The sequence below is a fragment of the Scytonema sp. NUACC21 genome (assembly GCF_054684315.1).
This window is the reverse complement of sequence record NZ_BAAFZH010000090.1, coordinates 57672-163595: the sequence shown is the minus strand read 5'-3', so window position 1 is coordinate 163595 and position 105924 is coordinate 57672. Positions and strand designations below refer to the sequence as shown.

Annotated in this window: 86 protein-coding genes and 2 pseudogenes (1 of these 88 cut by a window edge); 49 read left to right on the top strand and 39 right to left on the bottom strand. The window is 42.0% G+C overall.

Translation table 11 applies throughout. The features are described from left to right. Window positions 1-917: 917 nt before the first annotated feature. From ACYRY3_RS24400 to ACYRY3_RS24375, 6 genes are all read left to right on the top strand, one after another. Entirely contained in the window at window positions 918-1202 is a 285-nt protein-coding gene (locus ACYRY3_RS24400; protein ID WP_460204223.1) for a cinnamycin family lantibiotic, read from the top strand. Window positions 1203-1562: 360 nt separating this feature from the next. Beyond that, window positions 1563-4817 carry a type 2 lanthipeptide synthetase LanM family protein gene (locus ACYRY3_RS24395; protein ID WP_460204222.1) on the top strand — a complete coding sequence of 1085 codons (3255 nt, stop codon included), beginning with the start codon at window positions 1563-1565 and terminating at the stop codon, window positions 4815-4817. Between the two features lie 309 nt (window positions 4818-5126). After that, on the top strand, window positions 5127-6047 hold the full coding sequence (locus tag ACYRY3_RS24390) for a Nif11-like leader peptide family natural product precursor (RefSeq protein ID WP_460204221.1): 921 nt from the start codon (window positions 5127-5129) through the stop codon (window positions 6045-6047). Between the two features lie 102 nt (window positions 6048-6149). Next, on the top strand, window positions 6150-7874 hold the full coding sequence (locus ACYRY3_RS24385; RefSeq protein ID WP_460204220.1) for an ABC transporter ATP-binding protein/permease: 1725 nt from the start codon (window positions 6150-6152) through the stop codon (window positions 7872-7874). A 123-nt stretch (window positions 7875-7997) separates the two neighbouring features. Further along, window positions 7998-8786, top strand: coding sequence for an HET-C-related protein (locus ACYRY3_RS24380; RefSeq protein ID WP_460204219.1), 789 nt, complete (start codon window positions 7998-8000; stop codon window positions 8784-8786). 36 nt (window positions 8787-8822) lie between these two features. Beyond that, window positions 8823-9530 carry a hypothetical protein gene (locus ACYRY3_RS24375; protein WP_460204218.1) on the top strand — a complete coding sequence of 236 codons (708 nt, stop codon included), beginning with the start codon at window positions 8823-8825 and terminating at the stop codon, window positions 9528-9530. Between the two features lie 240 nt (window positions 9531-9770). On the opposite strand, the gene ACYRY3_RS24370 is transcribed toward ACYRY3_RS24375, so the two are convergent. The 5 genes from ACYRY3_RS24370 to deoC form a co-directional block, all read right to left on the bottom strand. Beyond that, window positions 9771-10472 (bottom strand): HhH-GPD family protein, encoded by a 702-nt coding sequence (locus ACYRY3_RS24370; protein WP_460204217.1) that lies wholly within the window; start codon window positions 10470-10472, stop codon window positions 9771-9773. 109 nt (window positions 10473-10581) lie between these two features. Further along, a complete protein-coding gene (locus ACYRY3_RS24365) occupies window positions 10582-11730 on the bottom strand; it encodes a glycosyltransferase family 4 protein (protein WP_460204216.1) in 1149 nt (382 codons plus the stop codon). 472 nt (window positions 11731-12202) lie between these two features. Beyond that, the gene (locus tag ACYRY3_RS24360) at window positions 12203-13858 is read right to left on the bottom strand and encodes an MFS transporter (RefSeq protein ID WP_460204215.1); all 1656 of its coding nucleotides are present in this window, start codon (window positions 13856-13858) and stop codon (window positions 12203-12205) included. Then, entirely contained in the window at window positions 13842-14789 is a 948-nt protein-coding gene (recO, locus tag ACYRY3_RS24355) for a DNA repair protein RecO (RefSeq protein WP_460204214.1), read from the bottom strand. Before recO ends, ACYRY3_RS24360 begins: the two co-directional genes overlap by 17 nt. A gap of 66 nt (window positions 14790-14855) precedes the next feature. Next, the gene (gene deoC / locus ACYRY3_RS24350) at window positions 14856-15536 is read right to left on the bottom strand and encodes a deoxyribose-phosphate aldolase (protein ID WP_460204213.1); all 681 of its coding nucleotides are present in this window, start codon (window positions 15534-15536) and stop codon (window positions 14856-14858) included. Window positions 15537-16503: 967 nt separating this feature from the next. Between deoC and ACYRY3_RS24345 the strand changes: the two are divergent. From ACYRY3_RS24345 to ACYRY3_RS24325, 5 genes and pseudogenes are all read left to right on the top strand, one after another. Further along, a pseudogene (locus tag ACYRY3_RS24345) lies at window positions 16504-17142 on the top strand (nucleotide sugar dehydrogenase); the annotation flags it as partial. Between the two features lie 420 nt (window positions 17143-17562). Beyond that, window positions 17563-18792, top strand: coding sequence for a GAF domain-containing sensor histidine kinase (locus tag ACYRY3_RS24340; RefSeq protein ID WP_460204212.1), 1230 nt, complete (start codon window positions 17563-17565; stop codon window positions 18790-18792). Between the two features lie 56 nt (window positions 18793-18848). Next, window positions 18849-20996, top strand: a complete 2148-nt coding sequence (locus ACYRY3_RS24335; RefSeq protein WP_460204211.1) for a WD40/YVTN/BNR-like repeat-containing protein — start codon at window positions 18849-18851, stop codon at window positions 20994-20996. A 1264-nt stretch (window positions 20997-22260) separates the two neighbouring features. Further along, the gene (locus ACYRY3_RS24330) at window positions 22261-23649 is read left to right on the top strand and encodes a HAMP domain-containing sensor histidine kinase (RefSeq protein WP_460204210.1); all 1389 of its coding nucleotides are present in this window, start codon (window positions 22261-22263) and stop codon (window positions 23647-23649) included. A gap of 8 nt (window positions 23650-23657) precedes the next feature. Beyond that, entirely contained in the window at window positions 23658-24338 is a 681-nt protein-coding gene (locus ACYRY3_RS24325) for a response regulator (RefSeq protein ID WP_460204209.1), read from the top strand. Here ACYRY3_RS24325 and ACYRY3_RS24320 read toward each other — a convergent pair. Then, on the bottom strand, window positions 24335-24637 hold the full coding sequence (locus tag ACYRY3_RS24320; RefSeq protein WP_460204208.1) for a hypothetical protein: 303 nt from the start codon (window positions 24635-24637) through the stop codon (window positions 24335-24337). The two genes, ACYRY3_RS24325 and ACYRY3_RS24320, sit on opposite strands and share 4 nt — an antisense overlap. Before the next feature lie 764 nt (window positions 24638-25401). Between ACYRY3_RS24320 and ACYRY3_RS24315 the strand changes: the two genes are divergently transcribed. The 8 genes from ACYRY3_RS24315 (at window position 25402) to ACYRY3_RS24280 (ending at window position 32880) form a co-directional block, all read left to right on the top strand. Further along, window positions 25402-26187: a WecB/TagA/CpsF family glycosyltransferase gene (locus ACYRY3_RS24315; RefSeq protein ID WP_460204207.1), complete on the top strand. Its 786-nt coding sequence runs from the start codon at window positions 25402-25404 to the stop codon at window positions 26185-26187. 86 nt (window positions 26188-26273) lie between these two features. Beyond that, entirely contained in the window at window positions 26274-26609 is a 336-nt protein-coding gene (locus tag ACYRY3_RS24310) for an STAS domain-containing protein (protein WP_460204206.1), read from the top strand. A 96-nt stretch (window positions 26610-26705) separates the two neighbouring features. Then, entirely contained in the window at window positions 26706-27398 is a 693-nt protein-coding gene (locus ACYRY3_RS24305; protein ID WP_460204205.1) for a sugar transferase, read from the top strand. Between the two features lie 184 nt (window positions 27399-27582). Then, the gene (locus ACYRY3_RS24300) at window positions 27583-28677 is read left to right on the top strand and encodes a glycosyltransferase family 9 protein (RefSeq protein ID WP_460204204.1); all 1095 of its coding nucleotides are present in this window, start codon (window positions 27583-27585) and stop codon (window positions 28675-28677) included. Further along, complete coding sequence (locus ACYRY3_RS24295) at window positions 28664-29083, top strand: glycosyltransferase family 9 protein (protein ID WP_460204203.1); 420 nt, start codon at window positions 28664-28666, stop codon at window positions 29081-29083. Before ACYRY3_RS24300 ends, ACYRY3_RS24295 begins: the two co-directional genes overlap by 14 nt. A 50-nt stretch (window positions 29084-29133) precedes the next feature. Next, window positions 29134-30102 carry a glycosyltransferase gene (locus tag ACYRY3_RS24290; protein WP_460204202.1) on the top strand — a complete coding sequence of 323 codons (969 nt, stop codon included), beginning with the start codon at window positions 29134-29136 and terminating at the stop codon, window positions 30100-30102. 45 nt (window positions 30103-30147) lie between these two features. Further along, window positions 30148-32127 carry a glycosyltransferase gene (locus tag ACYRY3_RS24285; RefSeq protein WP_460204201.1) on the top strand — a complete coding sequence of 660 codons (1980 nt, stop codon included), beginning with the start codon at window positions 30148-30150 and terminating at the stop codon, window positions 32125-32127. 27 nt (window positions 32128-32154) lie between these two features. After that, window positions 32155-32880 (top strand): SDR family oxidoreductase, encoded by a 726-nt coding sequence (locus tag ACYRY3_RS24280; protein ID WP_460204200.1) that lies wholly within the window; start codon window positions 32155-32157, stop codon window positions 32878-32880. 3 nt (window positions 32881-32883) lie between these two features. Here ACYRY3_RS24280 and ACYRY3_RS24275 read toward each other — a convergent pair whose 3' ends face one another. Then, window positions 32884-33054: a hypothetical protein gene (locus tag ACYRY3_RS24275; RefSeq protein ID WP_460204199.1), complete on the bottom strand. Its 171-nt coding sequence runs from the start codon at window positions 33052-33054 to the stop codon at window positions 32884-32886. On the opposite strand from ACYRY3_RS24275, the pseudogene ACYRY3_RS24270 reads away from it, so the two are divergent. Then, window positions 32998-33777, top strand: a pseudogene (locus ACYRY3_RS24270) (ABC transporter ATP-binding protein); the annotation flags it as partial. The gene ACYRY3_RS24275 and the pseudogene ACYRY3_RS24270 sit on opposite strands and share 57 nt — an antisense overlap. 33 nt (window positions 33778-33810) lie before the next feature. Here the strand turns inward: ACYRY3_RS24270 and ACYRY3_RS24265 are convergent. From ACYRY3_RS24265 to ACYRY3_RS24255, 3 genes are all read right to left on the bottom strand, one after another. Beyond that, window positions 33811-35049 (bottom strand): acyl-CoA dehydrogenase family protein, encoded by a 1239-nt coding sequence (locus ACYRY3_RS24265; RefSeq protein ID WP_460204198.1) that lies wholly within the window; start codon window positions 35047-35049, stop codon window positions 33811-33813. A gap of 270 nt (window positions 35050-35319) precedes the next feature. Then, window positions 35320-36420, bottom strand: a complete 1101-nt coding sequence (locus tag ACYRY3_RS24260; protein ID WP_460204197.1) for an LLM class flavin-dependent oxidoreductase — start codon at window positions 36418-36420, stop codon at window positions 35320-35322. Between the two features lie 56 nt (window positions 36421-36476). Then, window positions 36477-37514: an aliphatic sulfonate ABC transporter substrate-binding protein gene (locus ACYRY3_RS24255; RefSeq protein ID WP_460204196.1), complete on the bottom strand. Its 1038-nt coding sequence runs from the start codon at window positions 37512-37514 to the stop codon at window positions 36477-36479. Window positions 37515-37908: 394 nt separating this feature from the next. Here ACYRY3_RS24255 and ACYRY3_RS24250 point away from each other — a divergent pair, with 394 nt between their 5' ends. From ACYRY3_RS24250 to ACYRY3_RS24215, 8 genes are all read left to right on the top strand, one after another. Beyond that, window positions 37909-39531 carry an FAD-dependent oxidoreductase gene (locus ACYRY3_RS24250; protein WP_460204195.1) on the top strand — a complete coding sequence of 541 codons (1623 nt, stop codon included), beginning with the start codon at window positions 37909-37911 and terminating at the stop codon, window positions 39529-39531. Between the two features lie 24 nt (window positions 39532-39555). After that, on the top strand, window positions 39556-39885 hold the full coding sequence (locus tag ACYRY3_RS24245; protein WP_460204194.1) for a 4Fe-4S binding protein: 330 nt from the start codon (window positions 39556-39558) through the stop codon (window positions 39883-39885). Between the two features lie 42 nt (window positions 39886-39927). Beyond that, window positions 39928-41148 (top strand): glutathione S-transferase family protein, encoded by a 1221-nt coding sequence (locus ACYRY3_RS24240; RefSeq protein ID WP_460204193.1) that lies wholly within the window; start codon window positions 39928-39930, stop codon window positions 41146-41148. 291 nt (window positions 41149-41439) lie between these two features. Continuing rightward, a complete protein-coding gene (locus tag ACYRY3_RS24235) occupies window positions 41440-42816 on the top strand; it encodes an LLM class flavin-dependent oxidoreductase (protein WP_460204192.1) in 1377 nt (458 codons plus the stop codon). A gap of 68 nt (window positions 42817-42884) precedes the next feature. Next, window positions 42885-43799: a TauD/TfdA dioxygenase family protein gene (locus ACYRY3_RS24230; protein ID WP_460204191.1), complete on the top strand. Its 915-nt coding sequence runs from the start codon at window positions 42885-42887 to the stop codon at window positions 43797-43799. 107 nt (window positions 43800-43906) lie between these two features. After that, on the top strand, window positions 43907-44704 hold the full coding sequence (gene modA / locus ACYRY3_RS24225; protein ID WP_460204190.1) for a molybdate ABC transporter substrate-binding protein: 798 nt from the start codon (window positions 43907-43909) through the stop codon (window positions 44702-44704). Window positions 44705-44805: 101 nt separating this feature from the next. Continuing rightward, a complete protein-coding gene (locus tag ACYRY3_RS24220; protein ID WP_460204189.1) occupies window positions 44806-45495 on the top strand; it encodes an SDR family NAD(P)-dependent oxidoreductase in 690 nt (229 codons plus the stop codon). Between the two features lie 649 nt (window positions 45496-46144). Next, a complete protein-coding gene (locus ACYRY3_RS24215) occupies window positions 46145-48061 on the top strand; it encodes a response regulator (RefSeq protein ID WP_460204188.1) in 1917 nt (638 codons plus the stop codon). A 124-nt stretch (window positions 48062-48185) separates the two neighbouring features. Here ACYRY3_RS24215 and ACYRY3_RS24210 read toward each other — a convergent pair whose 3' ends face one another. The 8 genes from ACYRY3_RS24210 to ACYRY3_RS24175 form a co-directional block, all read right to left on the bottom strand. Next, window positions 48186-49304, bottom strand: coding sequence for a mechanosensitive ion channel family protein (locus ACYRY3_RS24210; protein ID WP_460204187.1), 1119 nt, complete (start codon window positions 49302-49304; stop codon window positions 48186-48188). Window positions 49305-49403: 99 nt separating this feature from the next. After that, a complete protein-coding gene (locus ACYRY3_RS24205) occupies window positions 49404-49904 on the bottom strand; it encodes a hypothetical protein (RefSeq protein WP_460204186.1) in 501 nt (166 codons plus the stop codon). A 28-nt stretch (window positions 49905-49932) separates the two neighbouring features. Further along, window positions 49933-50982 carry an LLM class flavin-dependent oxidoreductase gene (locus ACYRY3_RS24200; protein ID WP_460204185.1) on the bottom strand — a complete coding sequence of 350 codons (1050 nt, stop codon included), beginning with the start codon at window positions 50980-50982 and terminating at the stop codon, window positions 49933-49935. Between the two features lie 189 nt (window positions 50983-51171). Further along, entirely contained in the window at window positions 51172-52131 is a 960-nt protein-coding gene (locus tag ACYRY3_RS24195; RefSeq protein WP_460204184.1) for a HEAT repeat domain-containing protein, read from the bottom strand. 43 nt (window positions 52132-52174) lie between these two features. After that, complete coding sequence (locus ACYRY3_RS24190) at window positions 52175-52402, bottom strand: 4Fe-4S dicluster domain-containing protein (protein ID WP_460204183.1); 228 nt, start codon at window positions 52400-52402, stop codon at window positions 52175-52177. A gap of 97 nt (window positions 52403-52499) precedes the next feature. Next, the gene (locus ACYRY3_RS24185; protein ID WP_460204182.1) at window positions 52500-53552 is read right to left on the bottom strand and encodes an aliphatic sulfonate ABC transporter substrate-binding protein; all 1053 of its coding nucleotides are present in this window, start codon (window positions 53550-53552) and stop codon (window positions 52500-52502) included. Window positions 53553-53576: 24 nt separating this feature from the next. Then, window positions 53577-55286, bottom strand: coding sequence for a fumarate reductase/succinate dehydrogenase flavoprotein subunit (locus ACYRY3_RS24180; protein ID WP_460204181.1), 1710 nt, complete (start codon window positions 55284-55286; stop codon window positions 53577-53579). 20 nt (window positions 55287-55306) lie between these two features. Then, window positions 55307-56365 (bottom strand): sulfonate ABC transporter substrate-binding protein, encoded by a 1059-nt coding sequence (locus ACYRY3_RS24175; protein ID WP_460204180.1) that lies wholly within the window; start codon window positions 56363-56365, stop codon window positions 55307-55309. A gap of 338 nt (window positions 56366-56703) precedes the next feature. Between ACYRY3_RS24175 and ACYRY3_RS24170 the strand changes: the two genes are divergently transcribed. Continuing rightward, window positions 56704-57357: a class I SAM-dependent methyltransferase family protein gene (locus ACYRY3_RS24170; RefSeq protein ID WP_460204179.1), complete on the top strand. Its 654-nt coding sequence runs from the start codon at window positions 56704-56706 to the stop codon at window positions 57355-57357. Between the two features lie 66 nt (window positions 57358-57423). Here ACYRY3_RS24170 and ACYRY3_RS24165 read toward each other — a convergent pair whose 3' ends face one another. After that, window positions 57424-58068 carry a Uma2 family endonuclease gene (locus ACYRY3_RS24165; RefSeq protein ID WP_460204178.1) on the bottom strand — a complete coding sequence of 215 codons (645 nt, stop codon included), beginning with the start codon at window positions 58066-58068 and terminating at the stop codon, window positions 57424-57426. Window positions 58069-58290: 222 nt separating this feature from the next. Beyond that, on the bottom strand, window positions 58291-59181 hold the full coding sequence (locus tag ACYRY3_RS24160) for an aspartoacylase (RefSeq protein ID WP_460204231.1): 891 nt from the start codon (window positions 59179-59181) through the stop codon (window positions 58291-58293). Between the two features lie 110 nt (window positions 59182-59291). Here ACYRY3_RS24160 and ACYRY3_RS24155 point away from each other — a divergent pair, with 110 nt between their 5' ends. Both ACYRY3_RS24155 and ACYRY3_RS24150 read left to right on the top strand, forming a co-directional pair. Then, window positions 59292-60200, top strand: a complete 909-nt coding sequence (locus ACYRY3_RS24155; protein ID WP_460204177.1) for a LysR family transcriptional regulator — start codon at window positions 59292-59294, stop codon at window positions 60198-60200. A gap of 250 nt (window positions 60201-60450) precedes the next feature. Further along, the gene (locus ACYRY3_RS24150; protein WP_460204176.1) at window positions 60451-61419 is read left to right on the top strand and encodes a TauD/TfdA dioxygenase family protein; all 969 of its coding nucleotides are present in this window, start codon (window positions 60451-60453) and stop codon (window positions 61417-61419) included. Window positions 61420-61535: 116 nt separating this feature from the next. On the opposite strand, the gene ACYRY3_RS24145 is transcribed toward ACYRY3_RS24150, so the two are convergent. Continuing rightward, complete coding sequence (locus ACYRY3_RS24145; RefSeq protein ID WP_460204175.1) at window positions 61536-62609, bottom strand: aliphatic sulfonate ABC transporter substrate-binding protein; 1074 nt, start codon at window positions 62607-62609, stop codon at window positions 61536-61538. 252 nt (window positions 62610-62861) lie between these two features. On the opposite strand from ACYRY3_RS24145, the gene ACYRY3_RS24140 reads away from it, so the two are divergent. Continuing rightward, entirely contained in the window at window positions 62862-63383 is a 522-nt protein-coding gene (locus ACYRY3_RS24140; RefSeq protein WP_460204174.1) for an LLM class flavin-dependent oxidoreductase, read from the top strand. After that, window positions 63269-64858 carry a chaperonin GroEL gene (gene groL, locus ACYRY3_RS24135; protein WP_460204230.1) on the top strand — a complete coding sequence of 530 codons (1590 nt, stop codon included), beginning with the start codon at window positions 63269-63271 and terminating at the stop codon, window positions 64856-64858. The genes ACYRY3_RS24140 and groL overlap by 115 nt, the downstream gene beginning before the upstream one ends. Before the next feature lie 134 nt (window positions 64859-64992). Here the strand turns inward: groL and ACYRY3_RS24130 are convergent, their stop codons facing one another. Next, window positions 64993-65868: a DMT family transporter gene (locus ACYRY3_RS24130; RefSeq protein ID WP_460204229.1), complete on the bottom strand. Its 876-nt coding sequence runs from the start codon at window positions 65866-65868 to the stop codon at window positions 64993-64995. A gap of 207 nt (window positions 65869-66075) precedes the next feature. After that, window positions 66076-66933 (bottom strand): hypothetical protein, encoded by an 858-nt coding sequence (locus ACYRY3_RS24125; protein WP_460204173.1) that lies wholly within the window; start codon window positions 66931-66933, stop codon window positions 66076-66078. Window positions 66934-67093: 160 nt separating this feature from the next. Here ACYRY3_RS24125 and ACYRY3_RS24120 point away from each other — a divergent pair, with 160 nt between their 5' ends. From ACYRY3_RS24120 to ACYRY3_RS24105, 4 genes are all read left to right on the top strand, one after another. After that, window positions 67094-67681 carry a hypothetical protein gene (locus ACYRY3_RS24120; protein WP_460204172.1) on the top strand — a complete coding sequence of 196 codons (588 nt, stop codon included), beginning with the start codon at window positions 67094-67096 and terminating at the stop codon, window positions 67679-67681. Next, window positions 67678-70413 carry a CHAT domain-containing protein gene (locus tag ACYRY3_RS24115; RefSeq protein WP_460204171.1) on the top strand — a complete coding sequence of 912 codons (2736 nt, stop codon included), beginning with the start codon at window positions 67678-67680 and terminating at the stop codon, window positions 70411-70413. Before ACYRY3_RS24120 ends, ACYRY3_RS24115 begins: the two co-directional genes overlap by 4 nt. Before the next feature lie 186 nt (window positions 70414-70599). Then, the gene (locus ACYRY3_RS24110; protein ID WP_460204228.1) at window positions 70600-71463 is read left to right on the top strand and encodes a fructosamine kinase family protein; all 864 of its coding nucleotides are present in this window, start codon (window positions 70600-70602) and stop codon (window positions 71461-71463) included. Window positions 71464-71533: 70 nt separating this feature from the next. Beyond that, on the top strand, window positions 71534-71881 hold the full coding sequence (locus ACYRY3_RS24105) for a Dethiobiotin synthetase (RefSeq protein ID WP_460204170.1): 348 nt from the start codon (window positions 71534-71536) through the stop codon (window positions 71879-71881). Between the two features lie 72 nt (window positions 71882-71953). On the opposite strand, the gene ACYRY3_RS24100 is transcribed toward ACYRY3_RS24105, so the two are convergent. From ACYRY3_RS24100 to ACYRY3_RS24090, 3 genes are all read right to left on the bottom strand, one after another. Then, window positions 71954-72565 carry a hypothetical protein gene (locus ACYRY3_RS24100; RefSeq protein WP_460204169.1) on the bottom strand — a complete coding sequence of 204 codons (612 nt, stop codon included), beginning with the start codon at window positions 72563-72565 and terminating at the stop codon, window positions 71954-71956. An 89-nt stretch (window positions 72566-72654) separates the two neighbouring features. Next, on the bottom strand, window positions 72655-73713 hold the full coding sequence (locus ACYRY3_RS24095; RefSeq protein WP_460204227.1) for a zinc-dependent alcohol dehydrogenase: 1059 nt from the start codon (window positions 73711-73713) through the stop codon (window positions 72655-72657). A gap of 110 nt (window positions 73714-73823) precedes the next feature. Next, window positions 73824-74006 carry a hypothetical protein gene (locus tag ACYRY3_RS24090; protein WP_460204226.1) on the bottom strand — a complete coding sequence of 61 codons (183 nt, stop codon included), beginning with the start codon at window positions 74004-74006 and terminating at the stop codon, window positions 73824-73826. A gap of 465 nt (window positions 74007-74471) precedes the next feature. Here ACYRY3_RS24090 and xth point away from each other — a divergent pair, with 465 nt between their 5' ends. The 3 genes from xth (at window position 74472) to ACYRY3_RS24075 (ending at window position 77802) form a co-directional block, all read left to right on the top strand. Continuing rightward, entirely contained in the window at window positions 74472-75254 is a 783-nt protein-coding gene (xth, locus tag ACYRY3_RS24085) for an exodeoxyribonuclease III (protein ID WP_460204168.1), read from the top strand. 92 nt (window positions 75255-75346) lie between these two features. Next, window positions 75347-76222 (top strand): SDR family oxidoreductase, encoded by an 876-nt coding sequence (locus ACYRY3_RS24080; RefSeq protein ID WP_460204167.1) that lies wholly within the window; start codon window positions 75347-75349, stop codon window positions 76220-76222. 83 nt (window positions 76223-76305) lie between these two features. Continuing rightward, window positions 76306-77802, top strand: coding sequence for an HlyD family efflux transporter periplasmic adaptor subunit (locus ACYRY3_RS24075; protein ID WP_460204166.1), 1497 nt, complete (start codon window positions 76306-76308; stop codon window positions 77800-77802). A gap of 120 nt (window positions 77803-77922) precedes the next feature. On the opposite strand, the gene ACYRY3_RS24070 is transcribed toward ACYRY3_RS24075, so the two are convergent. Then, window positions 77923-79503: a S8 family peptidase gene (locus tag ACYRY3_RS24070; RefSeq protein WP_460204165.1), complete on the bottom strand. Its 1581-nt coding sequence runs from the start codon at window positions 79501-79503 to the stop codon at window positions 77923-77925. 609 nt (window positions 79504-80112) lie between these two features. Next, window positions 80113-81849 (bottom strand): C2 family cysteine protease, encoded by a 1737-nt coding sequence (locus ACYRY3_RS24065; RefSeq protein WP_460204164.1) that lies wholly within the window; start codon window positions 81847-81849, stop codon window positions 80113-80115. 693 nt (window positions 81850-82542) lie between these two features. Here ACYRY3_RS24065 and ACYRY3_RS24060 point away from each other — a divergent pair. Next, a complete protein-coding gene (locus ACYRY3_RS24060; RefSeq protein ID WP_460204163.1) occupies window positions 82543-83559 on the top strand; it encodes a 3-oxoacyl-ACP synthase in 1017 nt (338 codons plus the stop codon). Between the two features lie 187 nt (window positions 83560-83746). On the opposite strand, the gene ACYRY3_RS24055 is transcribed toward ACYRY3_RS24060, so the two are convergent. Further along, entirely contained in the window at window positions 83747-84487 is a 741-nt protein-coding gene (locus tag ACYRY3_RS24055; RefSeq protein WP_460204162.1) for a chromophore lyase CpcT/CpeT, read from the bottom strand. A 925-nt stretch (window positions 84488-85412) separates the two neighbouring features. Between ACYRY3_RS24055 and ACYRY3_RS24050 the strand changes: the two genes are divergently transcribed. Continuing rightward, window positions 85413-86315, top strand: a complete 903-nt coding sequence (locus ACYRY3_RS24050; RefSeq protein WP_460204161.1) for a Tll0287-like domain-containing protein — start codon at window positions 85413-85415, stop codon at window positions 86313-86315. Between the two features lie 79 nt (window positions 86316-86394). Here the strand turns inward: ACYRY3_RS24050 and ACYRY3_RS24045 are convergent, their stop codons facing one another. The 3 genes from ACYRY3_RS24045 to ACYRY3_RS24035 all read right to left on the bottom strand — a co-directional run bounded on the left by ACYRY3_RS24045 (window position 86395) and on the right by ACYRY3_RS24035 (window position 91652). Continuing rightward, on the bottom strand, window positions 86395-87495 hold the full coding sequence (locus ACYRY3_RS24045; RefSeq protein ID WP_460204160.1) for a substrate-binding domain-containing protein: 1101 nt from the start codon (window positions 87493-87495) through the stop codon (window positions 86395-86397). Continuing rightward, window positions 87492-88979, bottom strand: a complete 1488-nt coding sequence (locus tag ACYRY3_RS24040) for a cyclic nucleotide-binding domain-containing protein (protein ID WP_460204159.1) — start codon at window positions 88977-88979, stop codon at window positions 87492-87494. The genes ACYRY3_RS24045 and ACYRY3_RS24040 overlap by 4 nt, the downstream gene beginning before the upstream one ends. A gap of 75 nt (window positions 88980-89054) precedes the next feature. Beyond that, window positions 89055-91652: an adenylate/guanylate cyclase domain-containing protein gene (locus ACYRY3_RS24035; RefSeq protein WP_460204158.1), complete on the bottom strand. Its 2598-nt coding sequence runs from the start codon at window positions 91650-91652 to the stop codon at window positions 89055-89057. Between the two features lie 397 nt (window positions 91653-92049). Here ACYRY3_RS24035 and ACYRY3_RS24030 point away from each other — a divergent pair, with 397 nt between their 5' ends. The 4 genes from ACYRY3_RS24030 to ACYRY3_RS24015 all read left to right on the top strand — a co-directional run bounded on the left by ACYRY3_RS24030 (window position 92050) and on the right by ACYRY3_RS24015 (window position 96294). Then, window positions 92050-92496 (top strand): hypothetical protein, encoded by a 447-nt coding sequence (locus ACYRY3_RS24030; RefSeq protein ID WP_460204157.1) that lies wholly within the window; start codon window positions 92050-92052, stop codon window positions 92494-92496. A gap of 478 nt (window positions 92497-92974) precedes the next feature. After that, on the top strand, window positions 92975-94807 hold the full coding sequence (locus tag ACYRY3_RS24025; RefSeq protein ID WP_460204156.1) for an MASE1 domain-containing protein: 1833 nt from the start codon (window positions 92975-92977) through the stop codon (window positions 94805-94807). A gap of 360 nt (window positions 94808-95167) precedes the next feature. Next, complete coding sequence (locus tag ACYRY3_RS24020) at window positions 95168-95953, top strand: DUF2726 domain-containing protein (protein WP_460204155.1); 786 nt, start codon at window positions 95168-95170, stop codon at window positions 95951-95953. Then, on the top strand, window positions 95950-96294 hold the full coding sequence (locus ACYRY3_RS24015; protein WP_460204154.1) for a hypothetical protein: 345 nt from the start codon (window positions 95950-95952) through the stop codon (window positions 96292-96294). The genes ACYRY3_RS24020 and ACYRY3_RS24015 overlap by 4 nt, the downstream gene beginning before the upstream one ends. Window positions 96295-96352: 58 nt before the next feature. On the opposite strand, the gene ACYRY3_RS24010 is transcribed toward ACYRY3_RS24015, so the two are convergent. The 3 genes from ACYRY3_RS24010 to ACYRY3_RS24000 form a co-directional block, all read right to left on the bottom strand. Continuing rightward, on the bottom strand, window positions 96353-98566 hold the full coding sequence (locus ACYRY3_RS24010) for a PAS domain-containing hybrid sensor histidine kinase/response regulator (RefSeq protein WP_460204153.1): 2214 nt from the start codon (window positions 98564-98566) through the stop codon (window positions 96353-96355). A gap of 251 nt (window positions 98567-98817) precedes the next feature. Next, a complete protein-coding gene (locus tag ACYRY3_RS24005) occupies window positions 98818-100299 on the bottom strand; it encodes an ABC transporter substrate-binding protein (protein WP_460204152.1) in 1482 nt (493 codons plus the stop codon). A gap of 21 nt (window positions 100300-100320) precedes the next feature. Beyond that, window positions 100321-101733 carry a protein kinase domain-containing protein gene (locus tag ACYRY3_RS24000; protein WP_460204151.1) on the bottom strand — a complete coding sequence of 471 codons (1413 nt, stop codon included), beginning with the start codon at window positions 101731-101733 and terminating at the stop codon, window positions 100321-100323. A 293-nt stretch (window positions 101734-102026) separates the two neighbouring features. Here ACYRY3_RS24000 and ACYRY3_RS23995 point away from each other — a divergent pair, with 293 nt between their 5' ends. From ACYRY3_RS23995 to ACYRY3_RS23985, 3 genes are all read left to right on the top strand, one after another. Then, window positions 102027-103064 (top strand): glutathione S-transferase family protein, encoded by a 1038-nt coding sequence (locus ACYRY3_RS23995; protein ID WP_460204150.1) that lies wholly within the window; start codon window positions 102027-102029, stop codon window positions 103062-103064. Window positions 103065-103176: 112 nt separating this feature from the next. Then, entirely contained in the window at window positions 103177-103446 is a 270-nt protein-coding gene (locus tag ACYRY3_RS23990) for a DUF2281 domain-containing protein (protein WP_460204149.1), read from the top strand. After that, entirely contained in the window at window positions 103443-103859 is a 417-nt protein-coding gene (locus tag ACYRY3_RS23985; RefSeq protein WP_460204148.1) for a type II toxin-antitoxin system VapC family toxin, read from the top strand. Before ACYRY3_RS23990 ends, ACYRY3_RS23985 begins: the two co-directional genes overlap by 4 nt. Window positions 103860-103909: 50 nt before the next feature. On the opposite strand, the gene ACYRY3_RS23980 is transcribed toward ACYRY3_RS23985, so the two are convergent. The 4 genes from ACYRY3_RS23980 to ACYRY3_RS23965 all read right to left on the bottom strand — a co-directional run. Beyond that, window positions 103910-104539: a hypothetical protein gene (locus ACYRY3_RS23980; protein ID WP_460204147.1), complete on the bottom strand. Its 630-nt coding sequence runs from the start codon at window positions 104537-104539 to the stop codon at window positions 103910-103912. Window positions 104540-104760: 221 nt separating this feature from the next. Continuing rightward, window positions 104761-105114 (bottom strand): type II toxin-antitoxin system PemK/MazF family toxin, encoded by a 354-nt coding sequence (locus ACYRY3_RS23975; RefSeq protein WP_460204146.1) that lies wholly within the window; start codon window positions 105112-105114, stop codon window positions 104761-104763. Next, window positions 105089-105298, bottom strand: a complete 210-nt coding sequence (locus tag ACYRY3_RS23970) for a toxin-antitoxin system, antitoxin component, Xre family protein (protein WP_460204145.1) — start codon at window positions 105296-105298, stop codon at window positions 105089-105091. Before ACYRY3_RS23970 ends, ACYRY3_RS23975 begins: the two co-directional genes overlap by 26 nt. Before the next feature lie 152 nt (window positions 105299-105450). Next, window positions 105451-105924, bottom strand: partial view of an ROK family protein gene (locus ACYRY3_RS23965; protein ID WP_460204144.1) — the end only. It continues 483 nt past the right edge of the window; the window shows 474 of its 957 coding nt (coding positions 484-957); its start codon lies beyond the right edge, outside the window — the gene reads right to left on this strand; its stop codon occupies window positions 105451-105453.

Here is a 105924-nt window from a genome sequence, read left to right as displayed (position 1 = left end):
AAAACCCTTACTAATGACCCTCCGGGTTCGCCAGTCCACTCTTGTTGGGAAACCCGCCTACTTTCTCTGGACTCACCAATGACAAATGACTAAGGACGACCCTCACCAGTTACTTTTTTTCTTACCGACCTACTTATTTGTGTCATCCTAACTTATCGTTAGTTCTATCACAAGTTGCGCTCTTCATAAAATTTATTAGTTTCAAAAATAGCGCATCGTCTGATGCTATGAGACTCAGATTAGCTAGAGATAGGCTGGCTAAATACTATATTCATGAATGTAGATTTGTTACAAAATGTTAAATAAGTGATGCTTGTACACTAATTGAAAAATTTCGCAATCAAAATCCATTGCAGATAAGAGAACAAGGTTTAAGATCCCCGTTGAATGGGAGTAGGGCGGTTCGCTTCCTAGAGGTGTCGGAATACCTTCTTTACACCTAGCTTTTACTTCCTAAAAAGGAACATTAAAATAAATATACAAAAACCTCTGCCTAAAGATAGAGTAAAAAGAATTGCCATGAGATAGTCAGTCATAATAAATCTATCTAAAGTTAGATGATTGAATGTTGTTTGTGATACTAAACTACGCAGTGAAGGTAATAGCTGGCACTTTTAATAGTTCCTTAAGGCTCTCTAGGGCAAGATATGAGGTAAAATACAGGCTGCACGTAGTAAGAAAAGGGTTTTTAGAACGCCCCTCAATCGGCAGCCTACATAAGATTTAAGTCTCCTCGCCACAATCTTTGAGGCGGTCTTTAATCTTGCCGGGGTCACCAATCCCCATCTCACTTGCCTTCTCCATAGCTTCCTTCTTCAAGCGGCTCCTAGTGTTTTTAGGGAAAAACCCTAACGATTTGGCTATTTTCTAATTTCAATATTCACCTGATTTCTTGAAGGTCATTTACGAGGTTATTTATGTCTATCAATACTCTTGAGCAACCTTCTGCAAACTACCTTGAGCAACTGTTGCAGCGAGCAGCGACTGATGCAGAGTTTCGCAATGAATTGGAAAGCAACCCCACATCTTTTGGCATTTCATCTGAAACAACACTCGTGTTGCCAAAATCAGTTGCTATACAGGAGCAATCCGGTATGGAACTGGGTGATGATGTTGAAGGAGAATTGGGAATAGTTGTAGCTTGCCAAAGCACCTGTACTAGTGGTCCTTACACCATCATTTGTGATGGGACAACAAAGTAGATAGTTCATTTTTCTGTTTTAGGAGCCGCGCAGAAATAACGTATTGGTTTTGAAAAAGAAAAGCCTTGGTAATCAAGGCTTTTAGTGATTAAAAAATGAACTTATTTCAGGTTTGCTCCCTAACAGCGATCTTGTCCTAAGCTAGCAAACAGACTGGCTCTTTCAGCGTTATTGAGCAGTGGCAAAACTACGCCTTAGCAGCACATAATTTTCTAAAGAGGCTAGCAGCTAAATCTCTTTTATATAAGGAACTTCTGTAGAAAAAGTTTAATAATTTTTTGTAGTATAAACGTTCTTGGCGATCGTTGGAGTTCCCGACAATTTTAGCCTTGCATCATCATAATTAAAATAGAGACTACAATGCTCGATCGTTCTTCACTCCTTGAAATTGCTAGCCGAGCTAGCAATCTATCTGAGCGCACTATCATTGTTAAGCAACTAGCTGAGCGTAATCTTCAAGCAAAGTGTGTTACTCAAATTAGTCCTCTTGATACCTGGATTGTAGAAAAAATAGCAGGCAAATTAGCTGCAAAGTTCATAAAGAGGAACTCCAATCAGCAAGAAATAACTCAGCTCCCGAAAACTGCTGATATCAAAGAATTACTAATTAACTATAAGTTGTATGAATTGAATTTAGCTAATTTATCTGAATTGGATAGGTTAGAGTTCATCAAACCCCATGAAAAATGGTTAAACACGTATCAAGCAGCTCTCGCAACACTAGACTTACCAAAAAATGAGTTTTTGACAAACGTTTGGTATCAAGAGGACATTTACTACGGAAAATTTGCGAAAGTTTGCGAGCCATTTCTGCGGTTACTAGACCAAACATTGCGATCGCTATGCCATGCAATTAGTGTATCTGTTGCTGGTAGCTATACAATTAATCCCCAAGTAGTGAATGACATTCAGCTTCACCTGTTAAAGCGCTTTGAAATTTCTTTAGCTTGGGCGCTGGAAGCAGATATAAATGTTTACTGCTCTAAAAATAATATCGCCAAAACACCCGATTCTCGCGATGCTTACATCGCTTATCTTGAACAAACCTTTGATAGCGAGCAAAATTACCATCGCTTTTATTGCAAATTTCCCATACTAGGACGTTGGTTAGCTCAAATCACCAGTTTTCTCTGCACAGCTGGTGAAGAACTGCTCCAACATTTGACTATCGACCGCCAGGAAATCAGTTCTAATTTCTTTGACGGTAGAGAAATTTTGCAAATCAAATCTTTGAAATTGGGACAGTCGGATCACCATGCTGAGGGAAGAAGCGTCATCATTGTTGAACTAGAGCTAATCAACTCTGAAACTGCAACTATAGTATATAAACCCCGGTGTCTCAAATCTGAAGCAGCAATGCAAGGGTTACTAGAAGCTTTGAGTCAAGCTAAAATCATCGACTTTGCCACCTATAAGGTACTTTGCAAGGAAGGCTATGGTTATGCAGAGTTTATTCCCTCTGGTAAAAATTATGTCTCAAGCGAGGAGGAGATTAAGAGATTTTACAGTCAATTAGGTGGATATTTAGCCATATTCTACATCCTAGGTGGGGGGGATATGCATCATGAAAACATTCTTGTCGCTCGGGGTAATGCTTTTATTTGCGACTGTGAAACTGTCCTGGAAGCCCAACCGTACAAACGGGAAAAATTACCAGATACAGTATTTGATTCGGTATTTAAAACCGTTATGCTTGATTGGCCCCGCCCCAAATCTGCTGATAAAAATATAAGTATCAGTGGTTATAGTGGTGGTGAATCCTACGAATCCCCATTTGCTGTATCCAAAATTAATGACCACCGCATGTCATTAGCTTTGGCTGTGGAACAAAAGATAGGGGAGCGTGTTGAGAACCAAGCTACGAATCGCATATATTACAACGGAGAACTAGTCAACCCGCACGATTATAAAGACTTTATTGTGGGTGGGTTTAACAAGGTTTATAGTTGGTTCCAACAAAATACAGATTTAGGAATACAGCAGATTAAAAAACTATTCGCGCCCTCATCAGTACGCTTTATCAATTTAGGAACACAAGCTTATGTTAAATTGATTGCTACAGCACAGCATCCTAAATGTTTGGCTGACCCGCTAGAAGTAGATTTGATTTTTAACACTTTAATTGAACACCCTAGGAAGTGGGATGATACTAATCGGCTAGCAAATTGCGAAATTAACGCCCTGTGGCAATTAGATGTTCCCCTCTTTACTGCAAAAGCGACTGATGATAATCAATTAATTTATAACTATCAGCATCCACTGCCAGACACTTTAGCACTTTCCCCGTTGGATAATGCAGCCAAGCGAATTCAGAAGTTAACCACAGAAAACCAAATTCGACAAAATCAATATATTTATACTAGCTTCTCCACCGAGGAAATTAATAACCAATATTTTATAGATTCAGCCGTTAATTATGCTCAGCAAATAGGCTGGCAGTTGTGCGAGTTACTCCAGCCGTCTTCAAGCGAAGCTCCGTGGAAAAATTATGAATTTACGGGTACTGGTAAAGAACTCGTGGATATTAGAGCCGATATTTATGCTGGATCGGCAGGCATTTGCTTATTTTTGGCTTACCTAGATCGCATTCAACCACAACCTCAATTTCGTCAAGCGGCAGAAAGAGCTTTAGAGTATTCCATTAAGCAACGCGATCGGACAATGATTGGGGCATTCCAGGGGGTAGGGGGCTTAATTTACCTACTAACACACCTAGCTCGGCTATGGAATAAACCAACACTGCTCGATTTGGCAAACGAATTCATTGATGAAATCATACCTTGTATTAGTCAAGATCGATACCTAGACGTGTTGCAAGGTGTTGCTGGGGTTATTCCTGTCATGCTGATTTTGGCGGAAGCTGGATATGATAAAGCCCTTAATTGTGCTAGCAAGTGTGGAGAGCACTTACTTGAGCAAGCCATTTGCGAGAATGGTACGCACAGTTGGCCTTGTAACCGTTCAGAGTTAGCACAAGGTAACTTAACTGGCTTCTCCCACGGGGCTAGCGGTATTGGCTGGGCGTTAATTTTACTTGGTAGTTACATGAAAGACGACCGATACATTACTGCTGGTCGTCAAGCTTTTGCCTATGAAGCAACCAAATTTGATATCACCCAACGCGATTGGTATGACTTGCGAACATCAGTGATGAAACTAAGTGGAAAACAGCCCCATTTTGCTAACGCTTGGTGTAACGGTGCGGCGGGAATTGGTTTGAGCCGGATTGCAAGTTGGGCAGCTTTAGGCAGAAATGACGATGATTTACTGCGAGACGCTTATACGGCGCTTAGTGCAACATTACGTAACTTTCATAAGTTAGGCAATGACTCGTTATGTCATGGGAGAACAGGGAATGCCGAACTTTTACTGCGGGTTGCCAAGTTGAGGGATGAACCTTATTTGCAGATGGAAGCGAATGTACTCGCTCAAGCGCAGTGGCGGAATTTTGAGAAGACCCATTATTGGATTTGTGGTGGTGGTGGTAACGATGTTCTTCCCGATCTCATGCTTGGATTGGCAGGTATTGGAATGCACTTTTTGCGCCTAGCCTATCCGGAACGAATTCCTTCACCCCTATTATTAGATCCGCCACCAAATATCGAAAGCTATTAATTAGGTAAGAAAAAATGCAATTGATAAGGGTCGTCCTCAGTCATTTGTCATTAGGAGCCACTGCGTTGCGGTGAACCCAGCCCTGTCGGCGGGTTTCCCGCGACCACCGGGACTGGTGTATAGCCCTGCGGACATAGCTTCGCATCACAAAGCGTGTACGAAGGACACAGGAGATACCCGGAGGGGGTTTCCCCCGTTAAAGCAAGTGGCGTTCATTGGTAAGGGTTTTAGATGCATTTACGTTTTGTAATGTAGTTCTGTTTATTCCCGCCTACGACTCATTAGTTAAATTTTAAGGAAAGAACAGTTATGCCCAAAGAAAGTATCCAACAATTCCACGAAGAATTTATAAAAAATGAGGAATTAAAGCAGAAGGTAAGGACAATTACAACTTATCGAGAGTTGATTAAGCTTGGAGAAAATTACGGCTACTCTTTCACAGCAGAAGATATAGCAGAGGCAAATGCTGCTTACCAAGAGACCGAACAAAAAGTTTCTTTGAATGATGCTGTTCCCAGTTCAGAGAAAAATTCTTACCAAGTATATCACTATGATTTTAAATGGTCAGAGCTTCAAAAGTTTGCGGAAATTATTCCTGAGTTTGAAAAACTGAAAATCAAGCCGAGTACGGTAGATATCAAACATTTTGAGAGCCTTTTTCGAGAGGATGATTTTAATTTCAACTCTATCTCTCCAGCTTCACCTGAATTCAAACCTTATCATGACGCAGTTACCAAGTCAGATATGGAGTCAAAAGAGTTTGAGCCTCTTCCTGAATACATTAAGCGCTCATTTCATTTAATAAATTTGGATCTTCATGTCACACATCAGCTTTATAAAGATTATTTTTTTTCTAAGTTTAAAATCATTAAATTTATGGAAAATCTTTTTGAAGAAGAAGTTAGGTTTTCAGGAAGCTTATGGTATCCTCCAAATGCATACAGGCTATGGCATACCAATGAAACCCAGCCCGGATGGCGAATGTACTGGATTGATTTTGACAATTTTGATTCCAACACAAGTCAGACATCTTTCTTTCGCTATATGAATCCCGAAACTAAGGAATTGGTCACACTTTACGAACAACCCAAGATAGTGAGATTTTTTAAAGTCGAAAATAGTAAAGATAAATTATTTTGGCATTGTATAGCCAACCCAACAAAATTTAACAGGTGGAGTTTCGGATTTGCAATTTCCGATCGATGGATGGAGAAATTACTCCCTGGTTAATAGAAGAATACTAAGTAGGTGACAAATGACAAATGACTAAGGACGAGCCTTACCAGTTATGTTTTTTGTTACCGACCTACTTAACTCCGCAGGAGAACCAAGATGAATATATTGGACAGTCAGCTGTGGAATGCATTTTTAGCAATTGCTAAGCCTTACTGGTTTCCATCCTCAGAAGGAGGAAGGACATTACCACAGGTTTTGCGGTCATGGTCTATGTTAGCTTTAGTGCTGTTATTGCTATTGTCATTTAATAGCATAAATGCATACAACAGCTATATCAATAGAGATTTGCTGGACTTACTTGAACAAAGAGATGCTCCCAACTTTTTCCGTCTATTATTTATTTATGCTAGTACTTTTGTAGTTCTGACACCGCTGATAGTTTTGTCTGAATATTTTAGCAGAAGACTTGCGATCGACTGGTATGATTGGCTAAGCAATTATATTTTGGATAAATATTTCCATAATCGAGCTTATTATCAAATTAACTTTCAATCGGACATTGAAAACCCCGATCAACGTATATCCCAAGAAATCGAGCCAATACCGAGGATGGCTCTAGATTCTTTATGCATTGTTATCGAAAAAATTATTGCAATCATTGCTTTCATTGGCATTCTCTGGTCTATTTCTAAACTGGTAGTATTTGTTCTCATTCTTTATTCTGTCTTTGGCAATGCTGTTACAACTTTCCTAAGTAGGGAAGGACCTCAGCTGAATTCCGATAAACTCGAATCCGAAGCTGACTACCGCTATAGCTTGACTCACGTCCGCGACAATGCTGAATCTATTGCTTTTTTTCGGGGGGAAGCCCAGGAATCACGTATAGTTAAGAAAAAATTTACTCAACTGGTGGAGAAATTAATTAGAATCACTGATTGGCAGCGGAATCTACAATTATTCGCCAATGGGTATCAGTCTTTTCTCTACGTAGTTCCTTTTTTGACGGTAGCACCTTTGTATTTTATAGATGGAATTGAGTTGGGAGAGGTTTCCCAAGCAACAATCGCTTGTGCTCAGGTTGCGGGAGCAGTGTCAGCGATTATATCTCAGTTTGGATCTCTCGGTTCATTTGCCACTTTGACTAATCGCGCAGCTACTTTCTTAGACACTTTAGCAGAAGCAACAATACAAAAGCCTGGTAGTACTGTTGAGACAGTGGAAGAAGACCGTCTGGCGCTGGAACAGCTGACATTACAGACTCCCAACTATGAGCGAACTTTAGTCCAAGACTTGTCAGTTTCGGTCGAACCTGGTGGTCTGCTGATAGTAGGTCCGAGTGGCGCGGGCAAAAGTTCTCTGCTACGACTCATTGCTGGGTTATGGAACTCTGGTACAGGTCGTCTAGTGCGACCAAACCCAGAAGAAATGTTATTTTTGCCCCAAAGTCCTTACCTGATTCTGGGAACTCTGCGCGAACAGCTACTATACCCGAACATAAATAATCAAGTGACGGATCGAGAGCTTGAGCAAGTGTTGGAACAAGTCAACCTCCAAAATTTGCTTGCAAGAGTCGGTGGCTTTGATGCAGAAGTCTACTGGGAAAATATTTTATCTTTAGGAGAACAACAACGTCTTGCATTTGCACGCTTCTTAGTGACTCGTCCACGCTACGTTATTTTGGATGAAGCAACGAGTGCTTTGGATTTGGGAAACGAGGAGAATCTCTATCGGCAACTGCAACAAACTGAAACAACTTTTATTAGTGTTGGTCACCGGGAGAGCTTGTTAAATTATCATCGCCATGCCCTAGAACTATCAGGGGATTTAACTTGGCGGATTGTTCCATCTCAAGACTATCAATATGATTCTAGTTGGGAATAGTATTGCTACTTAAGGATTGCCTTACCTTGACAGTTTGTGTCAGTTCGAGGATTTTAAATTTGGTAGCAATGATTCTGTTGACAGATCTAATTCAGTAGTTTATTTAGATAATTGGAAAGAAAAATGCAAAGTTTTAAAAAGATCGCTTTAGCCGCCCTATTAACAGTCGCACTACTTATATGGGTTCCAGAACCTGCTTTGGCTTTTAAGGTTCCGATACATGAAGAAATCACTAGAGAAGCACTTGCTGATACCAACGTTGTCATTGATGGTGCGACGCTCCAATTTTCAACGCGAGCCATCCAACAGATTGTGGATGCCAATAAGGATACCGATCAGCCAGTGAATCAGTTTAACACCGAGAAGCATTTCGACGGCGAGGACTTCCCTGGTGGAAGTCAACGGCTCGTCAATCTTAAGGAACGAACCATCACTAAAGTGATCGGCGAAGAGCCAGTAGCGTCCTCGGCTCGTAAGGATCTAGGTGGAGCCTTGCATACTCTTCAAGACTTCTATGCCCATAGTAATTGGGTAGAACTTGGACATAGCAGCCCTAATATCAACACTCAATTAGGACGTTCGGAATTCTCTGGAGCTGGGAAAGACACGCCAACTTGTCCTACAGATCCGGCGACTCTCGCTGATGCGGGCTTAAATCAATTAACCTCTGGGTATTTCCTCTTCACCGGTGCTGTCGTTCCATCATGCTCTTTTCCAACTGGAAAATGCCGACATGGGATTCCTGTAGTATGCCCTTCAGGAATTAATAAGGATGATGATAGCCGAACTGGATTTTCAACCGCACGCAGCTTGGCTGTTGATGCTACGAAGGACTTTCTCAATCAGATTTTCACTGATTCTCGCATGACGGGCAATGCCGGGGCCACTAAACAGCTAATGGGAATCAATTAGAAAGGCAAACAAATTGACAAATTAAGGTAGATTTGCATGAGTCAGGATGTATTAGAGTCTTCTCCGATCGCTTCACGAAATTGGCAATCCGTGTTAGAAGCATACAAATCTTCTGCGCCATACAACTATGCAGTGATGGACGATTTCCTCCAACCTCATGTTTGCAAGCAACTTCATCAAGAGCTGCTGAATCACTTGGGATGGCGCTATCAGGACAAGATAGAGCAGCCGATTCTTAGTAATATGAAACCTGAGATCGAGACAATTTTTAGCATTGCGGAATCACTGAAAGCCCATTGTGCTTCTTTGTTTTCTAACTACGAATTGGTGGAATACTGGGCGCTTATGTATCCCAAGAATGGGTTTGGGAAAGTGCATTCTGATATTGGCGCTTTAACCTTGAATATCTGGCTGACACCAGAACAGTACAATCTAGATTCTTCGGGAGGGGGTCTGATTTTTTTTGATGTCAAGCGTGAGTCGGAAGTTTCCTCTAATCAGTCCCCATCATATCTTTGGTCAGAGCAGTATGTGAAAGATTTTACGAGAGGACAAAAAGTCAGAGTCAGTTACAAATGTAACCGCGCACTTCTGTTTGATGCGAAAACTTTTCATCAAACTGATGCTTTTTGCTTTGCGAATACCAAACCAGAGTCTCACCGCATCAATCTTTCTTTGGCGTTCGATAGTTCTGGGATTTATCGCGATCGCGTTGATTCGTTTAGAAAAACATTGAACAACTGACAGAGATAAGCACGACAAAAAATAATTTTCTACCTGATTTATTTCTTGAGATGTGCGATCCCCGACAAAATGTTGAACTTCTGACAGAGAAGAGCATTCTCTCTGTCAGCTAAAACGTTAACTAATGTCGTGAGGATGGATGATGTTTTATTTGGGATATAGTATTTTTTGTGTGATGCTGTTGTTAGCTTTGTTTGGGGCAATGATTCAAATGAGCCTTGCCTTAGATGAAGCTGATATTCAGGGCTTTTCTGTTTGGACAAGTATTGCTTGTGTCATTGCTGGGTTACCAGTGATGTTGTGGTAGTTACACTGCTGTTGCAAAGGACACTCAGAACAAAGGGGATTCCTCGCTCTACAAACTGCTGCCCCAAAGTCAAATAGTGTTAAGTTCCATGCTCCAACTTTTGTTTTGGGTGCTGCTTGTTCTGCTGCTTTCCAAAGTAAAGGGCAGCGCGATTTTACCCGACCACCCTCCAATCCAAAAAATCGCTCTAAAATACGGGCAACGTTGGTATCAATAACTGCTTTGGATTGTCCAAAAGCATTGGCGCAGACAGACCGGGCGATATATTTGCCAACTCCCGGTAGTCTTAGCAGCTGAGCTTCTTGTTCGGGGATTTTCCCTTCACAATCTTTAACAACTATCTGTGCTGACTTGTGCAGTCGTTCTGCTCGAAAGGCAAGACCCAAAGGTTGCAAAAAATTGGCTATCTCGGCAAGTGATGCATCAGCTAAGGCGCTGACTGTAGGATATCGCTCCAGAAAACTTTGGTACAAGGAAGCGACGGAAGGTGCATTTGTTTTTTGCAAGAGAAATTCTGCCACTAGGATGGCATATGGGTCTTGAGTGTTCCGCCAAGGAAATTCTCTACGATGTAACTTTGCCCAAGTTAGCAGTTGGCAACGAAACCATTTAAGTTTTGCTTCATCAAGATGCATGAAATTTGCCCTTCTTTTTAGTGGGCGAGCGCTAAGGCTGTGCGGTAGGAATCCTTATCCACCCATATGTTAGCAACCCGGTTTCATAAAAGTTACCGGGTTGCTCAGCTTATGCTCCGCGACTAAACTGAAAGCTACGCTGCTTGAGAACTTCAGTATAAAGTTCTACCAATCTTTCAATGTTGTTATTGAGAGTATAGCGCTCCAACACTCTCTGTCTGGCTTTTTGCCCTAACAAAGTTGTTAATTCTGGATGGTCTTGGAAGAGTGGTAGGAGAGTTTTCAATTGGGAGCGTACTGTTTTAGTATTCAAAACAACTCCCGCTCCTTTTTCCAGCACTTCTCCATCTGCACCTACATCCGTTGCTATACAAGCAATTCCACAAGCCATTGCTTCTAGTAAAGATAGGGATAAACCTTCTACTAATGATGGTAAAATAAAGACATCAGCACCTCGAAGAATCTCAATGCGGCGTTGTTCATCCGCAACAAAACCCAACCAGGTTATGTTGTACTCATCGCCATAAAACGTTTCTAGAGATGCTTTTAACGGTCCATTGCCAACCACAAGCAATCTGCTATCCGGACCCATATCCGCCTGTTTCCACGCACGAAGTAGGGCTTCAACATTTTTTTCTGGGGCTATGCGCCCTTGATAGACAAATAAGCGATTGGCTCGAAATTCCGCTTTAACGCGAGAAGGACCGGGAGAATACTTTGCGACATCTACACCATTAGGAATAACAGCGATATTTTCTTCTGGTACTCCTAAGCGTGCTAACAATTCTCGCTGAATTTGGGAAAACACTATGACGCGATCGTAGTTACCCAGAAAAGGAGCGTAAAGTTGATAAGCCAAAAGTTGTGTTCCCGATACAAGTTTCGCCCCTTTCCCAGCAAACGGAGTGTGAAAAGTAGCAATCAGGGGTAAGCCCAGTCGTTCACAAATTTCCGGTAGAACAAAGTCTAGCGGAGATAGAGTGAGCGAAGCATGAACTATATCTGGTTTGATACGTCGCAGGGACTGCGTTAAAACCTTAGTCGCGTTGAAAGTCGGAATTGTGTAAACTTGGGATTTGTAAATGAAGGGTAGAGTTACCTCTGGGCAATTAGGCCAGTTATCCGGGTCTGATTCTTCTTGGGCAAAATGAAGAAAGCTAACTTGATGTCCCCCGTCTAGCAATGCGTTGGTAATTTCTCTGCTATAGGTGACATTGCCGCAAAATGGTGATTTTTTTCCAATCCAGGCTATACGCATTCTTTGTTAGCTATCAGGAAAGCGAATTAATTATATTAACTTTTTGTCTTTTTTTATCGGCGCTTTGCTGTAATGCACTTGCTAGGTTTTCATTAGTCACAAAGCAGCACAATTATCTGCCACTGAGGAAAAACATGACATTTTTCCCGGTAGTGAAAAGTTTACTTTACTTATTCTCTCAAAATTGTTAATTCCCAGACTTTACAAAACAACTTGTCCAGACACCAATAATAATACCCAGCCGAAGTCTCTTCGATCCCCAGCAAGTATGAGAGAATTTATCACTGTGGTAAGTTTACCATGAAAAGACAAGCTTTCAGTCAATAAACAATTGCTAGAAGCTAAATATTAACCAAAATACTGTCAAAAGATAAAGAATGAAGGATGAAAAACTTGCCACTAGGTAGATAGTGTTGACTTCATACTTCACGCTTCACGCTTCATAGTTTAGGTGACTCCTTTCATTGAATAGCTACTTAGAAGAGTTATACCAGGTTAATATACCACCTGAAAAGACAATTGCAGCTAATCCCAAAAAGACTGCCTGCAATCCAATAAAGGTTTCTGCCATTCCTGCCAATGCTAAGGGTAAAGTAAGAGCAATGTTAATGACGTTATTTTGCAGACCAAAGACTTTTCCACGCATTTCTGCTGGGGTTTCTGTTTGAATAGCAGTTTGCATGGGAATACCTATCAATGCGCCAAAGGCACCTACCATCGTTACCAAAGCCAGAACAACCAAAAGTTGTTTAGTGAAGACTGACAAACCAATGAGAGATGCTGCCATGCCCAAACAGCCAAATAAACTGAGCTGAGTATATGAGAAGCGCTGACAAAACAAACCTAAAATTGTTGCCCCCAAGGCAATGCCAACTCCACCAGCTGCAAGTAAAAAGCCAAATTGAGATGCTTTTAAATTAGGAATGAGTTCTGCCATACGAACTGCTAGGACGGTTAATGCCGCAAAGACAGAGAACAATATTATAAGTTGAAGCAGGGCATTGCGGAGGCGAGAATTTTCTCCCAAGTACCGAAAACCATCGCGCAAGTCTTCAAGAACATGAGGGGATTCTTGACCGGGTTCGTGAGGTTTTTCGTGAGTTGCAAGGAGCAACAAAATGGTTCCGGCGATCGCATAACTGCCACCAACCACAATTTCTTTACCCAACCCATCAATACCACCAAGCAGCAACCAAATTCGATCTGCTACAGCTAACAGGGGTTCCCCTACAGCAAACCCAACTATCACCGATGCCATCATTGTTGTAGTGTAAAGTGAGTTAGCCGAGAGCAAATGTTGCTCTTGTACTACCAAAGGAATTGCTGCTTGTTCTGCGGGTGCAAAAAATTGTGTCAGTGTGGACACGAAAAAAGTGACTCCTAAAATGATGACAAACCCCACTGGTAAAACTCCAAGGAAGGGTTGCCAATCCTGAGTTAGCCATAAAAGTGGCGGAATGCTCAAAACCAGTATGCCGCGCCAAACATTTGTGGATACCAAAACTGCTTTTTTTGACCAGCGATCCACAAACACACCAGCAACGGAACCAAATAGCACTGCGGGAATGGTAAAAGCCATCATCAGCGCCGAAACCCAACCACTAATAGTTTGGTCGCTGGCTTGGAACTGAGTACTAATGATGGCAATCATTAATACCAAATACACTTTATCTGCCAGTTGGCAAAAAACTTGACCGCCCCAAAGAGCTAGAAAGTTGGCATTTCTCAATATGGGGAAAAAACCCCCGTTTTGATTATCGCCTGATGCTATTTTGTCACTGGAGTCAGATACATCTATATTAGGTGTATTTACAGTAGCGTTTGCCAATGGTGAATGATTGTGCCCGGAACCATTACTTTTGCCATTTGCCTCACTGTCAGTTGATTGGAATTCCGATTTTTTTTCGCGATGGTTTGCGAGGTCGGTTCTGGGTAATTCCGATGAGCTATTTTTCTTGTTGTCGTAAACGTTTTTTGCGGGCTTTTCTTCGAGGTAATCGTGACTAGATACGGGCTTGGAAACACTAGGATGGTTGGTAACTTTATGTACCGAAGCCCTACTCTGTTTTTTGACATGGCTTGGTGACATCGGCTGAGCTTTTCTATCCAAATCAGACGGTTGCATCATGGTTGGCAGCAAAATAAGAATCAATTAAAGCAGCGGAGCGAATAGGGCGACCAAAGTGATATTGAGCATATTGACGCAAAATTTGCTCAACAGAGAACCAGCCATAATTTGTGGCTGTATCTTGCATTATCTCTGGTTGTGATAACTGTTGGAGTATCGCAAGTTCTGTGGCATCCAATCGGCTGGAAATAATTGGTATTTCTTGCTTGTGGACAACAGTTTTGTAGCTAGAAGAATTTTCTTTGACAGTAGCAGGGGCAGAAGAGGCGCTTTGGATGGGGGGACGGGTGGATGGAGTGTTGGTTCTCGCCCCCTCGCCCCCTTGTCTACTCCCCCACTCTTCCTTCAGGCGTTTCCATTGTGTGAGGCAAACTGTTCCCCCAGTTGGAATGCTAAATCCTACCTGCCAGCTGGGGTTTGTAAAATCTGGTGTCAGAGAATTGCCAGTTAAGCAGCAGGTTTGCACTTGGGGTGTGAGCCCTGCTATTGCTAATAGGTGAAATAATCCGTGGGCTAAATATGCTATGACAGCAGATCCCTCTTTGCTTGGCAAAGCTTCTATGCGACTGAGATGTTCGTTAAGTAACTCATAAAGTTCTTCTTGGGGTTGCTCGCTTAACGCCTGACACAGCGCCACTTCTGCTAAATACTGACTGGCTGCGAGTTTGAGCAAGTCTTTGGCAAGCCCTGGATAAGTTTTGAGAGTGTGGGCTTGTGTAATTTTGTCAAGCGATCGCCCTTTAGCAATCAATAACTCATTAACGACAAACATTCCACTCCTACCGCCCAGGCTGGAGTTGTGCTTGCGTGACCCAGGAGCAACTGCGCGAATCAGACCAAACTCTCGTGTCAAAATTGTCACTAGCCTATCTGATTCTCCTATTGCTTGGGTTTTCAAATTAATTCCAGTTGTCTTATAAGTTTTACTCATTTGTCCTCTGTCATTTGTCCTGCGTCACTTGTCCTAGGTTTCACACTAATGACCAATGACTGATGACTAATGACTGCGATCCAGCCTTTCGCGCTGGCGGAGCAACTCAACACTGCGGGAGGTTCCCAATCTGGTAGCACCCGCTAAGATCAAGTCTAGAGCTTGGTCGATGGTACGAATTCCCCCAGCAGCTTTAATTCCTACTCTTTCTCCTACAATTTCCTTTAAAAGTTTGACGTCTGCTACTGTTGCACCACCATTCCAACCGGTACTAGTCTTAAGAAATGCCGCTCCAGCATCCATAGATAGTTCTGCTGCCAGTCTTTTTTCACCATCATTAAGCAGGCTTGTTTCCAAAATGACCTTCACTGTTTGCCCGGTTTCTTCACAAATTTCGGCAATTTCCCTGTGTACATCATCACTTTTGCCAGATTTTAGCCAGCCCAGATTTATTACCACATCCAACTCTGTTGCACCATTTTCCACGGCTGCTTGAGCTTCGTACAGCTTTGTTGCTGAAGTCACTGCTCCCGTAGGAAAGCCAACCACCGTACAAACCTTGGGATTTTTGCCATGCAAAAGCTCTGCTGCTTGCTTTACGTGTACCGGGTATACACAAACTGCCGCAAAGTGAAATTTGTCTGCTTCTTCACACCATTGCTCTACCTGCTCTGAAGTAGCTGTTGGCATCAGCAAAGCATGGTCAATGAATGGCGCAATATCAATGTCTGTATAGTCTGCTGCCATCGCCCTTTCTCAAGTGATTGAATATTAACCTTTATAAAAAAATTTAAAACTTTCTAGATAAATTAAACCATAATTCTTATGAATTTCTGCTGAAATTTGCCGTTCGCCGAGTGTGGAAAATCACCCTTGTGATAGTATAATCCTCATTCTATGTAATTTATTTTACATATCTTTAAGTGAAAGACTACCACAAAGTTCAAAGCTTGCAGACAAAAATTGTATTGTTAAAGCTTCAGCAACTGAGATTTGCCGCATTTTGTAAGGATGTTAATGCACTCCATTGTTGCCATAGGAAGCTGTAGGAGAGTAACGCCATCTGCGAAGGCGTTTGCAAGACTTTTTTGAACTTTCTCCTTTATCAATAATAGCGAATTTTTTGATACCTGACCTTAGTAGAAAAGAATGCCGAGCATTGGGATGGTTCGGAACATGATTTTTCCTAAACGAATACTCGATTGTTAGCTTCTCGGGTATACTCTCAAGGCATGGCAAAATTGAATCTTGTTGAACGGGTTTTGACTGCTTCCTCTTATCAAAAAACACTTTATCTTTGCTGCTTGAAATATATTTTTTCCAAAAATAAGTCCCTATAGGTAGAAAATTTTGACTTACAAAATTTCAACCATAGCTACTTGATTAACTTACTTGGACAACAAATAAGAATGATTATTTCTTCTTTTGTAGGGTGGGCACTGCCCACCACTAGTGGTCTATCGCAAAAGTTTTGAGGAGTGATTAAAAAACCGCAAAAACGAGCCAGTGCGTTGCGGGGGTTCCCCCCGTTGAAGCACCTGGCGTCGCAAAGAGCGCGAAGAAAGAGGAAAAAAAGATGATTTGAAACATCATTTTATATCATGTTCGACTCATTACTTACGATAGACAAATTCAACCCCACCCGCCTAACGGCACCCTCCCCTTACTAAGGTCTGGGTTAGGGAGGGGTATTTATATTACAAGTGTTTAACCGAACATGATTGCTAATATTTGCGATCGCGTTGGTGCTGATGTCACCCAAGTTGCTAAAGGAATTGGTTTGGACTCCCGCATTGGTCACAAATTTTTGCAAGCTGGTATCGGTTGGGGTGGTTCCTGTTTTCCCAAGGATGTCTCTGCTCTGATTCACACTGCTGATGACTATGGCTACGAGGCTCAGTTACTCCAAGCCGGTGTGAGTGTTAACCAGCGTCAGCGTCTCATCGCCGTTGAAAAGCTTCAGCAGGTACTTAAAATCCTTAAAGGCAAAACAGTAGGACTACTCGGTCTGACCTTTAAGCCCGATACAGATGATATGCGCGACGCTCCAGCACTTGATTTAATTGAAAATCTTAACAGACTCGGAGCCAAAGTTAAAGCATATGACCCAATCGTTTCACAAAGTGGGTTACGTGATGGTCTATCAGGTGTACTAGTAGAAACCGATCCAGAGCGTTTAGCCGATAGTTGTGATGCGTTAGTCCTGGTCACCGATTGGCAACAATTCCGGAATTTGGACTACCGTAAAATGGCAACTTTAATGAACAATCCCGTGATGATCGACGGTCGTAACTTCCTCAACCCACAGGAGTTGCAGCTAGCAGGGTTCAATTACGTAGGAATTGGGCGGTAGGCTCATATCTTGCACCATCACCTTATTGCAAAAATCAAAGCCCAAAAAGCTCATTATTTCGTAGGTAGGGCTATGCCGCACACCTCCTCCCACAAAGAAGGTGCAAGATGTCAGTATGGGTGCAAGGTCGCCGCCCCCATACAACAATCTGTACCTCCTCTGCGTTGCAATCTGCTGTAAATAGCATATGAGACTCAAGAAATTAAATGAATTGAGTCTCATATTTCGGGGCTATCACGCTCCCGTGTTATCTAGGTGTTTCTTAAGAAGGTGATGAAAACATAATAATTTTTTTAAGCAAACTATAAGCAAAGATAAGAGTTTTATGGACTGTTAAGGTGTAAACATCGGGGCTAAAATAAGTTTATAATTAAAAAATATTACGTTCCAAATCTGAGTGAAAGTAGCCGAAAGAAAGCGATGGGACTTACACCACCCCAAAATGAATTACACAGGCTAGCGGCTCTTCGCCGATACCAGATTTTGGACACTCCTCGTGAAGCAGCCTTTGATGACCTCACCCGTTTAGCAGCGCAAATTTGTAACACTCCTATAGCTTTGATCACCTTGATTGATGAGTGCCGTCAGTGGTTTAAAGCCAAAGTTGGCTTGGAGATTGAGTCTACTCCACGAAACATAGCATTCTGTAACCACGCCATTCGGCAGCCAAATGACATTTTGATTGTTCCAGATGCACAACTTGACACTAGGTTCGCCAGCAACCCACTAGTCACTTCCCCCCCTTATATTCGGTTCTATGCTGGTGCTCCACTGGTTACACCTGAAGGATTTACATTGGGAACACTCTGTGTCATTGACAGTATTCCACGACAACTGAGTTCCGAACAACTAGATGCATTACGTACTTTGAGCCGTCAAGTCATTGCCCAATTGGAATTAAGACGCAATTTAGAAACATTAGAACGTATAAACACATCTGAACGGCAGCAGATTGAAGATCTCATCTCTGCCCTTTCCCACGATCTCCGTACTCCTTTACTAGCCACTCGCAGCACTTTACTTTCCATGTTGGGTGGAGCATTTGGTTCCATCAATGATATTTGGCGAGGCGTGCTTGAAGATTATTCTCAAGCCAATGAAGAGATCCTTAAGCTTGTGGAAGCCCTCTTAGACATCTCTCGTTATAAAACTAACTTTGGTAAAAACCTCAACTGCGAGCCCCTGAACTGGGACAAAATTTTTGTCCGAGCTATTACTAGGAATAACGTTATTTCTAAACAAAAATGCACAATAACTTACAATATACCTCCATCACTACCCATTGTCTACGGGGATGAGCTTGAAATTCAACGAGTCGTACAGAATCTAGTTGATAATGCTGTAAAAGTAAGCGCTGAGAATCAACAAGTCAGCCTTGAGGTGTCACCACTTGGAGTTAACGAAGTCAAGGTATCAGTACACGACAATGGACAAGGAATGACTCCCCAAGAAAAGGAAAGGCTTTTTCATCGTCTCACTCAAGGACGCGGCAGACTTAGCAGATCTGGTCTAGATCTCTATTTGTGCCGCCAGATTGTAGAGGCTCATGGAGGTACTATTAACGTCGAAAGTAGTCTTGCTAAAGGTAGCACCTTCTGGTTTACTTTGCCTGTCTTCCCAGTTGGCGATCGATTTCATGAGTTTTTTTAAGGTGCAAATCCTAGAGTCAGGTCGTAATGTGGCAAAGTTTAGTTAACTACATAAATATGATGAATTGTCATTTCCGCGTTTCTTTAGGAACAGCTGCTGGTGTTGCTATGCTTGCATTGGCTACTACAACCATAGCACTCGTACCTTTCGAGCCTGGTTGTAGTACTACGTCAAATTATCAATGGAACAATGTTTCCTTAGGGGGAGGTAGTTATGTAACAGGTGTCTACATACATCCCCTCCAACAGGATTTAGTCTACATTAGAACTGACGTAGGAGGGATTTATCGTTGGAATTCAGAAGATAAGAGATGGGTTCCATTAACCGATCGTTTTCGGCTTACTGAAAAAAATTTCTATGGCGGAGAAGCGCTAGCACTTGACCCCAACAACCCAAATATCGTTTACATTGCAACTGGCAAATATACCTCTGCTTCGGTTGGCTTGGGTACAATTTTTAAGTCGAGAGATCGCGGGAACACCTGGACTCAGCTGAACATAAATCTGCCGATGGGCGGTAACGAAACTAAACGATGGACGGGAGAAAGACTCGCCGTCAATCCGTTTGATTCTAATAATATCTTGTTTGGTTCCCGGTTAAATGGGCTATGGAAGTCGTTAGATGGTGGTAAAACGTGGTTTCAAGTTAGTTCCTTTCGTGGAAAGCCGGAAGCCAGGATTGGAATTACAGGCATTCTGTTTGACAAGAACAAACCTGGTTTGGTTTATCTGAGTGCGTATGGAGATGGGATATACAAATCTACCGATACAGGTGTGACTTGGAGCAAAATAGCAGGAAGCCCCTCACAGGTTAATCGAATGGCTCTTGCAAGCAATGGATCTCTGTATGTGACTCACAACTCAGGAGTCAGCAAATATACAAACATGATTTGGAGCTACATCACGCCAGCGAACGCCAAAACTAAATTCAATGCCATTTCTGTAGATCCAAATAACCCCGATCGCATTTTAATTGCTTACGACCAGTACTCTCGCATAAATGATTCTTGTAGAGTTTTTCAATCTAGCAATGGTGGAACTTCTTGGCAAAACATGATGTATAGCTTCAAACCACAAGTGCCTTGGTGGCATGACTGGTATTTTGCCGCCGCAGCCTCAGCTATTGAATTTGACCCGACAACTCCTGGTAGGGTTTGGTTAACAGATTGGTATGGAACATGGCAGACAGACAATATTAACACCCAGAGGTCTGTGTGGTTAAATTATGTAAAAGGACACGAAGGGCTGGTTAGTTTTGCCTTAGCTTCACCTCCAAGAGGGTCTTTGTTATTAAGTGGGACGGCTGATGTGGATGGCTTCAATCACAGTCAAGGATTAAACACTTACCCATCCACAAAGTTTGGTGGCAAGAACGGTCCTCGGTTTCAAGATACTTATAGCATTGCCTATAGTGAAAGCAATCCTTTACGAATGGTGCGCGTTGGCGGCACGCGATGGAAAAGTACCTACTCGGGAGCAACTTCAACGGATGGTGGACACCGATGGACAAAGTTTTCATCATTTCCAAAAAACACAATACCACTGCGTGTAGCTATATCGGCAACTAACCCAAATCTGTTTGTTACTATCGTTAGCCAGAACCAGGCCATACGTACAACTGACGGTGGAAATTCATGGAGTGAAGTATCGGGATTGCCTAATGGACCTAAGGGTACCTGGTACTGGGGTCAACCACTGGCAGCAGACAAAGTGGATGGCAATACATTTTACTACTATAGTGACGGCAAAGTTTACCGCAGTGAAGACGGAGGTGCATCTTTTAAGATTGTGAATTCATCACTTCCTACGGAAGAGTGGTACGGTCTCAAAACGGTACCGGGAATCCAGAGTGAAGTTTGGCTTAGCCTTAACTGGAATGGGCTTTATCGTTCAAAAGATGGTGGTACGACATTTGCAAAGATTCCGGGAGTAGAGAGAGCTTATTTATTTGCATTTGGAAAAGCACTCCCAGGAAGCAAAACAGAGACGTTGTATTTGTATGGTAAGGTTGCAGGCTTGGGTGAAGGTATCTTCAAGTCTCTAGATAATGGAAAAACATGGATAAGTATTAGCAACCCCGAAATACCTATTGGCAACGATCCCAATGTTATGGAAGCTAGCAGACAGCAATTCGGGCTAGTCTTTATTGGTACCAACGGCAGGGGAATCTTCTACGGAACTGAGTCAAGTAAGACACAACGGTAGATATTTCAGTTTCTGTTGTAACGCTAGCCGACTTGTATGAGTTTGTTCGTATCAAGTTGTTTAAACCAACTTTGCATGACAGTGCCTGCTATCAAACCCCTCTCTAGTCTCCCCAATCAATCAAGGGACTACAGGGGGGTAAAAGACATTGCAGCTTCATAAAACAATGATATTAGTAGGAAAAGAAATAAAAGTAATAAAAGTAAGTGAATCATCTCCCTCACCATTAAATCAAAGCCCTTTCCTCTTGAAAAAGGGGTAAAGTATTTCATATCTTGCACCATCGTCTTATTGCAAAAATTAAAGCCCAAAAAGCTATTGTTTCGTAAGGTGGGCACTGCTTACCAGCCCTCCCAATCAAAGGTGCAAGATGTCAGGTATAAAAAATTTATAATTACGAAAAACATTTTCGTTTAAAGATTGGTTACTGATATTAGTAAGAATAAAAATCATACTTTCAGAAAGTATGAAAAGTGAGTTATTTGATTTTTAGGAACAAAAAATGATTTTTGTGTGTGAGTTGTGTTAATTTGCTATATGTTAACTGCCTATGCTCTCATTATCTTAAGAAAAAGTTAAAGGAATCTAAATTGATTGTCAACACAAAGAGAATTGATACGATCGCTTGTATCTTAAGAATTAAAATCATTCATTTAAAAAAAGTAAGAAAAGTAGGTTATTAGAATTTAACTATTAAAAATAAAATCAAACAACTTTTTTAGTTTATAATTATGGGACTTGATTAGAGGAGTTAAATAAATCAAAACAAAACTTGTCTTTCACAAGTATGAGTACACACTTTACGAAAGAGGTAGAAGTTACTTCTATAGGTTGAAATAAATAAATAGTAAATCAAGTATTTTTTTAATGAACATATTTTGCAATCATAAGAATGATATTGATTTTGAGTTGCATGGTTTATAAAATAATCTCCTTTAACACGCTTTGTTCTTTGATTTCCTTGTCTAAGACAGTCAATTTATTATTAACAAAATTAGTTAATATGGAAATCCAAGCCCGTATTTTTACGCCAATACACGTTATGGGCATAACTGAATCTAAAATGAGTGCTGGCGTTCGTATTGAAGTAAAGCAAATTTGTCTTGCCTACAGACGCCGCAAAATGTCAATTGTATTTACACAAGTATAAAGACTGTTTGTAGTGTTAGCCGTTAATTTGATGCAGTTACGTGTGCCATCTACTCTAAAAAATCATTTATTTACGCCCCTGTACCTTAGCTTTTTGGTACTGGTGTTATTAATAATGGGTCAACAAAGCTTGGATCTTTGGATAGAACGCCTTACTCAGACAGCATTTGATAGGTTGACCCATACTCTAGTCGTAGAGCGTGAGGGAGAACGTCTTCTTAATGCTGTCATAGAAGAAGAAAGAGCTACTCTAAAGACTGGCACGAAGGAGGCGATCGCATTTTACAGAAGCTTCAACCGTCTATACACTCTGGTACAGGATAATCCTACTCAACTTCAGCAACTTGGTAAAATCAAATATCTCTATGACCGATGGAAAAGTCAGCTGGCTCAAAAAGCTTTTCCTGCCTCTAGGAACACAAAGGGCTATACTTCCGTATCAAAGCCCTTATTCAATGTATTGCACAATCAAATTTTGAGCCTCCTTGAGAGCGAGCAGATAGTTTTAAGTAAACGTCAGTATCAGGTGCAGCAGCTCCAAGAGATAAATGTCGCTGTAAAGCTCTTCAGCCTCATGGCTATCCTGACAGGAGTATTGTGGAATCTCGATCTTTTACATCGACGCGTTAAGGTTCCTCTGCGTCAACTGACCAAGGTAGGTGAAGTTTGGCGGGCGGGTCAAATGGAAGCTCGGCTTGGTTATTCGTCCTCTGATGAAATTGGTCAATTAGCTGGAGTTCTCAACGAAATGGTAGGAGAAGCTTGTTACCGCCAACAACGCATTCAAGTGCGTAACGAACAGCTTGAAGACTTAATCTCTGCCCTGTCCCACGATTTACGTACTCCTTTACTGGCTACTCGCGCCACTTTAGAGAGTATGCTCAGAGGGGCTTTTGGTTCTGTAAACGACACTTGGAAAGAAGTTTTTGAAGAGTACCATCAAACTAACGAAGATCTCCTCAAACTTGTAGAAACTCTGTTGGATGTTTCTCGCTATGAAAGCGCTCGTGGTGCTTACTTAAGCCATGAGCCCTTGAATTGGAGAAGGATTTTTACTAAAGTTATTACGCAAATAAAAGCGACTTCAAAGCGTGAGTTCGCCCTTACCGATAAAATTGCAGAATCACTCCCAACTGTCTATGGTGATGAGGTAGAAATACGACGAGTTGTGCAAAACTTGCTTGAGAATGCTATACGAGTGAGCGAACCGAACAGGGGAATTGTCCTTGAGGTAGGGCTCCTTGGAGAAGCGCAAGTGAAAGTTTCCGTGCGCGATCGCGGTCCTGGAATTGCAAAGCAGGAAAAGGAACGGCTCTTCCACCGTTTTACTCAAGGGCGAGGGCGATGTGGGCGAGCAGGTCTTGGTCTTTACTTGTGTCGTCAAATCATTGAAGCTCATGGAGGCTGCATCGGCGTCGAAAGCACCCTTGGAAAAGGTAGTACCTTTTGGTTTTCCCTGCCCGTTCCCACAAATAAGGCTGAGTTAGACAATGAAAAGAAGTAGGAGGCGGAATGATAGTGGAAAGTAGCGAACAAAAAACCGTGCAGATTTTACTGGTGGATGACCATGCTTTGATACGCCGAGGCATGAAAGGTCAATTTTCCCTTGAATCTGGCTTTGATGTTGTTGGAGAGGCGGGTGATGGTGTACAAGCTGTTGAATTAGCTGCCCAACTTCAACCAGATGTGGTTTTGATGGACATTGATTTACCAATTATGGATGGAATCACAGCTACCCAACAAATTAAAAGCGATCGCCCAGCCACTCGTATCCTTGCCCTGAGTGCATTTGACAGTGACACTCAGGTCATGGGGATGCTTGCAGCTGGTGCAGACGGTTACTGCCTTAAGAGCATTGAATGGGAACAGCTCGTTGCTGTCATTCAATTGATTCTTCAAGGAGGTGCCTATTTAGATCCTCAAATAGCTCAAAAGGTTGCGCGAATGCTTAAACCTTCTACCGTACACCCCGAAGTTCCTGCATCTGAAGTAACGCAACAACCTATTCTCAGTAATCGTGAGCGTGAGATTTTGAGGTTTATTGCAAGGGGATACTCAAACCAAGAGATTGCTGACGAGCTCTACCTCTCACTCGGAACTGTCAAATCCTATGTCCGTATGCTCCTTAACAAACTTAGCGTTGACGATCGCGTGCAGGCAGCAGCTCTTGCGGTGCGTGAAGGGTTGATTTAAACCTGAAAAATTTCCTGCAGTCGAACATATAGTTTTGTAGAGGTGGTAACCGATGGTAAAGCATCACCCATAGGCTGTTCTGACCACAAAATGTAGGGAAGATGTAAACTTCCACGCACTAAGTTCTCATGAATAGGCAGACACAGCACTAAGACATGGGGGCTAAACAGAGCCACCTCTTCATCCTCCGGAATACCATAGTAGGGGAACACTTCTGCATTTTGTTTCATGCAGTAGCTGCTGACGCGCTGTACAGCAACAACGTTGCTACCAATGACCATAATTCGATGCCTTTCCATTACAAATATTACTTCAATAGGGAATATTGCACATATCAGCCTATCTTCCGTAGCCTAAAATGTCATTTAGTGAAATTGCTGAGATATGACTCAGCAAAAGTACTGAAATGTATATTTCGTTAGAAAAATTTAGATGATGAGCTTGTACTTCAGTACTCTAGGTATCTCGATAGCAGTAAAAACCGAATGAGCCAGTTGGGCGTAAAGTGTACGGCAAAGTTAACTCATTCTGTAGCTACTTACTTAATACATTTAGCATAAAGCTTGGACTCTGTAAATACTACAACCAAGCGGATAGCTATGTGGACACTTTTATCTTCTCACAAGGATGCTGTATACATCAGATTCTAAGTAGCCAACAGATAGTATTTTTCATCAGTGTTTAAGTCTCAAACTGTAGTAAGACTTATAGATTTATTAAATGACATCAAGCCCTTTTGTTGTATTCACACATAAGCATTTAATGCTTATATACTCCTAAGAACCTTAATAAAGATTAAAGTTTGGGTACAGAAATTGCTCGTCATACAAGCAATTAAACAGACTAGTACAGCACGGCATAAATAAGGCAACCATTAATAACAAGCAAAAAGCTTACATTCAAAACTTTTGCGCCTTCTGCCATCTGCCTCCGGACTTCTGCCTTCATGTACTAGCTACTAACCAACAAGAAACTTATAAGAGTATGTTGTGGTCATAGCACAATGCTCTACAAGCTTTAGAATCCTTCATTTTTCAACTTTAGCGTCTAAGTTTTACACTTTATGCCAAACCGAATTAGTTTCCTTAACACCCGTTTTGATTCCATGTCTCCAGACGAAGCAATTGAGTTATTACTGACGCGGTTATTAAAGCGGAAGGGTGGTCGCGTGTATTATGGTAATGCTCACACTATGGTCACAGCTGCAAGAGACAGGGCACTGGCAGAGGCATTAGAGCATAGTGATTTGTTGTTAGCAGACGGAAGTGGAGTTCGCTGGGGAAGTGCTCTCTTGGGTACACCAATAGTTCATAATCTAAATGGCACCGATCTAGTTCCAGCTTTATGCAAAAATGGTGCTACAAAAGGCTTATCAATCTATCTTCTGGGTGCTAAACCTGGTGTTGCTGAAGAAGCAGCAGCTAATTTAAAGAAAAGCTATCCTGGTCTAGTCATTGCAGGAACTCAAGATGGCTACTTCTCTGAAAGCGAAACGCCACAAATTTTAGAGGCTATCAGAGTAGCCCGCCCACATCTGTTGTTAGTGGCAATGGGCGTACCGCTACAGGAAATTTGGATCGACCGCTATGCCAACCAACTCCCTGGTATTACTTGTATGGGTGTCGGAGGACTCTTCGATTTTGTAGCTGAACGTGTACCCCGTGCCCCCTATTCCATTCGTATGGTTGGCATGGAATGGCTGTGGCGATTGGCAATGGAACCAAAGCGGTTGTGGCGGCGTTATTTTATAGGCAATCTTGTTTTCTTGAGTTTGGTCTTAACCTATGCCTTCAACCAAAATCAAAGTAAACAACCAACGAAAACAAAATTTACAGCCAAATCACAATAGCAGTACCAAATTTCGCAGGCGCGTGCAAACGTTTCTTATAAGCCTATACTCGCATCAACACTGAAGATTAAACAACTGTAAAGCTTATGATTCTTACACAAGAATGCCAACTCATTGTGCTTCAGCCTCAAGGACGCTTAAACTTGCAGCAAGGTCAGGTTTTGAGAGAACAGATAGTTCGTTTAGGGCTTCAACCCAATTATCTTCTAGCAATCGATCTCGCCCAAGTAGATTTTATGGATAGTTCGGGGTTAGCTGCCCTAGTGATGGGTCTTTCCAAAGCACGTTCAATAGGCTGTCGTCTTGTCATTTGTAATTTGCAACCACCTATCCGCATGATTTTTGAGTTGACCCAGCTTGATTCACAGTTTGAAATTTTTGAGAATTACGACGCAGTTATGGCTGCAGTTAATAGTCTCTAAACGCTTCTTTGTTCCCCTTATCTCCCTTGTCTCCTTTGTTTCCCTTGTTTCCAGTAGGCTAGATTCGCGAACCAATTTATCGCAATTGTAATTGCCATGTCTAATCTCTCCACTTCTCCTATTGTTCACACATCGACTCTGGAAAGTAATTACACAACTGAATTTGCTCAGTTTCCCCTTCACCCTTCTGTCATCAGCAAAGTGAAGCGCACGATCGACATTCTAGGTGCAATCGTCGGGTTGGGGATTACAGCATTGTTAATAATTCCCATTGCTATAGCTATTCAATTAGATAATCCCGGTCCTATCTTCTACAGTCAAATTCGCTGTGGTTTGAACGGTCGTTTCTTTCGGATCTGGAAATTCCGCTCTATGGTTGTAAGCGCCGAGCAATTGAAACACCTGGTCAATAATGAAGCCAAAGGACAGTACATCTTCAAAAATGAAAACGATCCTCGCATTACTCGTGTAGGTAAATTTCTTCGCCGGACTAGCTTAGACGAATTCCCCCAGTTTTGGAACGTATTGCGAGGAGAAATGAGTCTAGTTGGTACCCGCCCTCCAACTCCTGATGAAGTCATGCATTACTCTAGCTACCATTGGAAGCGATTAAGTGTTAAACCCGGTATTACTGGTGAATGGCAAGCTAATGGTCGTTCCGGCATCAAAGACTTTGAAGATATTGTGCGTATGGATCTCAAGTATCAACATAATTGGTCTATTGCTTACGATATTGGTTTGATACTAAAAACCCTAAAAGCTGTATTTAGTAAGAGTGGTGCTTGCTGATAACTCAATTTTTGAGTTGCGATCGCGGCAGTGGTAAAATCATCTTTACAAAAAATTCTGAAATAGTGTTTCAATTGTGAGCGGGAACGTTGGTTAGATATCTATAACCAGTGTTCTCGTTTTTGTTTTCTTTTTGTGCATTTGCACAATTGTAATTGTTCAAAGCAAAAAATTCTTTGGTCAAATGCCCAATGAACTCTCATGTGCGGCAGAGTATGTTTATATTAGTCGCCCAGGAGGTATATGCGTGTCACAGGAAAATCGGCTCAGCAAGCATCTACCCATTGCTCGAATAGCCATTGTGCGAGCGCTCCCTGGCTTAGGCGATTTACTTTGTGCTATACCTGCAATGAGAGCAATACGAGCAGCTTTCCCGCAAGCCAGAATAACCTTAATTGGACTTGCGTGGGCGAAAGCTTTCGTAGAGAGGTTTAGTCCTTACTTTGATGATTTTTTGGAGTTCCCTGGCTATCCTGGAATTCCAGAAGTTGCACCACCCATCCACAAAATACCGCAGTTTTTTGCTAACGTGCAGCAGCAACGCTTTGACTTAGCATTGCAAATGCATGGTAGTGGGATTGTCAGCAATTCCTTCAGTGTCTTACTCGGTGCTCGCGTTAATGCTGGTTTTTACTTGCCCGGTCAATACTTGCCAAACCCAGATTATTTTTTGCCTTATCCAACAGACGAACCAGAAATATGGCGTCACCTGCGTCTAATGGAATATTTGGGCATTCCATTACAAGGAGACGAGTTAGAGTTTCCTTTAAGGCAAGAAGATTTTTCAGCATTACACAAAATTGAGAGCATCCACACTCTCAAAAAAAGAAGATACGTCTGTATTCATCCGGGTGCAAGTGTTCCAGAAAGACGTTGGTCAAAGGAATTGTTTGCGGCTATTGCCGATGCCATAGCTGCTCGAGGTTTCCAGGTTGTGCTGACTGGTACTGCTCCAGAGACGAGTTTAACGCAGTCAATTGTAGCGATGATGCGAACAAAACCAATAGATTTAGCTGGGCATACCAGCTTGGGGGCGATGGCGGCGCTTCTTGCTAATGCGGCATTGCTCGTTTGTAATGATACTGGTGTCTCGCATTTAGCAGCGGCGTTACGTGTTAAGAGTGTTGTAATTTTTACAAATTCTGAACCGAATCGTTGGGCACCACTCAATCGCGATCGCCATCGTATTGTCACGAACTCCTCACCCCCCACTCTAGAAATAGTCATGGCACAAGTGGACGAACTACTGCCAAAGGAAGTGTTAAATGCTACTAGATAATTGGCAGAATGTACAAAATCTGCTCGTGATACGGGGTGGCAGCAGTCGAAACCCAGCACCAATTGTTCCTACACTGCAGCAGTTGCGTGAGTCGCTACCAAGTTCTTCTATTACTCTCATGGTATCTTCACACACTAGCGAACTCGACTCCCATTTACCTTGGGTAGATGAGGTATTTGTATACGAGGGACTTGGTACAAAGTTTACAGATGCCGAACGTGAGTTAGCTCTTATTTCTAAACTTTGCCAGTGTGCTTTTGATGCTGCTGTCATTTGCACAGCCCCAGGAGAGTCACCATATCCTCTGGCTTATATTTGCTATTTGGCAGAAATTCCGATACGTATCGGTCATTCACAAGAGTTTGGTGGTGGCGTTCTTTCTAAATGGATAGAGGATAAAGGATAAAGGATAAAAAACTATACTTTATCTTTCATACTTAATACTTTATACTTCCAATGACACCATTACGCATTCTTACTTGGCATATCCACGGTAGTTATCTTTACTACTTAACCCAGAGCCATCATGAATTCTATCTCCCGATCAAACCCGGACGTCCTGAAGGTTATGGTGGTCGTCGTGGTAGTTTTCCTTGGTCAGACAATGTTCGTGACGTTCCAGCCGAAGAGGTTAAAAATCTTAAGTTGGACTGCATTTTATTTCAGTCACGCAAAAACTACATTGAAGACCAGTACGAAATTCTCTCAGAGTCACAGAGACAACTGCCAAAAATTTACTTGGAACACGACCCACCACGAGAACACCCAACTGACACTCGTCATGTCGTGAACGATCCAGAGGTTTTACTCGTTCACGTCACCCATTTTAATCAACTTATGTGGGATAGCGGTCAAACACCTACCCGTGTTATTGAACACGGCGTGACCGTACCAGAAAATGTTCGTTACACGGGTGAGCTAGAGCGAGGGCTAGTGGTAGTCAATGGTTTGCGATCGCGTGGTCGTCGTTTGGGTGTCGATGTATTTGAACGCGTTCGCCAAGAAATTCCCCTAGACTTAGTTGGTATGGGCGCAGAAAAACTGGGTGGGCTTGGTGAGATACCACACTATCAATTACCAGAATTTGCCTCACGCTATCGCTTCTTCTTCAATCCCATCCGCTACACAAGCTTAGGGCTTGCTGTGTGCGAAGCAATGATGGTGGGTTTGCCAATTGTTGGGTTAGCAACTACAGAAATGACAACAGTTGTGGAAAACGGAGTCTCTGGTTATATCAATACCGATGTTGAAAAACTCATTTTCAATATGGGTCAACTTCTAGACAACAAAACACAAGCACAAAAATTGAGCCAAGGAGCAAGAGAGACAGCACAAAATCGTTTTCACATCAATCGATTTACCCGTGACTGGGACACAGTCTTTAAATCAGTCACTGGTCATTTGTCCTTTGTCCTTAGCAATTGACAAATGACTAATGACAAATGACCAATGACAAATAACTCATAACTAATGACTAAGTACATTGCCCTAATTAGCGAACATGCTTCACCGCTTGGCTCCTTTGGAGGTGCAGATAGCGGTGGTCAAAATGTATATGTAGGACAGCTAGCTAAAAATTTAGCTGCATTAGGTTACAAAGTAGATGTTTTTACTAGACGGGATAGTCACGAATTACCAGAAATTATCGAGTGGATGAGTAGTGTTCGGATTATTAACGTTCCCGCAGGACCTCCCATGTACGTGCGAAAAGAAGATATGTTGCCGTATATGGAAGAATTTACAACATATGTTTTGAACTTCTGCCAAAATGCTTCTTATGGAACGAGTCAGATACCTGTTTCCAGAAGTAGATATAAGTACGATCTGATTCATGCCAATTTTTGGATGTCAGCATTAGTAGCAGCAGAAATTAAGCGGGTATTGGGTATTCCTTTTATTGTGACTTTTCACGCCCTTGGTCGAGTACGCCGTTTTTGGCAAGGAGATGCAGACGAATTTCCTGATGAGCGGTTTGCCATTGAAGACCGTATTGTGAAAGAAGCTGACCACATCATAGCTGAGTGCCCGCAAGATGAAGAAGACTTGAGAAAACTGTACTGCGCCAGAAAAGAGAATATTACTATTATTCCTTGTGGCTTTGACGCATCTGAGTTTTGGCAAGTTGACAAAATCGCTGCTCGTAAAAAGCTCGGTCTATCTCCTCATGAAAATCTCATCCTTCAGTTAGGACGTTTGGTGCCTCGTAAGGGTGTAGATACAGCGATTCGAGCTTTTGGGCGCGTCTTGCAGCAGTATCAGATTCCAGCAAGATTGTTGATTGTAGGAGGTGAGTCAGAAGCACCAGATCCAAACATTACACCAGAAATCAGCCGTTTGCAGGCGGTTGCTCTTGAAGAGGGTATTGAGCCACACGTTACATTTGTCGGGCGTCGCGGTCGAGAGATTATTAAATACTATTACTGTGCTTCTGATGTTTTTATAACTACACCTTGGTATGAACCATTTGGAATTACACCTTTAGAGGCGATGGCTTGTGGAACGCCTGTCATTGGTTCTAAGGTTGGCGGAATCAAATTCACAGTCAAAGATTCTGAAACTGGGTATCTTGTACCGCCAAATAATCCAGATGCGATCGCAGAACGAATTGCCTATCTTTTCAAAAATCCTCAAGTTCGCGATCGTTTGAGCCATCAAGCAATACAGCGTGTGAATGAGCTATTTACTTGGAAAAAGGTAACAAACGCAGTTGCTTCCCTCTATGAAAAAGTTCTGAGCCATCAACAAAGAACAATATTTCTTTCCCCCACAGCCCCCCACTCATCCTCTTTTTCTTCCTCCTCCCTCTCACTTATTGACAACAGTTTTGCCGCTGCCATTGCGGTGATGGAACAGTCCAGACAGACTCTGAAAGGAGCAATTCTGGAAGCAGCAGAAGCCCTCTTCTCGTGCTTTTCTTTGGGTGGAAAGGTTTTAGTTTGTGGTAACGGAGGCAGTGCAGCCGATGCTCAACATTTTGCGGCGGAATTTGTTGGTAAATTACGTTGTTCAAAACGTGCGGGATTGCCAGTTATGGCACTGACAGCAGATACAGCTTTTTTGACTGCTTGGGCAAATGATGCGGGATATGAGTACATTTTTGCCCGACAATTAGAAGCATTTGCCCAACCAGGAGATTTATTACTTGGTATCAGCACAAGTGGGCGATCGCGCAATGTCATAGAAGCTTTTAAGACTGCCCGTCACTCTCACATCAAGACAATCGCTCTCTTAGGTAGCGATGGTGGAGAATTATTATCCCTAGCTGATTTAGCAGTGGTTGTACCGGCAAATGATACTCAGCGCATTCAAGAGATACAACATTTTATTCTGCATATTTTATGTGAACTTGTTGAAAACAGAGGACAGGTCACAGGGGAATATATGAAACCTCAATCCCGAATTCCTCACCCCTCATTTCCAATTGTAAATTCCCAACCATTAACAATTTGACTAACAATTTCAGGAGCCCAATAAATTATGCAAGAGCTAACAGGGAAAGTCGTCTTAGTGACAGGAGGCGGACGTGGTTTAGGAGAAGCAACCTGCCATACTTTAGGATTGGCAGGTGCTAGTGTTGTTGTTGCTGATATTCGCAATGACTTAGCAAATAAAGTCAGTGGAGAAATTCAAGCAAATGGTTTTCAAGCTCTGCCATTAGTGTTAGATGTCACTGATGAGGAACAAGTAGAGACAGCTATTCAGAAAATTGTTTCCCAATACGGACGCTTAGATGCTTTAATTAATAATGCAGGTACAGATGTTACTGTCTCAATAGAAGAGCTTTCCATTCAGGATTGGGATAGGATTCTTGCTGTTAACTTACGCGCTCCCTTTATCATATCGAAATTCGCTTTGCCAATCATGAAAGAACAAGGAAGCGGTCACATCATTAACATTTCTTCCACAGCAGCAAAGCGTGCTTGGCCAAATGCATCAGCGTATCATGCAAGCAAATGGGGACTTTTAGGCTTTAGTCACGCGTTGCATGCAGAAGCTCGTCCTTACAATATTAAGGTGACAGCTTTGGTCGCAGGTGGAATGCAAACGCCATTTTTACTAGACCGATTCCCAGATATTGATGTTAATAAACTACAAGACCCCAAGAATGTTGCTGCCACTATTCGGTTCTTGCTATCCACCCCTGAGGGAACTGTCATTCCAGAAATGATGGTTCTGCCAATGGCTGAAAGTTCTTGGCCATAACAGTCATTTGTCAAAAGTCCTTTGTCCTTTGTTAATATCTAGAACCAATGACAAATGACCAACTACCAACGACCCACTACCCACGACTAATGACCCATGACCAATGACCAATGACCACGCATTGAGTTTCGACGAGTCAATTTTAACTATTCGGCTGAGAAAAAAGTATTCCATAACCTTTCTGTCATCATCCAACCGGGAGAGCGTGTGGGGCTGGTAGGCTTCTCTGGTTCCGGCAAATCTACTTTTGTCAATTTAATTTTGCGTCTGTTCGATCCCCAATCTGGTCAAATTCTCATTGATGGAGTTGATATTCAAGATATGACTCAGGATGCTCTCCACGCCCAGATCGGCTTGATTCCCCAAGATCCATCTCTGTTCCATCGCACTTTACTGGAAAATATTCGTTACGGGCGACTGGAAGCAAGCAATGAAGAAGTTATCGAAGCTTCGCGCAAGGCTTATGCTCATGATTTTATCATCTCAATGGCTGAGGGTTATCATTCTCTGGTAGGCGAACGCGGTGTTAAACTATCTGGAGGACAGAGACAGCGCATTGCGATCGCTCGGGTAATCCTGAAAAATGCACCAATCCTGATTTTAGATGAAGCTACTTCAAGCCTCGATTCAATCACCGAAAAAGCGATTCAGGATACTTTAGATTTAGAAATGCATGGAAAAACAGTGATTGTAGTGGCTCATCGGTTGTCCACCATTGCCCATTTAGACCGCATTTTGGTGTTTGACCAAGGTCGCATTGTTGAAGATGGTACCCACACCAAACTCCTAGAACGCGGGGGTGCTTACTATAGGTTGTGGAAAATGCAGGCAGGAGGATTCCTACCTGTAGAAGCCAGCAATCAAAATGTACCCGATTTGCAAACAGGAGTGCTTTGAGCCAGAATCGCTTTGCATTTGAATTTGTTGCCCTTAGAACAATCCCCTCTGGGGCAGTGGTGTACCGTTTATTTCGTAGTCTCCAATCGCACGGGCTTTGAAATGAGCTGGATTGTGCGATGCTAGAGTGCGTGCGTTTCGCCAATGACGATCCAAGTTGTAAGTTTGTTTCGTCGTTGAAGCCCCACCTACTTCAAATAGCAGTGTGGCCGAGCGTAGTGCTAGGTCATCAACAATCAATTTGGCTTTGGCTGCACTTAAAGAAGCTGCTAGTGCTGCTGCCGCCTCGGACTCCTCACCTTGGGCTTGGGCAACATCAAGGCGATCGAGAGCATCGGCTGTTGCAAGCACAACGGCTTCGGCGGCAAAGGCATTAGCGGCAATCTGACCGACCGTTTGCTGCAAGAGGGGATCGTTTGTTGCTTGCTCAGATGCGGCATGGTAGAAAGTTCGAGGTCGGGTATGAACGAGAACCTTCGCATCCCGGAGAACGCTGCGAATTATACCAGCATTAATTGCAGTTAGAAACAATTGCGGGACAATATTATAGGGTAAATTATCTTTGTCTACGTCTGTATCCAAAATGACCTCATCTGGCTCTACGCGAACATTTGTGAACGTAGTCGTTCCCGTACCCGTTAGCCTTTGCCCGAAGCCGTCCCAGTCGTCCACAAGCTCAATTCCCTCACGTTTAGTTGGCAAAAGTGCCATCGCTGTTGTGCCATCAGGTGCCAGTAGCCGCACGAAAATCAAGTCTGCATAAAGGCTACCAGTACTGTAATACTTCGTCCCGTTTAAACGATATCCGTCGTTATCACGTGTTAATTTTGTATTGACCACTACGCCTCCACCTGCTCGCTTGGCTTCAAGTTCGGTCGAAGCAAGTCCGATAATTGCCCCATCAACTATAGCTTTTAGCCATCGGCGATTTCTCTCACTGCGTCTAGAACGCAAGATTCGCTCTGTCACGGAGAAATGATTCCGCACAATGTGAGCAACGTTTGGATCGGCATCTCCCAGTCCAATGACGACCTCGAACAGTTCGCGTGCTGTACTCCCACCACCACCTTCGGCAACGGGAATTCGCAATGCTCCCAGCCGCGAACGACGGATCAGTTCGACTACATCAAAAGGAAGGATACGGTTGCGATCGCGCTCGGCAGCCCCCAAAGCTATAAAATCGAAAAGCTGCTGGAGTTCGGGCGAGTTTGCTGTTACAGGAGCCGAAAATTGAATTGTGGGTTCTAGAAATTTTTGGGCAATCTTGTTCATTGTTTGTCTCTATAGATATATGGTTCTAAAAATTGATATTAAAATGTAGGTGCTGGAGGTACAATTGGTAAGAACAATGGATGCGATCGCTAAGCTCTCTTGCTAAAAGAAATATAGGACGATCTTGTTTTGAACTTGTACCTATAAAATCTTTAACAAGGCTGAGGTATGAAGGATAAAGTATGAAACTAACAGGCTTATACTGCAAGCTTTACAACAATTTGTAATGGTAGCTTTATTTTCTTCGATGTGTACTAGTGCAATGAAAAGTCAGGCTGTTTTTCGCTCAAAGTCTCGGACTAACCCACGCACTAAGGGGATGACATCACGACCGTATGCGATCGCATCTTCTACCGGCTCGAAACCGCGAATTAATAAAGTTGTTACCCCTGCTTGATAATAATCAAATAAAGACTCTGCTACCTGTTCTGGTGTCCCAACGAGAGCAGTCGTATTGCCATAAGCACCTGTAGCTGCGGCGATGGGAGTCCACAAACGCTTATCGTGAACTTCACTTTCTTGAGCAAATTCTAGTAAACGCTGCGAACCAACAGATTGAGGTCTTGCTGAAACACCAACAGGCAATTTTAACCCTGCATCTGCACGAGTTTGTTTAATCCGCGACAAAATATAACGTGCCTTCTCCCATGCTTTTTCCTCCGTTTCACCCAAGATAGGACGTAAAGAAACACTAAATCGCAAAGGCTTTTCTATTGGCGCTACAGCTTTCACATCCGCTATTCGTTGTTTGATTGCAGCTAGAGGTTCTCCCCAGAAAGCGTAGACATTACTGTGTTTTGCACCAATACTAACAGCTGCACTAGAGGCACCACCAAAATATATTGGTATATAGGGTTTCTGTAGCGGTTTTACCTCAGAAAAAGCGTTCTTCAGGTTGTAAAACTCACCTTTATAATCGAAGGGTGAATCACTCGTCCAAACGCGTCGCAAAATTTCCAAATATTCATCTGTACGATAATAGCGGGTATCGCGATCCAGCCAATCTCCATCCTTGTGCTGTTCATCATCGCTACCACCTGTAATGATGTGAACGGCAATTCGACCATTGGTAAAGTGGTCAAGGGTTGCCAGTTTGCGTGCTGCTAGTGTGGGAGCCACAAAACCGGGTCGATGAGCGAGCAGAAACTTTAGTTTATCCGTAACCGCAGCAGCATAACTGACCACACCAAAACCGTCAGGGCCAGATGAACTATACCCTACTAGAACTTTGTCAAAACCGCCGTCTTCGTGAACTTTTGCAAACTGACGAACATAATCTGGATTAACAGTTCCACCGGTGAGGGTGACAGTGGGACTTTGCAACTCTGAAGCAGGACGTGTTCCAATCATTCCAATGAATTCAACTGGCATAAATTTCGCTCCTAGAAATTTGGTTAGTCGTCAGCGCTTGTTACGAATTTGTATAATTAGGTATCAAGTGGACATACTGCAGCAGCAATATCAACTCGTTGTGGAATAATTTTTTGCTCTAATAACCAATCAGCAGTTTTTTGAAGATTGGCAATATCTTCCGCAGTGGGAAAACTGTATGATTCTGAACCTCGATTCTTGGTTGCTTGCTTAGCAACGGCATTAGAAACTTTAAGTTCCTTAACCATAAAATCGGCTGCAGCTGTGGTGTTTTGATTGAGCCACTCACCATCTTTACTTAAAGCAGTCAGAGCAGATTTTACAGCAGTTGGATTTTCACTAACAGATCCATTCCGCACAACCATAATGCCGTAGGTAGGAGCTGGATGAGTCGTGGTAATTCTTCTTGCGCCATGTTCTAGTTCAGCAATGGAAACATAGGGTTCCCAAACTGCCCAAGCATCAACAGAGTTATGGTAGAGAGCAGGTGCAGCGTCATTGGGTGATAAGTAGACGCGCTGGACTTTTTCTTTAGGGATATTCTCTTTTTCCAAAACTTTTAATAACAAATATTCACCTGCACCTCCTTGATTGACTGCTACTTTTTTACCAATCAAATCAGCAGGTTTACGGATAGATGAATTTCCACGAACTAGGATGGCATTGCTTAAAGCATTTGGATTGGGGCGTTGTATGGAGCCAATGCAAAGTGGCTGTTTAGCAGCAATTCCAGAGATAGAAGGGATATCACCACATCCACCAATATCAGCCCGGTTACCATTGAGAGCTTGGAGGAGTGTGGCACATCGGTCAAATGGACCGCTCCATTCGACTTTGATATTTTGAGCCTCTAGCTCGCGTTCTAATTCTCCTCGTTGACGTGCGATTGGGATAATCCCACCTTTTTGATAGCCTAACCGAATTACGTTATTTTTTCCTTGAGTTTGACTGTTAACTGGTTTGGTAGAAGAATTTACAGATTGAGCAGCACCATTGACAGCAGTTTGGGTGCAACCAGATGCCATAAAGCTGATACAAAAAATTGCGAATGACAAGGTGCTGTGCTGAAAGCGGCGCTGTTGCAAAGGAAGCATGACAATTCACTCCTCAATATCAATAGTTAGGAGTTCAACTAGCCAAAGCACTTAATATTACCAATCTGGATAAGATAAAAGGTTTGATTATTGTACTTTAACTCTATAGATATACCGTATTTTATTTCAACAAAACTTTTGCATAAATAGCTAGAAAAATCAAGTCGAGTTTCGTTGAGTGTTGCAAGTGTTTATTTTTAGGTTAATACATTTTTATACAAACAACTAGCCTATTTGCCTCCATAAGATAGGGGCGCAACATCTGATACCTATGCATACTTAGTTATGCAACTTTAAATCCAAAATTTAAAATCCGGTAATTTGATAGGTTTATTGTATTATAATATGGAAGTTGTTTATTCCTAGCAATTATTTAATAGGAGAATCAGCAACCGTGAGTGCTCATGATTTAGAGCTAGCATCTACCCTCGGTTTGCACCAAGATTTGGAGGCAGATGTCCTCGTTATTGGAGGTGGACCAGCAGGCACTTGGGCAGCATGGAGTGCTGCAACTCAAGGAGCAAAAGTTATTCTTGCAGATAAAGGCTACTGTGGGACTAGTGGAGCCACAGCAGCGGCTGGCACAACAGTTTGGTATATTTCAAATCCTGCCAACCGCGAAGCAGAGTTGTCTAAAAGAGAAACACAGGGCGGCTTTTTGAGCGATCGCAACTGGATGAACCGTGTCTTAGATCGAGCCAGGATGAACCTAAATAGGCTGGTAGACTGGGGCTACCCCTTTTCTCAAGATCGTAATGGGCAGCCCTATCTTCCTTCACTGCATCAAGGCGCAGAGTATATGCGGTTGATGCGAAAACAAGTGAAAAAGGTAGGGGTAAAAATCCTCGACCACAGCCCCGCGCTGGAACTCTTAGTGGATGCAGACGGTGCTGTAGCAGGGGCAAAAGGGATGAGTCGGCAAACAGGGGAGCACTGGACAATCCGCGCAGCAGCTGTCATTCTTGCGACTGGGGGATGCGCCTTCCTTAGCAAAACCCTAGGATGCAATGTCCTAACAGGAGATGGGTATCTTATGGCAGCTGAAGTTGGTGCTCAATTATCAGGTATGGAGTTTTCTAATGCCTACGCCCTAACTCCCGCTTTTGCTTCCGTTACTAAGGGTGCATACTATCGCTATGCTACTTTTACTTATGAGGATGGCACTGTTATTGAGGGAAAAGATCGCCGAGATATTGCCCGTATATTGCTGAGCCAACCTGTGTATGCTTGTATCAATAAAGCTTCTGAAGAAGAAAAAAGCTGGATGCGAACGATTCAACATAACTTCTTCTTACCATTTGAGCGGGTTGGGATCGATCCCTTTACGCAACGATTCCCCGTGACGTTACGTTTAGAAGGGACTGTCCGAGGTACGGGTGGATTGCGAATAGTTGATGAAACTTGTGCTACATCTGTTCCCGGTCTTTATGCCGTTGGAGACGCTGCAACACGAGAACTCATTTGCGGTGGTGGATCGGGAGGTGGTAGCCCTAACGCAGCGTGGGCAATGGCTTCTGGTGATTGGGCGGGTGAAGCAGCTGCCCTCTATGCCCGTCAATTAGGGAGTAAAGTGAATAGGCGATCGCTACATAGAATTAATGGAGCAACACTCCGTCCTAGCAATCGTACTTTTGAGCCAACAGAGATAATTCGTGCAGTCCAAGCAGAGGTAATTCCATACGATCGCAACCTATTCCGTACAGAACAAGTTTTATCAGAATCACTCAAACGACTGCACGAGTTGTGGAGTGAAATTTGCAACGCATCAATTCAGTCAGAGCAACAAACAATCCAAGCGAGAGAAACTGCAGCAATGGTTGCAACGGCGAGATGGATGTATGCCACTGCTTTAGAACGAAGAGAATCTCGCGGTATGCACAAACATGAAGACTATTCCCAAACTCATGCAAAACAACAACACCGTTTGTTGAGTGGTGGACTAGATCGTGTTTGGGTCAAACCAGAAAAAGATATTGCATATCAAAGTTGTCAAGAAAGTATTGTTTGCCAAAGTTGAAATAGTCTTATTAATCCAAAATCAATGATTGAATTAGTCAGTGAATCTCGGTGTATAAAGTGCAATATTTGTGTTGCTGTTTGCCCTACTAACGTCTTTGACAAAGTGCCTAACTTCCCTCCCACAATTGCCCGTAAAAGTGATTGTCAAACCTGTTACGTTTGCGAATTGTATTGCCCAGTTGATGCTTTGTATGTTGCTCCTCAGGCAGATGAATCTGTTGCAGTTGACGAGGAGTTTTTAGTGGAGTCGGGATTGCTGGGAACATATCGTAAAAAGTTGGGATGGGGACGAGGACGCACCCCATCTGCCCAAATGGAACAGTCTGCTAAATTTTTCAAATACTCTCCCTAACTGCAGTTCACGCTCACGATTTCTTATAGAAAAAGGTAAAATATGCTACTTCAAGAATCAATATCTACTTGGGATCATCTCTTAGAAATTGCTCGAAAAAATACCCCGGCTCGGCGGATACGCAGACCGGGGCAATCACCTTCTACAGCTCCCATTCCCAGTGGTCTTCATAAACTAAGCTTTTATACACCACCAGTACTGCTTTACCGCGATACCAATTCTTGGTGTCCTTTTTGCGAACGAGTTTGGTTTGCCTTGGAAGAGAAGGAAATCCCCTTTGAAACAGAATTTATAGATTTGAGTAACAAACCTAAGTGGTACACCGATCTGGTGCCCACAACACTTGTCCCGGCTGCAAAAATTGAGGGCAAATTAGTTTACGAATCTAAAGATATTCTCTTAGCTTTGGAAGAGCGATTTAGTACTCCGTCTTTGCTTCCTGAAGAGCCAGAAGAAAACGCGGTTGCAAGACAGTGGATTGAGAATGCCGAAACCAGTGGTTTTCTGGGTGCTAGTTACAAATTTTTAAGGCAACAGACTTCTGATGCTAACGAGCTAGCCCATTTCCAAGCAGAGTTGGAAGCTAAATTAGACGCACTAGAAGAATCCTTAGGGAAATACCCAGGTCCTTACTTTTTGTCAACGTTTAGTTTGGTAGATATTATGTATAGCCCTCATTTGGATCGATTGGCTGCTAATCTACCAGTATACCGAGGATATCATATCAAGGGAAATGCACGCTTCCCTCGACTGAACGCTTGGTTTGAGGCAATCAAACAACGTCCTGCTTATCACCGAGTTAGATCGGACAGTACAACCAACAATTTACTTTTGCGTCGCCGATTCGGTTTGCAACCAGTTGGGAATTCATTGCCTCTAGACACAACAGACAGTGAAGCTCTTGAGTATCGAGCAGAAGCGGCTGAAAGACTGAGTGATAACCGGGAAGCTGCGATCGCAGACATTTTGAAAAACTCTGGAGTGCAAGCATTAGCGGCAGATGGAGACATTTCAGCAGTCAAAGAAGCGGTTGAGTGGCATCTTAAACTGCTAGCAGAGTATCTCCTTCGTGAAAATGCCTCACCCTTACTAGGTGGACGGACAGGAGGTAAAGAAAATACCATCGAGCCGACTGTAGCAGCGATCGGAGCCATCACACTTGCCTATGTGAGAAATCGTATTTGTGCTCCTCGCGATATGAGTGCGGGTGCTGCCACAGCATTCCGAGCCGCATCTGATAAAGTCTTAGCGTCGCTCTATTAAGAAGGATGAAGTATGAAGGATAAAGGATGAAACTATGTTATTCACCCTTGTTCTTAGATGAAGACTGTAGGTTGGTTTGAGCAACAGCGAAACCCAACAAATGTAGAGTATTGTTAAGTTTCATTCCGTAAGCCAACCGTTGAGCGACAGCGAAACCCAGCAAATGTAGAGTGTGTTGGGTTTCGTTCCTCAACCCAACCTACAAAACTTGACTAAATTGGTGTATTTACCGGAGAATAATATCAATCTTAATTAGTTAGTTTATCTAACAGTTTGTTTGTTATCAAAAAAATGAGTACAAGAAAACAACTGAAATTAGGCGCATTCTTGCCCGGTTGCGGACATCATGTAGCAGCTTGGCGACACCCCAATGCACAAGCAGATGGAGGGCTGAACTTCCAGCATTATAAGCGTCTGGCCCAGACAGCTGAACGAGGCAAATTTGACATGATTTTCCTTGCTGACGGTGTGGCTGTAAGGGAACGGGGACAGGGAAAGGAAGCGCTTAGCCGAACCACAGTTGTTCAGTTTGAACCCCTGACCTTGCTATCAGCCCTGTCAGTCGTGACAGAACATATCGGGTTAACAGCAACGGTATCAACGACTTACAACGAACCTTATCACCTAGCCCGTAAATTTGCATCATTAGACTATTTAAGTGGCGGTCGTGCTGGATGGAATCTCGTAACTTCTGCAACAGAAGTTGAGGCAAAAAACTTCAACCGCGACCAGCATATGGAGCATACTTTACGTTATGAGCGTGCGAAAGAGTTTGTAGATGTGGTTACTAAACTCTGGGATAGTTGGGAAGATGACGCTTTCTTACGCGACAAAGAATCAGGCATTTACTTCGATCCAGACAAATTACACATTCCCAATCACAAGGGCGAGCATTTTTCGGTAAAAGGACCTCTCAATGTGGCTCGTCCAGTACAAGGATATCCAGTTATCATTCAAGCTGGGTCTTCTGAAGATGGTAAGAATTTAGCCGCACAAACGGCAGAAGTAATTTTTACTGCACAACAAACACTGGAAGAAGCTCAGGCATTTTATACAGATGTCAAGAGTAGATTAGCAAAGTACGGGCGTTCTCCCGACAGCCTCAAAATTATGCCCGGAATCTTTCCAGCGATCGGCAAAACCCAGCAAGAAGCTAAGGATAAATTCGAGCAACTTCAGGAATTAATCGATCCAAAGGTAGGATTGGGTTTGCTTGGAGGGATGATAGGTGGGTTTGATTTGTCTAAATATCCAATAGATGGTCCACTTCCAGAACTACCAGAGACCAACGGTGGTAAAAGCCGTCAAAAACTACTGACCGATCTTGCCCATCGAGAAAATTTAACCATCCGGCAATTGTATTTGTGGATTGCTGGCGCACGCGGACATCGCCAGATTGTGGGAACACCAGAACAAATCGCAGATCTGCTAGAAGACTGGTTTGTGAATGGTGGGGCTGATGGATTTAATATCATGCCACCTTACCTACCAGGTGGTTTAGATGATTTTGTGGATTTAGTGATTCCTGAATTGCAACGCCGAGGATTATTTCGGACTGAGTACGAAGGTCGAACCTTACGCGAGAATCTCGGTTTACCCCGTCCGGTAAACCAATTCACTACTCTTGCAGTATCTCCAGAACTGATAACAGCAGGTGCTTCTAAGTAATCACAAATTTTACTTGTGTGAATTCACAGTGTAAATGCTCCTTAACCCCTAACCCTTTAATTAAACATATGAGTTTTCAAAACTTTGACATTCAACTAATCGCAGGACGTATCGGTGCTGAAATTATCGGTGTTGACTTGAATGCTGACCTCAGCAAGGATATTATCAGCGAGATCCGTCAGGCACTTGTTCAATATAAAGTTATTTTTTTCCGTCGCCAACAGCTAGAAGCCAACGGGCAAGTTGCTTTTGCTCGCCGATTTGGTGAAGTGACAACAGCACATCCCACCGTACCATCATTCCCAGGGCACCCAGAAGTTCTAGACCTCAATTACGGGCGAACTGTTACCCGTGCCAATAACTGGCACACTGATGTTACCTTCATAGATCGTCCTCCGCTTGGTTCTATTTTACGAGCGATTGTTATTCCTTCAGCCGGAGGAGATACAATTTGGGCAAACTCTGTCACTGCATACCAAGACTTACCAGCCCATCTGCGTAATCTTGCAGACCAACTCTGGGCTATACATAGCAATGCTTTTGACTATGCTGTTACCCCGATTGACCTTTCTGAGGAGGTTAAGGCGTACCGAGATGTCTTCACATCCACTGTATACGAAACCCTTCATCCAGTTGTACGCGTTCATCCTGAATCGGGTGAGCGCGGTCTGTTCATTGGTGGTTTCGTGCGTCAAATCCGTGGCCTATCATCATCTGAATCGGCAGATCTTATCCGGCTTTTACAGTCCTATGTGACTCGTCCGGAAAATACTGTTCGTTGGCGTTGGCAAGTCGGTGATGTGGCATTTTGGGATAATCGCGCTACTCAACATTACGCGATCGCTGATTATGGTGACCAGCCCCGCCACGTTCAGCGAGTAACTCTCGTTGGCGATATCCCTGTTGGTATCGATGGTAGACAAAGTGAGGCAATCAAGGGAGACTCTTCTGCTTACAACCAACAAGTATCGGTTGCTGCCTAATACTGAGAAGGACAGACCTGTGTAAGGACCTTGGTCTGTCTCATCCGGAACAATTTCTGTAAAAGTCGTATACAAGTCGTTTCAAAAAAGCAATATCTCTAATAATAATGAAAAGAAAACAAGTTTTTAGCTTCTTCTCTACAGCCACTGTTAGCTTGCTTTTAGCGGTTAGCCTTCGAGTAACGGGTTCCTCTGTTGTTGTGGCGCAATCAAGCAACAACTTAGTGATTTCTGCTGCAGGTAGTTTAAAAGATGCGCTGGAAGAAATTAAAACGCTCTATCAACAAACTCAACCCAATATAAATATTACTTATAGCTTTGGAGCTTCAGGTGCATTGGCTAAACAAATTGAAGAGGGTAAACAATCTGATATTTTTATTTCTACTAGTAAAAAGCAAGTAGATGGTTTGGAGGAAAAGGGGCTACTAGTTCCAAAAACGCGAGGTATTTTAGCAGATAACCGTCTGGTTTTGATAGTGCCCAAAAATAATTCTGTCGGTATCAGGAGCTTCTATACTTTAGCAAATTCTAAGGTTAAGAAAATTGCAATTGGAGACCCTAAAAGTGTTCCTGCTGGTCAGTACGCACAGGATGTTTTTAAAAAATTAGGCATTCTCGATAAAGTCAAGTCTAAATTTGTTTATGAAAAAAATGCCAATCAAGTTTTAGCATCAGTCGAAAATGGTACTGCTGATGCAGGTCTCGGTTATTCTACTGATGCAAAAATTTCCAACAAAGTAAAAGTTACTGTTGCTACTGACGGCAAATATTATTCTCCCATTATTTATCCTATGGCAGTTCTCAAACGCAGCCAAAATATCGAAGCTGCCAAAGGATTTGTCAAGTTTTTATCTAGCGACCAAGCTAAGGCTGTACTCAAAAAATATGGATTTATTGTGAAATAATGCTGAGCTTTAGATAAGAGTTATCATACAATGGCTATTGGCAAAAAGTAGACAATCCAGTAACCAACTGTATTGATTCTTAAATCGAGGAATGTCGGCAAATGACAACTACTGCATTGATTGTTGGCGCTGGTAGTGGACTCAGTGCGTCCTTAGCCCGCCTATTTGCAGCCGAAGGCATAACAGTTGCTTTAGCAGCACGGCAAATTGATAAGCTCAGTGCATTATCTCAGGAAATTGGAGCTGTTAGTTTTGCCTGTGATGCTTCAAAACCCGATCGAGTCAACCAACTCTTTAGTGATGTCGAACAAAAGTTGGGAACACCAACGGTAGTTATTTATAATCCTAGCTTGCGAATTGCGGCTCCATTCATTGAACTCGATCCAATTGAGGTAGCTAAATCCTTAGAGATTACAGCATATGGAGGTTTTTTAGTAGCACAGGCGGCTGCGAAACGAATGTTGGCTTTGGGTGGTGGCGCTATTTTCTTTACGGGTGCTTCCGCTAGTGTGAAAGGTTATCCTAGGTCTGCACCTTTTGCGATGGGTAAATTTGCCTTACGAGGTTTAGCTCAAAGCATTGCTCGTGAATTAGCTCCTCAAAACATCCATGTGGCTCATTTTATCATTGATGGTTCAATTCGTTCTGATAGTCGTCAGGAACCAGATGACAAGCCTGATAGCTTACTCGATCCCGATGCAATTGCTCAAACATATCTCAATATTCTCCGTCAACCCCGTAATGCCTGGACATGGGAAGTTGAATTGCGACCTTGGGTTGAGCGGTTTTAATGCGAAAATCAAAGCCTAAAAAGCTTATCTCGATCGTAGGTGGGGATAAAGCCCACCACCTCTCCTATAAATAAGATGCAAAATATAAGCCAACGGTGAGGAGTTTGAATACAAGTATCTAACCGAACATGATATTGCGATTTTACTTGTGACCGATTTTTGTTAGACATCCTGAAATTTAGTAAAGCAGAAATTTAATATTCTTACTATTTGAACGCAAAAAACTTGACCATACATAAATGCTGGCAATCTTTTAGCTAAATATTTCTATCTTCTATAGAACGGTAAGTTAGTAGAACTTTAGTAGTATTTCGAGCCAAAAGCTCCAAAACTTATCTTTAAATTGTTTTGACAGCACGATCGCAGAAAGTCCAGACAGGGCTGGCTATTCAGCGTCTAGCAAATGAGTGGGTTTCAGGAGCAAATTGAGCGCGATAAGAGGGAAGCATTGTCAATTGCCAAAGCAAGCGATCGCTGAATTTGCTGAATTGTCCGTTGAGCATAAAGTACAATATCTGAGATAATCAAGCAAAATAGCAGTAAACCAGCGAGTAAGGAGATCGTGCAAACAGTACAGGAATTATCCTTAGCTTAGAGTGAGAAGAAAGCCTTCCTGGGCACAAGGCAACAGTGTTTCTCAGCGTTCTTTATGAAAATTTTGTTAGTTGAGGATGAACAAGCAACAGCAGAGCTTCTCTGTGCAACTCTCACTGAACATCGCTATGCCGTCGATTTAGCAGGCGATGGGCAATTGGGATTGGAGTTGTTAATGCAGTGGGATTACGATCTGATTTTGCTTGATGTATTAATTCCTAAACTAGATGGACTTAGCCTCTGCCGTCAACTACGCTCACTCGGCAATTGGACTCCGATTCTGATGCTCACTGCTCAAAATTCCCATGAGGATGTCATTACAGGCTTGGATGCTGGAGCAGACGATTATGTCATCAAACCATTTAATCATAATGAGATCTTAGCACGGATACGGGCATTGTTGCGTCGGGGGAATAGTGCTACTGCGACGGTTTTGAGTTGGGGGTCTTTGTGTTTAGATCCAACCCTGATGCAAGTGACCTACAAGCAGCAGGAAATCTCCTTCAGACCGAAAGAGTACACTCTGCTCGAACTATTTCTGCGACATCCTCAGCGTATTTTTAGCCGCAATGCCATTATTGAGCGGCTTTGGTCCGTCGATCGCTCGCCAACGGATGCAGCGGTAACAACTTTGATCAAAGACCTGCGAAGTCGGTTAAAGGCAGCAGGAATTACTGAAGAAGTGATTGAGACAGTTCATGGGTTGGGATATCGGCTGAAAGCAGCACCCACGGTTGAAAAGAGCTCACACGTGCAGGGGAGCAAAGGGGAGAAGCGCTCTCAAATCCACGAGAGAGTATTAGTTTCAACGGGTGCTGTGGAAGAGCGCTTTAGACTGTCCTTAGAACAGAGAGTTAGAGTTTTGGAGGAAACGGAAGCCGCGCTACAGACACAGCAGATCAATCCAGAGCAACAGGAGCGTACAAGAGTTGAAGCGCATAAGTTAGTGGGTGGACTCGGAACGTTTGGTTACCCGAAAGGATCGAAAATTGCTCGTTCAATCGAAAATCTCCTCAAAAACAATTCATTGCTAGAAAAACGACAAGCGACTCGCTTCTCACAACTGCTAGCTGATTTGAAGCGAGAGATAGCACTCCCCCCAACACCATCAACTCAGGAAATCAGTTCAAATTCTCTTGTGCTGGCAATCGGAGGCGATGCTGCATTTACAAAAATACTTCACCGGGAAGCAGCACGATGGGGACTGAAGTTGGAAGTCGTTAGCGCGTCAACAGTGCTGCATCGGTTAACACAAACTATTCCAGAAGTGATTCTGCTGGCTCTGGATAGTGATGGAGCAGACCGCTTAACGCTACTGGCAGCGTTAAAGGCAGATTATCCATCCATTCCAATCGTTATCTTATCAGGGCAAGACTCTTTAGAAGAACGCGTCGCGGTTGCCCGTTTGGGAGTAGAGCAATATCTTTCACAGCCTGTTACCTCTGCTCAAGTCTTTGAGGTACTTATCCAGGTGTTACCTCCACTGCAAACTGTAGAACCAACAGATACAAAGGTGATGATTGTCGATGACGATCCAGTGATTCTAGATACACTAGGGCAGATGTTGCGATCGCAAGGATTCGAGGTCATTTGTCTGGCTGAACCCGAGCAATTCTGGACGATGCTCACGACAACTCATCCTGCAGTGCTACTACTGGATCTGGAGATGCCGACTTATAATGGGCTAGAGCTTTGCCGAGTAGTGCGCCAAGATGCCCGCTATAGCCAGATCCCCATTCTAGTGGTCACTGCCCACACAGACCATGAATCAATGCGGCGAGCTTTTGCCGTTGGAGCAAATGATGTGCTTGGGAAACCTGTAGTTGAGGCAGAGTTAGTAACACGGATAATCAGCCGGATCAAGCCCTTATGCCAACCGGGTTGCTCGACCACCGAATTGCATTTACATTCTTCATGCAAAACTAACCCGCGAGGACGAGGGCAGTATAATGAAACACATCCTGCTGATTGATGATGCGGACATTCGAGACGCAATCCAAATGTCGTTGGAAGGCATCAAAAACTATGTTTTTAAGGATATCGTTTGTCTCTTTGATTAAGACACCCTACGCATTTACAGAATAAAGACTTTCAGTTTAATTATTGACAATTTTCTGACTTTGTTTGTGATTTTCCGGGCTGGTTTCTAATTTCACATACAGAAAATCAATGCCTTCTCGTTCCAGTAATTCTAAGATAGCTAGATTTAAGTTTCTCTCGGCATCATAGTAGAGATTTTCGTCATTAACAAAACAAACAATTTTAATGACACGAGCATTATTTTCAATCTGGCTAAACCGAACAATTATCTCTTTCGACAACCCATTAATATATGATGCCATTTCTCGAATAGCATCACATATTCTGGCAGTTTGCTTAGCTGAAATATTATCAATTTTGAGAGTTAAACTCATGCCCCACTTTAATTCCTCACCAGGATTTTGTGACCAATTTTCTACAATTCCAGAAATCATTTTAGAGTTGGGCATTTTCACAATAGAACCCCACTGATAGATATGCAAGGTTGTGGTTCTAAATCCAATACTGAGTACCTGCACAAAACCTTCCAATCCTGCGACTGATACCCAGTCCCCTTCACGATAGAGATGATCGGAGTAGATAATGATTGTACAAAACCAGTCATAGACAATATCTTTCAACAGCAAACCTAAAGTAATACCAGCACCACCTAATAAACCAACTAGTGCGGCGGCTGATTGTCCTAAAAAGATTTCACTTATCTTAATAGTGATGACGATTACTGCTGCCGATTGAAATAATTTCGGCATCAAGGGTCTGAGCAATTCATCCAGATCGGTGTCAGTATGTAGCACCAGGTTAGCAATTATCTGACCCAAGATAGAAGAGCCTCGGTAAACAGCGTATGCTACTATGAAAACGACTACTAAATTGAGCGCCGTACCGATTGAGTTGGTCAATTTAGAACCTAATTCTTGTGCCAGAATTTCCTTGACAACCCACAGTCCAGCAATCAGAATCAACCAACTTAAGGATGGCTTGAGAATCGAAACTAACTCATCGTCGAGGTCGGTCTTAGTTTTGCGAGTAAAACGCTCAATAGTTTTAACTATGGCTGCAACAACAAATCGTCTTAACGTCTGTGCAAGAGTCAAGATGATGATGACAGTAACTATTTTGCCAATAGGTAGGCTGGAGTAATTGAAATTTTTCAGCGTGTTCCAAATTGCTTCCATAGGTTAGAACGGGGGTAGTTGATGTTTTTCATTTAACAAAGAAACTAAGTAAGTCGGTACGAAAAAACGTAACTGGTAAGGGTCGTCCTTAGTCATTTGTCATTGGTGAGTCCAGCCCTGTAGGCGGGTTTCCCGCCGTAGGGGACTGGCGAGGGCAACTATATGCAGTTCATAGTGCAATTCAAATGCCATGAACCCCAACCAATTACGAATTGGTAAATCCCCCATAAATTCCCAGTGATTTTGCACTTCTTGTACAATCTCGTTGATGGGATCGTGCCCTGACAATTCCCACACTCGTTGCCGAGTAAATTGGGAGTGAGCCCCGTCATCGCCAATTTGGCGGCTTAAAAATAGCTGGAGTTCTGGGTCGGGAATTTGGTCAATAACCTTGCTGCAAACTTGTACAATATACAGGTCGTGAGCAGCTCCACCAATACGAAAGCGGTAGAAATTCTCGAATTCTTCTTCTGTTACCAGTGGTCGCGGTTCTTTTAAGCGAGTAGTCGGAAAGTGTGGGGCGTGCTGGGAAATAAGTTTATCAATAGTTTCAGTTTCAAACTCAGTTGTCCAAGCTCGACGAGTGAGGGTTGCAATCATAAAAGCCTTCCTTAATGAGTAGTGTAGATTAAGCTGCCAGTTCTAAAGAACGCACTCGTGGCATCACTTCTTCAGAAAAGCGTTTCATTTCTGAGGCAAAAGGTTGGAATTGCAGCATGAAAGTATCAATACCCACTCCAACAAAATCTGTAATTCTTGCTGCTAAGGTGTCATAGCTTCCAACTAACCCCGCTGCTGTACCGCCGTTACTCCCCACACCTGGATACTTAGCCATATTCCTGAACATCACTACTTCAGGCTCAACACCTTTCAACAACTCCGTTCTATCGTCTTGTTTGGTAAGTTCAAAGAGATATTTGTATTCTGCTTGAGCTTCGGCGTCAGTAGGTCGGGCAATGACAAAAGCTGACATAGCAAACTGTAGGGGTTTGGGTTTTTTCCGCCCCCGCTTTCTCATACCAGCAATAGTTTCCCGCACCACTTCTAATGGACGACCATTCAAGAAAAACACATCTGCTGCTTGCATCGCTAGATTTTTCGCAGCATCTGACTCTCCTCCCAGATATACACGGGGATGGGGTTGTGCTACCGGACGCGGACGCAAGCACAAATCGGTAATATCAAAGTAATTTCCTTGAAAATCAACTCGTTCTCCACTCCATAGCGCTGTCACGACCTCAATCCACTCCTCGGAATAGCGATAACGTTCATCGTGGGGAAGGAAAGGTATGCCAGATTTTTGCAATTCTGGCATAAACCATGCACTCACCAGGTTAATTGCAAATCGTCCGCCGCTAATCGCATCAATATTTAATGCCATCTTTGCCAAAACTACCGGATGAAATAGCAAGGGCTTGACTGCGGCGATGATTTCAATTGATTGAGTTGATTCCGCTAGGGCTGCTGCGGTTGTCCAAGTTTCTAGCTGATCTAATTCTTGATTTCTGGGATTAATGATGTGTTCAGCGATGAGAGTGGTAGTAAACCCGGATGCTTCCGCTAGTTGGATGAGCTGCTTTGCTCTTTCGTAGCTGGCGTCACGAGGTTCATGGGGATGGTTCATCGCGCCACAATTACCGTAAACGGGAATCCAGATACCGTAGCGTGGCTGAGGCATAATCTCTACACACTTACTCGAAAATTACTGTAAACGCAACACTGGTTTGCTTTTACAAAAATGCAAAAAATCGATAGATATACCGGAGTCTTAACATATAATACTTTCACAAATAGTTAATAAAAGCAATAGTTTAAGGTAAATAAAATCTAAAGTTTTCAGTTCGAGGATTGTTCTACAAGCATATTTTTAACTGTGCGCTTGCTGAATCTGCTGAATTGCTCGTTGAGCGTAAATGCAAACATCCCGGTCAGGATCGTTTAAGGCTTGCTGGAGGGCGTTGAGTGCCTCGGATTTGCCTAAGTGACCCAGAGCGATCGCTGCCTCTTTCCTAACATCTGAATACTCATCTGCTAATGCCTCAATAGTGGTAGATAATAATGTCGCATCAGGTATTTTTTGTAACAGTTGTATAGCAGTTTTACGCACCTGCCAGTGTTCATCTTTTATTGCTTTTTCAACAGCAAAAATTACTTCTGGGTTAACATGAATTGCTAGAGACTTTGCAGCATTTCGGCGCACCTGCCAATCTGGATCGCTAATGAGTGCTTGAGCCAGTAATAAGATCGCTTCTTCATCAGCCAAGTGCCCTAGCGTTAAAGCTGCTGCACGCCGAACACTGTCATCAGTATCTTGCATCAGTAATAAGGCAGGGGGACAGCGTTCGATTTGGTTCAAGTAACTCAAAGTTGTGACCGCTACTTCCCTAAGTTGGGGATGTTTTGACTTAAAGAAACTGAGTACTGGTTCTAAGCACTGAGCGTTATGAATTTTGCGTAAGAGAATCAGGATATTGAACTGGAGGTGAAAATCATCCTGTTGTAAGGCATCTAGTAACAGTGGTAGATGTTCAGAAGAAATTAACTCATTTAAGGCAGACAGTGCTTCGCTGCGAATCTCTTCTTCTGATGAAGCAAGACATTTTAGTAAAGCAGGAACACCGGCAGGGTTGGCAAATTCCCAAAGGGCAGTTACCGCAATTTTTTGCACGGCAATGCTTTGGTCTTGCAAAGCTGCAATTAAAGCATCAATGGACTCTTCATCCCCCAAATGTTGTAGAGTTTTAACCGCAACTAGACGGTCACCTTCGTCAGGCGAAAGCAGCATTTCCAACCATTGCCCCAATTGAGTATCTCCACTCCCTGCCATCTTCCTCAATCCAAAATTCAAAATCTAAAATCCAAAATTACAATCACCGCAATAAGAAGGGAAGTTTTACAGTAATGGCTTTTGTGGGACATTCCTTCTCGCAGGGTAGACAAAACCAGCATTCATCATATTTCATATACGCTTTCCCCGTCTCTGGGTTTTTTGCCAGTACATCAAGCGGGCAAACTTCAATACATACCGTGCATTTTTCCAAACACTTAGACTCGTCTACAATAACAGGTACATCAACTCTTTGGTTTGTTAAAGTCATATTGTTACTCCTTTGTTGCGATCGCTTCAGTAAGTTAATTATCGCCTTGATAAGACGAGAGCCAAGGACGCGATGAAAATCTACACATCAAATAGAACTAAAATTGACCAAGCGTTTGAGGTGTGATGGCTCGTAAGAGTTCAGCAGATGGTAAGGCATTCCGAATATCTACCTTGCGGGGAATGACTTTTTCTTGAAAATAGAAATCTGCCACCCTTTGTTGTTCGGCAATGATGGCTGGCGTCAGTGCTCTTAATTGACGAACTATTCGGCGTGAAACTGTTTCTAAAACTGATGGGTCAATTTTCACCTCAGGAGCAAGGGCTTTGGCAGCTTCAGTTGGATTTTTGTCAGCCCATTCTCCTACTTTGTGTGCTTCCTCTAAAAACACTCGTACCAATTCTGGATTTTGAGAGACAAATTGACGTCTAGCAATATAAAATCCGCCTAAAGTGTTAATACCACCTGCATTTCTTAAATTACGAATAGGGATTTTTTTTTCCACAAGAGCCAAAAAAGGGTCTCCCCCCACCCAAACTTCCACTTTATCTTGAATAAAGGCATCGCGAGCTTCAGATGGAGTTAAACCAACGACTTGAACATCAGTGATTTTCAAATTCACCTCTTTCAAGGCTTTTGCTAATAAATAATGTGCGTTAGACCCCCTCTGAAAAGCAACTTTCTTACCTTTCAAATCTGATAATTTCTTAATCGGAGAATTAGCTCTCACTATAATGCCTTGATTTAGACCTTTGCTAGGTCTGCGTCCGGCGATATAAATAACTTCTGTTATCCCTGCGGCTTGGGCAAATATTGGCGGTGTTTCTCCCACATTACCAATATCAACTCTGCCTGCATTCATTGCTTCTATTAATTGCGGTCCTGCGGGGAATGGGCCTACCCAATTCACCGTCACACCTAATGCCTTGAAACGAGGCTCTACAACTTTTTTGGCTTTGACTATATCCCCAGATGTCTGATATGCCAAGTTGATGACTTTTGATTGAAATCCTCGAGGTTTTGTTTGTGCTAGGGTAATTTGGATTTGATGACCAAAGAAAGGCGTTGATAGTGCAAAAATTCCTAAGAATGAATATTGCACAATCCGCTTTAATGCAGCGCGACGTTGTAGGAAGAACGGTTTTTTCATAACTTTTCAAAAAACTTTATAACTTTACTTAACCGCCACGTTGTAAACCTCTTCTCCTAAATCCACCTCCACAACATAAGGCTCTATAGAACGTTTAAATAACAACATTTTTCCAGACTTGTCTTTTTTCAAATTCACGTGGCAAAACCATTCACCGTCATTCTTCTGTGGAAAGTCCAAACGATAATGGTAAAGACCCCAACGGCTTTCCTGACGATATAAGGATGCTCGTGCTGCCATTTCCGCACAGTCTCTAATAAAAGACACCTCTGTACAGCGCATGAGCTCGTGCGGATCGCGTGCTCCCATTTGTGCCAATGTCTCGTGATAGCGAACAAAATGGTTGAGACCGATCTCCATTTTGTAACCTGATTTTGGAGGTTGCAGGTAATCATTGACCAATCGCCGCAGCTTATACTCTACCTGGGTATGGGGAATACCGTTTGGGTTGTTCAAGGGGGCGTAAATACGGGTTTTTTCCGCCTCTAAAAAGTCGTGTTCGGGTTCCAGATGATCTAAATCTTGAATGTACTCCATTGCGTGAGTTCCTGCCAAGCGACCATAAACAAATGCTCCAATCATATAATTGTGGGGAACACTTGCCATATCTCCGGCTGCATATAATCCCGGTACAGTTGTCTGAGCTTTTTCATCTACCCAAACGCCAGACGCACTATGTCCACTGCACAATCCAATCTCTGAGATATTCATCTCAATGCCATGAGTGCGATAGTTTTCACCTCTACCTTCATGAAAGCGTTCCCGGCTCGGTCTTTCATTTGACCACAAAATTGACTCAATTTCTGAAATTGTATCTTCATCCAAATGAGTCATCTTCAACTGAATTGGTCCTTTGCCAGAGTTCAGTTCCTTCCAAATTTCTAGCATCATTTGCCCACTCCAGTAATCGCAATTAATGAAGCGGTGTCCTTCAGCATTGGCGGTGTACGCGCCAAAAGGTCCGGCAACATAAGCACAGGCAGGACCATTGTAGTCTTTAATCAGGGGGTTAATTTGAAAGCATTCTATATTGGTCAGTTCTGCCCCTGCATGGTAAGCCATTGAGTAGCCATCCCCTGCATTGGTGGGGTTTTCGTAAGTGCCATAGAGGTAGCCAGATGCAGGTAATCCCAATCGTCCGCAGGCACCGGTACAAAGAATAACTGCCTTTGCTTGAATGATAACAAAATCGCCGCCTCGAACATCAAACCCAACTGCACCGATCGCCTTTCCTTCTCGCACTAAAACCCGTGTCGCCATAATGCGGTTGCTAACACGTACTTTATGGCGTTTGACTTGGCGGGTTAGAATTGGCTTTAAGTCTTTACCTTCTGGCATAGGTAGTACATACTTCCCAATCCGATGTACTTGCTTAACATCGTAATTTCCTTGTGGGTCTTTTTGGAACTTAACACCCCAACTTTCTAATTCTTGAATTGTTTCGTAGCCCAGCTTTGCCGTTTGATAAACAGCTTTTTGGTGGAGAATACCATCGTTGGCAATGGTGACTTCTCGCGTGTATTGTTCTGGGGTAGAGTGTCCGGGAATGACTGCAGTATTGACTCCATCCATTCCCATAGCGATCGCACCACTACGACGAATATTTGCCTTCTCCAAAATCAGCACTTCTGCATCTGAATTTGCTTGTTTTGCCTTGATAGCTGCCATTGTCCCCGCCGTACCGCCACCAATAACAAGTACATCCGTTTTAATCCACTGAGTATTGACACTCATATCCCTTTCCCCTATCATATTTAACTACCCTGCCAAACGATTTCCTTAACAACGACTTGTTTTGGCAGTAGCTTGATTTTGTAGAAAGCATCGGCTACTTGCTGTTGTCCGGCGATGACTTCTTTTGTTATGGGTAGCACCCCGTATTTGCGACGCTTTTCAGCTACCTCCAATACAGCAGCATCAATACCCAATTGTGGTGAGAGAAATGTCGCAACCTCTTTAGGATTCTTTTGTGCCCAATCACTCATTTTTTTTACTTGAGCGAGAACTGTCTTTAATGCATTGGGTTGCTTTTGAACAAAAGATTTGGCTGCAAGATAATAACCACGATTCGATACAAGCCCCGTTCCATCAGTCAAAGTCCGTGCGCCTGTTGCAGCTACAGCAGCAGCCAAATACGGGTCCCAAATAGCCCACGCTTCCACATTGTTACCTTCAAATGCTGCACGCGCATCGGGAGGTGTGAGAAAAGCTGGCTTAATATCGCTATATCTTAATCCTGCTTTTTCTAATGCTTTTACCACTAAATAGTTAGTATTTGAGCCTTTTGCAAAAGCTACTCTTTTACCTTTCAAATCCGCTACAGTTTTAATTTGTGAATTTTTTGGCACAATGATGGCTTCTGCTTTCGGACTCCAAGGATCGTAAGCAACATAAACAAAAGGAGTACCTGCAGCTTGGGCAAATATAGGCGGTGCTTCACCAGTGTATGCAAAATCAATACTTCCAGAATTTATTGCCTCTAGCATTGGTGGACCTGCAGGAAATTCTGTCCATGTCAATTTAGAACCTGCAGGCAAAACTTTCTCTAAGTCTTTTTTTGCCTTCAAAGCATTCAGAATAGTTGCTGCTTTTTGATAGCCAATGCGAATCACAACACCTTGATTTCCGGAATTTTGACTAACTCTTTGCCCTAGCGCAGAGTTACTTGCGTTGTAGGGAAAAAAAGCAGATACAGCAAGACTCAGGCTCAGCCCCAGTGTAAAGAGTAAAGCAAATATACGAATTCTGGATAGTCTTTGTAAGAAGGCATTAAAAATTTCCAAAGATCTGGCTGGCGAGAGCTTTGTAAACATATATTGTGATTTTACGCTTAATCTTAAAATTTATACTACGGTAAATCTAAAGTTTTACCGTATTTATTTGATTGAGATAATATTTACATGGATAAGCGACAAATGCAAGATTCGGGCAAAAATTCCTTTATTGAGGAGAGCCGCTTGGGTGACAGTTTGGAGCGGGCAGAGTAGGAATGGATTGGTATTGTCATCAGACTTGATTTTGGATGAATTTCTATGATACTCTGCATTCATTACAAAGATCTATTAGTTGATAGGCTTACCGTAGATTATTTTCTGACAGTGTGCTTGTCACTCTGCAAAGCCATATATTGCAAAAATTGGGAATACTCCTTATGCCAAAAGATTGGTTGGAATGGCACGACCTCTACAATACTGAACCAAAATTACAACAGCGTCTAGAAATCGTGCGGGAATACATATCCTACAGCTTGGATGCATCTCCACCAGGAAGAATCCGCGTAGTTAGTGTTTGCGCTGGTGATGGGCGGGATTTACTGGGAACCTTAGCAAATCATCCCCGCGCCCAAGATGTCTATGCAAGACTCGTGGAGCTAAATCCGAATCTAGTGGAACGTGGAAAAGCAACTATAGAATCATTGGGTTTAGCAAAGCAAATTGAATTTATTAATGGAGATGCAACTATCTCCGCTAACTATGTAGGAGCAGTACCAGCAGACATTGTCATTGTATGTGGTGTCTTTGGCAATGTTGCCGATGACGCCGAACTCAAACGCTTGCTGGACAACTTGAGTTTTCTAAGTAAACAGGGTGCATTTGTCATCTGGACACGCGGACACTCTAACGGTATTCCCTACTCTGATAATGTACGGAAATGTTTGCAGGCATCTAAATTTGAAGAAGTAAATTTCAAACTCACTGCCACAGGAGACATGGGCGTAGGTATTAATCGTTACCTAGGTGAAAATTTGCCCGCACCTAAAGAGCAACAGTTATTCGTATTTTCTGGCATTCCCAACAAAGTGTAGGGCGAAACAAGAAATCCAGTTCTCCCTTCGGGTTCGGCAATTGCCTGCGATGGGAAACCATTTCTATCATTCCTTGGAATGCAAGAAATTTCTCAACCACCTTATTGCCTCACTTGTTGTCTGCTCACTTGCAATTAGAAGACATTGCCGTACAATATCTGAAATGTTAGGAAAATAGCTACTTTTTGTAATTACGTAAATTTCCCCCTGCAATCTGTAAACTAATAATTCGTTATTCTTCAGCAGCCAAACCTCTGGCACTTGATAAGGTAAATAATCATTAATATCTGTATAACTGGTAATGTCTACGTCAATTACCAAATCGGGAGGAGGGTCATTCTGCCAGTCGATACGGTTTTTACCTACTACGGCTCTCCAATTTTTAATATAGAAGCAATAGTCAGGTTCAATTCCACAGATTTCTGGCAAGCTCATGGTGATGGGTGTAAATGAGTCGTATCTTTGCCCCAAGCGATCCAGGAAAACCTTAGCAATATCTGCCAGCAAGCTGGCATCTCTTCCATGTTTTGGTACCGGTGCCATCAGCCAAATCTCTCCTAGTCGATATTTGATGCGAGGTACAGTGCGCGAGCCTAACTGTCTTTGCAGCTCCATGTAGTCTTGCCAATCTCCCAATAGTTTCAAGACAGCACCAGGGGGCAATTCGATTCTTTCTGGTGTAATTACGGTATTTATTTGAGATCCGATCATTGATTTGTATTTCCTGATTTGTATTTCCTGAAAAATTTACTGTAGCGGCTTTTGGTTTGTTGCTACTTGCTCAAAAATTGCTTCTATCCGGTCTAAGAAGCTGCTGGGTATTTCCGGGGTGTTGGTCATTTGTCCTCCATTTTTTATTCTCGCCTATTTCTTAGAATATAACGAGTTTGAAAACACGTCCTAGGGAGGGGTAAAACTGACACTTTAATTTTTTTAAACAGTAATTTGTTGTTTTTCAGTCAAACACATCGCAACACCTTTCTCATAATAAGCCGCTTCATTGATGAAGACTGGATAAACTGTTGATTGTCCTTCATAAACAATAGTTTTGCCATCGAAGGTTAAAAAAAACGGGTCACCTGGATTAAGAGGCTCATAATCTTTAGACTGTAGTTGTGGGTGAATCATTGCTTGAATCTCTTTATGCTCATCTCTGGGATAATCGATATTTCCTAGATGTTTGTAGAGTGTTAGAGTGTTGGCGTGTGACTGAATTGAACCTTGATTGAATGCTTCTACATAGTCCAAAGTGGTGTGAATTAATTCCTTTGTTTTTTGAAACAAATTTGCATTCAACACACCTTGGGGTACTGGACCGACTTCAATAGCAAAACTCAATTCGCTCAGGGAAATCAGAAAATTATTTCCTGCATTAGGCTCTACATAAAGAACTTTCACTTCTGGATTGACCGAACTTAAGTAAGCCGCTAATTGCAACAGTAAAGGATGACGCTTAATCAGAATTAGAGTCAACCCCATATTTGCCGTCGTACTATGCAAATCCACAATCATGCTTGTCTGCGATTTATTTTTCGGTGTGAGAAGTTCCCTCGTCAGTCTTGCTTGCTTATCTTCATAGCTAGACAGTGTCAGATTTTGCAGGTCTTCACTCTTGAAGCAGCGGTTTAAGTCTTTGTCGATGTAACGCCTGCCTTCTCTAAAGGCTTTCGGATTACCTAACAATGTTCGTGTTTCAAAACTAGGTCGCTGAATTAGGTGAGGAAATTGTTCAAAGTGTTTAGCTATATATGCTCCTGTTAGTTCATTCCCGTGGGTTGCACCAATAACTACTAACAGGTCGATTTTTTGGTTGCTTTGGTTCATTTCTACTAACTCGCTAAAGCCTTGTGAAAGCATGATAAAAGTAGTACTATGCCCTTGTAAACCAAAATATGGCATAAATCTCGATTAAATTTGCATAGTACTTATCAGCTATGGAATTAGATAGTATAAAGTTTTTTATCGTTCTGGCATCAGAACTCAACTTCAGTCGAGCTGCTGACCTCTTGAATATTGACCAACCTCATCTCAGCAAGCATATTCGGCGCTTGGAAAAGGACTTAGGATTTCAACTGGTCGATCGCAACAGACGACCAGTTCAGTTAACACCTGCAGGAAAAGCTTTTTTAGAAGGTGCTCAATCGCTTGTTGAGCAGGCGACACGGTTGCAGAAACGAGGATACAGAGCTAGTCTCGGCGAGATAGGACAGTTAGCGATCGCAATTAATAGTTCAATTACTAACAGTGTTCTACCAAGCATTTTGCAAAATTTTCGCAAACTGCGTCCCGATGTCAAGTTAGTTTTATATGAATTAGCACCTCAAGAGCAAATAAAGCAGTTGCTTGATTACCAAATTGATATTGGTTTTGATTTTTTACCCAACGAGCATCATCCAGATTTAAAGTCTGTAACCATTTTGCAAGAGCCACTAGTGATTGCTTTACCTGAGTCACACTCACTTCAGGCTCAGGCTCAAATTCCACTGCAAGCATTAGCAGATGAATCTTTTGTTTTGCCTTCACCAGAAGTAGTTCATTTCTATAAGCAAATTATTGACTTTTGCGAGCAAGTTTTTGGTCATAAACCAAAGATTGTCCAAGAAGCAACTTGGATGCTAACTGTATTGAGCCTAGTTGCAGCTGGAGTTGGGGTGTCTTTGCTGCTGAACAATGCTCAAAATATCCAGCGTCGGGGAGTTGTGTACAGACCTATTAAAGGAGAGAACCCAAAAATCCAGATTGTTGCACTTTGGCGGCGTGATGACTCATCTGCTGTTTTGCACGAGTTTTTACAAGTGATAAAGAACACCGTGAAAAAAACTATCCCCACGCCAGGAAATTAGGTTGTTGAGATGTCGGGTGCCAAATTAACTGAATAGAGGAAAACAGACCTGCATCCAGCAACTTGCTAGGTTGAGGAGGCGAGCGACGGCATTCAATTATTTTAAATAATACGGTAAATTTATCAAATTACAGTATTATATTTTCTAGGGACGATTGCTTCCTTCGATATCTTGCTTGCACTTAAGAGCAACACCAAGGAAGTGAACGAGTGCGAACACTGCCCTGTGGGTAAAACTCTGGATAATTCATATGAGCAACAACCACATTGAAGTCAAACAGGTAGCTGGTTTCATTGGTGCCGAAATCAGTGGCGTGGACCTTTCACGTCCTCTGCACGATGACGCAGTTAAAGAAATTCGTCAAGCACTATTAAAGTGGAAAGTCCTGTTCTTTCGCGGTCAAAACATTGACCATACTGCACAAATTGCGTTCACGGCTCGTTTTGGCGAAGTGACCTACGCACATCCCCACGAGGATGAGCCGATTGAAGGATTCTCACAAATACTACCGATTGACCGCAGCCGCTATGAGCGGCGCAACGGTCTGCGGCGTTCCAGTTACGAGAATCGCTGGCATACGGATGTGACAGCGGTTGTTAACCCGCCTGCTGCGTCAGTTTTGCGTGCAGTTAATGTCCCCAGTTTTGGTGGTGACACACAATGGACTAATCTAGTTGCAGCTTACGAAGGATTGTCAGCACCTGTGCGAGCTCTAGCAGACAAATTGAAGGCAGAACATCACTTCCATGCGCGGTTACGGCTATCCAAGAACAGCAAGCTTGCTCAGCGCATTGCAGCAAATCCGCAAGTATCCATCCACCCGGTGGTGCGGGTTCATCCGGAGACAGGTGAACGCGCATTGTACGTCAACCCTGGCTTTACCTCCCACATTCTTGACGTGTCACCACAAGAGAGCGATTTACTGCTTGAGTTGTTCTTCAACCAGATTACCAAGCCCGCTTACACCACCCGTTTCCGTTGGAACAACGGTGATATTGCATTCTGGGACAACCGCGCCACCGCTCATTTAGGTCCGCAGGATTTAGATCGTATAGACGTTGAGCGCGTACTCTATCGCACTACCATCACTGGTGATATTCCAGTCGGTCCTGATGGTTTCCGTTCGCAAGTGGTTGAAGGTGAGCCATTAACCAGTGAATTACCAACTGTTTTGAAAAAGAATGCAGAACTGATAAAAGCAGAACCAGTGCTTTCCTAAATTATATAGTTGTAAACCGGGCTGCAAAATACAGCAGATTGCAAGTAACTGTGGTACAGATTGTTGTAAGGGCATTTGCCCTTACATCTTCTTCAGAAAGGTCTATTAGCTATGCTTTACCACTTCCGATCCATAACCCAGTTGTAGTTTTTATCTTTGACATCAATTTTCTTGGGAATAACTTTTAGCTCATAGAAGGTGTCTGCCATGTTTTGTAATCCTGTGAGCACTTCATCAGTCAGAGGTAATACCTTGCGTTCTCCGCCGCGCTCCTCGACAATTTCCATTGTTGCTAAGTCAACTTTGTAGAGTTTGGAAAGTAGTTTGGCTGAATCTTTGTAGTTGTTTTTAGACCAATTACCTGCTTTTTCCAGTTCTTGCAAAATTATTTTCACAATATCTGGATGAGCGCGGACAAAATCTGGAGAAGCATAATAAAATGCAGGGCTTTCTATAGGCGCTTTTTCACCAAATACCGTAATATTATCTGCCAACAAACGAGTAGGAAGCTTACGTTCAGCTTCAGCAGTATAAGGGTCCCAGATTACCCATGCATCAAAATCACCGCGCTCAAAAGCTGGTAATGCTTCGGCTGGAGTTAGATAGACAGGTTGAATATCACTATATTTTAAACCTCCCTTCTCTAAAGCACGTACAATCATATATTGCGAACTCGAGCCTTTAGCAAAAGCAACTTTCTTACCTTTTAAGTCAGCAAGAGTCTTGATAGGTGAATTTTCCAACACCAGGATTGCTGAACTTCTAGTACTGCTTGTACTTATAGCCACTCGCACAAAAGCTTTGTCACTGGCTTGAGCAAAGACACTTCCTGTACCGCCGCCACCACCAAAAACGATCGCACCTACACCCATCCCCTCAAGTAACGGTGCAGTTGAGGAAAATTCATTCCATGTTACAGAAATACCTTGAGGTTGCAGGCGCTTCTCTAGGTTACCTTGAGCTTTGAGAATATTTAGCAGTGCCATGCCTTTTTGATGCCCCATTTTCAAGACTGTTAACTTGCTGGATTGGGGTTTTTCTGTAAGTGTATTAGCTGAATTACTAGGAGCACATGAAGCGATCGCCAAACTCAAGCTTACACTTAAAACAAATAGTAAAGCAAATGAGCGAATTCTTGGTTGCTTAAAAAACTTAAACAAGCTCCTCAGACTTATCAGTTGATTGCACATATTTATTCTCTCAATCGATTTAATATTAAATTTTGTAAATTTATTGAAATACCGTATTTTTATAAATATAAAAATTGCATATATGGCGATAAAAAACAAGAGGTTATATTCTTAAGCTTGCTTCTTTAGATGAAGTATGATACGTTCATATCAAGTTAAATACAGTAATTGGATTGGGTAACCGTATTTTTATAAATATTACTAATCAGAAAATTAACAATCTTACCCAAGCACTTATACACAATCTGAATAATGACCCTTAACCACTACCCCGGTTCGATTGTAGGTTGGGATCGCTTTGCGGCTCCGACAGATTTTCCCCATAGCCCCCTCTCCCAAGCATTAAAACAGCCCTTATTGCTGGGGTTATTTCTGCCAATCCAGGCAGGCGGTTGGAGCGCTTCTACCCTACCACGCACTACTGACTGGAGCTTTGAATACAATAAAGATCTTGTGCTGCACGCCGAGGACTTGGGCTTTGACTTGATATTTGCGCTATCCCAGTGGCTGCCCAAAGGTGGTTATGGCGGCGTGTTTAACGGTCAAGCGCTGGACTCTTTTGTTACCACAGCTGCACTAACAAGCCTTACACAGAAGATTATGCTGATTTCCACTATCCATGTGTTATACGGGCCAATTCATCCTCTACATTTAGCTAAATACGGTGCAACGCTAGACCATATATCGGGGGGACGCTGGGGCCTAAAGGTCGTAACGTTGTTTTGGAGAAAAAGTTTGGCGCTCCTCAAATTGTTAATGACGGAGTCACCATAGCTAAAGAAATTGAACTGGAAGATCACGTTGAAAACACTGGTGTATCCTTAATCCGTCAAGCTGCTTCCAAAACCAATGATGCTGCCGGAGATGGTACCACGACTGCAACTGTTTTGGCTCACGCCATTGTTAAAGAAGGATTGCGGAATGTGGCGGCTGGTGCAAACGCCATTCAGCTCAAGCGTGGTATTGACAAAGCCACAGGTTTTTTAGTGGACAAGATTAAAGAACATGCCCGTCCCGTTGAAGACTCCAAGGCGATCGCTCAAGTTGCTGCCATCTCCGCCGGAAACGATGAAGTTGTGGGTGCTCTGGTTGCGGAAGCATTAGATAAGGTTGGTCGTGAAGGAGTGATTTCTTTAGAAGAAGGCAAATCAGTCACAACCGAACTGGAAGTTACAGAGGGCTTGAACTTCGACAAAGGCTATATTTCTCCCTATTTTGCAACGGATGTCGAGCGCTTGGAAGCAGTGTTTGATGAGCCTTTCCTTCTGTTAACTGACAAGAAAATCGCCTTGGTACAAGACTTAGTACCTATTCTTGAGCAAGTGGCGCGTCAAGGCAGACCCTTGGTAATTATTGCCGAAGATATTGAAAAAGAAGCTTTGGCAACTTTAGTTGTTAATCGCTTACGTGGTGTGTTAAATGTAGCTGCTGTAAAAGCACCTGGGTTTGGCGATCGCCGTAAAGCTATCTTGGAGGACATTGCCATTCTTACTGGGGGGCAGTTGATTACGGAAGACGCTGGTTTAAAGTTGGATGCTACCAAAGTTGACCAACTTGGTAAAGCTCGCCGAGTCACCATCACTAAAGACAGCACTACTATTGTTGCTGAAGGTAACGAGCAAGCTGTGAAGGCTCGGGTGGAACAAATCCGTCGGCAAATCGAAGAAACCGAGTCTTCCTATGACAAAGAAAAGCTACAAGAACGTTTGGCAAAGCTAGCTGGTGGGGTTGCAGTTATTAAGGTGGGTGCCGCCACCGAAACCGAACTAAAAGACCGCAAACTGCGTCTGGAAGATGCTATTAACGCTACTAAAGCTGCTGTTGAAGAGGGCATTGTTCCAGGTGGCGGTACAACACTGGCACATCTGGCTCCTGGATTAGAAGCCTGGGCAAAGTCCACCCTAGTAGGTGAAGAATTGACGGGGGCGTTAATTGTGTCTCGGGCATTAGCTGCTCCTTTAAAGCGGATTGCCGAGAATGCGGGTCAGAACGGTGCAATAATTGCAGAGCGAGTGAAAGAAAAAGACTTCAATGTGGGGTATGATGCAACAACTGGCGAGTTTGTGGATTTGTTTGAAGCAGGGATTGTTGACCCCGCTAAGGTGACTCGTTCGGCAGTACAGAATGCAGCGTCAATTGCAGGTATGGTGTTAACCACCGAAGCAATTGTAGTTGACAAGCCAGAACCCAAAGAGGCTGCTCCTGCCGCACCAGGTGCCGGTGGCTTGGGTGGCGACTTTGATTACTAATCATTACGAGTCATTGGAAAAAATTCTGGCTGCTCGCTAATATCATGTTCGGATAAACACTTGTACTAAGTTTGTAGTTGTGCTTGGGTAAAGACAGCGCAGCTACAAACCAATTAATTTATTCAAGACCGTATTTAAGTATTTATTTTTCTCTTTTGAATCAACCTTTCTCCACTTAACAATGCAATCCCCAATGTGACTATACCAATACCCACACTCTGAATCACGTTTAAAGTTTCGCTAATCGTTACCCATGCAATTAAAGCCGTTAATGCAGGGCTGCTAGAACCGATAATAGAAGCGGTATTTGCACCGATTGTACGAATTCCTAAATTGTTTAGAGAGTGTCCGATAAAGCTGATCAAACCCGAAAAAATACTGCCAATCCAGATAGGTGTCCAGTCAAGTTGGGTAATGGGCGGTGAAAAGAACAGTAAGCTAACACCGGAGAGCAGCAGAGTTAAGGCAAAACTAATCCATGTGAAAGGAACGGGATGAAATTTTTCCAAACATTTTTGGGCAATGACGTTATAAAAGGCGTAAATTATCCCTGCCATAACGCTGGCGAAAATGCCAATAGCAATAGTATCGCTGCTGTAGGTTTCCTCTTGTTGAGGAATGGTGAGAACGCCGCCTACCAGAATTATACTCATCACTAGCCAACGGAAGAGAGTTGGGCGATCGCCAAAAAACTTCCAAGACAATAGTGCTGTAAATACGGGGTAAGTGAAGAAGAGGGTGAGGGCAATTCCAGTGGGAATCAAGCCAATTGCGATGTAGAGTGCGGTAATATACACAAACATTAGTACTCCACAACCAACGGCTTGAAGCATAACGTCTAAACGTTCTTGCTTGAACAGGCTTTGGAATTCTTGAAGAGCAGATGGATATAGTTTGAATGCTACAGAGACCATAAGTGGAACCACTAATAGCATCCGCATAAACATCAGCAAAAATGAATTTTGCAAATCTGGTTTAACGTATCCACCGAGTAAAAATAAACTGAGTATCTGGTTTTTTAGGTAGCTGGGTTTGTAGCTGTTCAGATTTCTGGGTTTTCATAAAGATGGATAGTTGGCTGGATAGATGTCCAACTGTATAAGTATCTGGCTGTTTGGGTAGCTGAATATTTGGGTATTCAGATGGCTGAATATCTGAGTTTGTAGCTACCTGGTTTTTTAGCTGTTTAGATTCCTGGGTTTAACGATCACTTTTGTTTAATTCTTCTGATAGTTATTTTTACTTTGTCCTTGAGAATTATTTCCACCGAGAATTAGCAGTTGGTCACCACCATCACTTTCACGCACAATTAAAACATAAGGACGAACTGTATCTGTAGAATTGGGTGGTAAAGACTGAAATAGGTAAATCCAACCACCACGTTTTATAAGTAAACGCCAAACAATTGCGTCCGCTGGATTTGCTGTATCATTTGTTTCTCGTCCCCGTAGCTTATCAAAAATAACTTTATCCCCAATAATCCGATAGCCTTTTAAAGAAGGATTAGTTAACAAATCATCAAGTTTACGTCCTAGCCCCAATTGATTTTCCTGTGTAACTAACGTGACAATGGGTAAGAGTGAAGTATTGTTGACTGCATCTCTACGAGCATCTATCGTTCCCTGTAATTTAGCTAGGTAAAATAGTACAGTCAAAACCCAGGCAACGACTACAATTTCATTTAATAAAGGTCGGGGAAAGATTGATTTTAGTAATCTGTGAAGAAATTGGCGAAATTTTTGCGTGATTGCGAACAACTTATTTTGATTGCTGGCTGCTTTTGGCTTTAAAGGCTGAATTAGCCATATTGTTAGTTTTATCAGGATGACTGCGATCACAAAAGCCAACACTGTTTTGCTTACAACTGATAAATCTCCAAAGAATACCTGGAGAGGAACAATTAAAAAGGATTCCAAGGGTAAATCAAGCGTTGAGACTTGAACCTGGAAAAAACCATAGTATGCCCAGCGATATACCCAGCCTGTAAAGTAGAGAGCCACACCGAGCAATCCTACCAAGCTGGCAAACCTTCCAAGAATAACGGGTTCGTTGTCGGGTTGGGAATGTTGTGACACAACCTATCTTCCAAAACTTCTAAACTATGTTTACAGAAAATAAATATTTTCTTCAGGAAATTTAGTAAAAACTTTACTGACATACCTAGTGTTATTCCGGAACTTTCTAGAGTCATACGGTAGTATTAAGAGTGTTTAATGAAACATTATTATCAAAACAATGAAAGTACTTTCTAAATACCTTATAGTCATTTTTGTTTCATTTACAGGGCTAACACTTGCATTTGAGCAAATAATTAGCTACCGAGTAGGACAAGTACAAGCACAAAATATACAAAATCAAGATTTGCCCGTACCAGTAGCATTACCAACTTTAGTGGATGTGTATCTTAAGGGAGGAGAGTCTAAGACTGGTCGAGTTACTGCAATTGATCTGCGTAGTCAAAAGCTAACAATTCAACGAGATGGTAGTTCTCCTACTTCAGAACCCATCAACAAAATTGAGAAAGTAAGATTTAGACAGGATGCACCCGTTTACAACAGCAATGGAAAGTTGGTTATCCGGGGTGATAGTCAAGGTTTAACAGCCAAAAAACCAGAAATCTGGAGTGGAATCTTACTGACTGATTTTAAACTTCAAGATCCTCGTAAAGGACAAGGTTTCGTTAAGCTAGGGTCTGTGTTTAACCGCAAGCGATTACAAGGAATTCGATCTGTTGCTGGAACTTGCCTGTATGTTGCGGAAGAACTGAAGTTTGAGCCTTCAACAAAAATGACTTTTCAAGTGAGAGCTACCTGCGAAAGATGAAACGTATTTTAGTTAGTTTTTTGGTTTTTGGTATAGGCTTAACTCCTATGACTGTGCCTTTCATGGTTGAGTCGAGTTGGGCACAAATTCGAAGTCCAGCAGTTATAAAAGCTAAACAACTGCTGGAGCAAGCGAAGCAACAGAGCCAACAAGGACAATTTCAACAGGCTATACAAATATTGCAATATGCTTTAGCTATTTTTCGAGATGAAAAAAGTCCTAGCTGGGAAGCGACAACGTTAAATGATATTGGTAAATTATATTTGAAATCAGGCGAAGCCCAAGTAGCACTTGAATATTTGAATCAGGCATTAGCAATTCGGACGCAACTGGGCGATAATTCAGCTATTGGTAGAACACTAAGTTACATAGGTGATGCTTACAAGGATCTTCAAAAAACACAATCGGCTTTAGATTCTTACAAAAAGGCTTTAGAGATTTTTAAAACTGAAAAAAGTCCTAGCTGGGAAGCAACAACATTAAATGATATTGGTGATTTATATGTTGAAACTGGAAAAGTGCAAATAGCACTGGAATATTACAATCAGGAACTAGAAATTCGGAAACAACTGAGTGATCGCTCTGATGAAGCCACTACCCTAAATAATATTGGTTTCGCCCACTTAGCTATTGGACAATTTCAAACAGCATTAGATGTTGGTAAAGAGGCATTAAAGATAGCTGAAACACTTGATGAGCGTTCTGAAGAAGCCAAAGCACAATTTCTCATTGGTTTTACATATAATGGCATTGGACAAACACAAAAAGCATTGAATTCTTTTAAAGAAGCAGTATCAATTTTCAGAGAATTAAAAGACGCTTCTGGTGAAGCAGCTACGTTAATTTTTTTAGGGTTTATTGAAGAACAACCAACAAAAGTGATCGAGTATCTTAACCAAGCATTACCTCTTACCAGACAATTAAAAAGTCCTATTGAAGAAGCTACATTGCTGAGTTGGATTGGAATTAGTTACATCACTAATGAAGAATTAGAAAAAGGACTAAGTTATCTCAATCAGGCATTACTTATTTCTAAGAGAGTGGAGAATTCTCTAGTTGAAACTAATGTTATACAGGGTTTGGGTGCATACTATTATAAAAATAAGCAACTGCAAAAAGCATTAGAATCTTTTACACAAGTATTACAAATTTATCAGACAATAAATTTGATTGCTGGCAAAGCTGAATTTCTTGCTATCATTGGATTAATTCATCAAAATTTAAATCAACCAGCTGAAGCAATTGTTAATTTGGAGCAAGCTGCTGAACTTACCTTGAAAACAAGAGGTAGTCTACGGCGAGATAACAAAGAAAAAACTCGGCAAAAGTTTTTAGAATTTAAAGGCATCATAACCATTCCTCTAGTTAAGCTTCTCATTGAGCAAAAACAATATGATAAAGCTTACGAATGGGTAAACCGTGCAACTACAGCAGACCTAGCTGATTATACTCGCTTAGTTAACGTCAAAATTGAAAACCCAGAGGCACAAAAAGCTATTGATGAGTGGAATCAAAAAAATAAACAACTAGATTCTTTGCAACAAAACTTAAATTTACCAAATCAATTTTCAAACGCTGCTGCACAACAAATAAGGCTGGTAGAAGCAGAAGTCATTACAAAAGCAGAAGAAATTTCTCGACGATTTCCAGAAATTGCAGAAATTTTTGAAGCCAAGCCCAAAGATATTGCTACTCTGAGAGCAAATATCCCAATAGGAACTGTGGTAGTTCAGCCTGTGTTGCTTACAGATACAACAGATATACCAGACGCTGTTGCTATTTTTGTTCTCACCAGAGATGATCTGACAGTCAAAAAAGTAGTAATCAAAGCCAATGAGTTTGACACACTGGTCACAAAATACCGTGAACAATTGGCAAATCCTACAGATCCTGACTTTATTAATACACGCGAAGAACTTTACGATATCCTGATTCGTCCAGTGGAAAGCGAAATTCGGGCTGCATCTCCCACTCAATTGAGTATCATTGCTACAGGGAAACTACGCTATATTCCTTTTGAAACTCTTTACGATAATAAAACTGAAAAATACTTAATTGAAAAATATCCAGTCAACTATCTTACACGCCTTTCTACCCATTCTCTCCAACAACAAGTCAACCGTAATAAAAGTACCTTATCCGTACTAGCATTCGGAAATCCCTTACCTACTCCAGATAATCTATCTGGAGCAGAAGCAGAAGTAAACCAATTGACTAAAATTTTTCCAGGTAGTAAAGCATATCTTCGAGAAAAAGCTACTCTGGAAACCTTCAAAACTCAAGCACTTCGATTTCCGATTTTGCATTTAGGAACTCACGGCTGTTTTAAATTAGGTGGCTGTTTCAACAGAAAGATGGAAGAAAATACTTTGCTGTTCGCTAACAATCAAAAATATAACATTGCTGATGCTGCATTATTAGGTTTGAAAAACACTGAGCTTATTACCCTAACTGCTTGCCAAACTGCTAAAGAAGCTGATGCTAATAGTGAAGAAATTTCTGGACTAGCTTACATCTTTGAACGTGCTGGAGCTAAATCCGTAATTGCTAGTCTTTGGAATGCAGAAGATAAAACTTCTCAAGAAATTATCATTCAATTCTATCAAAACCTCAAAAACGGTATGAGTAAAGGCGAAGCTCTGCGCCAAGCAAAAATTAATCAAATAAAGCTTAACCCTGATTTGCATCCTTTCAATTGGTCGCCCCTGATTCTAATTGGTGATGCTCGTTAGGATGTAGTATCAGTTGGCATTTCTACTGGGTCAAGGGCATCTGATAGAGTTTTTGGTTTGTCTTGAATTATTAAATGCTCCTAATTATTTACATTGTAGACACTGCCTACAATGTAAAATTAGCTTTTGACAAGACTTTCAGCCATTTTAAGAGTTGAGACTATATATAAACAGATGAACCCACAAATGTGGTCTGAAATTGATACCCATATTAGCCAGGTAACTGGCGCAGAATTTCACTCGTCGCAGCGACGTTCCGTGAGTGGCGGATGTATCAACCAAGGGTATTCTGTCTCTGATGGAAAGCGGGTTTACTTTGTTAAGCTCAACCAAGCATCCCAAGTTGCTATGTTTGAGGCAGAATCACTGGGTTTGAAGCAAATGTTTCAAACAGGTACTATCCGGGTTCCCAAACCCATATGTTGGGGTACTGCTGGTAACTCCGGTTACTTGGTGTTGGAGTGGCTGGACATGGGTTCAGGTAATACCAAAGCTTGGGAAGAAATGGGGCGGAAGTTAGCAGCAATGCACAAAGCCACAAGTACTAGGGGTTTTGGCTGGGATATGAACAATACCATTGGTTCAACGCCTCAAATCAATACTTGGACTGCAAATTGGGTAGAATTTTACGCAAAGCATCGACTGGGTTATCAGTTCCAGTTGGCAAGGCGAAGGGGGGGCCATTTTCCCCAGGAACAGGAGCTGCTTCAGGCAGTTCCTAAATTATTGGCAACCCGCAAAGTGCAACCTTCACTGGTACATGGTGATTTATGGGGAGGAAATGCAGGGTGTACTGTTTCGGGAGAACCAGTGATTTTCGATCCTGCGACGTATTATGGCGATCGCGAAGTTGATATTGCCATGACAGAACTTTTTGGTGGTTTTCCAGCTGCCTTCTATCAAGGTTATCAAGCAGTTTGGAGCTTGGAGGAAGGGTACGAGCAACGGAAAACTTTGTATAACTTGTATCACATACTCAACCATTTCAATTTATTTGGTGGTAGTTACTCCTCCCAAGCAAACCGGATGATTGCTCAAATTTTAAGATAGCATTGGGTATTCCTTGGACTGGTAATCTATAAGCAGCGATTCTTGCAACAATTTACGCTACGCTGTAAGCATGAATTACGAAACTGCTCGCAAATTTCTGATTGACCAGACGGTGGTAAATGAAGAAAATGCTGATGCTTTGTTGTTGCGGATGCAACATGGAAAACCACCAGTGCCCGGTCAGATTACCTCGATTTTATTAGCGTTAAAGGTAGTTTTTGAAGGCTTAAAAGACGCTACGACGATTGATAGAGAACTGGTTTATACTTTGTATCAGTTATCTATCAAAACTCAACAGCTATTTGGAGCAGGACGCAAAGCTGGGGTTGAATGGCCTCCCTTGCTCAAGGAAGATCTGCTAAGAATCGCGATCGCAACAGAAAGCATCTTTTCCGGTGAGTGGCACAGTTTGCACTAATGGTTGGGGGTTAGGAGTTAGTAGTTAGTAGTTATTGGCACCCACTAACCACTAACCACTATCCACTAACCATTATCGAGTTTGTAATTCTGCTTGTAACTTATCTAAATCGGCTTTCAGTAGAACCGTCATCTGACCGCTAAATGCTTTGCCTGCTTTGGGTTGCGCTAGTTCCACCCAGTAGGCATAGCGATCTCCTACACGCAATTCTCCCTTAAGGGCTTCCTTAACGGGAGCTCTTGCGAAACGAGATGCATTGATTGTAGTTTTATTGGGATACTCGTAAACAACTCGAGCGTTTTTGAAGTCTTGATAAACCTCCAAGCCATAGATAGTTCGCAACGATTCTTCAAGGCGATCGAATGTCATGCCGTTAACGGCGTCGAACATTGTAATGCGTTCGTTACGGATTTTGCTGCGGTCTTGTACAGCGCCAAGTTTACCAGGGGCTAGAAGCGATGCTTGAAAAGTAAATCTCTGGGCAGCTGTATCGCTCTTTTGTACAAAGAACCTCTCTCCAGGCGAAGGACGAAGTGTGGGATGAGCTTTAATCCACGCACTAACATCATTTGCGGGCTGTCCTGGTAAAGCAGAAGCGGTTGAATCAAAAAATGCTCCCAAGCAAAAGCAAGAAATAAGGGAAAAAGGAAAGATTAAAAGTTTAGGTAAAGGTTTTGTTAACATTTTCTATTCATGACTGACGGGGTAGGTAATCATAGTTTTCCCCGTTTCAGTCAAAGGGTTTAACTTCAATACAAAGAATAAGCTTGGCGCTAACTCCCCTCTGGAATCATTGCTACCTTAACAACCTTACGCTCTTTCATATCACAAAACACTTGTTCTAAATCCTTTAACGGGCGGTGTTCGCTAAGCAGTAACTCGAAAGGAATCTTCCGACTGGCAATTAGTGAGAGTGCTGCCCTAACAAATTCAGGGGTATTGTGGAAAACCCCTTTTAGCGTCAGTTCACTGTAGTGTAACTGTTCTGTATTAACAGTAATGGTCGTATCTCGCGGACAACCACCAAACAGATTAACAGTTGCACCAGGGCGGGCACAGGCAATTGCTGTTTCCCAGACACTTGGGACACCAGTTGCTTCAATGACAACGTCTGCACCCATTCCCTTTGTCAGGTCTTTCACGGTAGCAGGAATATCCGGTAATTGGCGGTAATTAAAGGTTTGACCTGCACCCAGCTTTTTCCCTATTTCTAACCTTTGGTCATTTCCACCAAAAAGCAGCACCTCTGCTTGTGTTTCACAGGCTAGTTTTGCCACAAACATCAGCCCAATTGCCCCATCCCCTAATATGACTACACTTTGGGGTAACCCATCACAGCTATCCCCGGCTTTGACGTTAGAACGGGCTACTCCATGCAGTACACAGGCTAAGGGTTCTGTCATTGCTGCCAATTCGTAGGGCAAGTCATCAGGAATTAGCAACATATTATGCTGCACAATAGGTGCGGGAATTTTTAAGTATTGGGCAAAAGTGCCGTTATTCCATGTCAAGTTTGGGCATAAGGAGTATTCTCGGCGCTGGCAAAAAAAACACTTCATGCAGGGAGCAGAATTATTTGCTACTACGCGATCGCCAACTTGCCAATCTGTCACACCTTCTCCTACAGCGACAATCCGTCCTGCGGCCTCATGACCAAAAAGAGTAGGTGGCTTGAGCATTTTTGCATGACCCCCACGCCGCCATACTTTCAAATCCGTACCACAGGTTGTCGATGCTCCCACTTGGATGACAACCTCACCTTTGCCCGGACTAGGCTCGGCAACTTCTTCCAAACGTAAATCTTCTTTCCCGTAAAGTAACGCTGCTAACACAGATGGCAACCCAGTATCTAGATCTACCTGATTGTACCAGGTGTAAAGTTGTATTAACTGCTGACTGAATTTACCTGCCAACAGTTAACACCGAGCAGTCAACTACTTTATTATGCTTTCACGGGTGGCTGAGTCACAGCTGCTAAATTTCTCCCTTCTTTGGACAAACGATTAACAGTTAACAATGGAAATTCTTGCCAGCACGTGTGACAGAACCAATAAACTTCACCATAACGGACATGACGCAAGAGGAGATCGCCGCAACAGGGACAGCTGTTGGCTCGCATACTCATATTTATGTCCTCCTTGTTAAAAAGTTGTTGATATAAATGTCGAAAAAGGCTGTTGATTAAAACAGTATTTTGGCGGAATGAATCCGACCATTCATAGCGGGGAAAAGTTCCGATCGCCAGGACTGGTATCAGATTGAGGTCAAGCATTTCTACTCACCTCTCTGATTTTAAGTTAACCTACGTATTTTGCAAGAGTGCAATTTCGTTAACCCTACCTAGAAATCGTTACCAACAAGTAACGGGTAACAGCAGTCACTATCTAGCAGGTACCGTCTTAATTTACTTTGTTTTGTCAGCTAGCATCATCTATCCTGGGGATCATACAAATACCAAACTTTTGTAACGAAAAATACTAAAGTATATAGTTGGGATCGATGCTTTTTCCCTAACTATTAACTATTGTACAGACGTGTTATGAAATGTCTCTACAATGACTGTGGACTACCGATAAAAGACTGTAAAAAAATGAAAATTGCTACTTGGAATGTCAACTCGATTCGTACTCGCCTGGGACAAGTCACCGATTGGCTGAAGCAAAATCCCGTTGATGTTTTATGCATACAAGAAACTAAAGTAGTAGACGCTGACTTTCCTCGTTCGCTTTTTGAGGAATTAGGCTATTACCTTTATATATCAGGACAAAAATCTTACAACGGCGTTGCGATCGCCAGCCGCCAACCAGTTCAAGACGTCAGTAGTAGTTTTGGAACTATCTTATTAGATTTAGAACCTGAATGGGACGAGCAAAAACGAGTTATTACGGGTATACTGGACGATGTTAGAATTATTAATCTTTATGTACCAAATGGGTCGTCTGTCGGCAGCGAAAAATACGAATACAAGCTGCGTTGGTTAAAAGTGCTGCAAGAGTATTTAAAATCCCTTCTTGTGTCCTCACCTCATATCTGTATGTGCGGTGACTTCAATATTGCTTTAGAATCTAGGGATATTCATGAGGGTATTAACGCGGAAAACCACATCATGGCATCCGAAGCAGAACGTCAAGCTTTACGAGAAGTTTTGTCCTTGGGATTTGCCGATGTTTTTCGCAAATTTACCTCTGAAGGCGGTCACTACAGTTGGTGGGATTACCGTGCTGTTGCTTTTCGCCGTAACATGGGGTGGCGAATTGACCATCACTATCTGACACCCGCCTTGTACGAGGGTGCCAAAAGTTGCACTATTGATATAGCCCCCAGAAAATTACCTCAACCCAGCGACCATGCACCAGTCATTGTGGAATTTTAAAATTTAGTCATTAGTCATTCGTCTAATATCATTTGTCCAATTTGAATGACTCATGACGAATGACTAATGACCATTGATTCATCAAAAATTGTATGTTTCTAATTACTGGAGCCACTGGAGGAATTGGTCGCAGAGTCGTGCGACTTTTACGAGAACAGGAAAAACAGGTACGGGCATTTGTCCGCCTCACCTCACACTATGGGGAGTTAGAACACAGAGGAGCTAACATTTTTATCGGAGATTTGCGCCAACAACAGGACATTCAAAAGGCTTGTCAGGGCGTTCAGTACATTGTTAGCGCCCACGGTTCTGACGGTGATGCCTTATCCTTGGACTACCGGGCTAATATTGAACTTATCGACCAAGCTAAAGCAAATGGCGTGCAGCACTTTGTGTTCATTTCTGTATTGGGGGCAGACCGGGGTTACGAAGATGCTCCCGTGTTCAAAGCCAAGCGGGCGGTGGAGAAATACCTGGAAACTAGTGGTTTAAACTACACTATTTTACGCCCAGCTGGATTAGCATCTAACTTGCTGCCACTTGCAGAACGTTTTCGAGAAACAGGGTTATACTTGCTCGTTGGTGACCCTAAAAACCGTACTTCTATTATAAGTACAGATGATTTGGCTAGGATGGTGGTGGATTCTATGACCTTGGAAGCCGCTCGGAATCAAATTTTTCCTGTTGGAGGACCGGAAATTTTGTTACGAGAAGATATTCCTAAAATTTTTAGCCGCGTATTTAACAAAGAGCCAGTGACGATTAACCCGCCACTGTTTTTCGTTGATGTATTGCGTGGTGGATTGGGTTTATTTAATCCTCAAGGACAAAAAGCTTTAGGTACTTTCCGCACATTACTGGCAAATGAATTTTTCTGTACCCATGAAGAGATTGCTAAATTAGAAGCAACTTTCCATTTTAAATTGGAAACATTACAAAACTTCTTACGCCGATATTTAGCAGTTTAAACGGATTGGTTAGTGGTAATTAATTAATGTACCAACCACTAACCACTAACTACTAACCAATAACTATTAACCACTAACATCTTATGAAATATTCCCTAGTTGCCAGTGCGGCTCAAGCACGAAAGACCAAACAGCGTTTTGCCAAACCAGACGAACAACTTTCCTATGAATTGGGTAAGGCAGTCCAGGAATTGCCACCCCTATATACTAGATTATTAGCAGGAACAATAAGCGCAGTCGTATTTGGAACGATCGCATGGGCGCACTTTTCCCAAGTGGATGAAGTTGCAACAGCACCAGGCGAGTTGATTGCATCCACACAGGTTCGCCCGGTAACATCCTTAGGTAACGGGTCGATTCTTGCAGTGAATGTGAAGGAAGGCGATCGCGTTGTTAAAGATGAAACATTAATTCAACGCGATCCAGATTATCAACAGGTTGATGTTGCTCGTTTATCTCAATCTACGAAACTGATTCAGGAGGATTTGCGACGTTTAGATGCAGAACGAACGGGAGCTAAAACTGCGGGAACGCAAATCCAAGATGAACTGTTAAATTCTCGTTTGCGGGATTTTCGAGCAAGCCAAGCTGCTGCTGAGGCTGAAGCCCAACGTCAACTGGCGCGGATAGATCAAGCAAAAGTCCGCTTGAATAGATTGCAGGAAAATTTGATTAATGCTAGAACTAGTCTTGCCAACGCCAAAACCAACTTTGCTAACTCTCAAAATCTTCGTGCCAAAGTTGAAAATAGTCTAGCTATCGCCCAACAAAGAGAACAAAGCCTAAAAACTCTAGTTTCTCCCGGTGCAATACCGAGAGTTGATTACTTAGACGCCCAAGAAAGATTGAATCGTGCAAATGCGGAAATTACCAGAGCAAGTGATGAAGTTACAAACGCCCAAAACAAAGTAACAGAGGCTCAAGACAGAGTTAAATCTTTAGAAAAAGATATTGATGCCCAAGCTCAAGAAATTCGTCAAGCCGAACAAGCATATCAAGCCGCACGCACTCAAGCGGAAAAATTAGCTTCAGAACGTCAAAGTGAAATTTTAACTCAGATTAATAAACGCAAAGAAGAACTAACTACCGTTCAAGGTCAGCTTGAACAAGCGAAAAAGCAGAAAGATATGGAAACCATTAAAGCCCCGGTTTCCGGTACTGTTTACAGAGTCAAGGCTACTACTGGACCAGTACAAGCAGGTGAAGAATTACTATCAATACTACCAGAAGGAGAGGAACTTCTTTTGGAAGTTAAAGTTCTTAACCGAGATATTGGTTTTATCCGTGAAGGAATGAAAGCAAAAGTGAAGATGGCGACCTTTCCTTTCCAAGAATTTGGGACAATTGAGGGTGAGGTAGTACAAGTCAGCCCCAATGCCATTGTTGATAAGGAATTGGGTTTAGTTTTTCCTACAAGAATTAAGTTAAGCAAGCATACTGTAATGGTACGGGGTCAAGAAGTTGCATTTACTCCAGGAATGACAGCAAATGGCGAAATTGTGACTCGTAAAAAATCAGTTTTGACTTTCATAATGGAGCCAATTACCCGTCGATTTAGCGAAGCTTTCTCGGTCAGGTAACACATTTAAAGTATGAAGGATGAAGGTAGGTTGGGGAGCCACTGCATTGTGGGGTTTCCCCATTGAAGCAAGAACGTAGGTTGGGTTGAGGAACTCTACCCAACATTATCAAATATAGAACTATCCTCCGAAATACTCTCCTATGATTTTTTCAAGTTGCTTCAAAATATTTTCAATGTCTCCCGCACTGTCATCCTTGTCCTTTTCATCCTTCTCATTATCACTGATGCTGTAGCTAACGATGTTCAAGGTATTTCGATCGCTGGAGATGGGTAAGTTAAGAACAGAATTTCCAAATATCTCGTTATTCTTAACCTCAGGTGTGGAGTTGAAGGTATACTCTTGCAAACCCATAACATCATCCCATTGATTGGGTAGGACGGGAATTTTGCTCGCCCAGTTACCTATTTCAGGCGTAGAGAAAGAAACTAGTTCCCTTGCCTTGCTCAAACTACCTTCATATTGTCTGAGATTGAAACTAGAAAAAGATGCTATGCTGCTTTCTGCGACAAAGCTAGAATCCAAACTCAAAGTAGGAGTTGGTGTATTGTTAAGTGCAGTTTCTGTGACAATTTGGCGAACTTGAGCATCCGTTAAGCTTTTGTTAGCACTGAGCATCAGGGCAACAACACCGGCAACGTGAGGAGTTGCCATAGATGTGCCACTGTAAGAAGCATAGCTATTATCTGGGAGTGTTGAGTAGACTTCAACTCCAGGAGCAGTGACGTATGTGAGGGGCTTGGCTCCTGCTTTGTTGGAAAACTCTGCCATATTGTTATTCTTATCTACTGCCCCAACAGCAATTCCCCTCTCGTCTGCATAGCGGGCGGGGTAGGATGGTTCTGAAGCACTCTCGTTACCAGCTGCCATAACAACGATAACGCCTTGACTGCTGGCGTAATCTATAGCTAAGTCTAAAAGAAAGCTAGAAGCATCTCCACCCAGACTCAGATTAATGACATCAGCACCGTTATTCACAGCATAGTAGATGCCATTTGCGATCGCACTATAAGAGCCTGTACCGGAGTCGTTTAAGACTTTCACTGGCATGATTTTGGCATTATAAGCAATACCCGTGACGCCAACATTATTGTTGACACCTGCAATAGTGCCGGACACATGAGTACCATGACTGTAGATATCTGAGATATCGTTGTTGTTACCATCAAAGTTCCAACCGCGAACATCATCTACGTAACCATTGCTATCATCATCAATGCCATTACCTGCGATTTCTTTGGTATTCGTCCAAATATTTGCCTGCAAATCTTCGTGGGTGTAGTCAACCCCAGTGTCCAAAACAGCGACAACAACACCTTGTCCCGTGTATCCTTGTGCCCAAACTTCCGGGGCTTTCACCATGTCAGCGCCCCAATTATTACCACTAAGATTGGCAACATCTGTAAAGGGATTTTGACCCACTGCTTGAGCGACGGCGGCGGCTGCATTGATTGAGCCATAACCAGAGATAAGGCTGTATCCATTGCTTGCAGTAGTGGGATTAGCCGTTACTGTACTGTTGTTGGATAAAGCTGGATCTGTCGTTGCTTCTAAATGACTTGTACTTGAGTTAAAGCAACTTCGACCATAGAGGCTTAAGCTGTAGTCATCGCTAGAATATAAGCCATCTACTGAGGAGAAAGAAGTAATATTTAGCCCTTTATCAGAAGATAAATTATTATCAGTATTTTCAATGGACACCAGTATTTTCTCCTCAAATCCATCTATATTTTTTGCCAGAGTCAATGACTAAAAACCCGCTTGGGCAATTTTTGTAGCAACTAGCTTCCAGCAATGGAAGTTCTATGTAAAAATTACTATTTAATTCCATGAAAAACAGATAGCTATTTGACAAATATTCTTTTTCAAATAGTTTGATAAATAAAATGGTAATTTAATAACAATATTTTTAGTGGTTAGTGGTTAGTGGTTAGTAGTTATACCAATTTAATATGAAGCTGCACATAATTTTTACCCCTCCTAACCTCCCCTTATAAAGGGGAGGAAATTAGATTTCTTGTTTCCCTCCTCGACAAGTAGTAGTAGGGTGGGCACTGCCCACCTTATAAATCATCAAAATCTAACTATTAAGCACCAACCACTATCCACTTACACCGTAGAATCCCAGTAACTAAAGTTCGACTCAACTTCGCTCCAACTTACCTCAATCACACCGATTTTTGAGGAACTAGTGTTTATTCCCCAAGGATTAAAAAGAGCAAATTTTTGGGTATAAAAATTGTAGTAGGGTGGGCACTGCCCACCTTTAAATCATCAAAATCTAACTATTAATCACCAACCACTATCTACTTACACTGTAGAATCCCAGTAACTAAAGTTCGACTCAACTTCGCTCCAACTTACCTCAATCACACCGGGTTTTGAGGAACTAGTGTTTATTCCCCAAGGATTAAAAAGAGCAAATTTTTGGGTAGAAGAGTTGTAGCTGATGAGTGAGTAAGCATGACCCGTCACTATATTTGAAGCCACTCCACTTGTTTTAGAACCAAGACCAACCAATTGTCCGGAATTTAAGGCACTAATGATTGAATTACAGTCAATAGCTTTACCTAGAGCACTTTTCCTTCCCGTGATTTGTGCAAATGCATCGCTCATGTATCCACCATTCCCAATACCATCATAAGTATTGGTATTGTTTTGATGAATCCGTCCAGACTCGTTAATTTGTGCGTAAGCTTTTTCAGCAAAAACAACCCATAATTCATTAGCAGAATTACTGTAGTGGCTACCCTTACTTGCATAAACAAAAGACCCAGAGGCATCAGTAGGTAAGTATCTGTCTACAGTGACATAGTCTGCAATGCCATTATGGAAAAAGCGTACACTGAAGGTATTATCACCATTGTCAATGAACATACTCTCTATTGTGCTCGGATTACGAGAGGCTGTTGATGCTAATCCTGCAAGGAAATAGCAGTCATTCATTGCACCTTGCTTTATGTCTTCGTAGTTAATGCCATTTTGGAACAAAGAGCCACTTGCATACTGATATTTGTATGAGGATTGCGGGCGATCGCTGCCCAAAAACCACTTACCAATCAAGTTTTCTAGTTGAATATCGCTACTCCCTTCAGCCAAATTACCGAGGGCGTTTCCTTGATACTTTTGATTAGCAGTGTCACCGTTAATAACTTTATTAGATAGAACCCTAACGTATTCAGGAATGTTTACGTAGGAGGTATTGCCTATTAATGTACGAAGGTCAGTGAGTTCTGTGGCATCGATCGCATTACTATCTTTAGACTCGCGAAGAATAGCAATCATGTCGTTGCGGTCTAACGTACCATCGGCAAAACGAGACCTTGCTGCCGAACGTATAAGTACATCTTGAATATTCTGGTCGAACCAGTCTGGCGCAGCTCCAACACTAAAGCTGGTTTGCGTATTCTCCGTGCTAGCACCTAATTTATCGTAAGCTTTTCCTGATAATTGGTACTTTCCACTAGATAGGCTATTTAGGGAGTAATTGAAGCTGCCATAACGACTATCGCCGCTATCACCAGCAATCTGTGTAGCATCAGTAATATCTTGCCAGCTACCTCCGTCTTTCTGTAACCAAAAATCGACACGTGCAATGTCATTTGCACCATTAGCGTCAAAGACTTTGGTATTTGTGAGGTTAATTGTCTCACCCGATTGATAAGAACTTTTATGAGTGTTGAATTGTAGTGCTTGAGGAGCTTCATTCTTAAAGGCTTTTAGATTGTAATTGGTGCTAGCACTACCAACACGAGAGACTTGAATGTAATAAGTGCCTGTATCAAGGGTAATACCCATAAATTCAGCACTGTTGTGACGGCTGTGTGAGCCTGCAATAGTCAAACCACTATTGTTCAGTACTTGCACATCGGCATCCGCAGAAAGACCATCAAGGGTTAGGCTAAGACTGCTACGACTACTGAGGCTGAAGCTGTAATAATCGTTTGGATTGCGCCGACCTACTGAACCAGTAAAAACTTGGTTATCTAAAGTAAGATTTATATTGAGAGAGGTAGTGAGGTTATTGTTGGTAAAATTGTTTGACATAATAATTTATGTGTCCTTTTATCGAAGAGAATTGGTAGACACCTTAAACAAAACCTAAGTTATCCAAAGGTTTTACATTATGATTTGGACATGAGATTGAAGGTATGTTGTTCTATACTGCTTCTTATTACTTCAAAACAGCTACGCTAAAAGTACGTATTTTTTTTAACAATTAAAAATATTTCTACCAGTAATAATACTTTTTTTTAAGGAGTATAATCTCTTATTAAAAAGTAAAAAAATATACTTTACGGAAAACAGTATGAGGAGATAGTTTAAAAAATCAATATAGATAAAATACAAAGAATAAGAACGTGGCGATCCAATACTGCTCGGTTAAGAGAAATTGTAGGTTGGGTTTACCGAAATCCCAAAAGCTGTTGGCTCCACTTCACCAAACTTGTTCGTAACCCAACCAGTCGCTTCTACAATTATATGGCTGTTTTGCTGAACTTTTAATTCGCTAACCTGACATCTTGTACCTGCTTAATAAGGGAACGGTGGGCAGTGCCCACCCTACGAAATAATAAGTGCGATCGCTGTCCTCTACTCCTGGGATTTCGCCCAAATTCTCAAAGCCTTACCAAGTTATTTTGATTCCAAAAACCTAACTTCTTACATTTTGTCTCAGCAATAGCCTTAAGTGATTGTTTTTAGTAGCATAGAAAAATTACCCATAAAGCATATTACCATATGGACAAACAAACTGTTGGTATTACATCCATTGGCTACTATATTCCTTCAGGCATTTTAACCAGTGAAGAAATGTCTAAACTATCTAATATTCCTGAAAGTGTTTTTATTGAAAAAATAGGCATAAAAAAGAAATCAATAGCTGCTCCTAATGAACACCCGAGCGATATGGGTATTAAGTCAGCATTATTAGCGATAGAAAAAGCCGGTATTTCTGTCACTGATATAGATATAATTGCTTATTGCGGCGCTGGAGACTATGATTATAGATTTTGGTCACCTGCTGCTAAAATTCAATATGAAATAGGAGCAGAAAATGCTTGTGCTTTTGAAGTTAGAAATTTTTGTAACAGTGGAAATCTAGGAATACATATTTGTCGAAATATGTTGCTAGCAGATTCTAACATATCCCATGCGTTAGTTATCTGTAGTGATAAATTATCCACACTTTTAAATTATTCAGATCGAGATTGCGTCTCAACATTCATATTTGCTGACGGTTCAGCTGCGGCTATTTTGAAAAAGGGAGAACCAAGTAACCAAATTCTTTCCTACCATGCTGTAACTGATGGAAAATTAGCTGATTTTGTCAAAGTACCTTTAGCTGGAACAAAATTTCCTATTTCTACTTACAATATTAATAGCGATCTAAATTATTTAAAAGTAGCAAATCCAAATCAATTAAATGAAATTTTATCAGATATTTATTTAGATAATTACAAAAGAGTTATTCAAGAATCCGTTAAGAAAAGTGGTTATTCTATCAGTAACATAGATTATATATTCACCAATCAAGTTAAAAAAACTTTATCAAAAGGTATTCTAGAATCTTTAGGTTTAACTGAGGAGCAAACTTGCATTACTTTAACCGAATACGGTCATTTAGGTGCTGCTGATACCTTGTTTGGTTTGGCAAAAACATTGGAAACAGGTAATATAAAAATGGGAGATATTGTTGTTTTAGCTAGCAGTGCTACTGGCTTTTCTTGGGCAGCGTTAACTGTACAATATTGCTGACTTTTCACGTCATGTGGAAAAGCCGGAACACCTCACCCCCCAGCCCCTTCCCTCGTAGAGAAGGTTGAGAAATCAAAGCTTCTCTCCTTGTAGGGGAGAGGAATGGAAGTGGGGTTTTCCAGATACCGTGAAAAGTCAGTACAATATTGAGGCGTTAAGCTAGACTAATTGTCACTGCCACTATTAACTAGTTTGAAAGTGTCAAATTAGACTTTCTAGAAAAATACTTGTTAAAGAGTAAGGTTTTTATAGTATAGCCGATGCCAAGAGTTACAAGCCCTGCTATGAAAGAAGGTTCGGGGATAGAGCTAATTCGGTCGAATTTAATCGGTGTACTAACTAGTAAAGTACCACTTGCACTAAAAATTTGGTCTAGAGAGTTAATAGTGTCAGCTCTAACAGTGACGCTAGAAACTACTTTTCCACCAGAAGCAGTGGGACAACCATTTGGAGCGTTAGTGCCAATATAGCTGGATTCTGTCTCTAGTCTCAGCAGTACTTCGCAACTTGTTGCAATTAAATTGCTGATATTAATCACCCTTAAAGGTGCTGGATAATTACAAATGCCACTGGCAATATCCGGGTTAAAAAAGCTACGTATATTTAGTTTGACTGCTGAATCCCAAGGGCTGAAAGAGTAGAGGCGTATGCGGTTAAAAGCTGTGCTTTTTTGCTCCAGGTAAACATTTTGTGTTTCACTGTCATTACTGCTAGGTTCCGATTGTACTTGACAGTTAGACATTGAGATAAAGGGAACAGAAGGATCGCTAGCGATTTGTCTAGCATTGTTAAAAGAACCACTGAACCATTGGGCGACTTCCTTGACTTGCTCCTGTGAAGTGACAGCTGCACGACCAACCTGGGACCAAGTTATTACCGGGAATAAAGTTGTTATAATAGCTAGGCTATACAGCTTTAATTTACGCATAATTACTGACAATTTCGGAAAAACAAAGTTTATTTAACAATAGATTATACAGGGCTAAGTAGTTTATAGGTATGTGTTTTAGATTTTACTAATGATTGTTAACTAATGTATAACTGATGCAAGTGGCACAAAGAGACGCAAATTATGGGCTTAAACTATGTGGCTAACTATATACATAAATGTTACAACGCGAGGTACGTCCAAAGCCCTTTGTTACTTGCTGCAGTCGTTGTCGCTCATGTGTCCGTTTTTACTCGTATTTCAACTCAACCTGAATTTATCTGAATGTATCTAAATGCTCAATGTCCTGAATTTAACTCAACTATGTAACTCAAGCATCAAACATACTATAAATAGCATAACTAAAAACAAGCAATACATCATTAAAAAACACAGGTATGAAAAGAAAACAACATTGACTGATGACTCATGGCATTTTAGAGGCTTTGGGCTATTTCTAATTACGTGTATATTCTCGTTCTCGTTTATTCGTACCAGTTTTTTTATTGCTTTCGTGCAGTAATTAGTCAGATAAAGTCAGATAAAGTCAGATAAAGTTGTTGATTTTCAGCTATTTCTGTAAATTCCCAATCACTCTTTGAAGAATAAGTGTAGAAAATGAAAAACTTAACTATAAATAAAAAGAGCGATCGCCATGTTTAATCCTCATGAATTACCTGACAAATCTAAATTTTAGTTAACAGAAAACTCTCTATGCAAAAATGGTATTAAAAGACTGAATTCTTTTATTCCTCGGTCTAAAAGTTGCTTATCCGCCTATTGGAGGATGGAGAAGGTAAATTGGTTTGTTAATGGATGACTGAGTGAAGTATTCAGAAATTGAAAAACTTAATTTTTCATACGGCAATTATACCTTATAAATAAGGTATAACTTTGTACTTTTATTTTCACTTAACTTGACAAGATGTTAAAGAACTTAAAATTGAGACAAAAGTTTACAGTTTTACTACTCATAATTCTCATAGTAGGTTTGAGTTTAAGTGGGTTAGCTCTTTCTACATTGTTGAGGCGGAATGCGATAAATGAAATAGCTTCAAGAGCTTTAACACTTATTGATACTATGACTTCTATACGTGAGTATACACTTACCCAAATCTATCCAGAGCTCTATTCAAAACTGGAAGAGAAGTTTCTGCCCCAAGTTGTATCCGCATACTCAGCACGAGAAGTTTTTGAAATTCTACGAAAAAAACCAGAATACCGAGACTTTTTTTATAAAGAAGCAGCAATAAATCCTACAAATCTTCGGGATAAAGCTGATAGTTTTGAAGCAAAGATTTTAGAGCGTTTTAGAAAAGAAAAGGACGTAAAAGAGGTGAGTGGATTTCGCTCACTTCCTGGTGGCAATTTATTTTACATTGCCCGCCCGCTATCAATTAGCCAACAAGCTTGTCTTCAGTGTCATAGTACTCCAGAGGCTGCCCCGAAAACTATGATTGACCGTTTTGGAGCAGTTAATGGATTTGGTTGGCACTTGAATGAAATTGTAGCGGCTCAATTTGTGTCTTTACCAGCAAGTAAAGTCATCGAAAAAGCTCATCAATCCTCTTTATTAATAGTAGGACTTGTATCTGCTGTTTTTATAGCCGTTATCTTTTTAGTCAATCTCTTTTTGAATCAACAAGTTATTCGTCCTCTTAAGCGCATAACTCGTATTGCAGAAGAAGTGAGTACGGGACATTTAGAAGCTGACTTCGACCAGGTTTCTAATGATGAAATTGGAAATCTTGTTAAAGCTTTTAAACGAATGAAATTAAGTCTGGAAATGGCAATGAAAAGAATTAGGCGTACTCATGATGTTCAATAAAAAATATGTACTGTAAGTAAGTCAATGTAAATAAACAGACAGGAGTCACAAAATGTAAATGGATCTGAGTGTACAGTAACTAATTTTTCTGACTTGCTTGTTTCAAAAACTCTTTATAACCTTTCACTTGTAAAAATTTAGTTCTTGACTCATCCATTACAGTTTGCTGGACTCGAAAGTAACCTAGATTGGAAATTTCTTCGTTCACATAGGTCAAATAATAGTTAACAAACCCTTCTACTTCAGGTCGTGTCCGAATCGCTTTGGCATTTGCGTAAATGTACAAAGGACGGGTAATTGGATATCCTGGTAGGAAAGGGTCTACTTCATCAATGGCGATCGCTTTCAACTTGTCGCGGTTTTGTTGATAAGAGCTATACTCTAAAAAGCCGATTATGTAAGGATTGATTAAAGCTTCTGAATGCAGCTGCTCTACAAAGTCATAAAACACCGTACCTGGGGCATTTTTCAATTGGCTGGCATTTCCCTTCAAGATAGCTTGCGCGAACAGGTCAACTGAACCTCCAGTACCAGCCCCCGTTGGGATAATGCGCTTGATTGCTTCCGGTGACCATTTGGGATTTACATCTGACCACTTTTGGGCAGTGAATACCTTTGCTAGTTCGTCCCGTGTCAAACTGTTTGGGATGAAATTGTTCTGAGAACTAACTACAATGGTCACTGCGTCAATGGCAATTGGAAAACCTATTGGCTCAATACCTGACTTAGCACAAGCAGTTAACTCCTGACTGGTCATCGGGCGAACCGTACCGATAATATCTACTTTTTTCCCCTCGCAAAATAACTTGAAGCCAACTTGAGTATCGCTACCAGTGAGATCGATTTTGTTAGGATAGCCGTCTTGGATAAAGCGTTGAGTAATAGCTTGATTGAGTGGCAAAACTACCTGAGAGCCTGATATCTTCAGTTCTCCCTCCAGTTCTAAGGGTTTTACTTCCGGTAGGATAATGTCTTGTTGAGATGAGTTTTGGGTTAAGGTGGGTTTAACAAATTGACGCTCAACCCGCTCAATACCTAAGTTTTCTTTTAAAGTTTTGTCTGCACTAATTTGATTGTCAAGCTTTGCCTTTGAGATTGTTGACCCCTGGCCGCAGGCGGTTAAGAATAAAAGTATGCTGCTGAAAACTATGTGAACCTTTGCTCTGGCTGTCCTCATCATCCCAATCGCACTCGCCGACCGTTGTTAGTTGTTAATTGACTCACCTCGTCTTTGATTCCCTTGGCAAGTCGAACTATTCTTTTCCGTTCTTCAATATATTGAAGAATCTCGGAAGCAAACTTGTTGTTAGACTCAATCGCTTCGATAATCTCTTGGGCTGGAATCACTACAACCTCAACATCCTCATCGGCGACGACTGTAACTGGGCTGACTTCTCCTGGAAAGATAGCCATTTCACCAAATGCTTGGTTGGGTTCGAGCTTGTCCACTATCTTGCTTTCGCCGTAAGCATCTTTTAAGTAAGTATGCCCCGTGCCCTGAAAGATAATATAAAGCCCCTCATCTTTTTTGCCTTCTTGAATAATTAACTCACCTTGACCGTAGGCTTTAAATCGAGCTTGTTGAACCAATCCCTCAATCTGGCGGTCGCTAAGCGTTGAGAAATATGGCAGCGATCTTAAATAAGTTGTTAATTCCTGTTGGCGGTTCTCGACTACTTGAGGAATCCGGCTTGGTATCCCTTGTTTGGCATTGACGTCGTACTGTATTCTAATCGGATAGGGAGTGGTAAAACCATAACGTTTTGTTAGATAGTAAAGTCGGAATTTGAGTTCTGCGGTAACGCTAGGGACTTTCTCAGGCAGCACTTTATACCAAAGTTCGTAAGTGATACGGTCATCTTCATAGGAACTAACCTCTGCAGAACCTTGAGATTCGATAGCATCTATACCCTCCACCAAGCTATTAAGTGCTGGAATCACTTTATTGGGAGGATCGTCATAAGAAAAGCTGGCAGAAATGAATTTACTAATTGATCCGTGACCGTAATTGATAATCTGTGCCTTTGACAGTACCCCATTGGGAACGTTTAATTTCATGACAGGGGTTGCTATTGTGACCGACCACCAATTTTGTTCAATTACTCGTCCTTGCTGCCCATCTAACTCAATCCAATCACCCGTTTGGAACGGTTTGGCAAATAGCAGCAGTAATCCTGACACTAAATTACTCAGAGTATCTTGCAGTGCCAGGGCAATGACTGCTGAAGCTATGCCCACAGCGGAACCTAAACCAGCCAAATTTATGTTCCAAATTCCATTAATAATGTGATAACCAATAGCTAGGACTGTTACACCCCTAGCTACCTGAAAAAATAGGCTGGGAACATGAATTTGCCATTTAATTGGTTGCTTTTTAGTGGTCAACAAAGCATTGATTAAAGAAAGCCCCGCTACAATAACGGCAACCCAAGTTAAGGTTTCCGCAAAACGTGCCCAAGAATCTTTAAGAGCAACGTTTAAAAGTTGTCGCATGACCAATAGCACTGCTAATGGCGGTAACACGTACTCGCGTATCTGGCGCAGACCAATTGCCAAGGGGTGCTGCTGTCGTTCTAACCTTGACGCCGCTTCACCCAGTAATATCCCTAACAGTGGGAATCCCAGCCCCAAAAGCAATACCCATCCTAAAAGTGATTTATCCATTTTCGTCCTTAGTCATTTGTCCAGTGTCATTTGTTATTTGTTATTGGTAAGGGGCAAAGGCATTGCACCCTTGCTTTATACACCTATTTTTTCCAACTCAAGTTCTGCTGCTGCTTCTTTCATAATTTCGCTTAGGAATACGTAAGCTTCTTCCCATGCTTTTCGTACTGGAGTAGTAAACTCTGCACCCAGTCCTTCTGCTAAGGTCCATAGCAACGCTTCGCCGACAATATCGTAGTATTCGATTTTTACACCATAGGTTGCATGGTTTCGACCTAGCTGCTGAACCGCACCAATAATCTGCTCTGGTTGACGCAAACCTTCCACAGCAAGGGCTAGCGTATTCATAAGCTTGCGTTGCTGCTGTTTCATCTCTCCATGAAATAAAGAACGCAGGGAAGGGTCTAATTGAAACAGTCGCTGGTAAAACAGTTCCCCAGCTTTATCGGCAATGGGCTTTACTTTTTCAAAGGATAACTGAACTAACTCCACTTGAGTTAGAAGTAACTTCTTGGTGGTTACTAGCGTCCAGGTTTCCACTTCTCCCAGACCTTGGATTTTCAAACTAGGGTTTTGGATGAAAGTGTAGCTATCTGCTACCCGTTCGTACACATTTTGCGTCAGTAAAATATGGTTTAAATTCGCTTGGCTGTGGAGGCTGCTTGCTATGTACGCTGTTTCTCCCCAAATACTATACCCAAACCTCTGTGTTCCAACTACCCCTGCTGTCACAGGACCAGCATGAATGCCAATGCGTAAAGCCAAGGCAGAATTATAGTTGGCATTTAGACGTTGGATAATGTCTAACATGGCTAGGGCAAAATCAATAGTTCGCTTGCTGTGGTCGAATATGGCTTGGGTGAGCCCGCATACCGCTACATAGTTTGTACTTAGCGAGTTCTGTCTTTCCAGCCCATAGCGTTCCGCAGAGTTGTCAAATTCATCAAATAGCTCGGTGAGTAATTTTGCTACCTCTTGTGGTGAAAGCCTTTTGTTCAAATGGGAAAGACCAGCCAGGTGAGCGTTGAGGACAGTGACTTGCTTGAGACTATCGGCAATGAGCGATTCTCCTTGTTGCTTGCGTTCGGCGATCGCTTTGGGTAAGATGTTCTGCAATAAAATATCGTTCTCCTGTTTCTTGGTTTCTAGCTCTTCGTAAGTCTGGCGTAACTTGTTTGCCACCTCTTTAAGTTCTGTTGCCAATTCCCCAAACTCGTCAAGGTACTTTACCTCTACCTCCTCATCCAGTTCCCCACCAACAAGTTTCCGCGCATTTTCAGTCAAGCGACGCAGGGGAGAGGTAAACATCCTTGCTGCAACTGCCCCTAAAAACCCTGTTCCTAGTAGAAAAAGCGTCGCTGCTACCAGAAAAATTATCTGTAATGTGTAAAGTGGGGTATACGCTTCACCCACTTCCATTTCTGCAAGAATTGCCCAATTTAACCCGTTCAATTTTAAAGGAGAGTAAGAACTTAACACCTCTGCCCCACGATAATTGCGGGTTATCATCATGCCTTCTTGACCGGCTAAGGCGGCTTTGACAGCGGTTGAGTTGATTTTCTGTAAGCCAATGGTGGTGTTGAAGTTCTCCATTAGTTGGAGAGCTATTTTGTCAGTCCCCGTCTTACCCACAACGTTTTGATATTTTTTGGGGTCTTCAACCCAAAAACGAGATGTCGAACGCATTAGCAAATCGGGTCCGACTAAATAAGCTTCTCCCGTTTTCTGCAATCCACTGCCAAGCCAATTATTATTCCGGCTAATAGCCTGGTCAATCTTTTCAATGGGAATTTGCACTGCCAAGATGCCAATCATGTTAGTACCGCTATAAATGGGCGTTGCCATGAAAGCAGCTGGAGTATCATAAGAGTGGCGGTAAGGTTTAAAATCAGCAATCTGAACGCTACCTTGGGTCGGATTTGCCAAGGCTGTTTGCACTAAATCAGATAGACCACTCTGGGGGTAAAAACCTTGTAGTCGATTGGTCGCAAAATCTGTCTCTTTGTAATAGGAATAGATAATATCTCCTGTTTTAGGATTAATCAAAAATAAATCGTAATAACCGAATTTTTGGACAATTTCTGTAAAGAATTTTTGATATTTGGCATGAGCTTTGGTGTAAGCGCTACCATCACCAGCATCAAGGAGCTTGTGTTTTTGACCGACTGGATTGGGATTAGAAGCAATGTAGTAATATTGGAGATAGCGAGCCGCTTGTCCGCTGGGGGGATCGGCATTAAGGTTTGTTTCAGGAGGTAGGTTTTTTTTCAACCGAGGAAGAAATTGTTCGGTGTAGTAAGCGTCCAAAACTGCGTCCCATTCAGGAGGTACGAAATTGCGCTCCAGGTTGCGGAAACCCCCATTCAACTCTACCATCGCTTTAACAACGTTGCCATCTGCAGCCAGCATCCCCACTTGGTTGCTTAAATTTTCAAAGAACAACTCCATCTGCTCAGCTTTCGTTGTACGTATAGCTCCCAGTTGCTCGGTAATTTTGCTTCTAAGGGTTGCTTGTGTTTGATACCAACCAATCCCACTTACGACCACTATAGAACTAAGACTAACTCCAAAGAGCAATGCTTGCAGTTTGGATTGAATTGTCCAATTAGTTAGTTTTGGATGACTTAGAGAGCTATTACGGAAGTTACGCAAGTGTTTTTGAATATTTAACATCTTTTTTCTTAAACTTAGTTGTGAATTTTTAACCTGTTGTTTACGTTTCTTTTAGGCATAAGCGTCTGGCGGTTTTATGTGCGTGAGGTATACCCAATTAAAAGGGCGATTGGAGAAAATTTCCAATCGGTAAGTTGTGCTCTTGCTGCTTCCTTACCGATAGGCAACTTTTGCCTATCGGTACCTTTTGCTTGATATTGTTAGAGTATAGAAAGAACCCCACAGCCTAGGGCACTTCTCGGAAGTTGGGGGAGGTGAAGAGGGGTAAAAATTGTGTGCAGTGTCATATTAAATTTGGATTACATCATTATTTTCTCACATTCTGGCAAATATAAGTGCGATCGCTATATAGTTCAATTGTTTGTATACTCTTTTATACAATTAAGAATTTGCACTTATGGACATCACCGAATCTACAAAACAACTCAATAGCAAAGTTGAACAGCTCAAGTCTAAATTTACTGACCCAGTTTCCCAAGTATTTATTGATTTTTACTGTCAGTGTAAACAGGGTATTGATTACTTGTTCCCTGCAGATGTCAAAGAGTCAATTCGATTGTGGGATATTGTAGAGTGGTTTTTTGAATGTGTGGGCAATAAATCTCCTTCAACCTTAGTTGAATTGATGTGGAAGGATGTTGTAGGACCTAGCTTGAGAGAATACAAAGAAGATGAAGCGACAGAAGAACGTCTCTACAAGGCTTTTCAAAACGATCGATTAAGGACGTTAATTAAAGAATGGGATCGTGTGACAACAAGTAGTGGTAATGTAAGATTGATACTTAGGGAATTACTGGGAGAAATTAGTCAGATAGAGCGAGAGCATAAAAAATTAACTGCGTGACTTTGGTATCTTCCCCGACTAAAAGTTGAGGGATTGTAAGAGGATATGTAAAAAAGCTTTCTCGGTATGATTTGTAAAGACATAACAAAAAGCACCGAGAGAGCTATTTGAGTAAAGCTTAAAGAAGCTCGGTAATCTTATATCGTGTCCGGGTAAACGCTAAAAAAAAATACCCCTCCCTAGCCCTCCCCTTTATCAGGGGAGGCAATTGGACTGACATCTGACACCTTTTTTGTGGGAGGGGGTGTGCGGCATAGTCTTACCTACGATCGGGATCGGCTTTTTGGGCTTTGATTTTTGCAATAACATGATGGTGCAAGACAGGAACTAAGTACTTTTTGTGGGTTTTGTAAAAGCCCACAAACTGTTTCACAGTTGTAACAAAAACTGGCTCAGTGTTACTTAACTAGTTTTTTTGGGAACTTTAAGTAGGTATACTGTTGAATTTTTTCACATGAAAATTCTGACACCTAAAAGTATGAAAACGCGCTTACCATTTGCCTTAGATCGGATAGTGTTATTGACTGTGTTGGCTTTGCCTGTTGTTCACTTTTGTGTTAGTAAAGTAGCCTTATCACTGGCTTTTAAGAATGGTGTAACAGTTGTTTGGCCTACAGCAGGTATTTACTTAGCAGCTGTTTTGGTTCTGAAGTATCGCATTTGGCCTGCTATTTTGTTAAGCGAATTGCTTATCAACTCCTCATTAGTTTATCAAAATATTGTAGTTAGCGTTGCCATTTCAATAATCGACCTGATAGATCCACTGCTCGTTACTTTTCTGATTAACCGCTTCATTAAGGGTTACTATTTTTTGAATCGCTCTCAAGATGTGTTTAAATTTGTGGGAGTCATTATAACTGCTCCTTTATTGAGTACGACTCTTGCAACAACCGTTCTTTGTCTAAATGGTGTTGCTTCTTGGACAGAGTATGGAGAAACTTGGTGGTTTTGGTGGACATCCATTGTAATTAGTATGCTTCTCGTGACACCAGCACTATTAACTTGGAGCAAGCGTTCTAGATTGTTGAGACAACCTAGAAAATTATGGATTGTAGAGTTTGCTTTTTTACTGTTCTTAACGGCTGTCATTACTCAAGTAGCATTTGGCGGAGAATATTCAGTAGAGTATATGCTGATTCCATTATTAGCGTGGTCGGCATTTCGCTTTCAACATAGAGAAGTTACCTTGTTGATAGTGATTATGTCAGGAATTGCAATTTGGGGAACCGTCCAAGGTTATGGGTCATTTGCCAGACCATCGGTTAATGAATCCTTAGTACTGCTACAGTTTTTTGTAGGGGTTATCGCGTTATCAACCTTGCTATTGGCTGCAGTTATTCATGAAAACAGACAAGCAGCACTGGAACTTCAACAAGCAAATGAGGAATTAGAGGAACGAGTTGAGAAACGGACTCTGGAATTAAAAAATGCCCTCCAAGAACTCCAACAAACGCAATTCCAGATAGTTCAAAGTGAAAAAATGTCTAGTCTGGGTCAACTGGTTGCAGGTGTTGCCCATGAAATTAACAATCCAGTCAATTTTATTCATGGTAATATCGGTCATCTCCAAGACTACACTCAAAATTTGTTGCGGATGCTGCAATTATATCAGCAGCGCCATCTAAGCAATGACCCAGAGATTCAAGCTTTGGCAGAGGAAATTGACTTAGAGTTTCTGATTGAGGATTTACAGAGAATGTTAGTTTCTATCAAAATGGGAACTGACAGGATTCGTGGCATTGTGCTATCGCTACGAAATTTTTCCCGTATGGATGAAGCGGAGTTCAAAACGGTGGACATTCATGAGGGAATTGAAAGCACGTTGTTAATTTTACAACACCGTTTAAAGGACAAACCTGAATCTCCAGCAATTGAAGTGAAGAGAGACTATGGTAATTTGCCTCAAGTAGAATGCTATCCAGGGCAACTCAATCAAGTTTTAATGAATATTCTAGTGAATGCGATAGATGTTTTGGATGAGGTTAATGCTAAACGTACATATCAACAAATTAAGGAAAACCCCAGCCAGATTGCTATCCATACCACGGTTAAAGATGCCAAGTGGGTAGAGATTGCGGTAGCAGACAACGGATCTGGAATGACTCCAGAAGTGAGAAACCGCATATTTGACCCTTTCTTTACCACTAAACCTGTAGGTAAAGGAACAGGTATGGGTATGGCAATTAGCTATCAAATCATTACTGAACGACATGGAGGGAAATTAGAATGTTTTTCTACTGTTGGCAAAGGAACTGAGTTTATTATTCAACTTCCTATCCGCTTACAGCCATTTGTCAACCGCGATCGCTAGAGCCATATTGCAATTTCTGGCACAATCAACTATGACATTTTTATGATTTCTGTATGGCGATCGCAATTCGCCAAGAAATTTTGCATACCATCATACCCTCCAATCAAGGGGAGGAGCCAAATTAGGGTATCGTAAGTAATCAAACAGACATAATATTACTTACTGAATTGAGTGCAAAGTTTAGTTACCTAGTTCATAAATTTACTTTCTGCGGATAATGTGAAGTTTGGAAAAATATTCTTTCTACTAAACCCATTCATTCAAAGTTTTACTAAATTTCCGTATATTCCGTAGGGTGACTTTGCCAAAGTTATTCAGATAGCATATAGCAGATGCATCACCACATACAGCATATTAAAGATGGAATTAACTTTAGAAGGAGTGGAGCGTAACGCTGATAGTACCTCTATTATACCTATAGGAGGACAACTTCCTTACTATTTGGAAGTACAAACAAGTAAATTGTTAGACTTTCTTGTTTCAACTTCTAATAAAAATTTTGATAAAAGTTTGAGAAAGCGTATTAATACCTTTCTTTATTCAAGAACTAGACCTGGTTTCTATTTAGAAATGAACGAACATTTGCACCTGTCTTATGCAGACCAACGTGAAGGACACGGTACCCAACACTGGTGGCGGTTGTTTTTCGACGACGAGTACAGGCAGAAGGTAGAACAATTTACACGTGGTTCAGCTTTAGCTGTACCTGGGAAAGATGTACCAAGACCCGATCGTAATTCTTTTGGTAACGGAAACGGCCATGCAAATGCAGCTTATGAATGGGGTGGTATGTACTTCCGATCCCAAGCTGAAATTAAGATTGCAGGAGAGTTGGACAAGCGAGAAGTTTTATTCTTTGCTAACACGCGTGGTCGAGTTGGTCGTCAAGGTTCCCCTGTATCGGATGCTAGTGGTTGGCTGACGGGTCGAGTTGAAGTTGATTTTCTTGTGTTTTACAACCGGAAGTGTATGATTTTAGAGGTGGATGGTCAACACCATCAAGAAAGCGTACAAACCACAAGAGATTACTTGCGCGACCGTGTCTTGCTTCGTGAGGGTATTCCAACCGTTAGATTTGAAGCCAAAGATTGTTTTGCAAAACCTGCGGATGTTGTGACTGAATTTTTAAATATTTTTGCACAATGAATAATAATGAACCCTGTATTTGTATGAGCCTTAATGGCTATCGTAATGGCACATTTTCATCTAGATGGTTGGGAATTGATGAAACTAATGGCAGATTTGGTGAAGTCTCAATTGACCAATGCCATTCCTGCAAACGTGTGTGGTTGCATTATTTTGTTGAGTACGAGCATTTATCGCAATCTGGCAGATGGTACCGGGGAATGATTGATGATGAAGTTGCTCAAGTCGTTACACCAGAGACGGCTGTTGAAATCCTTAACAATCTCGAATGGCATTTCTATGGAGGTTCTTATTTTTTTGGCAAGTCTGGGCGCTCTCGTGGCAGTATTTACGTAAGCTAGTGCAAAAAGGCGCTCAGTATAAAGGCTAAAGGATGAAGGTAACGGGCTTGTACCGCACTTATGTTGGTGATAAATTGTGATGCCCAAAGTATTGTTGTAATAGGTGTTTAATTTGTTCAAACTGATAATTATAAGCAAGTTGCCTCAGTTGATTTGCTAAAGAAGCATGAGAGTCTGGAATCTGCTGAAGTAGTTGTTCAATCTCTTCTTCATCACAAATTTGAGTGGTACTATACAGTGCAGCAAGCCAATCTGCACTCATCACAGAGAAGCTCTCGGAAGTCAGCACAAAAGAGGTGTTTTGAGTAGTTGTTACGGGATGGGCATCCAATCGCTCTTGGCTTTCTCTATAAACGAATTGCAAGTTCAAATACTCTGCCATCTTTTCGTAGATAAGGTTTTCATTGAAGGGTTTGATGACAAAATCGTTGCAGCCAGAGGCATGAGCTAGGGTGCGATCGCTCATTGATGCCTGAGCTGTTAGAGCAATGATGACTGGTGATTGTTCTGTAGAAAAGGAGCGAATCACCTGAGTGGCTTTATACCCATTTAATATGGGCATTTGAATATCCATCCAGATCAAATGGGGTAGCCACTGTTGGCAGAGGGCAATAGCTTCCTGTCCGTTGGTCGCCTCTTGGATTTCCATTCCTACCTGAGTCATCAGCGTTCTCAAGAGCAAGCGATTTTCGGCTCGATCGTCCACAATCAGAATTCGATATGTAGGTTGACCGGGAACTAGCCCGATAGGCGATCGCTCTTGCTTGGGAGAAGGAACACTTGCAGCTTCAGCAATCTGAATGGGAAGACGCACAAAGAATGTGCTGCCTTGTTCCAGTATACTGCTGACTGAAATATCACCGTTCATCAAACGAGCCAATCGACGACTGATAGTTAAGCCCAGCCCCGTTCCACCTGAAGTCATTTTTCCAGAACGGCTTTGCACAAATGCGTCGAAGACAGTTTCAGTCTCATCGCCTGCAATCCCCACACCTGTATCTTCAATTTCAAAAATTAAAAGAGTTTCAGAATTAGCCCGATCCAAAGATTCTAATGAATTTACACTTTTTTGAGTAATGGGTTCTGCGTTCACCCGCAGTGTTACGCTGCCTTGCTCCGTAAACTTGATGGCATTACCTACTAAATTAATTAAGATTTGACGCAGTTTTTTAGCATCTGTAGTAATGAACTGAGGGACTTCTGGAGCCGTCTGGAAACGAAACTCTAAGTTTTTGGATACCGCTTTATGGCGCAGCATATCTTCCAGGGAGAGCAGGAGATCGAAGAGATCGAAACTGTTTTCTTCCACACTCGTGCGGTTGGCTTCAATTTTAGAAAGGTCAAGGATGTCTTCAATCAGACTTAGCAGGTGCTCTCCACTGCGATGGATGGTTTGAATTGTGTCTTTTTGTACTCCCGATAAAGATGGGTCCCGGCGCAGGACTTGGGTAAAGCCCAGGATGACGTTCAGCGGTGTTCGTAGCTCGTGACTCATGGAAGCCAAAAAGGTACTTTTTGAATGGTTTGCTTCCTCAGCCGCTTCTTTTGCCTGTTGCAATTCCAGTTCAATGCATTTGCGCTCGCTAATGTCTTTGTGAGTTCCGATCATTCGTACAGGATTGCCTTGTTCATCACGGGTAACAACTTTGCCATAATTAGCAATCCATTTCCACTCACCTAATTTGGTTTTGACACGATAGTCAAACCCATATGGAACTGAGCTATCTTGTAAGTGGGTATTAAGTGTATCGAGTACCCTGGATTTGTCATCGGGATGAATCAATGCGTTCCAAGTTTCAACGTTTATGGTCAGTTCATTAGCCTTGTAACCCAGCATTTCTAGATAGCGAGGACTGACATAAACGGTTTGGCTTCCTAGATTCCAATCCCACAGCCCATCTCCAGAGGCTTCCAGTGCAAGCTGTAAGCGTTCTTCACTCTGTCTCAAAGCGGCTTCCACCTGCTTGCGTTCGGCTTCAATGCGCTTGCGATCGCTAATATCGCGGCAGATACAGATTCGCATAATTTCATTTTCCAATTCTACATCGCTCACACTAATTTCTACTTCATAGAGTGAACCATCTTTACGACGATGTACTGTTTCAAACGGTGCATTGATGAACTGAGATGTTTGAATAAATTGGACGATCTCTTCTTTTCCCCATTGAGCGTCCCAATCAGCAACATGCATTGTTACCACTTCTTCTGGAGTACAGCCAAGCATCTGGGCAAAACTTTGGTTAGCTTCGATTGCACATTTGTCATTTGTCATTGGTCATTTGTCATTGGTCATTGGTCATTGGTCATTGGTCATTTGTTAATAAGTAATAAGTAATAAGTAAGTTGACAGAAATAAATAAAATTGTGTTAAGAATGTAAGCCGCGTCGAAATCCTTACCAATGACCCTCCGGGTTCGCCAGTCCCCAGGGCGTGGGAAACCCGCCTACTTTCTCTGGACTCACCAATGACAAAGGACTAAGGACGACCCTCATGGGTTAACTTTATTTGTATCATTCTACTTATCAATCTTTGACTAAATCAAAACGGAGTTGAGTATTGGGATCGCAGCCCCTACCGGAGGTACAGGGTTCTACTCTAACTAGAAAAACGCCGCCAACGCGATCGCGAATACCTTCTGGTGAAAATTTAATTCGTCCTGCTGCACCAAAGGCTACGAAGTCGGGGTTAGACAGAGTTTTTTGTAAGCCCTCACGGGTACTGTTTTCTTTCAATCCAGCGATGACTGCTTGAAGTGCATCGTACACAACTGCTGTTCGCGGGCTGACTTCTCCACCCCAAAGTTCAGAAGCTTCTGTGGCGAAGGGAATGTCTGGATTCGCATCGCGATGCCAAGGTACAGCTAGCACCATTTTTTTAACATTTTCTTTTCCGTATTTCAAAATTCTGCTGTTATACATGATTTGAAAACCAAACAGCGGTAACTCGCCTTGTTTTTTATTCTCTCGAAGCAAATCGAAGAACTTTGAATTCGCATTATTGATTGTTAATGGGCTGGGAAATAATAACAACGCCTCTGCACCATCAGTTTTAGCTCGTCTGAGGATATCACTGACTGAAGAATTGTCACTCACATCGCAATTTGTACTGGTGACTTTACCGCCATATTTACTGCTTTGAATAGACTCTTTGTGTAAGTCTATGATAGTTTCTATACTTACAGGGGACTCTCTTGGTCTGTCCTGTCTCGCTTGAAATGATGAATCCCTACAAATAGCGACGTTTCTTATACCAGTTCTTTTGACTATATATTCAGCAAGCTTGTCACTGAAAACATCAGCATTGGGTGTAGCATAAAAGATATATTTTTGCATTTGAGACGATTGTCTGGCATTGGGATTGATTGGCGAAACCATCACTAAACCGCGATCGTTATAAACCGATGGGTTGAGAGTAAACCCGATGACTGCCAAAATATTGCGATCGTTCACCAAATTAAGATTAATTTGTGAAACCGTCTGGGTATCTCTAATATTTGGAATGGCAGTGATTTGAAGCTGCAACCAAGCCCCATTAATTTTCTCGCGGCTGCTATTCACCTCATCTTGAGCTTGAGCAACACCGCGTAGGGTTTCTTCTGCCTGATCGACGCTTGTTAGTGACAAAAGAACAGCAACTTTTAGAGGTTTTGTATTGCTTTTGTTTAATTCGGCATTCGCATTATTCAAATAAATTAATGTCTCAGGATCGTTAGGATTATTTTTTAAGGCTGCGGTAAATTTACTTACAGCAGTTGCAAAATCACCCTTGGCAAATGCTTTACTTCCTTCTTCTTTTTCTGGAGAATTATTCTTGGTAATAAAAATTTCCTCCCCCAAACTCATGTTATCATTTGAAAACGAATTTATAGAAGATGAGCTTGGTAACTTATTGTCAGTTTTACCAGAACCTACAAATCTACCTAAAAACCATAAAATACCTGCCATTAACAACCCAGCTATTAGGAAAGAAGCAAGTAATCTGATATTTTCTTTTTTTTCATTCATATAGTTCCCTTTTATATTATATTAAAAATAATGAGAAATTAACTCTTTTAAAAGCTGGGATAAATTGATGAAAGCAAAAGCTAATAACCCTGCCAGAAGAACTAGCAATACAAGAACTGTTAGCCCATCTAATCCAGATTGGAGAAGATTAGCAACTGATAATCTTTGGTAGACGATAAAAACAAATAAGGTTGTAATTATAGAAACAAGAAGTAAATAAGTTTTTTCGGGAATGGAATGAGATTGGGAAAATATTATGGCACCCAAAAGTAAAAACCATATTCCAGAACTCATCCAAATTGTTCCTAAAAAACTGAGAAGGATAAGAGCTAAAAATGAACTCCCCGAGCCTGCAATCACTGCTGATGGCAACAGTTTCTTGAGAGATAAAGACCCTGAAGGTGCAGCTGATGGCGGTTGAGTATTTGCAGCTTGAGTATGTGATGGTATTCTTGATGGTTGATGCTGGGATAGTATTGTGGAAAATGAGTGAGTTGGTGGTGTTTGTGGTGGCAGTGGCTGAGTGTTTAAATCCTGTAAAACAGCCTTAGCTGATTGATAACGCTCTTCGTGGTTAATTTGCAACAACTTATCGAGAATATTGCCCAATTCCTGAGTTATAGGTTGTCGTACATATTTCCGCCATCGAGAAACCCAGCCATAGCCTTCTGCCAACCATATGTCCAACGGGTGAGAATCGGTTAACAGATGAAAGCAAGTGACTCCCAAGCTATAGAGGTCGCTAGCGGGGTAGGCTTCGCCCTTTTGCATTTGCTCAAGGGGTGCATAACCAAAGGAACCAATGTATGTTCCCGGTCGATGGTTTGCTGTTGCTGCTACCGTGCCTGTCTTTTGCTTTGCTACGCCGAAATCAATCAGCACCAATTTATTATCATTTTCACGGCGAAGAATGTTTTCTGGTTTGATATCTCGGTGAATGACGTGCTCTTGATGTACTGTTTCTACAACAGGTAATAAATCATACAAAAAAATTCGGATTTTTGCTTCATCGAACACCCCTTGCTGTTTTAACTCCTCCAACAGATTCTGCCCTTTAATAAACTGCTGAACTAAGTACAAATAGTCATCTTGCTTAAAGTAGGCATATAGGTGAGGAATCTGAGGGTGTTCTCCCAAATGTTGCAGACGTTTTGCTTCTTGTTGAAATAACTCTGTTGCTTTTCGCAGTGACCAGCTGCCTTGAACTTGTGGTGCTAGTTGTTTTACAACGCATTGTTCATCAAGCTTATCTATATCTTCTGCAAGATAAGTACGCGCAAATCCGCCGCCTCCCAATGGTTTAAGAACGCGATAACGATTTCTAAGTAAAGACACCAGTTCCGATCCGCAATTGACACAGAACTTTGTTCCATCAGGATTTATTGGTTGAGAGCACTCAGGATTGAGGCAGCAGATCATATCTGTTGCTGTCATTTATTAATGTCTATGACAAAAATATACATTACAGGTTCTTGGATCTACGCTATGTAGATGTAACAAATAATTGAGTTCATAGCATATTACATTTATTATAAACAACCAGTAAACTCCTCGTTGACTGCTAGAAAATCAGCATAAAATATACTCAGTATGCTGTTATTTAAATCTGCAGCTTCAATGATTTCCGATAAATCCTGTTTACATTATGGCGGGTAGTGCCCACCCCAAGTGAGTGAGAAATTTTGCAAGAATGATTTAGGATCGCTAATATATTAGGGGCGATCGCAATGAAAGCTGGAATTTCCAAGACCAATAACAAAGGTAAGTCACTGCCACCAAAGCTCATAATCAAGCTAGGAAAGTTTGTTTGGGTGACTCTCTGGCACATGATGATGTCAAAGATAGCCCCCCGCAATACTTCAGGAGAGTACATTCGTCCTAGCAGTCATTTCCGTAACTTTGTGAGTTCTGAGGAAAACAATCCATACCAACCAGTTGCGGGACGCTATACCCTGGTAGTTGGGCTGAGTTGTCCTTGGGCACACCGTACCCTTGTTGTCCGCGCACTCAAAGGGCTTGAAGAAGCGATATCAGTATTTGTCGTTTCTCCCTCTCCCATAGAAGGGGGTTGGGTTTTTAAGGAAGAATATGAAGGTTGCCGTAGACTTGCGGAACTGTACCAAATAGCAGAACCGGGTTACAGCGGACGTTCTACAGTTCCGGTTTTATGGGATAACCAGACCAAAACCATAGTTAACAACGAAAGTGCAGAAATTATCGTTATGCTAAACTCGGAATTCAACGAGTTGGCGAAAAATCCTACCCTAGATTTGTACCCGAAGGAACTCAAACAGACAATTGACCGCTGGAATGATGTGATTTATACAAACGTCAATAATGGTGTCTATCGTTGCGGTTTTGCTCAAACCCAGGAAGCTTACGATCGCGCCTGCAATGAACTCTTTTCAACCTTAGATGAAATTGATAGCGTACTCAGTAAAAAACGTTACCTTTGCGGAGATACCGTAACCCTGGTAGATGTCCGTCTCTTCACAACACTATTTCGTTTTGACAGCGCATACTACGGGCTTTTCAAGTGCAACCGCAAAAGAATCAAAGACTACCAGTACCTAAGCGCTTACCTACAGGACTTATATCAACTGCCCGGTATTGCCAACACTTGTGATGTCGAGAGTGTCAAACAGGACTACTACGGCAATCTATTTCCCCTTAACCCTGGTGGTATTATCCCCACAGGACCAGATATGGCTTACCTTTACGAACCACACAATCGCGAGGTCTTAACTGAAACCGTGCGATCGTAGCTATTCTAAAGTAGAAGCGTGGTCAAGTCGATAACTATAATAAAGCAAGTTGAGCGCGATAGCGAAACTAACGGTACCCATCCGTATTGCGTTTATTATAGGTGAAGCATATATGAGTACTGAACAATTGCTTTTAGAGAAATGGCGAGCACTCTCACCAGATAAGCAGCAGGAAGTTATGGATTTTGTAGATTTCCTGGAATTTAAGTCTACTGCGACAACTCAGCACCAAGCAGAACTGCAGTCTAAGCCAAACCTAGGAGAGCGGTTACGGAAAATCCGTGAGGAAATTGTTAGCTCTGGTGTACCGTTATTAGATTGGGAAGGTGTTGAGCGTGAAAAAGCTCAACGTAGAGGTGGATATCAGGAAGATGCTGAATGACTCGTACATTTATCGATTCGGGTGTACTGATTGTTGCTGCAAGAGGTGAGGGAGCTATTGCTGAAAGAGCGTTAGCAATTCTCGAAGATCCTAATCGGGAGTTTGCCTCTAGTGTGTTTTTAAAACTGGAGGTATTGCCAAAAGCAATTTACAATAATCAAGTTACCGAAATTAGGTTTTATGAAGAATATTTTAGTGCTGTTTCATACTGGGCAACCGAATTTGAGGAAATTATTCAAAGTGCATATAGAGAAATGAGTGAATCAGGACTTGGAGCAATGGATGCGCTTCATGTTGCGGCTGCAATATCAGTTGGAGCGGTTGAATTAATTACGAATGAGAAGCCTGAAAAGTCTATTCATCGTTGCACAAGCATACCAGTTATTTCTATTTGGTCTACAAATATCTATTAAAATATTACAGAGAAGAATGTGGGCAGTACGGGTAATTGCAACAAGTCCATTTACTGTTCGCGAATCCAAAGTGCTAATCCACCTCCACGACCACGGGCTGCAATAAAGTTTTCTGTGACTAGGAAGAACGCAAAAAAGGGCAATTTCGCTATGGATTGGTTGTAAAAATTTTCAGCCTGAACTTGACCCCCTCTCACATTTCCACTGTAAATTACCCGACCAAACAAGCGCAGTTGCAGGCGAGTAAAATCAAATGCTAGCAAGTTTTTCTTACCCAAATATTGCGCCAGACCCTCAAACATCAATATCATCGGTCCCAATTGAATTGAATTGGTAATTTCCCCTCTGCCAGGATTTGTGTCTTCAGCTTGTGGAGTTGCACTGAAGGAAATATGGGCTGGAGTCAACTTAGGCATATAAAAGCCTTTACCCAAGGCAATCCCCCCTCGCTTTCTCAGCTTTTTGGTTCCAGTTGTAAAACACAATCGCCACTGACCCAAAAGAGGCTCAAAAGGATACGTCAGTCTTTGCTGCTTGGCGGCTTTTTCTACTTGCAACAATGCATCGACGACTAACGAGGGAGAAGGGCGTTGGTTTGTTTGCCCTTGATAGAAAGCAACAGCTTGAGAAAGCACACCCAGACAATTTGGGGAAACTTTTGATGTTAAATCAGTTGTCAAATTTTCACCCTACACTACTTACAATTTTTTTATCAATGATTTGCGATCGCTATAGTTTTTCACAAATAATTTTGTACTACTATAGTATAACATCTCAACTAACTCGTATTTGTTCTTTAACTGTCTGAACGCGTATTGCGATCGAGACTATCCTCCAAACTTTTCATGACATGATTATTTGGTGCGATAGCTTCGCTCCTGCCCTCTGGGCAGATCGTTTATCAACCCAAAATAGACTGTAAAAGGTTTTGCAATGCTTGACAATCTACTTCATCTAGTAGTTGTCCTAACTTTTTAATGACTAGTTCTTTGCTGATTGTAGTCAGAACTGGTTTGATAATTGAAGGTTTGATCAAACCAGCTGCTTTCCACCCTGTAATTGTCATTTCTCCAAAGGAAGTTGCTGGATTTGCTTGACTGGTAACGGCAATCAACACCACATCAGAACGCTCCCGTTGATAATTACTAGAACTAACAATAACTGCTGGGCGTTTTTTAGTAGTGGTCTGGTCAGTGAAAGGAAATGGTACTAAAACAACATCACCAAATTTATAGTTGGTCATATTCAGCATCATCGGGGTTATCCCAGATGTTTTGCAAAGTTGGTTCAGAAAGCTTTGCAGCCGCTAGAGTGAGGCTAACCTCCGTATTTTGCTGGTACAGGGAATCGATAAAATTTTCAACTAGCACAATTTGTTCAGGAACTAGCTGACGGATTTTTTCAAGTAATCTTTGCTCTGATATTTTGTCAGCTTGCATTTTTAGCACTCTCCTTATCACCAAATAGTTTGAATAGTTGTTAGTGCCTGTGTGTATCTATCACTACTGATGTTATCATCACGATATCCCGCCAGTGGGTTATAGCTATACACGATAACTTCGCTCCTGCCCTCTGGGCAGATCGCGCTTGTCTACAAACCCGCCATCGCAAGAGCCACCGCACCCCACAAAGGTGCATCATCACCAAGTGCAGCTGTCGCAATTTCAAAATTCACCTCAGGTAAAGCCGTCTCCCGCGCCACCTTTCGCAACACAGCCCAAAAATTTTCCCCCGCTTTCGTTACACCGCCACCCAACACAAACCGCTGGGGATTCATGAGATTCGCTACGTTCCCAATCCCCACACCCAAAGCCCAACTAGCTCGATACAAAAGTTGCCCAGCCAATTCATCCCCACTAGCCGCAGCTTCACTCACCACTTTCCCCGTAATCAACTCCAAATTATTTTCCACTAACTCCCTCAAAATCTGTCCTCTGCGTTCTCCGGTGGCTTTGTTTAACAAAGCCTCTCTGGCATCCTGCGCCATGTAGGGACCCGATGCCAACCTTTCCACACACCCGCGCTTCCCACACAAACAAACCGGACCAGACGGATCTACAACCAT

Bases quoted from the DNA above. Each gene is read 5' to 3' on its own strand.
- ACYRY3_RS24140 (WP_460204174.1), top strand. From the start codon at position 62,862: ATGACCCTTAACCACTACCCCGGTTCGATTGTAGGTTGGGATCGCTTT.
- recO (WP_460204214.1), bottom strand. From the start codon at position 14,789: ATGAGTAAAACTTATAAGACAACTGGAATTAATTTGAAAACCCAAGCA.
- ACYRY3_RS24245 (WP_460204194.1), top strand. From the start codon at position 39,556: ATGATTGAATTAGTCAGTGAATCTCGGTGTATAAAGTGCAATATTTGT.
- ACYRY3_RS24260 (WP_460204197.1), bottom strand. From the start codon at position 36,420: ATGCCAGTTGAATTCATTGGAATGATTGGAACACGTCCTGCTTCAGAG.
- modA (WP_460204190.1), top strand. From the start codon at position 43,907: ATGAAAAGAAAACAAGTTTTTAGCTTCTTCTCTACAGCCACTGTTAGC.
- ACYRY3_RS24330 (WP_460204210.1), top strand. From the start codon at position 22,261: ATGGGTCAACAAAGCTTGGATCTTTGGATAGAACGCCTTACTCAGACA.
- ACYRY3_RS24050 (WP_460204161.1), top strand. From the start codon at position 85,413: ATGTTAAAGAACTTAAAATTGAGACAAAAGTTTACAGTTTTACTACTC.
- ACYRY3_RS24150 (WP_460204176.1), top strand. From the start codon at position 60,451: ATGAGCAACAACCACATTGAAGTCAAACAGGTAGCTGGTTTCATTGGT.
- ACYRY3_RS24340 (WP_460204212.1), top strand. From the start codon at position 17,563: ATGGGACTTACACCACCCCAAAATGAATTACACAGGCTAGCGGCTCTT.
- ACYRY3_RS24395 (WP_460204222.1), top strand. From the start codon at position 1,563: ATGCTCGATCGTTCTTCACTCCTTGAAATTGCTAGCCGAGCTAGCAAT.
- ACYRY3_RS24265 (WP_460204198.1), bottom strand. From the start codon at position 35,049: ATGAACAAGATTGCCCAAAAATTTCTAGAACCCACAATTCAATTTTCG.
- ACYRY3_RS24215 (WP_460204188.1), top strand. From the start codon at position 46,145: ATGAAAATTTTGTTAGTTGAGGATGAACAAGCAACAGCAGAGCTTCTC.
- ACYRY3_RS24045 (WP_460204160.1), bottom strand. From the start codon at position 87,495: ATGATGAGGACAGCCAGAGCAAAGGTTCACATAGTTTTCAGCAGCATA.
- ACYRY3_RS24335 (WP_460204211.1), top strand. From the start codon at position 18,849: ATGATGAATTGTCATTTCCGCGTTTCTTTAGGAACAGCTGCTGGTGTT.
- ACYRY3_RS24255 (WP_460204196.1), bottom strand. From the start codon at position 37,514: ATGCTTCCTTTGCAACAGCGCCGCTTTCAGCACAGCACCTTGTCATTC.
- ACYRY3_RS24205 (WP_460204186.1), bottom strand. From the start codon at position 49,904: ATGATTGCAACCCTCACTCGTCGAGCTTGGACAACTGAGTTTGAAACT.
- ACYRY3_RS24185 (WP_460204182.1), bottom strand. From the start codon at position 53,552: ATGAAAAAACCGTTCTTCCTACAACGTCGCGCTGCATTAAAGCGGATT.
- ACYRY3_RS23970 (WP_460204145.1), bottom strand. From the start codon at position 105,298: ATGCAAGCTGACAAAATATCAGAGCAAAGATTACTTGAAAAAATCCGT.
- deoC (WP_460204213.1), bottom strand. From the start codon at position 15,536: ATGGCAGCAGACTATACAGACATTGATATTGCGCCATTCATTGACCAT.
- xth (WP_460204168.1), top strand. From the start codon at position 74,472: ATGAAAATTGCTACTTGGAATGTCAACTCGATTCGTACTCGCCTGGGA.
- ACYRY3_RS23985 (WP_460204148.1), top strand. From the start codon at position 103,443: ATGACTCGTACATTTATCGATTCGGGTGTACTGATTGTTGCTGCAAGA.
- ACYRY3_RS24145 (WP_460204175.1), bottom strand. From the start codon at position 62,609: ATGTGCAATCAACTGATAAGTCTGAGGAGCTTGTTTAAGTTTTTTAAG.
- ACYRY3_RS23975 (WP_460204146.1), bottom strand. From the start codon at position 105,114: ATGATGCTGAATATGACCAACTATAAATTTGGTGATGTTGTTTTAGTA.
- ACYRY3_RS24040 (WP_460204159.1), bottom strand. From the start codon at position 88,979: ATGGATAAATCACTTTTAGGATGGGTATTGCTTTTGGGGCTGGGATTC.
- ACYRY3_RS24210 (WP_460204187.1), bottom strand. From the start codon at position 49,304: ATGGAAGCAATTTGGAACACGCTGAAAAATTTCAATTACTCCAGCCTA.
- ACYRY3_RS24275 (WP_460204199.1), bottom strand. From the start codon at position 33,054: ATGGAATACTTTTTTCTCAGCCGAATAGTTAAAATTGACTCGTCGAAA.
- ACYRY3_RS24290 (WP_460204202.1), top strand. From the start codon at position 29,134: ATGACACCATTACGCATTCTTACTTGGCATATCCACGGTAGTTATCTT.
- ACYRY3_RS24235 (WP_460204192.1), top strand. From the start codon at position 41,440: ATGAGTACAAGAAAACAACTGAAATTAGGCGCATTCTTGCCCGGTTGC.
- ACYRY3_RS24000 (WP_460204151.1), bottom strand. From the start codon at position 101,733: ATGACAGCAACAGATATGATCTGCTGCCTCAATCCTGAGTGCTCTCAA.
- ACYRY3_RS24065 (WP_460204164.1), bottom strand. From the start codon at position 81,849: ATGTCAAACAATTTTACCAACAATAACCTCACTACCTCTCTCAATATA.
- ACYRY3_RS24300 (WP_460204204.1), top strand. From the start codon at position 27,583: ATGCCCAATGAACTCTCATGTGCGGCAGAGTATGTTTATATTAGTCGC.
- ACYRY3_RS24285 (WP_460204201.1), top strand. From the start codon at position 30,148: ATGACTAAGTACATTGCCCTAATTAGCGAACATGCTTCACCGCTTGGC.
- ACYRY3_RS24385 (WP_460204220.1), top strand. From the start codon at position 6,150: ATGAATATATTGGACAGTCAGCTGTGGAATGCATTTTTAGCAATTGCT.
- ACYRY3_RS24075 (WP_460204166.1), top strand. From the start codon at position 76,306: ATGAAATATTCCCTAGTTGCCAGTGCGGCTCAAGCACGAAAGACCAAA.
- ACYRY3_RS24365 (WP_460204216.1), bottom strand. From the start codon at position 11,730: ATGCGTATAGCCTGGATTGGAAAAAAATCACCATTTTGCGGCAATGTC.
- ACYRY3_RS24025 (WP_460204156.1), top strand. From the start codon at position 92,975: ATGAAAACGCGCTTACCATTTGCCTTAGATCGGATAGTGTTATTGACT.
- ACYRY3_RS24015 (WP_460204154.1), top strand. From the start codon at position 95,950: ATGAATAATAATGAACCCTGTATTTGTATGAGCCTTAATGGCTATCGT.
- ACYRY3_RS24390 (WP_460204221.1), top strand. From the start codon at position 5,127: ATGCCCAAAGAAAGTATCCAACAATTCCACGAAGAATTTATAAAAAAT.
- ACYRY3_RS24315 (WP_460204207.1), top strand. From the start codon at position 25,402: ATGCCAAACCGAATTAGTTTCCTTAACACCCGTTTTGATTCCATGTCT.
- ACYRY3_RS24175 (WP_460204180.1), bottom strand. From the start codon at position 56,365: ATGTTTACAAAGCTCTCGCCAGCCAGATCTTTGGAAATTTTTAATGCC.
- ACYRY3_RS24400 (WP_460204223.1), top strand. From the start codon at position 918: ATGTCTATCAATACTCTTGAGCAACCTTCTGCAAACTACCTTGAGCAA.
- ACYRY3_RS24170 (WP_460204179.1), top strand. From the start codon at position 56,704: ATGCCAAAAGATTGGTTGGAATGGCACGACCTCTACAATACTGAACCA.
- ACYRY3_RS24375 (WP_460204218.1), top strand. From the start codon at position 8,823: ATGAGTCAGGATGTATTAGAGTCTTCTCCGATCGCTTCACGAAATTGG.
- ACYRY3_RS24310 (WP_460204206.1), top strand. From the start codon at position 26,274: ATGATTCTTACACAAGAATGCCAACTCATTGTGCTTCAGCCTCAAGGA.
- ACYRY3_RS24195 (WP_460204184.1), bottom strand. From the start codon at position 52,131: ATGGCAGGGAGTGGAGATACTCAATTGGGGCAATGGTTGGAAATGCTG.
- ACYRY3_RS24035 (WP_460204158.1), bottom strand. From the start codon at position 91,652: ATGTTAAATATTCAAAAACACTTGCGTAACTTCCGTAATAGCTCTCTA.
- ACYRY3_RS24370 (WP_460204217.1), bottom strand. From the start codon at position 10,472: ATGCATCTTGATGAAGCAAAACTTAAATGGTTTCGTTGCCAACTGCTA.
- ACYRY3_RS24295 (WP_460204203.1), top strand. From the start codon at position 28,664: ATGCTACTAGATAATTGGCAGAATGTACAAAATCTGCTCGTGATACGG.
- ACYRY3_RS24100 (WP_460204169.1), bottom strand. From the start codon at position 72,565: ATGTTAACAAAACCTTTACCTAAACTTTTAATCTTTCCTTTTTCCCTT.
- ACYRY3_RS24090 (WP_460204226.1), bottom strand. From the start codon at position 74,006: ATGAGTATGCGAGCCAACAGCTGTCCCTGTTGCGGCGATCTCCTCTTG.
- ACYRY3_RS24230 (WP_460204191.1), top strand. From the start codon at position 42,885: ATGAGTTTTCAAAACTTTGACATTCAACTAATCGCAGGACGTATCGGT.
- ACYRY3_RS24165 (WP_460204178.1), bottom strand. From the start codon at position 58,068: ATGATCGGATCTCAAATAAATACCGTAATTACACCAGAAAGAATCGAA.
- ACYRY3_RS24120 (WP_460204172.1), top strand. From the start codon at position 67,094: ATGAAAGTACTTTCTAAATACCTTATAGTCATTTTTGTTTCATTTACA.
- ACYRY3_RS24055 (WP_460204162.1), bottom strand. From the start codon at position 84,487: ATGCGTAAATTAAAGCTGTATAGCCTAGCTATTATAACAACTTTATTC.
- ACYRY3_RS24280 (WP_460204200.1), top strand. From the start codon at position 32,155: ATGCAAGAGCTAACAGGGAAAGTCGTCTTAGTGACAGGAGGCGGACGT.
- ACYRY3_RS24110 (WP_460204228.1), top strand. From the start codon at position 70,600: ATGTGGTCTGAAATTGATACCCATATTAGCCAGGTAACTGGCGCAGAA.
- ACYRY3_RS24030 (WP_460204157.1), top strand. From the start codon at position 92,050: ATGGACATCACCGAATCTACAAAACAACTCAATAGCAAAGTTGAACAG.
- ACYRY3_RS24160 (WP_460204231.1), bottom strand. From the start codon at position 59,181: ATGAACCAAAGCAACCAAAAAATCGACCTGTTAGTAGTTATTGGTGCA.
- ACYRY3_RS24320 (WP_460204208.1), bottom strand. From the start codon at position 24,637: ATGGAAAGGCATCGAATTATGGTCATTGGTAGCAACGTTGTTGCTGTA.
- ACYRY3_RS24200 (WP_460204185.1), bottom strand. From the start codon at position 50,982: ATGCCTCAGCCACGCTACGGTATCTGGATTCCCGTTTACGGTAATTGT.
- ACYRY3_RS24005 (WP_460204152.1), bottom strand. From the start codon at position 100,299: ATGAATGAAAAAAAAGAAAATATCAGATTACTTGCTTCTTTCCTAATA.
- ACYRY3_RS24115 (WP_460204171.1), top strand. From the start codon at position 67,678: ATGAAACGTATTTTAGTTAGTTTTTTGGTTTTTGGTATAGGCTTAACT.
- ACYRY3_RS24240 (WP_460204193.1), top strand. From the start codon at position 39,928: ATGCTACTTCAAGAATCAATATCTACTTGGGATCATCTCTTAGAAATT.
- ACYRY3_RS24020 (WP_460204155.1), top strand. From the start codon at position 95,168: ATGGAATTAACTTTAGAAGGAGTGGAGCGTAACGCTGATAGTACCTCT.
- ACYRY3_RS24060 (WP_460204163.1), top strand. From the start codon at position 82,543: ATGGACAAACAAACTGTTGGTATTACATCCATTGGCTACTATATTCCT.
- ACYRY3_RS24155 (WP_460204177.1), top strand. From the start codon at position 59,292: ATGGAATTAGATAGTATAAAGTTTTTTATCGTTCTGGCATCAGAACTC.
- ACYRY3_RS24360 (WP_460204215.1), bottom strand. From the start codon at position 13,858: ATGATGCAACCGTCTGATTTGGATAGAAAAGCTCAGCCGATGTCACCA.
- ACYRY3_RS24180 (WP_460204181.1), bottom strand. From the start codon at position 55,286: ATGAGTGTCAATACTCAGTGGATTAAAACGGATGTACTTGTTATTGGT.
- ACYRY3_RS24220 (WP_460204189.1), top strand. From the start codon at position 44,806: ATGACAACTACTGCATTGATTGTTGGCGCTGGTAGTGGACTCAGTGCG.
- ACYRY3_RS24010 (WP_460204153.1), bottom strand. From the start codon at position 98,566: ATGACAAATGACAAATGTGCAATCGAAGCTAACCAAAGTTTTGCCCAG.
- ACYRY3_RS24105 (WP_460204170.1), top strand. From the start codon at position 71,534: ATGAATTACGAAACTGCTCGCAAATTTCTGATTGACCAGACGGTGGTA.
- ACYRY3_RS23990 (WP_460204149.1), top strand. From the start codon at position 103,177: ATGAGTACTGAACAATTGCTTTTAGAGAAATGGCGAGCACTCTCACCA.
- ACYRY3_RS24305 (WP_460204205.1), top strand. From the start codon at position 26,706: ATGTCTAATCTCTCCACTTCTCCTATTGTTCACACATCGACTCTGGAA.
- ACYRY3_RS24380 (WP_460204219.1), top strand. From the start codon at position 7,998: ATGCAAAGTTTTAAAAAGATCGCTTTAGCCGCCCTATTAACAGTCGCA.
- ACYRY3_RS24325 (WP_460204209.1), top strand. From the start codon at position 23,658: ATGATAGTGGAAAGTAGCGAACAAAAAACCGTGCAGATTTTACTGGTG.
- ACYRY3_RS24190 (WP_460204183.1), bottom strand. From the start codon at position 52,402: ATGACTTTAACAAACCAAAGAGTTGATGTACCTGTTATTGTAGACGAG.
- ACYRY3_RS23995 (WP_460204150.1), top strand. From the start codon at position 102,027: ATGAAAGCTGGAATTTCCAAGACCAATAACAAAGGTAAGTCACTGCCA.
- ACYRY3_RS24080 (WP_460204167.1), top strand. From the start codon at position 75,347: ATGTTTCTAATTACTGGAGCCACTGGAGGAATTGGTCGCAGAGTCGTG.